Annotated in this window: 99 protein-coding genes and 4 pseudogenes (2 of these 103 cut by a window edge); 46 read left to right on the forward strand and 57 right to left on the reverse strand. The window is 73.6% G+C overall.

Translation table 11 applies throughout. The annotated features are described in order from the left end of the window. Nucleotides 1-143, reverse strand: the 5' portion of a protein-coding gene (locus ACN27B_RS05025) for a zinc finger domain-containing protein (RefSeq protein WP_422743699.1). The gene continues 184 nt to the left of window position 1, outside the view; the window shows 143 of its 327 coding nt (coding positions 1-143); it begins with the start codon at nucleotides 141-143; the stop codon falls past the left edge of the window. 166 nt (nucleotides 144-309) lie between these two features. Continuing rightward, nucleotides 310-843: an SRPBCC family protein gene (locus ACN27B_RS05030; RefSeq protein WP_216642300.1), complete on the reverse strand. Its 534-nt coding sequence runs from the start codon at nucleotides 841-843 to the stop codon at nucleotides 310-312. Between the two features lie 207 nt (nucleotides 844-1050). Here ACN27B_RS05030 and ACN27B_RS05035 point away from each other — a divergent pair, with 207 nt between their 5' ends. Both ACN27B_RS05035 and ACN27B_RS05040 read left to right on the forward strand, forming a co-directional pair. Next, entirely contained in the window at nucleotides 1051-1827 is a 777-nt protein-coding gene (locus tag ACN27B_RS05035; RefSeq protein WP_357960348.1) for an SDR family oxidoreductase, read from the forward strand. A gap of 99 nt (nucleotides 1828-1926) precedes the next feature. After that, complete coding sequence (locus ACN27B_RS05040) at nucleotides 1927-2442, forward strand: hypothetical protein (RefSeq protein ID WP_422743701.1); 516 nt, start codon at nucleotides 1927-1929, stop codon at nucleotides 2440-2442. 13 nt (nucleotides 2443-2455) lie between these two features. Here ACN27B_RS05040 and ychF read toward each other — a convergent pair whose 3' ends face one another. The 3 genes from ychF to ACN27B_RS05055 are packed head-to-tail and all read right to left on the reverse strand — an operon-like array spanning nucleotide 2456 to nucleotide 4889. Then, nucleotides 2456-3541: a redox-regulated ATPase YchF gene (ychF, locus tag ACN27B_RS05045; protein WP_099163728.1), complete on the reverse strand. Its 1086-nt coding sequence runs from the start codon at nucleotides 3539-3541 to the stop codon at nucleotides 2456-2458. A 58-nt stretch (nucleotides 3542-3599) separates the two neighbouring features. After that, complete coding sequence (locus ACN27B_RS05050) at nucleotides 3600-4346, reverse strand: peptidase E (RefSeq protein WP_099163727.1); 747 nt, start codon at nucleotides 4344-4346, stop codon at nucleotides 3600-3602. Between the two features lie 30 nt (nucleotides 4347-4376). After that, nucleotides 4377-4889, reverse strand: coding sequence for a MarR family winged helix-turn-helix transcriptional regulator (locus tag ACN27B_RS05055; RefSeq protein ID WP_355519588.1), 513 nt, complete (start codon nucleotides 4887-4889; stop codon nucleotides 4377-4379). Nucleotides 4890-4982: 93 nt separating this feature from the next. Between ACN27B_RS05055 and ACN27B_RS05060 the strand changes: the two are divergent. Then, nucleotides 4983-5804 (forward strand): annotated as a pseudogene (locus tag ACN27B_RS05060) (EamA family transporter); the annotation flags it as partial. A 53-nt stretch (nucleotides 5805-5857) separates the two neighbouring features. Here the strand turns inward: ACN27B_RS05060 and ACN27B_RS05065 are convergent. Next, nucleotides 5858-6310 (reverse strand): hypothetical protein, encoded by a 453-nt coding sequence (locus ACN27B_RS05065; RefSeq protein WP_245666138.1) that lies wholly within the window; start codon nucleotides 6308-6310, stop codon nucleotides 5858-5860. Between the two features lie 243 nt (nucleotides 6311-6553). Here ACN27B_RS05065 and ACN27B_RS05070 point away from each other — a divergent pair, with 243 nt between their 5' ends. Genes ACN27B_RS05070 through ACN27B_RS05085 form a run of 4 tightly spaced genes read left to right on the forward strand, consistent with a single transcriptional unit; the run spans nucleotide 6554 to nucleotide 12270 of the window. Further along, nucleotides 6554-8005 carry an AlkA N-terminal domain-containing protein gene (locus ACN27B_RS05070; RefSeq protein ID WP_422743705.1) on the forward strand — a complete coding sequence of 484 codons (1452 nt, stop codon included), beginning with the start codon at nucleotides 6554-6556 and terminating at the stop codon, nucleotides 8003-8005. Continuing rightward, nucleotides 8002-8514, forward strand: coding sequence for a methylated-DNA--[protein]-cysteine S-methyltransferase (locus ACN27B_RS05075; protein ID WP_091570569.1), 513 nt, complete (start codon nucleotides 8002-8004; stop codon nucleotides 8512-8514). The genes ACN27B_RS05070 and ACN27B_RS05075 overlap by 4 nt, the downstream gene beginning before the upstream one ends. 37 nt (nucleotides 8515-8551) lie before the next feature. Further along, nucleotides 8552-10363 carry an ABC transporter ATP-binding protein gene (locus ACN27B_RS05080; protein ID WP_422743707.1) on the forward strand — a complete coding sequence of 604 codons (1812 nt, stop codon included), beginning with the start codon at nucleotides 8552-8554 and terminating at the stop codon, nucleotides 10361-10363. After that, nucleotides 10360-12270 (forward strand): ABC transporter ATP-binding protein, encoded by a 1911-nt coding sequence (locus tag ACN27B_RS05085; RefSeq protein ID WP_099163722.1) that lies wholly within the window; start codon nucleotides 10360-10362, stop codon nucleotides 12268-12270. The genes ACN27B_RS05080 and ACN27B_RS05085 overlap by 4 nt, the downstream gene beginning before the upstream one ends. Here ACN27B_RS05085 and ACN27B_RS05090 read toward each other — a convergent pair. Beyond that, nucleotides 12267-13790, reverse strand: a complete 1524-nt coding sequence (locus ACN27B_RS05090; RefSeq protein ID WP_099163721.1) for a hypothetical protein — start codon at nucleotides 13788-13790, stop codon at nucleotides 12267-12269. The two genes, ACN27B_RS05085 and ACN27B_RS05090, sit on opposite strands and share 4 nt — an antisense overlap. A 119-nt stretch (nucleotides 13791-13909) precedes the next feature. On the opposite strand from ACN27B_RS05090, the gene valS reads away from it, so the two are divergent. Beyond that, nucleotides 13910-16474, forward strand: a complete 2565-nt coding sequence (gene valS / locus ACN27B_RS05095) for a valine--tRNA ligase (protein ID WP_422743710.1) — start codon at nucleotides 13910-13912, stop codon at nucleotides 16472-16474. A gap of 120 nt (nucleotides 16475-16594) precedes the next feature. Here the strand turns inward: valS and ACN27B_RS05100 are convergent, their stop codons facing one another. The 5 genes from ACN27B_RS05100 to ACN27B_RS05120 form a co-directional block, all read right to left on the reverse strand. After that, a complete protein-coding gene (locus ACN27B_RS05100) occupies nucleotides 16595-17077 on the reverse strand; it encodes a hypothetical protein (RefSeq protein ID WP_253866163.1) in 483 nt (160 codons plus the stop codon). 113 nt (nucleotides 17078-17190) lie between these two features. Next, the gene (locus ACN27B_RS05105; protein WP_091570546.1) at nucleotides 17191-17901 is read right to left on the reverse strand and encodes an ABC transporter permease subunit; all 711 of its coding nucleotides are present in this window, start codon (nucleotides 17899-17901) and stop codon (nucleotides 17191-17193) included. Then, nucleotides 17901-18860, reverse strand: a complete 960-nt coding sequence (locus ACN27B_RS05110) for an ABC transporter ATP-binding protein (protein ID WP_091570542.1) — start codon at nucleotides 18858-18860, stop codon at nucleotides 17901-17903. The genes ACN27B_RS05105 and ACN27B_RS05110 overlap by 1 nt, the downstream gene beginning before the upstream one ends. Continuing rightward, a complete protein-coding gene (locus ACN27B_RS05115) occupies nucleotides 18857-19735 on the reverse strand; it encodes an ABC transporter permease (protein ID WP_091570539.1) in 879 nt (292 codons plus the stop codon). Before ACN27B_RS05115 ends, ACN27B_RS05110 begins: the two co-directional genes overlap by 4 nt. Continuing rightward, nucleotides 19728-20642, reverse strand: a complete 915-nt coding sequence (locus ACN27B_RS05120; RefSeq protein ID WP_099163719.1) for an ABC transporter ATP-binding protein — start codon at nucleotides 20640-20642, stop codon at nucleotides 19728-19730. Before ACN27B_RS05120 ends, ACN27B_RS05115 begins: the two co-directional genes overlap by 8 nt. A gap of 144 nt (nucleotides 20643-20786) precedes the next feature. On the opposite strand from ACN27B_RS05120, the gene ACN27B_RS05125 reads away from it, so the two are divergent. From ACN27B_RS05125 to galT, 4 genes are all read left to right on the forward strand, one after another. Further along, nucleotides 20787-21353, forward strand: coding sequence for a DM13 domain-containing protein (locus ACN27B_RS05125; RefSeq protein WP_099163718.1), 567 nt, complete (start codon nucleotides 20787-20789; stop codon nucleotides 21351-21353). 110 nt (nucleotides 21354-21463) lie between these two features. Beyond that, the gene (cysC, locus tag ACN27B_RS05130; protein WP_099163717.1) at nucleotides 21464-22993 is read left to right on the forward strand and encodes an adenylyl-sulfate kinase; all 1530 of its coding nucleotides are present in this window, start codon (nucleotides 21464-21466) and stop codon (nucleotides 22991-22993) included. 178 nt (nucleotides 22994-23171) lie between these two features. Beyond that, entirely contained in the window at nucleotides 23172-23960 is a 789-nt protein-coding gene (locus ACN27B_RS05135; protein WP_099163716.1) for a DeoR/GlpR family DNA-binding transcription regulator, read from the forward strand. Next, entirely contained in the window at nucleotides 23957-25030 is a 1074-nt protein-coding gene (gene galT, locus ACN27B_RS05140) for a galactose-1-phosphate uridylyltransferase (protein ID WP_099163715.1), read from the forward strand. The genes ACN27B_RS05135 and galT overlap by 4 nt, the downstream gene beginning before the upstream one ends. Nucleotides 25031-25360: 330 nt before the next feature. Here the strand turns inward: galT and ACN27B_RS05145 are convergent, their stop codons facing one another. Then, nucleotides 25361-26578 carry an NADP-dependent isocitrate dehydrogenase gene (locus tag ACN27B_RS05145; RefSeq protein ID WP_098747261.1) on the reverse strand — a complete coding sequence of 406 codons (1218 nt, stop codon included), beginning with the start codon at nucleotides 26576-26578 and terminating at the stop codon, nucleotides 25361-25363. Between the two features lie 131 nt (nucleotides 26579-26709). Here ACN27B_RS05145 and ACN27B_RS05150 point away from each other — a divergent pair, with 131 nt between their 5' ends. Continuing rightward, a complete protein-coding gene (locus tag ACN27B_RS05150; RefSeq protein ID WP_422743716.1) occupies nucleotides 26710-27555 on the forward strand; it encodes an MBL fold metallo-hydrolase in 846 nt (281 codons plus the stop codon). Between the two features lie 8 nt (nucleotides 27556-27563). Here the strand turns inward: ACN27B_RS05150 and mdh are convergent, their stop codons facing one another. Both mdh and ACN27B_RS05160 read right to left on the reverse strand, forming a co-directional pair. Continuing rightward, on the reverse strand, nucleotides 27564-28514 hold the full coding sequence (gene mdh / locus ACN27B_RS05155; protein ID WP_098747263.1) for a malate dehydrogenase: 951 nt from the start codon (nucleotides 28512-28514) through the stop codon (nucleotides 27564-27566). Between the two features lie 100 nt (nucleotides 28515-28614). Continuing rightward, nucleotides 28615-29478: a bifunctional methylenetetrahydrofolate dehydrogenase/methenyltetrahydrofolate cyclohydrolase gene (locus ACN27B_RS05160; RefSeq protein WP_099163713.1), complete on the reverse strand. Its 864-nt coding sequence runs from the start codon at nucleotides 29476-29478 to the stop codon at nucleotides 28615-28617. A 388-nt stretch (nucleotides 29479-29866) separates the two neighbouring features. Here ACN27B_RS05160 and ACN27B_RS05165 point away from each other — a divergent pair, with 388 nt between their 5' ends. The 5 genes from ACN27B_RS05165 (at nucleotide 29867) to ACN27B_RS05185 (ending at nucleotide 35500) form a co-directional block, all read left to right on the forward strand. Next, on the forward strand, nucleotides 29867-31465 hold the full coding sequence (locus ACN27B_RS05165) for a peptide ABC transporter substrate-binding protein (protein ID WP_091570494.1): 1599 nt from the start codon (nucleotides 29867-29869) through the stop codon (nucleotides 31463-31465). 90 nt (nucleotides 31466-31555) lie between these two features. Next, nucleotides 31556-32494, forward strand: coding sequence for an ABC transporter permease (locus ACN27B_RS05170; protein ID WP_091570490.1), 939 nt, complete (start codon nucleotides 31556-31558; stop codon nucleotides 32492-32494). Next, complete coding sequence (locus tag ACN27B_RS05175; RefSeq protein ID WP_099163710.1) at nucleotides 32487-33443, forward strand: ABC transporter permease; 957 nt, start codon at nucleotides 32487-32489, stop codon at nucleotides 33441-33443. Before ACN27B_RS05170 ends, ACN27B_RS05175 begins: the two co-directional genes overlap by 8 nt. Before the next feature lie 7 nt (nucleotides 33444-33450). Further along, complete coding sequence (locus tag ACN27B_RS05180; protein WP_098747265.1) at nucleotides 33451-34488, forward strand: ABC transporter ATP-binding protein; 1038 nt, start codon at nucleotides 33451-33453, stop codon at nucleotides 34486-34488. Then, nucleotides 34472-35500, forward strand: a complete 1029-nt coding sequence (locus ACN27B_RS05185) for an ABC transporter ATP-binding protein (protein WP_098747266.1) — start codon at nucleotides 34472-34474, stop codon at nucleotides 35498-35500. The genes ACN27B_RS05180 and ACN27B_RS05185 overlap by 17 nt, the downstream gene beginning before the upstream one ends. Nucleotides 35501-35631: 131 nt before the next feature. On the opposite strand, the gene ACN27B_RS05190 is transcribed toward ACN27B_RS05185, so the two are convergent. From ACN27B_RS05190 to purN, 3 genes are all read right to left on the reverse strand, one after another. Next, entirely contained in the window at nucleotides 35632-36093 is a 462-nt protein-coding gene (locus ACN27B_RS05190) for a hypothetical protein (RefSeq protein ID WP_422743721.1), read from the reverse strand. Nucleotides 36094-36368: 275 nt separating this feature from the next. After that, nucleotides 36369-37937, reverse strand: coding sequence for a bifunctional phosphoribosylaminoimidazolecarboxamide formyltransferase/IMP cyclohydrolase (purH, locus tag ACN27B_RS05195; protein WP_099163707.1), 1569 nt, complete (start codon nucleotides 37935-37937; stop codon nucleotides 36369-36371). After that, a complete protein-coding gene (gene purN / locus ACN27B_RS05200) occupies nucleotides 37934-38554 on the reverse strand; it encodes a phosphoribosylglycinamide formyltransferase (protein ID WP_091570465.1) in 621 nt (206 codons plus the stop codon). Before purN ends, purH begins: the two co-directional genes overlap by 4 nt. A 148-nt stretch (nucleotides 38555-38702) precedes the next feature. Between purN and ACN27B_RS05205 the strand changes: the two genes are divergently transcribed. After that, complete coding sequence (locus ACN27B_RS05205) at nucleotides 38703-39227, forward strand: DUF4190 domain-containing protein (RefSeq protein ID WP_091570460.1); 525 nt, start codon at nucleotides 38703-38705, stop codon at nucleotides 39225-39227. 79 nt (nucleotides 39228-39306) lie between these two features. Here the strand turns inward: ACN27B_RS05205 and ACN27B_RS05210 are convergent, their stop codons facing one another. Next, the gene (locus ACN27B_RS05210; RefSeq protein ID WP_099163706.1) at nucleotides 39307-40644 is read right to left on the reverse strand and encodes a DUF6350 family protein; all 1338 of its coding nucleotides are present in this window, start codon (nucleotides 40642-40644) and stop codon (nucleotides 39307-39309) included. Nucleotides 40645-40791: 147 nt separating this feature from the next. Between ACN27B_RS05210 and ACN27B_RS05215 the strand changes: the two genes are divergently transcribed. Beyond that, nucleotides 40792-41061 (forward strand): DUF4190 domain-containing protein, encoded by a 270-nt coding sequence (locus tag ACN27B_RS05215; protein ID WP_355519521.1) that lies wholly within the window; start codon nucleotides 40792-40794, stop codon nucleotides 41059-41061. A gap of 53 nt (nucleotides 41062-41114) precedes the next feature. Here ACN27B_RS05215 and sucD read toward each other — a convergent pair whose 3' ends face one another. The 3 genes from sucD to ACN27B_RS05230 form a co-directional block, all read right to left on the reverse strand. Further along, nucleotides 41115-42002, reverse strand: coding sequence for a succinate--CoA ligase subunit alpha (gene sucD, locus ACN27B_RS05220; RefSeq protein ID WP_091570445.1), 888 nt, complete (start codon nucleotides 42000-42002; stop codon nucleotides 41115-41117). Between the two features lie 2 nt (nucleotides 42003-42004). Next, nucleotides 42005-43183: an ADP-forming succinate--CoA ligase subunit beta gene (gene sucC / locus ACN27B_RS05225; protein WP_091570441.1), complete on the reverse strand. Its 1179-nt coding sequence runs from the start codon at nucleotides 43181-43183 to the stop codon at nucleotides 42005-42007. A gap of 446 nt (nucleotides 43184-43629) precedes the next feature. After that, entirely contained in the window at nucleotides 43630-44034 is a 405-nt protein-coding gene (locus ACN27B_RS05230; RefSeq protein WP_091570437.1) for a cobalamin B12-binding domain-containing protein, read from the reverse strand. 386 nt (nucleotides 44035-44420) lie between these two features. Between ACN27B_RS05230 and ACN27B_RS05235 the strand changes: the two genes are divergently transcribed. Both ACN27B_RS05235 and ACN27B_RS05240 read left to right on the forward strand, forming a co-directional pair. After that, complete coding sequence (locus ACN27B_RS05235) at nucleotides 44421-45134, forward strand: M23 family metallopeptidase (protein WP_091570434.1); 714 nt, start codon at nucleotides 44421-44423, stop codon at nucleotides 45132-45134. Between the two features lie 261 nt (nucleotides 45135-45395). Beyond that, entirely contained in the window at nucleotides 45396-46163 is a 768-nt protein-coding gene (locus ACN27B_RS05240; RefSeq protein ID WP_422743726.1) for a M23 family metallopeptidase, read from the forward strand. Nucleotides 46164-46224: 61 nt separating this feature from the next. Here the strand turns inward: ACN27B_RS05240 and pcrA are convergent, their stop codons facing one another. Further along, complete coding sequence (gene pcrA / locus ACN27B_RS05245) at nucleotides 46225-48618, reverse strand: DNA helicase PcrA (protein ID WP_422743730.1); 2394 nt, start codon at nucleotides 48616-48618, stop codon at nucleotides 46225-46227. Between the two features lie 288 nt (nucleotides 48619-48906). Between pcrA and ACN27B_RS05250 the strand changes: the two genes are divergently transcribed. Then, nucleotides 48907-49260 carry a chorismate mutase gene (locus tag ACN27B_RS05250; RefSeq protein ID WP_091570427.1) on the forward strand — a complete coding sequence of 118 codons (354 nt, stop codon included), beginning with the start codon at nucleotides 48907-48909 and terminating at the stop codon, nucleotides 49258-49260. Nucleotides 49261-49324: 64 nt separating this feature from the next. Here ACN27B_RS05250 and ACN27B_RS05255 read toward each other — a convergent pair whose 3' ends face one another. The 7 genes from ACN27B_RS05255 to ACN27B_RS05285 form a co-directional block, all read right to left on the reverse strand. After that, the gene (locus tag ACN27B_RS05255) at nucleotides 49325-50341 is read right to left on the reverse strand and encodes an ABC transporter ATP-binding protein (protein ID WP_099163702.1); all 1017 of its coding nucleotides are present in this window, start codon (nucleotides 50339-50341) and stop codon (nucleotides 49325-49327) included. After that, a complete protein-coding gene (locus ACN27B_RS05260) occupies nucleotides 50334-51362 on the reverse strand; it encodes an ABC transporter ATP-binding protein (RefSeq protein ID WP_099163701.1) in 1029 nt (342 codons plus the stop codon). Before ACN27B_RS05260 ends, ACN27B_RS05255 begins: the two co-directional genes overlap by 8 nt. A gap of 25 nt (nucleotides 51363-51387) precedes the next feature. Then, nucleotides 51388-52365 carry an ABC transporter permease gene (locus ACN27B_RS05265; protein WP_099163700.1) on the reverse strand — a complete coding sequence of 326 codons (978 nt, stop codon included), beginning with the start codon at nucleotides 52363-52365 and terminating at the stop codon, nucleotides 51388-51390. Further along, complete coding sequence (locus ACN27B_RS05270) at nucleotides 52358-53284, reverse strand: ABC transporter permease (RefSeq protein ID WP_099163699.1); 927 nt, start codon at nucleotides 53282-53284, stop codon at nucleotides 52358-52360. The genes ACN27B_RS05265 and ACN27B_RS05270 overlap by 8 nt, the downstream gene beginning before the upstream one ends. A 159-nt stretch (nucleotides 53285-53443) precedes the next feature. Next, entirely contained in the window at nucleotides 53444-55084 is a 1641-nt protein-coding gene (locus ACN27B_RS05275; protein WP_099163698.1) for a peptide ABC transporter substrate-binding protein, read from the reverse strand. Nucleotides 55085-55649: 565 nt separating this feature from the next. Next, the gene (locus ACN27B_RS05280; protein WP_422743734.1) at nucleotides 55650-56327 is read right to left on the reverse strand and encodes a response regulator; all 678 of its coding nucleotides are present in this window, start codon (nucleotides 56325-56327) and stop codon (nucleotides 55650-55652) included. 2 nt (nucleotides 56328-56329) lie between these two features. Further along, nucleotides 56330-57580: an ATP-binding protein gene (locus tag ACN27B_RS05285; RefSeq protein ID WP_091576960.1), complete on the reverse strand. Its 1251-nt coding sequence runs from the start codon at nucleotides 57578-57580 to the stop codon at nucleotides 56330-56332. Between the two features lie 176 nt (nucleotides 57581-57756). Between ACN27B_RS05285 and ACN27B_RS05290 the strand changes: the two genes are divergently transcribed. From ACN27B_RS05290 to ACN27B_RS05300, 3 genes and pseudogenes are all read left to right on the forward strand, one after another. After that, nucleotides 57757-59592: a PspC domain-containing protein gene (locus tag ACN27B_RS05290; protein ID WP_422743736.1), complete on the forward strand. Its 1836-nt coding sequence runs from the start codon at nucleotides 57757-57759 to the stop codon at nucleotides 59590-59592. Continuing rightward, a pseudogene (locus tag ACN27B_RS05295) lies at nucleotides 59589-59807 on the forward strand (hypothetical protein); the annotation flags it as partial. The gene ACN27B_RS05290 and the pseudogene ACN27B_RS05295, both read left to right, overlap by 4 nt. Before the next feature lie 505 nt (nucleotides 59808-60312). After that, a complete protein-coding gene (locus ACN27B_RS05300) occupies nucleotides 60313-61560 on the forward strand; it encodes a phosphatidylserine decarboxylase (RefSeq protein ID WP_091570386.1) in 1248 nt (415 codons plus the stop codon). Nucleotides 61561-61624: 64 nt separating this feature from the next. On the opposite strand, the gene ACN27B_RS05305 is transcribed toward ACN27B_RS05300, so the two are convergent. From ACN27B_RS05305 to ACN27B_RS05315, 3 genes are all read right to left on the reverse strand, one after another. After that, on the reverse strand, nucleotides 61625-62530 hold the full coding sequence (locus ACN27B_RS05305; RefSeq protein WP_091570384.1) for a CDP-alcohol phosphatidyltransferase family protein: 906 nt from the start codon (nucleotides 62528-62530) through the stop codon (nucleotides 61625-61627). A gap of 346 nt (nucleotides 62531-62876) precedes the next feature. Then, on the reverse strand, nucleotides 62877-63788 hold the full coding sequence (locus tag ACN27B_RS05310; RefSeq protein ID WP_099163694.1) for an NUDIX hydrolase: 912 nt from the start codon (nucleotides 63786-63788) through the stop codon (nucleotides 62877-62879). A 129-nt stretch (nucleotides 63789-63917) separates the two neighbouring features. Continuing rightward, nucleotides 63918-64865: an NUDIX hydrolase gene (locus ACN27B_RS05315; RefSeq protein WP_099163693.1), complete on the reverse strand. Its 948-nt coding sequence runs from the start codon at nucleotides 64863-64865 to the stop codon at nucleotides 63918-63920. A gap of 144 nt (nucleotides 64866-65009) precedes the next feature. Between ACN27B_RS05315 and ACN27B_RS05320 the strand changes: the two genes are divergently transcribed. Further along, entirely contained in the window at nucleotides 65010-65327 is a 318-nt protein-coding gene (locus tag ACN27B_RS05320) for a PspC domain-containing protein (RefSeq protein WP_091570370.1), read from the forward strand. Between the two features lie 7 nt (nucleotides 65328-65334). Here ACN27B_RS05320 and guaA read toward each other — a convergent pair whose 3' ends face one another. Both guaA and ACN27B_RS05330 read right to left on the reverse strand, forming a co-directional pair. Further along, a complete protein-coding gene (guaA, locus tag ACN27B_RS05325) occupies nucleotides 65335-66891 on the reverse strand; it encodes a glutamine-hydrolyzing GMP synthase (RefSeq protein ID WP_091570365.1) in 1557 nt (518 codons plus the stop codon). A 119-nt stretch (nucleotides 66892-67010) separates the two neighbouring features. Beyond that, nucleotides 67011-68693, reverse strand: coding sequence for an FAD-dependent oxidoreductase (locus tag ACN27B_RS05330; RefSeq protein WP_422743740.1), 1683 nt, complete (start codon nucleotides 68691-68693; stop codon nucleotides 67011-67013). Between the two features lie 144 nt (nucleotides 68694-68837). Here ACN27B_RS05330 and ACN27B_RS05335 point away from each other — a divergent pair, with 144 nt between their 5' ends. Further along, nucleotides 68838-69938 (forward strand): LCP family protein, encoded by a 1101-nt coding sequence (locus tag ACN27B_RS05335; protein WP_422743742.1) that lies wholly within the window; start codon nucleotides 68838-68840, stop codon nucleotides 69936-69938. A gap of 3 nt (nucleotides 69939-69941) precedes the next feature. Here ACN27B_RS05335 and ACN27B_RS05340 read toward each other — a convergent pair whose 3' ends face one another. The 4 genes from ACN27B_RS05340 to guaB all read right to left on the reverse strand — a co-directional run bounded on the left by ACN27B_RS05340 (nucleotide 69942) and on the right by guaB (nucleotide 75664). Next, nucleotides 69942-71399, reverse strand: a complete 1458-nt coding sequence (locus tag ACN27B_RS05340) for a M1 family metallopeptidase (RefSeq protein ID WP_422743744.1) — start codon at nucleotides 71397-71399, stop codon at nucleotides 69942-69944. Between the two features lie 90 nt (nucleotides 71400-71489). Next, complete coding sequence (locus ACN27B_RS05345) at nucleotides 71490-72878, reverse strand: M1 family metallopeptidase (RefSeq protein WP_422743746.1); 1389 nt, start codon at nucleotides 72876-72878, stop codon at nucleotides 71490-71492. Between the two features lie 70 nt (nucleotides 72879-72948). Next, complete coding sequence (locus ACN27B_RS05350; RefSeq protein ID WP_091570345.1) at nucleotides 72949-74067, reverse strand: GuaB3 family IMP dehydrogenase-related protein; 1119 nt, start codon at nucleotides 74065-74067, stop codon at nucleotides 72949-72951. Between the two features lie 34 nt (nucleotides 74068-74101). Continuing rightward, nucleotides 74102-75664: an IMP dehydrogenase gene (guaB, locus tag ACN27B_RS05355; RefSeq protein ID WP_091570342.1), complete on the reverse strand. Its 1563-nt coding sequence runs from the start codon at nucleotides 75662-75664 to the stop codon at nucleotides 74102-74104. A 197-nt stretch (nucleotides 75665-75861) separates the two neighbouring features. Between guaB and ACN27B_RS05360 the strand changes: the two genes are divergently transcribed. Further along, nucleotides 75862-76266 carry a DUF5319 domain-containing protein gene (locus tag ACN27B_RS05360; protein ID WP_174528270.1) on the forward strand — a complete coding sequence of 135 codons (405 nt, stop codon included), beginning with the start codon at nucleotides 75862-75864 and terminating at the stop codon, nucleotides 76264-76266. 15 nt (nucleotides 76267-76281) lie between these two features. Here ACN27B_RS05360 and ACN27B_RS05365 read toward each other — a convergent pair whose 3' ends face one another. Beyond that, nucleotides 76282-77094: a response regulator transcription factor gene (locus tag ACN27B_RS05365; protein WP_099163685.1), complete on the reverse strand. Its 813-nt coding sequence runs from the start codon at nucleotides 77092-77094 to the stop codon at nucleotides 76282-76284. Between the two features lie 252 nt (nucleotides 77095-77346). Here ACN27B_RS05365 and ACN27B_RS05370 point away from each other — a divergent pair, with 252 nt between their 5' ends. Further along, the gene (locus ACN27B_RS05370) at nucleotides 77347-77730 is read left to right on the forward strand and encodes a WhiB family transcriptional regulator (RefSeq protein WP_091576957.1); all 384 of its coding nucleotides are present in this window, start codon (nucleotides 77347-77349) and stop codon (nucleotides 77728-77730) included. 372 nt (nucleotides 77731-78102) lie between these two features. On the opposite strand, the pseudogene ACN27B_RS05375 reads toward ACN27B_RS05370, so the two are convergent. The 4 genes and pseudogenes from ACN27B_RS05375 to groES form a co-directional block, all read right to left on the reverse strand. Further along, nucleotides 78103-79173 (reverse strand): annotated as a pseudogene (locus ACN27B_RS05375) (molybdopterin-dependent oxidoreductase); the annotation flags it as partial. Between the two features lie 225 nt (nucleotides 79174-79398). Continuing rightward, nucleotides 79399-79830 (reverse strand): annotated as a pseudogene (locus ACN27B_RS05380) (molybdopterin-binding oxidoreductase); the annotation flags it as partial. A gap of 123 nt (nucleotides 79831-79953) precedes the next feature. After that, nucleotides 79954-81600, reverse strand: coding sequence for a chaperonin GroEL (groL, locus tag ACN27B_RS05385; RefSeq protein WP_098747289.1), 1647 nt, complete (start codon nucleotides 81598-81600; stop codon nucleotides 79954-79956). Between the two features lie 70 nt (nucleotides 81601-81670). Beyond that, complete coding sequence (gene groES / locus ACN27B_RS05390) at nucleotides 81671-81985, reverse strand: co-chaperone GroES (RefSeq protein ID WP_088998427.1); 315 nt, start codon at nucleotides 81983-81985, stop codon at nucleotides 81671-81673. A 253-nt stretch (nucleotides 81986-82238) separates the two neighbouring features. Here groES and ACN27B_RS05395 point away from each other — a divergent pair, with 253 nt between their 5' ends. From ACN27B_RS05395 to ACN27B_RS05425, 7 genes are all read left to right on the forward strand, one after another. Beyond that, nucleotides 82239-83471 carry a THUMP-like domain-containing protein gene (locus tag ACN27B_RS05395; RefSeq protein ID WP_422743751.1) on the forward strand — a complete coding sequence of 411 codons (1233 nt, stop codon included), beginning with the start codon at nucleotides 82239-82241 and terminating at the stop codon, nucleotides 83469-83471. Between the two features lie 66 nt (nucleotides 83472-83537). Further along, nucleotides 83538-84017, forward strand: a complete 480-nt coding sequence (ybaK, locus tag ACN27B_RS05400; protein WP_099163682.1) for a Cys-tRNA(Pro) deacylase — start codon at nucleotides 83538-83540, stop codon at nucleotides 84015-84017. Between the two features lie 195 nt (nucleotides 84018-84212). Continuing rightward, the gene (locus ACN27B_RS05405; protein WP_099163681.1) at nucleotides 84213-85316 is read left to right on the forward strand and encodes a sugar ABC transporter substrate-binding protein; all 1104 of its coding nucleotides are present in this window, start codon (nucleotides 84213-84215) and stop codon (nucleotides 85314-85316) included. Between the two features lie 103 nt (nucleotides 85317-85419). After that, nucleotides 85420-86238 (forward strand): ATP-binding cassette domain-containing protein, encoded by an 819-nt coding sequence (locus ACN27B_RS05410; RefSeq protein ID WP_099163680.1) that lies wholly within the window; start codon nucleotides 85420-85422, stop codon nucleotides 86236-86238. Continuing rightward, nucleotides 86235-87494: a sugar ABC transporter permease gene (locus ACN27B_RS05415; RefSeq protein ID WP_099163679.1), complete on the forward strand. Its 1260-nt coding sequence runs from the start codon at nucleotides 86235-86237 to the stop codon at nucleotides 87492-87494. Before ACN27B_RS05410 ends, ACN27B_RS05415 begins: the two co-directional genes overlap by 4 nt. A 31-nt stretch (nucleotides 87495-87525) precedes the next feature. After that, entirely contained in the window at nucleotides 87526-88701 is a 1176-nt protein-coding gene (locus ACN27B_RS05420; RefSeq protein WP_099163678.1) for an ROK family protein, read from the forward strand. A gap of 94 nt (nucleotides 88702-88795) precedes the next feature. After that, nucleotides 88796-89533, forward strand: a complete 738-nt coding sequence (locus ACN27B_RS05425; protein WP_091570304.1) for a DUF4142 domain-containing protein — start codon at nucleotides 88796-88798, stop codon at nucleotides 89531-89533. Nucleotides 89534-89581: 48 nt separating this feature from the next. Here ACN27B_RS05425 and ACN27B_RS05430 read toward each other — a convergent pair whose 3' ends face one another. From ACN27B_RS05430 to tsaB, 4 genes are read right to left on the reverse strand one after another with little or no spacing between them, the layout of a single operon-like run. Beyond that, the gene (locus ACN27B_RS05430) at nucleotides 89582-89836 is read right to left on the reverse strand and encodes a hypothetical protein (RefSeq protein ID WP_422743755.1); all 255 of its coding nucleotides are present in this window, start codon (nucleotides 89834-89836) and stop codon (nucleotides 89582-89584) included. Between the two features lie 17 nt (nucleotides 89837-89853). Continuing rightward, nucleotides 89854-90900 carry a tRNA (adenosine(37)-N6)-threonylcarbamoyltransferase complex transferase subunit TsaD gene (tsaD, locus tag ACN27B_RS05435; RefSeq protein ID WP_091570297.1) on the reverse strand — a complete coding sequence of 349 codons (1047 nt, stop codon included), beginning with the start codon at nucleotides 90898-90900 and terminating at the stop codon, nucleotides 89854-89856. 5 nt (nucleotides 90901-90905) lie between these two features. Further along, complete coding sequence (rimI, locus tag ACN27B_RS05440) at nucleotides 90906-91349, reverse strand: ribosomal protein S18-alanine N-acetyltransferase (RefSeq protein ID WP_099163675.1); 444 nt, start codon at nucleotides 91347-91349, stop codon at nucleotides 90906-90908. Continuing rightward, complete coding sequence (gene tsaB, locus ACN27B_RS05445) at nucleotides 91346-92023, reverse strand: tRNA (adenosine(37)-N6)-threonylcarbamoyltransferase complex dimerization subunit type 1 TsaB (protein ID WP_099163674.1); 678 nt, start codon at nucleotides 92021-92023, stop codon at nucleotides 91346-91348. Before tsaB ends, rimI begins: the two co-directional genes overlap by 4 nt. A 185-nt stretch (nucleotides 92024-92208) precedes the next feature. On the opposite strand from tsaB, the gene ACN27B_RS05450 reads away from it, so the two are divergent. Beyond that, nucleotides 92209-92934 (forward strand): helix-turn-helix domain-containing protein, encoded by a 726-nt coding sequence (locus ACN27B_RS05450; protein WP_422743758.1) that lies wholly within the window; start codon nucleotides 92209-92211, stop codon nucleotides 92932-92934. Here the strand turns inward: ACN27B_RS05450 and ung are convergent. The 5 genes from ung to ACN27B_RS05475 form a co-directional block, all read right to left on the reverse strand. After that, nucleotides 92923-93624, reverse strand: a complete 702-nt coding sequence (gene ung / locus ACN27B_RS05455; protein WP_099163672.1) for a uracil-DNA glycosylase — start codon at nucleotides 93622-93624, stop codon at nucleotides 92923-92925. The genes ACN27B_RS05450 and ung overlap by 12 nt on opposite strands. A 53-nt stretch (nucleotides 93625-93677) precedes the next feature. Further along, on the reverse strand, nucleotides 93678-94160 hold the full coding sequence (gene tsaE, locus ACN27B_RS05460; protein ID WP_098747404.1) for a tRNA (adenosine(37)-N6)-threonylcarbamoyltransferase complex ATPase subunit type 1 TsaE: 483 nt from the start codon (nucleotides 94158-94160) through the stop codon (nucleotides 93678-93680). Next, nucleotides 94151-95236: an alpha/beta fold hydrolase gene (locus tag ACN27B_RS05465; RefSeq protein ID WP_091570275.1), complete on the reverse strand. Its 1086-nt coding sequence runs from the start codon at nucleotides 95234-95236 to the stop codon at nucleotides 94151-94153. Before ACN27B_RS05465 ends, tsaE begins: the two co-directional genes overlap by 10 nt. Then, nucleotides 95233-96351 (reverse strand): alanine racemase, encoded by a 1119-nt coding sequence (gene alr / locus ACN27B_RS05470; RefSeq protein ID WP_099163670.1) that lies wholly within the window; start codon nucleotides 96349-96351, stop codon nucleotides 95233-95235. Before alr ends, ACN27B_RS05465 begins: the two co-directional genes overlap by 4 nt. 72 nt (nucleotides 96352-96423) lie before the next feature. Next, on the reverse strand, nucleotides 96424-97893 hold the full coding sequence (locus ACN27B_RS05475; RefSeq protein WP_422743761.1) for an NAD(P)H-hydrate dehydratase: 1470 nt from the start codon (nucleotides 97891-97893) through the stop codon (nucleotides 96424-96426). Between the two features lie 252 nt (nucleotides 97894-98145). Between ACN27B_RS05475 and ACN27B_RS05480 the strand changes: the two genes are divergently transcribed. Together ACN27B_RS05480 and ACN27B_RS05485 are read left to right on the forward strand one after the other, a co-directional pair. Next, nucleotides 98146-98448, forward strand: coding sequence for a hypothetical protein (locus tag ACN27B_RS05480; RefSeq protein WP_422743763.1), 303 nt, complete (start codon nucleotides 98146-98148; stop codon nucleotides 98446-98448). Then, nucleotides 98445-100088 (forward strand): alpha/beta hydrolase, encoded by a 1644-nt coding sequence (locus ACN27B_RS05485; protein WP_422743765.1) that lies wholly within the window; start codon nucleotides 98445-98447, stop codon nucleotides 100086-100088. The genes ACN27B_RS05480 and ACN27B_RS05485 overlap by 4 nt, the downstream gene beginning before the upstream one ends. A 50-nt stretch (nucleotides 100089-100138) precedes the next feature. Here the strand turns inward: ACN27B_RS05485 and glmS are convergent, their stop codons facing one another. Then, on the reverse strand, nucleotides 100139-102052 hold the full coding sequence (gene glmS / locus ACN27B_RS05490; RefSeq protein WP_099163666.1) for a glutamine--fructose-6-phosphate transaminase (isomerizing): 1914 nt from the start codon (nucleotides 102050-102052) through the stop codon (nucleotides 100139-100141). A gap of 239 nt (nucleotides 102053-102291) precedes the next feature. On the opposite strand from glmS, the gene ACN27B_RS05495 reads away from it, so the two are divergent. From ACN27B_RS05495 to ACN27B_RS05505, 3 genes are read left to right on the forward strand one after another with little or no spacing between them, the layout of a single operon-like run. Then, nucleotides 102292-103350: an MmpS family transport accessory protein gene (locus ACN27B_RS05495; RefSeq protein ID WP_422743768.1), complete on the forward strand. Its 1059-nt coding sequence runs from the start codon at nucleotides 102292-102294 to the stop codon at nucleotides 103348-103350. Between the two features lie 31 nt (nucleotides 103351-103381). Next, nucleotides 103382-104569, forward strand: a complete 1188-nt coding sequence (locus ACN27B_RS05500) for a pyridoxal phosphate-dependent aminotransferase (protein WP_422743770.1) — start codon at nucleotides 103382-103384, stop codon at nucleotides 104567-104569. Next, the gene (locus ACN27B_RS05505) at nucleotides 104566-105669 is read left to right on the forward strand and encodes a threonine aldolase family protein (RefSeq protein WP_422743772.1); all 1104 of its coding nucleotides are present in this window, start codon (nucleotides 104566-104568) and stop codon (nucleotides 105667-105669) included. The genes ACN27B_RS05500 and ACN27B_RS05505 overlap by 4 nt, the downstream gene beginning before the upstream one ends. A 26-nt stretch (nucleotides 105670-105695) precedes the next feature. Here ACN27B_RS05505 and ACN27B_RS05510 read toward each other — a convergent pair whose 3' ends face one another. Continuing rightward, on the reverse strand, nucleotides 105696-106346 hold the full coding sequence (locus ACN27B_RS05510) for a PadR family transcriptional regulator (RefSeq protein ID WP_099163662.1): 651 nt from the start codon (nucleotides 106344-106346) through the stop codon (nucleotides 105696-105698). A gap of 98 nt (nucleotides 106347-106444) precedes the next feature. Here ACN27B_RS05510 and ACN27B_RS05515 point away from each other — a divergent pair, with 98 nt between their 5' ends. From ACN27B_RS05515 to ACN27B_RS05525, 3 genes are read left to right on the forward strand one after another with little or no spacing between them, the layout of a single operon-like run. Next, nucleotides 106445-109279, forward strand: coding sequence for an FtsX-like permease family protein (locus ACN27B_RS05515; RefSeq protein ID WP_422743774.1), 2835 nt, complete (start codon nucleotides 106445-106447; stop codon nucleotides 109277-109279). Between the two features lie 2 nt (nucleotides 109280-109281). Further along, nucleotides 109282-110028 (forward strand): ABC transporter ATP-binding protein, encoded by a 747-nt coding sequence (locus tag ACN27B_RS05520; protein WP_099163660.1) that lies wholly within the window; start codon nucleotides 109282-109284, stop codon nucleotides 110026-110028. Nucleotides 110029-110042: 14 nt separating this feature from the next. Beyond that, nucleotides 110043-112868: an FtsX-like permease family protein gene (locus tag ACN27B_RS05525; RefSeq protein ID WP_422743777.1), complete on the forward strand. Its 2826-nt coding sequence runs from the start codon at nucleotides 110043-110045 to the stop codon at nucleotides 112866-112868. Between the two features lie 65 nt (nucleotides 112869-112933). Here ACN27B_RS05525 and glmM read toward each other — a convergent pair whose 3' ends face one another. Further along, nucleotides 112934-114289: a phosphoglucosamine mutase gene (gene glmM, locus ACN27B_RS05530; RefSeq protein WP_099163658.1), complete on the reverse strand. Its 1356-nt coding sequence runs from the start codon at nucleotides 114287-114289 to the stop codon at nucleotides 112934-112936. Nucleotides 114290-114399: 110 nt separating this feature from the next. Beyond that, nucleotides 114400-114629: the end of a 30S ribosomal protein S9 gene (gene rpsI / locus ACN27B_RS05535; RefSeq protein WP_088998399.1), read on the reverse strand. It continues 235 nt past the right edge of the window; the window shows 230 of its 465 coding nt (coding positions 236-465); the start codon falls outside the window, past its right edge; its stop codon occupies nucleotides 114400-114402.

The following is a 114629-nucleotide window of genomic DNA, read 5'->3' on the forward strand; positions in this document are numbered from 1 at the left end:
CCCTGGGCCAGCGCCGCCCGACCGATCTTGACGAGAGACCGGTAGAGATCACGGTCCTGGTGTCGGGCGGCACTGGCAGCCACCTCCCGCATGCCCTCCCAGAACTGCTCGGCGGCCCCCGGCTCGTCTATGTCGATCCGCATCGTCCGGCATACCCGCTGTCGCCCGGTTCGCACCTCGGCATCCTGCCCGTCGCGGCGGTTCGCCCCGCCGGGTTCAACCCGCGCGGCGGAGCTCAGCGAGACGATCGATCCATCAGCGGAAACGCCACTCGACACCTGCCGTCGCTGACCGCTGGTCGACGAGATCTCACACTGTTTCGTGCCCCGTCTGTGCCCCGCCGTCACCGGGCGCTTCCGTGTCCACCTCATCGGCCGGGCGAGGAAGCCTTGCCAGGGTGGCCGCGAGGTAGGCGTTCCGGCGCGCGACGAGGCGTCGCAGGTACGGCCGCAGAATGCAGCTGGCCACGAGCCGGCCAACGGGTCCCATCGGCGCGGTGAAGTCGATGATGTCCCGCATGACGGTCGACGAGGAGTCGGCCGGGTTCGGCGTGAAGTGGTGCTCGTGGTGCCACCGACCGAACGGGCCGCTGATCTGCTCGTCGGTGAAGCCGTGCGGCCGCCGGTGGTCGGTGATCCGAACGGTCATCCGCCAGGGGAGGCCGAAGTGCCGGGCTTCCCACGTGACGACATCGCCGGCCCCCAACCGGCCGGTCGTCACGCCGCCGACCGCCCGTTCGCCGCTGGTCCCCATGGACTCGGTGTGCCTGGCGACGTCGAGGCAGGCGTCGAAGACGGTTTCCGGGGCTGCGTGGACGTCCGTGGTCAGCTCGATGCGCGGCACACCGCCACCGTAGGCCCCCGGTCGTGCGGGGAGGCGGCAGGACGAGCGCGCTGCACGACATCGCCGGCGGCCGGGTGTCCTGCGACGGTCGACGGTCGACGGTCGACGCGGCGGCGGATCGGCGGATCGGCCGCGGTGGCCGGGTAATTCCGGTGACGGCGGTCGGGCGGGGGGCGAGGATGGTGCGTCGAGGGGGTGCGACCACGGATGGCCTTGACGGACGGCACGGACCGACATCGACCCGTCGCCCTGGTGACCGGCGCCGGCCGCAACGCCGGCATCGCCGCATCGGTGGTGCTGAAACTGGCGCAGACCGGCTGGGACGTCGGCTTCACCTCCTGGACCCCGTACGACGAGCGGATGACCTGGGGAGCCGATCCCGGGGCCAGGACGCAGCTCGGCAGCCGAGCCGCCCGGCACGGGGCGAGAACCGCCGCGGTCGAGGCCGACCTCACCGATCCGCACGCCGCTGGGCGCGTCTTCGAGGCGGTGGAGCGAGAGCTGGGCCCGGTCAGCGCGCTCGTCCTCGCGCACTGCGAGAGCGTCAACTCGGGCCTGCTCGACACCAGCGTCGAGAGCTTCGACCGTCACTTCGCGGTCAACACCCGGGCGAGCTGGCTACTGATCCGCGAGTATGCCCGCCGGTTCCCGGGGCCGCACGGCACGGGACGCATCGTCAGCCTGACCAGTGACGCCACCGTCGGCAACCTTCCCTACGGGGCCAGCAAAGGCGCTCTCGACCGGATCACCCTGGCCGCCGCACAGGAACTGGCCCACCTCGGCGTGACCGCCAATGCCATCGATCCGGGCCCGACCGACACCGGCTGGATGACCGCAGAGATCAAGGATGCCGTCCTCCAAGCCACGCCGCTGCGTCGCCTCGGACGCCCCGAGGACTGTGCGAACCTCGTCGCGTTCCTGTGCTCCCCCGACGGCGGCTGGGTCAACGGCCAACTCCTGCGCAGCGACGGCGGCCTCGCCTGAGCAGCGCCACGCTTCCACCTGTTCAGCTTCAGATCTTTCTGCTTCGATGGCACGCAGGGCGCGTCTCCCGCCTCGGTCGGGAATGAAGGAGCATGCGCGGTGTCCGGTTACCAGACCGTGTTGGCCGCAACGATCGCGGCGCTCGCGGCGTCCATCGGCTACTGGGTGACCCAGCGGGGGCAGCGCATCGACCGGAGGGCGAAGCTCTACGCGGAGGCCCTCGACGCGGTCCACAAATACCGCAATCTGCCGTTCCTTGTGCACTGGCGAACCCGCAGCGACCCGGACACCAGGTCAGAACTCAGCCGGTTGACGCAGGAGCGCGTCCAGAACATGTTCTACTTCAGCGGCCTTCTTCGCCTGCATTGTCCGGCCGTGGCTGAGGCTTACGATGCGCTGGTCGCCAAGACGCGTTCACAGCCGGGGCCTTATCGGCAGCAGGCATGGAAGGTGCCCGTGGCTGACAGCGACACGGAATTCGATCAGGGCCATCCGCCGTATGACTATGACACCCGGTCCGAGTACGACGCTTGCATCAACGCGATGCGCGCGGACCTGGCGCTCCTTCCGCCGCTCCGGAAGGACCGGCGCGCCCGGGGTGCGATCAGGGGCTGAGCGTCGCCACCCGCTACACGTTGAAGCGGAACTCCACCACGTCGCCGTCCTGCATGACGTACTCCTTGCCCTCGATCCGGACCTTGCCGGCGGCCTTCGCCGCCGCCATCGATCCGGCCGCGACCAGGTCGTCGTAGGAGACCACCTCGGCCTTGATGAAGCCGCGCTGGAAGTCGCTGTGGATCACCCCGGCGGCCTCCGGCGCGGTCGCGCCGACCGGGACGGTCCAGGCCCGCGCCTCCTTGGGGCCGGCGGTCAGGTACGTCTGGAGCCCGAGCGTCCGGAAGCCCACCCGGACCAGCTGGTTCAGGCCCGGCTCGGACTGCCCGATCGACTCCAGCAGCTCGCGGGCCTCCTCCTCGGGCAGGTCCACCAGCTCGGACTCGATCTTGGCGTCCATGAAGACCGCCTCGGCCGGGGCGACCAGCCCGCGCAGCTCGTCGAGGAACTCGGCGTTGCCCAGCTCCGCCTCGTCGACGTTGAAGACGTAGAGGAACGGCTTGGTGGTGAGCAGGTGCAGCTCACGCAGGTGCTCCAGCTCGACCTTCGCGGCGGCGGCGCCGGCGTACAGCGTGACGCCGTTGTCGAGGACCTCAGCGGCCTTCTTGGCGGCCTCGACGGCGGCGGCCCGGTCCTTGCGGAGCTTGGCCTCCTTCTCCAGCCGGGGCAGCGCCTTCTCCAGCGTCTGGAGGTCGGCCAGGATCAGCTCGGTGTTGATCGTCTCGATGTCGTCGGCCGGGGAGACCTTGCCGTCGACGTGCACCACGTTCGGGTCGGAGAAGGCGCGCACCACCTGGCAGATCGCCGAGGCGTCGCGGATGTTGGCCAGGAACGCGTTGCCCCGGCCCTGCCCCTTCGAGGCGCCCCGCACCAGGCCGGCGATGTCGACGAACGAGACCGGCGCCGGCAGCACCTTCTGCGAGGAGAAGATCTCGGCCAGCTTGGCCAGCCGCTCGTCGGGCAGCCCGACGACGCCGACGTTCGGCTCGATCGTGGCGAACGGGTAGTTCGCGGCGAGCACGTCGTTCTTGGTCAGCGCGTTGAACAGGGTGCTCTTGCCCACGTTGGGCAGGCCGACGATGCCGATGGTGAGACTCACGACGAACCAGCTTACGCGCCTCGCGGCCGGCGACCGGCAGGCAGGTCCGCCCGCCCGCTCAGACCGGTACGGCGGGCAGCAGGCGCGGCTCGATCCGGGTCTCCCGCGCGGTGCCGTCCTCGGCGCGGCTCACCTCGTACGCCGCCACGCCCTCACGGTCGGCCACCGCCTCGGCCAGCCGGGTGCCCCGGTAGATCAGCCCGACACCGTCGTCGGTGCAGTGGCTGGTCGGCAGCGTGCCGTCGGCGACCAGTCGGTGCATCAGCGGCCGGCGCTGCTCCTCGCTGTCGTAGTGCACGCCGTTGCCGTACGGGAGCCAGCCCAGCCCTTCGGTGAAGGCCCGCAGGGTCGGTCCGTAGCTGTCGGTGGCGCCGCCCACGTGCCAGCAGATCGAGCCGGCGGAGACCCCGGCCAGCACCACACCGGCCTGCCAGCACTCGTGCAGGATCTCCGGCAGGCCGTGCACCCGCCACACGGCGCACAGGTTGGCGACGCTTCCGCCCCCCACCCAGACGACGTCCTGCGCGAGCAGGTGGGCGCGGATGTCCTCGACGTTCGGCATCGGGTAGAGCGCCAGGTGAGACGGGCGGAACGGGGTGTTGGCGAACGCGCCGTAGAACACCGTGTAACCGGTCGGCTGGTCGCCGACGGCCTGACCCAGGTAGCAGATCCGGGGGGCGTCACCGGCCCCGGCCAGCTCGGCCATCAGCGGGAAGAGCTGGCTCGGCCGGGCGTCCCACGGCCCGCGGCGACGGCTGAAGAAACCCATGCTGGTGGCGACGATGGTCGGTTCGGTGGCAGGCATGCCCGTCCTTCCGGTCGTTGGCGTCCGAGATCATCCTGCCTGATCCGGCGGCTCCGCCTCGGCCCCGGCCAGCAGGGCACGCAACAGGTCGGCCAGCCGCTCCCGGTCGGCGGGGGGCAGCGTGTCGAGGATCCGCCGCTGCACCTCCAGCCCGGCCTCGGCCGCCTCCTCGACCACCCGGCGGCCGGTTTCGGTGAGGCTGACCCGCAGGGCCCGCCGGTCCGCCGGGTCGGGCGCGCGCCGGACCAGCCCGGCCCGTTCCAGTCGGTCGAGCCGGCCGGTCATCCCGCCGGAGGTCAGCATCAGCGAGCCGGCGAGCGCCTTCGGCGCCAGGGTGTAGGGCGGTCCGGAGCGGCGCAGCGCGGCGAGCACGTCGAACTCGCCGCGGCCGATGCCCCAGCCGGCGTACACCTTCTCCTGGCGGTCGCCGACCAGCCGGGCGAGCCGGTAGATGCGACCGAAGACGGCCATCGGCTCGGGGCGCATGCCGGCGCGTTCCCGGCGCCACTGCTCGACGATCAGGTCCACCTCGTCCGTTGCCACGGTTGCCGATTGTGCCGCACCTCGCACTTCCCCTTTTACTCGACCCTAACTATCTTAGGGCTAAGCAAATTAGTGGCGGGGTAAGGAGTTCCCATGACCCACCGGCGCAGCGACGTCGCGCTCACCGCCCTGGCGCCGATCACCTGGGGCACCACCTACCTGGTCACCGCCGAGCTGCTGCCCGCCGACCGGCCGCTGTGGTCCGGCGCCGTCCGCGCCCTGCCGGCCGGCCTGCTCCTGCTGGCGCTCACCCGCCGACGGCCGCACGGCGTGTGGTGGGGCCGGGCAGCCCTGCTCGGCGCGCTCAACATCGGGGCGTTCTTCCCGCTGCTCTTCGTGGCCGCGTACCGGCTGCCCGGCGGCACCGCGGCCGTGCTCGGGGCCGTGCAACCGCTGCTGGTCGTCGCGCTCACCGTCGCCCTGCTCCGGGACCGACCCGGCCGACCGGCGCTGCTCGCGGCGGTCGCCGCCCCGGCCGGCGTGGGACTCGTGGTGCTCCGGCCGGACGCCGGCCTCGACCCGCTCGGCCTCGCCGCCGGCCTGGCCGGCACCGCCGCCATGGCGGCGGGGCTGGTGCTCACCCGCCGCTGGGGCCGGCCGTCCGGGGTGGGCACGCTCGCGGTGACCAGCTGGCAGCTCGTCGCCGGCGGCCTGCTGATCCTGCCGGTCGCCGCCGTCGCGGAAGGCGCGCCGCCCGCGCCGGACGGCCCGGCCCTGCTCGGGTACGCCTGGCTCGGACTGGTCGGCACCGCGCTGGCCTACGCGTTGTGGTTCCGGGGAGCCGCGCGCTTGCCGGCCACCCGGGTGTCGGTGCTCGGCGCGCTGAGCCCGCTGACCGCCGCGACGCTCGGCTGGCTGGTGCTCGGGGAGACACTCGGCCCGGCCCAGCTCGCCGGGTTCGCGGTGGCGGTCGCCGCCATGGTGCTCGGTCAGCTCCCGGGGCGCGCCGGCGTCGGCCGGCGGCACCGTCAGCCGGCCAGCAACCGGCGCCAGTCGTCGGTCGCCACCCCCTCGGGCAGGGCGCCCGGCGGCAGCTCCGCCGCCGCGGCGAACGGCAGCGTGAAACGGTGCGCGGCGGCGGGCCCGGCCGCGTGCGACCGGTCGAGCAGCCAGCGCACCTCGTCGGCGGACCAGCCGAGGCCCGGCCGGGCCGCGATCTCCCGGACCAGACGCAGGCCGACCCGGGTGTCGTCGTCGTAGAAGCGCATGCACCAGTGGTGCGCCCACATGCCGAGCGCGCGCAGCCCGGCCGGGTCGAGCGAGCCGGCCAGCCGACCGCAGGCGGTGTCGGCGAACGGCCGCCCCGGGTCGTCGGCGCGGTCCCGTTCGATCGCGCCGTAGGCGGCCGGCGCCACCGCCCGCATCCGGTCGTAGAAGCCCTGCACCACCGCGGCGTCCAGCCGTGCTCGCCCCGATCGCATCAGCGGACACCCCGCCCGGCCACGCTCGCCATGCCCCGCACCTTTTCTTGAGTTGGTGGCGAGGACCGTACCGACCACTTACGACAGTTTCTCGCGTCGATCGCCAAGATCCACACCACCCCGCCGGGGTGGCGGCATCCGGGAAGCGAGGACCCCGCCACCTCGCCGAGCTGGCGCGACCGCCGGCACTCACGTCCGAAACCCGCCAGCCGAGCGTCGGACCTGCGAGGCAGGATCAGTGGCATGGAGTTGGACTTCGAGCGGTGCTACCGGGCCGTCGACAGCCGCGACCCGCGGTTCGACGGCTGGTTCTACACCGGTGTGACCTCGACAGGGATCTACTGCCGGCCGTCCTGCCCGGCGATGACCCCGAAGCGGCAGAACGTCCGGTTCTTCCCGTCCGCCGCCGCGGCACAGGGCGCCGGCCTGCGGGCCTGCCGCCGGTGCCGGCCCGACGCGGCCCCCGGTTCCCCCCAGTGGGACGTCCGGGCCGACGTGGTCGGCCGGGCGATGCGGCTGATCGCCGACGGCGTGGTCGACCGCGACGGGGTGCCCGGGCTGGCCACCCGGCTGGGCTACACCGAGCGGCACCTGCACCGGATGCTCCGGGCCGAGCTGGGTGCCGGTCCGCTGGCGCTGGCCCGGGCGCAACGCGCGCAGACCGCGCGGATCCTCGTCGAGACCACCGGCCTCGGCCTCGCCGAGGTGGCGTTCGCCGCCGGGTTCGGCAGCGTCCGGCAGTTCAACGACACGGTCCGCGAGGTGTACGGCGTCACCCCGTCCGAGCTGCGGGCCGGCCGGAGCGGCCGGCGGGCGGCCGGCGGGGCGGGCACCGTCACGCTGCGGCTGGCCCACCGGCCACCCCTGCACGCCGGCGCGCTGCTCGACTTCCTCGCGCTGCGCGCGCTGCCCGGCGTCGAGGAGGTCCGGGACGGCGCCTACCACCGCGCGCTGCGGCTGCCGCACGGCTCCGCCACGGTGACGCTGGCCCCGGCCGCCGGCCACGTGGCCGCCACGCTGCGGCTGGCCGACATGCGGGACCTGGCGCCCGCGGTGGCCCGCTGCCGACGCCTGCTCGACCTGGACGCGGACCCGGTCGCGGTGGACGCCACCCTGGCCGAGGACCCGGCCCTGGCCCCGGCGGTCGCCGCCGAGCCCGGCGTCCGGCTCCCGCACGCGGTCGACGGCTTCGAGCTGGCCGTGCGCGCCGTCACCACCCAGCAGGTCTCGCTCCGGTCCGCCCGCACCACCCTCACCCGCCTCCTCGCCGCCGTCCCGCCCGCCGGCCCGGCCGTGGCCGAGGAACCGACGGGCGGCCTGCGGGCCTTTCCGACCCCGGCCGAGGTGCTGGCCGCGCCGGACACGGCGTTCCGGATGCCCGGGGCCCGACGGGAGACGATCCGGGCGCTGGCCCGGGCCGTCGCCGACGGCGAGCTGGACCTGGAGCCCGGAGGCGACCGCGAGGAGGCGTCGCGGCAGCTTGCCGCGGTGCCCGGTGTCGGGCCCTGGACGGCCGGCTACCTGGCCATGCGGGCGCTCGGCGACCCCGACGTCGTGCTCGCCACCGACCTGGGCGTCCGCCGGGGCGCGGCCGCGCTCGGCCTGCCCGACGACCCGAAGACCCTGCACGCCTACGCCGACCGCTGGCGCCCCTGGCGGTCGTACGCGACGATCCGACTCTGGAGAGCGGCATGAGCACTGTGGACAGCACCGTCATCGACACCCCCGCCGGCCCGCTGAGCGTGCTCGCCGGCCCCGACGGGTCGGTACGCGCGGCCGGCTTCACCGCCGACCCGGCGGCCCTGGTGCCGTTGACGCATCCGAGCCTGCGCGGTGACCTGCGGGAGCGGGGCGACCTCGGCCCGGTGACCGCCGCCGTGCGCGCCTACCTCGACGGTGACCTCACCGCGATCGATGCGATCCCGGTGGAGCAGCACACCGACGGCCTCTTCCTGACGCACGCCTGGCGCGTGCTGCGCGACGTGAAACCGGGCGACCCGGTGACCTACACCGGCTTCGCCGCGCTGGCCGGGCGACCGGCCGCCGTCCGGGCCGCCGCGGCGGCCTGCGCGCGCAACGCCGCAGCGCTCTTCGTGCCCTGCCACCGGGTGTTGCGCACCGACGGCACGCTCGGCGGCTACCGGTGGGGGCTCGACGTGAAGAAGTGGCTTCTCGGGCATGAGGGACGGGTGACGGCTAGCTGACAGCCGAACCGTCGCCCCCGGCCGCTACCGTCGGGTAGTGCCCGCGCCCAGCGACGGCAGCCCCGCGGCGCATCCCGACGCCCGGTCCCAGCCGCTGCGCAACCTCTGGCGGCTGCGGCCCTACCTGCGCCCATATGCGCCGGAGTTCGCCTGGCTGCTGGTCGCGGCGTTGGCCGCGACGGCGGCGAGCCTGGCCGTCCCGCTGGTGGTGCAGCGCGTGGTCGACGGGCCGGTGGCCCGGCACGACGAGGCCGGGCTGCTCCGCCTGGGCGGCCTCGCGTTGCTGCTCGGGCTCGCCGAAGCGGTGCTGATCTTCATCCGGCGGTGGACCCAGTCGTCCTCCTCGGTGGGCATGGAGGCGGCCATCCGGGCCGACATCTACGCGCACCTGCAACGGCTGCCGACCAGCTTCCACGACCGCTGGCAGTCCGGCCAGCTGCTCTCCCGGATCACCAGCGACCTCTCGGTGATCCGCCGGTTCCTCTCCTTCGGCCTGCTCTTCCTGCTGCTCAACCTGATCACCTACGCCGCCGTGGTGGTGCTGCTGATCCGGCTGCACCCCTGGCTGGGGCTGCTGGTCGCGGCCAGCGCCGTCCCGTTGTTCCTGATCAGCCGCCGGTTCGCCCGGCACTACCACGCCGCGTCCCGGCGGATGCAGGACCAGCAGGGCGACGTGGCCACCCTGGTCGAGGAGACCGCGCAGGGGCTGCGCACCATGCGGGCGTACGGGCGGGGGCCGGAGCTGGCCGCGCGCTTCGCCGTCGGCGCCCGCCGACTGCACGACACCGGCATCCGCAAGGCCCGCCTGCTGGCCCGCACCTCCGCGTTGTTCGACCTGGTGCCCAACCTGACGCTGGGCGCGGTCCTGGTGGCCGGCGCCGCCGCCGTCGCCGACGGCGCGCTCACCATCGGTGAGCTGGTCGCCTTCGTCAGCCTCCAGCTCATGCTGATCTGGCCGGTGCAGTCGCTGGGCTGGATCATCGCCAACGGGCAGGAGGCCGCCACCGCCGCCGACCGGATCCAGGAGGTCCTCGACACCCCGCCGACCATCGTGGACCGGCCGCACGCCCGGGCGCTGGACCGGGCCGAGGTGCGCGGCCGGCTCCGCTTCGAACGGGTGGGCTTCCGCTACCCGGGCGCGTCCGGGCCGGTGCTGCACGAGCTGGACCTGACCGTCGAGCCGGGCGAGACGCTCGCGCTGGTCGGCGCGACCGGCTGCGGCAAGAGCACCCTGCTGTCGCTGGTCCCCCGCCTGCACGAGGTGACCGACGGCCGGATCACCCTCGACGGGCACGACCTGCGCGACCTGCGACTCGGCGCGCTGCGCCGGCTGGTCGGGGTGGCCTTCGAGGAGCCGACCCTGTTCTCCATGTCGGTCTGGGAGAACCTGACACTGGGCCGGCCCGACGCCGGTGAGGAGGAGGTTCGGGCCGCGCTGGCGCTGGCCCAGGCGGAGTTCGCGTACGAGCTGCCGTGGGGGCTGGCCACCCGGGTCGGCGAGCAGGGCCTGTCGCTCTCCGGCGGGCAGCGGCAACGGCTGGCGCTCGCCCGGGCGGTGCTCGGCCGGCCCGCCCTGCTGGTCCTCGACGACCCGCTGTCCGCGCTCGACGTGCACACCGAGGCGCTGGTCGAGGCGGCACTGCGTCGGGTGCTGCGGGACACCACGGCGTTGCTGGTGGTGCACCGGCCGTCCACGGTGGCGTTGGCCGACCGGGTGGCGCTGCTGGAGGCCGGCCGGATCGTCGCCGTCGGCACCCACTCCGAGCTGCTGGCCCGGGTGCCGGCCTACCGGGCGGTGCTCTCCGCGGAGCCGGATCGACGACCCGGCGTCGGCCTGGTGCGGTCGTGACCGGCCGCGTCCCGCGGGTCCCCCGGCCCCGGGGCGGCACGACGAACGGCGTCCGCGTCGATCCGGACGCCGACCTGTCGCGGTGGCGGGGCCGGGCCACCGACCCGGACGCCGACCGCAGCCGGGCCGAGGACTCGTCCCCGGCGGCGGTGACCCGTCTCCGCGCCCGCAGCCGGCTCCTGCTGCGTCACCTGCTCCGCCCGCACCGGCGCCGGCTCGGGCTGGCCGTGTCGCTGCTGCTGGCGCAGAACGCGGCCGCGATGGCCGGCCCGTACCTGGTCATGCTCGGCATCGACCGGGGCATCGGGCCGCTGCGGGCCGGCGACGCCGGGCCGCTGGTCGCGGTGGCCGCCGCGTTCGTCGTCGCCACGGTCACCGAGTACGCGACCCGGCGCGCGTTCCTCGCCCTGGCCGCCCGGATCGGCCAGGCCGTCCTGCTCGACCTCCGCCGCCGGGTGTACGCGCACTTCCTCCGCCTCGACGTCGGTTTCCACGAGCGCTACACCTCCGGCCGGATGGTGTCCCGGCTGACCAGCGACCTGGAGTCGATCGGCGAGCTGGTCGACGGCGGCATCGACAAGCTGGTCATGGCGGTGCTGTCGGTGCTGTCGGTGGCGGGCATCCTGCTCTGGCTGGACCTTCCGCTGGCCGCGGTCACCCTGCTCGCCTTCCCGTTCCTGTTCTGGCTGTCCCGCTGGTTCGCCCGCGCCTCAGCCGGGGCGTACCGGCGCACCCGGGAGGCGGTGGCGCTGGTCATCGTGCACTTCGTCGAGTCGCTGCGCGGGATCCGGGCGGTGCAGGCGTTCCGCCGGGAGCCGCGCAACCAGCGCATCTTCGCCGCCGTCAACGACGACTACCGGCGGGCGAGCCTGCGCGCGTTCCGGCTGATCGCGGTCTACTCGCCGGGCATCCGGCTGATCGGCAACCTCACCGCCGCGGTGGTGCTCGGGTACGGCGGCTGGCGGGTGCTGGGCGGCCGGACCGAGGTCGGCGTGCTCGCCGCGTTCCTGCTCTACCTGCGGCGGTTCTTCGAGCCGATGGAGGAGCTGAGCCAGTTCTACAACGCGCTCCAGTCGGCGACCGCCGCGTTGGAGAAGCTGGCCGGCGTGCTGGACGAACGGCCGGCGGTGGCCGAACCGGCGCGCCCGGTGCCGCTGCCCGCCGGCCCGCCGCGCGGCGGCGTGGTCTTCGAGGCGGTCTCCTTCGGCTACCGGCCGGAGGCGCCGATCCTGGGCGACCTGGACCTGACCGTGCCGGCCGGGCAGACCGTCGCCCTGATCGGCCCGACCGGCGCCGGCAAGTCCACGGTGGCCAAACTGCTGGCCCGCTTCCACGACCCGGCGGCCGGCGCGGTCCGCTTGGACGGGGTGGACCTGCGCGACCTGGCCGACGCCGAGCTGCGCCGGGCGGTGGTGCTGGTCACCCAGGAGACCCATCTGTTCAGCGGTTCCGTCGCCGAGAACATCAGGTTCGGCCGGCCGGACGCCGACGACGACGCCGTGGTCGCCGCCGCCCGGGCCATCGGCGCGCACGACTTCATCGCCGCCCTGCCCGACGGCTACGCCACCGACGTGCACCGACGGGGTGGCCGGCTCTCCGCCGGGCAGCGGCAGCTCGTCGCGTTCGCGCGGGCGTTCCTGGCCGACCCCCGGGTGCTGATCCTCGACGAGGCCACCTCGTCGCTGGACGTGCCGACGGAACGCCTGGTGCAGCGCGCGTTGCACAGCGTCCTGCGCGACCGCACCGCGCTGGTGATCGCCCACCGGCTCTCCACCGTGGAGACGGCCGACCGGGTGCTCGTGCTCGACGGCGGCCGGATCGTGGAGGACGGCGCGCCGGACCGGCTCGCCGCCGCCGGCGGCCGGTACGCCGCGCTGCACCGCCAGTGGCGCGACTCGCTGCTCTAGGGACGCGGCCCCTCGGTGGTGGCCTCGGCCCGCAGGTCGCGCCGGATCCGGTCGACCGCCCGACCGAAGCCGAAGAGCAGCACCAGGACCAGGGCGGACACCGCGACAAGCATCGGCACGGTCAGAGCGACGCCCTCGGAGGGGCCGAGTCCCAGGCCCCGGATCACCGTCGGCGCCAACGCCAGTGCGGACAGCGCGATCGCAGCGGCGCCGAGCGCCAGGACGCCCGCGGTGCGACCCGGCTCCCGGTCGGCGTCCGCCCCGGGGGTGGTGACGACGAGCACCAGGCCGAAGCCGAGCGCCAGGCCGAGCCCGAGCGCCGAGGGCAACGACACGACGAGCGTGCCGGTGCCGGGCAGCTCAGCCTGGACCGTCGGGGCGGCGAACGGCACCGCCAGCGCGGCCAGGAGCAGGCCGACCGCGTCCCAGGGCAGCAGGCCCGGTCGCAGCCGGGCCAGCGTGGCGCCGGCCACGACCGCGGCCACTCCGGCCAGCAGGACCAGGTACGCCTGCGCCCGTTCCGCGACGAAGCCGAGCCGCAGCCCGAGCAGGAGCAGCGGCCCGGTGGCGAACCCGAGCACCACCCACCGCGCGGCCGTCGCCCGGCCGGTGCGCCACGCGTAGCCGAGGAGGACCAGCCCGGCGACCACCGCGACGGCCACCGGCGAGAAGTACGCCACCGACTCGACGAACTGCGCCCGGCGAGGACCGACCAGACCGTCCGGGCTGAGCCGGAACACGTCGACCACCCACCAGCGTGTCACCAGCCCGGCCAGGGTGAGCACGGCCGCGACGGCGGTGGCCACGACGGCCCCGATCGGGGCCCGTCCGGCGGGCCGTCGGCCGGGCTCACCGGGTTCGGCGGGTTCGGCGGGACCGGCGGTAGCCGTGCGGGCGGGGCGGCCGGACTCCCGGTGGTGAAGCACCGCGGCGACGACGACGGCCAGCACGCTGACCCCGACCTGCACCGACCAGCCCCGGCCGCCGCTCGCGACGCCGTCGCCCGCCGCCAGGCGGAACAGATCCTCCATGCCCGGACCGACCACCAGACCGGCGGCGAGCGCGGCGGCTACCGGCCAACGCCGCACCGGCGCCGAGCGGGCCACCGCCGACAGCGCCCCGCCGAGCGCCAGCCCCGCCCCGGTCGCGGCCACCAGCACGGCCAGCACCTGCCCGGCGGTGGGTGGCTGCTGGGGCACCAGGGCGGCGCCCTGCCGCAGGACCACCTCGCCGGCCACGTAGTCAAGCGCCAGGCCGGCCAGCGCGACCGGCCAGCCGGGCAGCCGGTCGACCACGGCGACGGTGGCCAGGACCACGGCCAGCAGCGCGCCCGCGCCCAGCGCGACGAGCGTGCGGTCCAGCTGCAACGAACCGGTCGGGAAGCCCTGGACCAGGTCGGCAAAGCCGGCCTGGCGGGCGACCGCGAGGCCGCGCGTGCCGAAGTACGCCCCGACCGCGACCGCCGCCACCGCGCCGGCCACCGTGGCGGCGGCCGGTGGCGTACGCGTGCTTCCGTCCATCGTGGTGCCTCCCCCGCATCCGTGGAGGGCAGATGCTGTCACACCCGGGACACCGTCCGCTGTCCCCCGACCACCCGAATGTCGTGGAGCGACCCGGCCCGGCTGCCTACCATCGGCTGATGACCGACACGACGAGGACGGCCCGCGCCGGCGTCCCCGACCGTCCGAGCCTGGACGGCCTCGAGGAGACGTGGGCGCGCCGCTGGCAGTCCGACGGCACGTACGCGTTCGACCGCTCGAAGCAGCGGGCGGACGTCTACTCCATCGACACCCCGCCGCCCACCGTGTCGGGCGAGCTGCACATGGGGCACGTCTTCTCCTACACGCACACCGACACGGTGGCCCGGTTCCAGCGGATGCGCGGGCGGACGGTCTTCTACCCGATGGGCTGGGACGACAACGGGCTGCCCACCGAGCGCCGGGTGCAGAACGTCTACGGCGTGCGCCCCGACCCGGCGCTGCCGTACGACAGGGACTGGCGCCCGCCGGCCGCGCCGGTGGACGACGCGGCCCGCAAGGACCCGACCGCGATCTCCCGGCGCAACTTCATCGAGCTGTGCGAGCTGCTCACGGTGGAGGACGAGAAGGTCTTCGAGGCGCTGTGGCGGCGGCTCGGGCTCTCCGTGGACTGGTCGCTGACGTACACCACGATCGGCGCGGCGGCCCGGGCGGCCAGCCAGCGGGCGTTCCTGCGCAACCTGGCCCGGGGCGAGGCCTACCAGGCCGAGGCGCCGACGCTCTGGGACGTCGGGTTCGGCACCGCGGTGGCCCAGGCGGAGCTGGAGGACCGGGAGCGGCCGGGCGCGTACCACCGGCTGCGGTTCACCGGCCCGGACGGCCGCGAGGTGCTGATCGACACCACTCGCCCGGAGCTGCTGCCGGCCTGCGTGGCGCTGGTCTGCCACCCCGACGACGAGCGGTACGCGGACCTGGTCGGCGCGTCGGCGCGTACCCCCGTGTTCGGGGTGGAGGTGCCGGTGCGCGCGCACCCGCTGGCGGACCCGGCCAAGGGCACGGGCATCGCGATGGTCTGCACGTTCGGTGACCTGGCGGACGTGACCTGGTGGCGGGAGCTGCGGCTGGACACCCGGGTGGTGATCGGCCGGGACGGGCGGCTGCTGCCGGAGCCGCCGGCCGGCGTGCCGGCGGAGCCCTACGCGGCGCTGGCCGGGCAGACCGTCAACGGCGCCCGGCGGACGCTCGTGGAGCTGCTCGCGGACGCGGGCGACCTGGTCGGCGAGCCGCGCCCGATCACCCACCCGGTCAAGTTCTACGAGCGCGGCGACCGGCCGCTGGAGATCGTCTCGACCCGGCAGTGGTATCTGCGCAACGGCGGCCGGGACGCCGACCTGCGCGAGGAGCTGCTGGCCCGCGGACGCGAGCTGCGCTGGGTGCCGGAGCACATGCGGCACCGCTACGAGCACTGGGTGGGAGGCCTCACCGGTGACTGGCTGGTCAGCCGGCAGCGGTTCTTCGGCGTGCCGGTGCCGGTGTGGTACCGGCTCGACGACGCTGGCGAGCCGGACTGGAGCCACCCTCTCACACCGGACGAGGCGATGTTGCCGATCGATCCGACCAGCGCGCCGCCGCCCGGTTACGAGGAGGCGCAGCGCGGCCGCCCCGGCGGCTTCGTCGGCGACCCGGACGTGCTGGACACCTGGGCCACCTCGTCGCTGACCCCACAGATCGTGGGTGGGTGGGAGACCGATCCGGACCTGTTCGGCCGGGTCTTCCCGATGGACCTGCGCCCGCAGGGGCACGACATCATCAGGACCTGGCTGTTCGCCACCGTGGTCCGCGCCCACCTGGAGCAGGGTGCGCTGCCCTGGGGGACGGCGGTGCTCTCCGGCTGGATCCTCGACCCGGACCGGAAGAAGATGTCGAAGTCCAAGGGGAACGTGGTCACGCCGATGGCGCTGCTGGAGCAGCACGGTTCCGACGCGGTCCGCTACTGGGCCGCCAACGGCAAGCCGGGCACGGACCTCGCCTTCGACCCGGCCCAGGTCAAGGTGGGCCGTCGGCTGGCCACCAAGCTGCTCAACGCGTCCCGGTTCGCGCTCGGGCTGGGCGCCGCCGACGCGTTGCGCGCGCCAGCGGCGGAACCGCTGGACACCGCGATGCTCGCCGAACTGTCCGGCGTGGTCGCGACCGCGACCACCGCCTTCGACGGGTACGACCACACCGCCGCGCTGATGGCCACCGAGGCGTTCTTCTGGCGGTTCTGCGACGACTACATCGAGCTGGTGAAGGAGCGCGCCTACGGCACCGGGCCGGCGGCGGACTCGGCCCGGGCGGCGCTGGCGACCGCCCTGTCGGTGCAGTTGCGCCTGTTCGCGCCGGTGCTGCCGTTCGTGACCGAGGAGGTCTGGTCCTGGTGGCGGTACGGCTCGGTGCACCGCGCGCCGTGGCCGACCACGTACGAGGTGGGCCGCGCGATGGCCGCGCCCGGCGACCCGGAGCTGCTGCGGCTGGCCGCCGACGCGCTGGGCCAGGTCCGCCGGGCCAAGTCGGAGCGGAAGCTGTCGATGCGGGCGGAGGTGCCGCTGGCCGAGGCGCTCGGACCGGCGGCCCTGTTGGAGCAGCTCACGACCGTCGCCGACGACCTGCGCGCGGCCGGCCGGATCGCCAAGCTGGACCTGCTGCCCGACCGCACCACCGAACTGGTCGTCGCCTGCGCGTTCTGAGCACGGCCGCGACGGGGCGACCGTGCTCCGGCGCGGCCGCCGACGGCACGGCCGGCACCGGGCGGGCACGCGACGGGGCGGCCGGCTTCGCGCCGGCCGCCCCGTCGCGGCGGTGGATGTCTAGGCGGCCGCGCAGACCGTCTTCAGCTTGTCCCGGGCGGCGGTGAGGTCCGCCTTGCTCGGCGCCTTCTTCGGCGCCTTGGCCCAGGTGTCCGCCAGGTCCGACATCTCGGTCGCGACGTCCTTCACCGCGGCGTTGACCTCGTCGCTGCCGGTGAACGCGTGCGTGTACATCGTCGCCGCGCCGGCGGAGTATTGCGCGCTCACCGCGGAGTGCCCGGCCGGCGGGCCGATCTTCTCCGCCGAGGCGACCTCCTTGAGGGCGGCCGTGATGTCCTTGTCGGCGGCGGCGCAGGTGGTCCGGGTGGCGGCGTCGAGGCCCGCCGGGGTGGGTGACGCCGAGGGCGCCGAGGGGGTCGCCGGCGCGGACGCGGACGAACCCGCCGGCTCCGCCGCCGTGGTGTCGTCGCCGTCGGTGCAGCCGGACATGACGATCATCGCCACCGCGGCCGGAGCCAGCAGGGCGAGTCGAACTGAACGCAAGGTCTTCTCCCCGTGTCTGATGGTGTCGCCGCCGCAACCTAACAGACCGGGTGGACCTGGACGGGACCCTTTTCCGCCGCCGAGAGGCGTCGGAGCCGGGCCCCGCCCGGGTCTCAGCTGGTCTCGCCGGCGACGCTGAACGAGCGGAGCCGGTCGATCGCCAGCACGGTGAATCCGACCGCCACCAGCGCGGTGAGCACCGCCGCGACCGGCACCGAGACGGTGGTGCCGAGCAGCGGGGTGGGCGCCATCCGGTCGGCCAGCGCGATCACCCACTGCTGGATCGAGAGCACCCGGGTGCCGGTGACGAACCGGCCGAGCAGCCCCTCCCAGATCAGCACGTAGACCAGGCCGAGCAGCACCGGCCGCCGGGTCACCAGGCTGAGCGCCAGGAACAGCGCCGAGTACGCGAGCGCGCCCGCCGCGGACGCGGCGACCAGGGCCAGCCCGAGGCGTACCGAGTCGGCCAGCACGCCCGCGACGTAGATCGGGACGCCGACGGTGACCGCGCTGACCCCGGCCGCGACCACGAGCTTGGGCAGCACGATCTGCCAGCGGGGCAGCGGCTTGGTGAGGATGTGCACCACGGTGCCGTCGTCGATCTCGGCGCCGAGCACGCCGGTGCCCACGATCAGGGCGACCACCGGCAGCACCACGGCCAGGCCCAGGCCGACCAGCACCGGCGGCCCCCACTGGCCCGGGTCCACGCCGAGCGCCCGGCAGAGCACCGCCAGGCCGATCAGGATCAGCGGTAACGGCAGCAGCATGAGGAACCGGCTCCGGCCGAACAGACCGCGAGCGGTGATCCAGGTGACTGTCGACATCAGGCCTCCACCAGATACGAGAAGACGCTCTCCAGCGACTCGTCCTCCGGCAGCAGCTGCCGGACCCGGATGCCGTGGCGGAGGGCGATGCGGGGCAGCGCCCGGGTGAACGCGCCGTAGTCGCCGGCCTTGACGGTCAGGCCGGTGCGGCCCAGCTCGACGCCGGAGACCGAGGCCTCCGCCATCAGCGCCACCGCCAGGGCCCGGTCGTCGGTGGACCGCACCGCGAAGACGTGCGGCCGGTTGGTCATCAACCGCCGGATGGTCCGGTAGTCGCCGGAGGCGGCCAGCCGGCCGGCGACCATCACCTGGACCGTGCCGGAGACCTGCTCGACCTCCTCCAGGATGTGCGAGCTGAACAGGATGGTCCGGCCGTCGTCGCCCAGCCGGTGCAGCAGCGCCATCATGTGCAGCCGCTGCCGGGGGTCCATCCCGTTGAACGGCTCGTCGAGCAGCAGCACCTGCGGGTCGTGCACCAGCGCGGCGGCGACCCGGGTGCGCTGCCGCATGCCCTTGGAGTAGGTGCCGATCTTCCGGTCCTGCGCGCTCTCCATCTCGACCAGCTCGATCGCGCGCCGGGTGGCCGCCTCGGGGTCGGGCAGCCGGTGCAGCTTCGCGCTGGCCAGCACGAACTCGTACGCGCTGAGGAACGTGTGCACCGCCTCCCGCTCGCTGACCAGCCCGAGTCGCCGGTAGACGCCGGGGTTGCGCCAGGTCGGCTCGCCGTCCAGGGTCACCGTGCCCCGGGACGGGGCGAGGAAGCCGGCCATCATGTGCAGCAGCGTGGTCTTCCCGGCGCCGTTGGGACCGAGCAGACCGGTCACGCCCGGGCCGAGCCGCATGGTGACGTCGTTGACCGCCACCACGTTGCCGTACCAGCGGGACACGCCGGCCAGGTCGAGCGTGCTGGTCGTGGCGGCGGGCACGGTGGCCGCCGGTTCTGTGCGCAGCGCCGTCATCGGGCGGCCACCTTCCGGTATCGCAGGAGCAGCAGGCTGACGCAGGCGGCGACCAGCAGCACGGCGACGACCGCGTAGACCGGCCCGAAGTCGCCGATCGGCATGCCGCCGCGCCCCTGGGTCAGCCGGTCGCCCAGCGCCCAGTTGCCGACGCCCCCCACCAGGGTCGACGGGGAGGCGAGGAAGGCCAGTTCGTTGACCGTCCGGGAGGGCATGATGGACAGCACGCCGACCACCGGCGCGGTCATCAGGAACACCGCCACGATGCCGCCGGCGGCGAAGGCGCGCTTGCCGGTGAGCGAGGCGACGAGCAGGCCGATCGAGGCGAAGACCACCGCCCACAACCCGGCGTAGAGCAGGCCGGGCAGCAGGTCGAGCAGCTCGTCCCAGACCCCGCGCAGGCCCCGCGAGGTGGTGAACGCGGCGCCGAGGAACATCACCAGCTGCGGGCCGCCGAGCAGCAGCCAGAGCGCGGTGCCCAGGGCCAGCAGCTTGGCCAGCGCGTAGTCGCCGCGCGGCAGCGGCCGGGAGAAGTAGAGCGGCAGCACGCCGCTGCGCAGGTCACGGGAGACCAGCTCGGGGGCGGCCACCGCGACGAAGAAGATGACCAGCCAGCTCATCGCGTCGGCGAACTGGGCGTACGTCATCACCACCTCGCCGATCTGGCTGCGTACCGCGGTCAACCCGGCGGCCACCACGGTGACCACGGCGACCACCAGCCAGGGGAAGATCTTCGCCTTGGCGCTGCGGCCCAGCCCGAAGACGGTCCGCACGCCGTGGCCGTAGAGCGCGCCGAACACCTGCCGGCGGCCCAGCCGCGGCCCGGTGTAGCGCTGGTAGCCGATGTCGTGGATGACTCCGGTCGCGTCAGACATGGCTGGGCTCCCTCGGGGCGAAGAGCTCGGCCACCCGGTGCCGCCGCTGGTCCAGCCGGTGCAGCGGCAGGTCCAGCTCGGCGACCGCGCCGAGGATCAGGTCGTAGGTGTCGTCGTCGGCGAGCGGGACGAGCAGCAGCCGCCCGTCGCGGGACACCGGCAGGTCGAGCGCGGCGAGCCGGGCGGCCAGTTCCTCCGTACCCTCGCTCACCTCGACGGCGAGCACGTCCGTGGCGGTGGTCATGGCGGCGACGCGGTCGGCGCGCAGCAGCCGCCCGCCGTCGATGGCGACGAGCGTGTCGCAGATCCGCTCCACCTCGCCGAGCAGGTGCGAGCAGACCACCACGGAGATGCCGAACTCGGTGCCGATCCGGTGGACCAGCGCGAGCATGGCGTCCCGGCCGGCCGGGTCGAGGCCGTTGGTGGGCTCGTCGAGCAGCAGCAGGTCGGGGTCGTGCACCAGGGCCTGGGCGAGCTTGACCCGCTGTTTCATGCCGGTGGAGTAACCGCCGACGGCCCGGTGCCGCTCCTCGTGCAGGCCGACGTGGCGCAGCGCCTCGGAGGCCCGTTCCCGGGCGACCGTGCGCGGCAGCCCGCTCATCCGGCCGAGGTGGGTGACCAGCTCGGCGGCGGAGAGGTCGGGCGGGAGCGCGTCGTGCTCGGGCATGTAGCCGACCCGGGCGCGGACCGCGGCCGGATCGGTGGTGGGGTCGAGGCCGAGCACCTGCACCCGGCCGCTGGTCGGTGGGAGCAGACCCAGCAGGATCTTGATCAGGGTGGACTTGCCGGCGCCGTTCGCGCCCACCAGCCCGATGATCCCCGGCTCGACCGACACGGTGAGGTCGGCCAACGCGGTGACCCGGCCTCCGTACGTCTTGGTCAGCGACTCGGTCGCGAGCAGTGTCACGCCGCCTAGCCTAGGAAGTGCGTGCCGGTCGGGGCACCGGGAAACGCTCGGGGTTGCCCCTGATTCCGCCCCGACACCGTCGGTAAGGCTTCCGTAAGCGCCCGGACCGGTGACCACGCGGCCCGGCGCCGGGAGACTCGACGCATGCCGATCCGCCTGCTGCGCGCCCCGCTGACCTGGGTCGTCCTCGCCGTCCTCGCCGTCGGGGCGGCCACCGCCCTCTACTGGTTCCAGCCGTGGAAGCTGGTCACCGACACCGAGGTGCACGAGGAGCTGGTGGCGGTGCCCACGGCCACGCCGGCGTCCGCGCCCGCCTCGGCGTCCGCGCCCGCGTCGACGCCCACGCCGGCCGGCCCGGTGCTGGTCGGCAGCGGCGCGTTCGTCAGCCACGAGCACGAGACCCGGGGCACCGCGCGGATCGTCCGGACCGTGGACGGGCGGCACCGGTTGGAACTGGTCGGGCTGAACACCTCAAACGGTCCGGATCTTCAGGTCTGGCTGACCGACCAGCCGGTTCGGACCGGTCCGTCCGGCTGGCGCGTGTTCGACGACGGCCGGCACGTGGCGCTCGGCCCGCTCAAGGGAAACCGCGGCGACCAGGCGTACGCGATCCCCGCCGGCACCGATCTCACCGGCCTGACCAGCGTCTCGATCTGGTGCGAGCGGTTCGCCGTGTCGTTCGGCGCGGCGGCGTTGGACGCCGCCGGCTGAGCCGCGGCGACACCCGGCCGACGGCCGGGTGGCCGGGAGGTGGAGTGGCGCTCTCGACCGATCGCCGGTGGGCTGCGAAACTGTGTGCCGGCCGGTGAGTTGGGGGTTCGATGAGCAACGGGTGGGTCCTGCCCGAGGATGTTCTGCGGGATGCGCCGTCGTACGCGCCGAGACCCGCTGAGCTGGCCGATCTCGAGTTACTGCTGACCGGGGCGTACACGCCGCTGACCGGTTTCATGACCCGGGCCGACCTGGCGTCGCTGGGCCGGCGCGGCCGGCTCGCCGACGGCACGCCCTGGCCGGTGCCGGTGACGCTCCAGGTGCCGGCGGCGCTCGCCGACGGGCTCGACCTGGCCGACCCGGCCCGACGGGCGCTGGTGCTCACCGACGGCGAGGGTGCCCCGGTGGCGGCCATGGACGTGGTCGACGCGTGGCCGGTCCGCGAGGGCACGGTCGGCGTGGGCGGCGCGGTCCGCCGGTTGGGCGACGGCGGCCACGGGCCGTTCCAGCGCCTGCGGCGCAGTCCGGACGAGGTACGCGGCCTGCTGCCGCCGGGTCGGGTGCTCGGCGTCTTCGCCGACCGCCCGCTGCACCGCCCGCAGCTGGCCCAGATCGCGCACGCGGCCCGCACCCTGGGGGCGCACCTGCTGGTGCTGATCCCGGTGGGCGAGCAGACCACCGGCGGCCTGCCGGCCGAGGCGCTGGTGCGCACCGTGTTCGCCGCCCGCGACCGGATGCCGCCGGCGACCCTGGTGGCGGTGCCGCTGGCACGGCGGCGCGACGAGATCAGCGACGCGCTGCTGCGGGCCCGGGTGGCCGCCGCCTACGGGGTGACCCACCTGCTCTCCACCGAGGGCATGCTCTCCGGCGCCGGCCTGCGGGTGCTGGTGCCGCGCGAGCTGGCGTACGACAACCGGGACGGGCAGTGGCGCTGGCGGGAGGACATCCCGCCGCGCAACCGGCGGCTGGCGCTCGGCCAGCACGAGATCGACGACCTGCTGGACCGGGGCTTCCCGCTGCCCGAGTGGCACACGCCGCCGGCGGTGGCCCGGGAGCTGGCCCGGGCCCGTCCGCCCCGGCGGCACCGCGGGCTGGTGATCTTCCTGACCGGTCTCTCCGGCTCGGGCAAGTCGACGATCGCCCGCGGGCTGGCCGACGCGCTGCGGGAGCAGGGCGACCGGACCATCACGCTGCTCGACGGCGACGTGGTGCGGCGGGAACTCTCGGCCGGGCTGGGCTTCAGCAAGGCCGACCGGGACCTGAACGTGCGCCGGATCGGCTGGGTGGCCGCCGAGATCGCCCGGCACCGGGGGGTCGGCATCTGCTGCCCGATCGCGCCGTACGCGGCCGCCCGGGCGACCGCCCGCGAGATGGCCCAGGCGGCCGGGGCGGGCTTCCTCCTGGTCCACGTGGCCACCCCGCTGGCGGTCTGCGAGCAGCGCGACCGCAAGGGCCTCTACGCCCGCGCCCGGGCCGGCCTGATCACCGGGATGACCGGCATCGACGACCCGTACGAGGAGCCGACCGACGCCGACCTGGCGGTGGACACCTCGGACCTGACCGTCGAGGAGGCGGTCCAGCGGGTGATGGAGCACCTGACCGAGACCGGCTGGGTGGAGCCGCGCCTCCAGCCCGCCTGACCGCCGGCCGCGTCTCCCCCGTCACGCGCCTTCCGACCGCCGTCGTCCCGCCCCGGGACGGCGGCGGTCTCGCATCCGCCCCGCCCGCACGCTAGTGTTCGTTATTGTTGAAATACGTTCGACCGCGTGAGTGCGCATCGTCGCGTGCCCGGTCGCGAGGCTCGGGAGGTGACCAGGGATGCTGGCGCGGCAACGACAGACCACCATCCTGGAACGGGTCCGCGCCGCCGGCGGCGTTCGCGTCACCGAGCTGGCCGCCGAGTTCGGCGTCTCCGACATGACCATCCGGCGGGACCTGGAGACGCTGCACGAGCAGGGTCTGCTCGCCAAGGTGCACGGCGGCGCGACGCTGGCCGGACCCAGCTCCACCGACGAGCCCGGCTTCTCCGCCAAGTCGGTCCGCCAGTCCGCCGAGAAGGCGGCGATCGCCGACCACGCCGCCCGGCTGGTCCGCCCCGGCGCCGCGATCGCGCTCTCCGCCGGCACCACCACCGCCGAGCTGGCCCGCCGCCTGGTGGACGTGCCCGGGCTCACCGTGGTCACCAACTCGCTGCCGGTGGCCGAGATCCTGCACGTCGGTGGCCGGCCGGACCAGACCGTGGTGCTCACCGGCGGCGTGCGCACGCCGTCCGACGCGCTGGTCGGCCCGCTGGCCGTGGCCGCCGTCGCCGCGCTCCACCTGGACCTGCTCTTCCTCGGCGTGCACGGGATCAGCGAGCGGGCCGGGTTCACCACGCCCAACCTGATGGAGGCGGACACGAACCGGGCGCTGGTGGCCGCCGCCGACCGGCTGGTGGTGCTCGCCGACCACACCAAGTGGGGCACGGTCGGCATCTCCTCGATCGTCGGCCTGGACGCGGCGGACGTGCTGGTCACCGACGACCGGTTGGCACCCGAGGCACGGCGGGTACTCGAGGACAGGGTCGGTGAGCTGGTGACGGCGCCGGCGACGAAGGGGGCGGAGTGAAGCGTACGCAGATCGAACTGGCCGACGGCCGGGAGCTGATCTACTTCGACGAGCGGGACGACGCGGTGCGGGACCAGCCGGACCGGCGGGATCTGCCCCCGCCGCCGCCGGCCTCGCAACTGCGGTACGACCCGCTGACCGACGAGTGGGTGGCGGTGGCGGTGCACCGGCAGACCCGCACGTTCCTGCCCCCGGCGGACCAGTGCCCGCTCTGCCCGTCCCGGGGCGACCGGCACAGCGAGATCCCGGCGCCCGACTACGACGTGGTGGTCTTCGAGAACCGGTTCCCTTCGCTGAGCCAGCGGGTGGCCGACGAGCCGGCCGAGATCACCCCGTTCACCCCGGTCCGCCCCGGGCGCGGCAGGTGCGAGGTGGTCTGCTTCACCGACGACCACAACGCCTCGTTCGCCCGGCTCTCCCCCCGGCGGGTGCGGACCGTGCTGGACGCGCTGGCCGACCGCACCAGCGCGCTCAGCGCGCTGCCCGGCGTGGAGCAGGTCTTCCCGTTCGAGAACCGGGGCGTGGAGATCGGGGTGACGCTGCACCACCCGCACGGCCAGATCTACGCGTACCCCTTCGTCACGCCGCGGACCCGCACCATGCTGGCCGCCGCCCGGCGGCACGCCGACCGCACCGGCGGCAACCTCTACGCCGACGTGCTGGCCGCCGAACGCGCCGCCGGCGAACGCGTGGTGACGAGCAACGAGCACTGGACCGCGTACGTCCCGGCGGCGGCGCGCTGGCCGTTCGAGGTGCACGTGGCCCCGAACCGGCCGGTGCCGGACATCCCGGCGCTCGACGACGCCGAGCGGGACGCCTTCGGGCCGCTCTACCTGGACCTGCTGCGCCGCTTCGACGGGCTCTTCGACCTGCCCATGCCCTACATCGCCGCCTGGCACCAGGCGCCGGTGCGGATCGACCGGGAGCTGGGCCACCTGCACCTGCAGTTGTTCAGCATCCGGCGGGCGAAGGACAAGCTGAAGTACCTGGCCGGCTCGGAGTCCGGCATGGGCGTGTTCATCAACGACATCGCCCCGGAACGCGCCGCCGAACTCCTCCGCACCGCGTGAAAGGAAGGGCCCCTTATTAACGCCTGCGGTAGAGGAAGGGCCCCTTCTTAACCACCACCGGCGCAAGACGTGAGGGCGGGCGCGGGGGGCCCGGGACAGGGCCCCCCGCAGGGAAGGGACGGCTGGCTGCGCTCAGCAGCCACGAAGGTCGGCTGGTCGGCGCGTGACCGCGGCCGACCTTCCTGGACGCGACTGGCATCTCGTCCACCAGAGTCAACGAGGGCGCACCGAGCGAAGTCACGCCAGTCGGGCGACGCGCCCAGGCCCTGAGGTGTTAAGAAGGGCCCCTTCTACAACGCCAGGCGTTAAAAAGGGGCCCTTCCTTGCACGTCAGGCGGAGAGCTTGCGGGCCAGGTTCTCGTCGAGCGCGTTCATGAACTCGTCGGTGGTCAGCCACGGGGCGTCCCGCGAGATGAGCAGCGCGAGGTCCTTGGTCATCTGACCGCCCTCGACGGTCTCCACGATGACCTGCTCCAGCGTGTTGGCGAACTCGGTGACCGCCGGGGTGCCGTCCAGCTTGCCCCGGTGGGCCAGGCCCCGGGTCCAGGCGTAGATCGAGGCGATCGGGTTGGTCGAGGTCTTCTCGCCCTTCTGGTACTGCCGGTAGTGCCGGGTGACGGTGCCGTGGGCGGCCTCGGCCTCGACGGTGCGGCCGTCCGGGGAGAGCAGCACCGAGGTCATCAGGCCGAGCGAGCCGAAGCCCTGCGCGACGGTGTCGGACTGCACGTCACCGTCGTAGTTCTTGCACGCCCAGACGTACCCGCCCTCCCACTTGAGCGCGGCGGCGACCATGTCGTCGATCAGCCGGTGCTCGTAGGTCAGGCCGGCGGCGTCGAACTCGGCCTTGAACTCGTTCTCGAACACCTCGGCGAAGATGTCCTTGAACCGGCCGTCGTACGCCTTGAGGATGGTGTTCTTGGTGGACATGTAGACCGGGTAGTTGCGGTCCAGGCCGTACCGGAACGAGGCGCGGGCGAAGTCCCGGATCGACTCGTCGTAGTTGTACATGCCCATGGCGATGCCGCCGCCGGGGAAGTTGGCGACCTCCATCTCCATCGGGGTGCCGCCGTCGGCCGGCGTGTAGGTGATGGTGACCGTGCCCGGGCCGGGGACGACGAAGTCGGTGGCCTTGTACTGGTCGCCGTGCGCGTGCCGGCCGATGATGATCGGCTTGGTCCAGCCCGGAACGAGCCGCGGCACGTTCGACATGATGATCGGCTCGCGGAAGACCACGCCGCCGAGGATGTTGCGGATGGTGCCGTTCGGCGACCGCCACATCTTCTTCAGGCCGAACTCCTCCACCCGGGCCTCGTCCGGGGTGATGGTGGCGCACTTGACGCCGACGCCGTGCTCCTTGATGGCGTTGGCGGCGTCGACGGTGACCTGGTCGTCGGTGGCGTCGCGGTGCTGGATCGACAGGTCGTAGTAGTGCAGGTCGACGTCGAGGTAGGGCAGGATCAGCTGCTCCCGGATCTGCTTCCAGATGATCCGGGTCATCTCGTCGCCGTCGATCTCCACGACCGGGTTGTTTACCTTGATCTTCGCCATCGGCCGGCGCTCCTCTCGGGGGACACGTGCTCAAGCAGTACGAGCGTACTGCAAACTGATCGGGGCGCCCCAGCCGGCCTCACCCCGGGAACGGGATCGCCCGGAACGGGTCGCGATGGCATCCTTCCCGGATGCCGCTGACGCACACGGTCGGGTCTATCACGGTCACCGCACTGCTCGACGGCGCGGGTCCCTTCTTCCAGCCCCGCGAGGAGGCGTTCCCGGGCGCCACCGACGCCCAGTGGCACGAGGCGGACCGGCGGGACCCGGACGCCGTCGGCCCGGACGGCGGCTGGTGGCTGCCGTTCCGCGCGTTCGCGCTGCGCGCCGGGGACGGCCCGGTCACCCTGGTCGACGCCGGCATCGGCCCGGCGGACGCGCTCGCCGCGAGCTGGGCGCCGGTGCCGGGCCGGCTGCCCGCCGAGCTGACCGCCGCCGGCATCGACCCGGCGGACGTGCGCACGGTCGTGCTCACCCACCTGCACAGCGACCACGTGGGCTGGGCCGGTCCGCTCTTCGGAAACGCGGACCATCTGGTCCAGCGCGCGGAACTGGACGCGCTGGAGCTGTTCCACCCGGACCTGCCGGCCCGGCTGTTGGGGCCGTTGCGCGCCGCCGGCCGGCTGCGGGTGCTCGACGGCGAGACCCGACTGACCCCCGGGGTACGCGTGCTGAGCACGCCCGGCCACACCCCCGGCCACCAGTCGGTGCTGGTGGAGCACGGCGACGACCGCCTCCTGGTCACCGGCGACCTGCTGGTCCACTCGATCCAGCTGGTCGACCCGTCCCTCCCCTACGCCCACGAGGAGGACCCGCCCCGGGCGCGCGCCTCCCGCGAGTCCACCCTGCGCACCCTCTCTCCCCTCCTCCTGGCCACCCCCCACCTCCCCGCCCCCTTCACCCCCCACCCCGCCGGCGGGTGGGGCGGAAAGGGGGAAGGGGCGGTCGGTGGAAGCCGGCCGCCCCTTCCGGGGTGATGCTCGGGTCACATGGAGGCGACGTCGCCCTGCTTGGCGCGGACGGCCTCGGCGGCCTCCTTCAGGGCGGCCAGCTCGTCGGCGTCCAGGTCGGTCTCGACGACGCGCTTCACGCCCTCGGCGCCGATCTCCGCCTCGACACCGAGGTAGACGCCGTCGATGCCGTACTCGCCGTCGACCCAGGCGCAGACCGGCATGACCTCGCCGGAGTCCTCGGCCACGGCCTTCGCCATCCGGGCCGCGGCGGCGGACGGCGCGTAGTAGGCCGAACCGGTCTTGAGCAGCGCGACGACCTCGGCGCCACCGTTGCGGGTCTTGACGACCAGCTCCTCGATCTGCTCGGCCGGCATGACGTCGCGCAGCGGCTTGCCGTTCACCGTGCTCTTGGACGGGACCGGGACCATGGTGTCGCCGTGCGAGCCCAGGGTCAGGGTCCGCACCGACTTCACCGGTACGCTCAGCGCCTCGGCGACGAAGTTGGTGAACCGGGCGGTGTCCAGCATGCCGGCCTGGCCGAGCACCCGGTTCTTCGGGAACTGCGTGGCGAGCTGGGCCAGCGCGGTCATCTCGTCGAGCGGGTTCGACACCACGATGACGACGGCGTTCGGGGCGTACTTGGCGACGTTCTCGGCGACCTGCCGGACGATCTTGGCGTTGGTCTCCAGCAGGTCCATCCGGCTCATGCCCGGCTTGCGCGGCAGGCCGGCGGTGATGACGACGACGTCCGAGCCCTCGATGGCCTCGTAACCCTCGCCGTTCGGGCCGGTGGTGACGCCGACGACGGTGGTCTCGAAGCCCTCGACCGCGCGGGACTGGTTGAGGTCCAGCGCGAGACCAGCCGGCTTGCCCTCCACGATGTCGGTGATCACGACGGTGTCGAAGACGTCGTATTCGGCCAGGCGCTGTGCGGTGGTCGAGCCGTAGAAGCCGGCGCCGACGACAGTGACCTTCTTACCCATGGTCGTCCCACTCCCTGATACCAGTCGGTTTTCCGGACCGTATCAGCCATCCTGGCACCGATCGGGCCAGGGGCGGACGGTTATGACCTGCCTGGGTGGGTCAGCCCGTTTGCTCGGCCCGCTCGACCACGTTGGTCAGCAGCATGGCGCGGGTCATCGGGCCGACGCCGCCCGGCATCGGCACCAGCCGGCCGGCCACCTCGACCACCTCCGGGTCGACGTCGCCGGTGTAGCGCCCCTTGCCGTCCTCGCCGATCACCCGGGTGATGCCGACGTCCACCACTGTCGCGCCGGGGGTGATCATGTCGGCGGTGAGCAGCCCCGGCACCCCGGCGGCGACGATCACGATGTCGGCGGCCCGGGTGTGCGCGGCCAGGTCGAGCGTGCCGGTGTGGCAGAGCGTGACGGTGGCGTTCTCGCTGCGTCGGGTGAGCAGGAGGCCGAGCGGCCGACCCACCGTGTTGCCCCGGCCGACGACGGCGACGTTCGCGCCGCGCAGCGGCACGTCGTGCCGGCGCAGCAGCTCCACGATGCCGCGCGGGGTGCAGGGCAGCGGGGCGTCGTAGCCGAGCACGAGTCGACCGAGGTTGACCGGGTGCAGGCCGTCGGCGTCCTTGTCCGGGTCGATCGACTCCAGCGCCCGTTGGGTGTCCAGGTGGCTCGGGAGCGGGAGCTGGACGATGTAGCCGTGGCAGGCCGGGTCGGCGTTCAGCTCGGCCAGCGCCGCGTCGAGGCGCTCCTGGCCGGCGTCGGCCGGCAGCGTGACGCGGAGCGAGGCGATGCCGACCTCCGCGCAGTCGCGGTGCTTGCCGTTGACGTACGCCTGGGAGCCGGCGTCCTCCCCGACCAGCACGGTGCCGAGCCCGGGGGTGATGCCGCGCTCGGCTAGCGCCTTGACCCGCTCCCGCAGCTCGTCCTTGATCTCCGCCGCCGTGGCCTTGCCGTCCAGGATCGTCGCCGTCACGCCGTGATCGTCTCACGTCGGTGGTCGGGCCGGACGACGACGGCCGACGATGACGCTCCGCAACGTGCGTTAAGTCACGCAGCGTCACCGGGAGGGCCGGAGAATCGGACGGACGGCCCCGGCGCGGGACGGACGGGACGCCCGTGGCAGCGCACGCAATCCGGGCCACCCACACCCGAGCCGGCCGCACATCTTCGAAAAGATGCCGCCCAGAGGGCCGGAGCTAGCAGGCGGAAGCCGCAGCGACAAGGCCGGGGGGCACGCTCCGTTACCGCTCCGCAACGCACACGTTGTCGAGTCGCCGCCTCGCGACCTACCGTTACGGCTCGTTGCGCAGAGTCACCCAGCGCCGGGACGACAGCGCAGCGTGAGGAGATGAGGAGACTCCATGCGTGTTCGTAGGCTCGCGGCCTGGACCGCTCTTCCGCTCGCGGTGACGCTGGGCCTGGCGGCCTGCGGCTCGGGCGGCGGCAGCGGTGGCGCAGGCGACCCCGATGCGGCCGTGCGGATCGAGATCGCCGAGCCGCAGCACCTGGTGCCGACCAACACCAACGAGACGAGCGGCTCCCAGGTCCTGTCGGCCCTGTTCAGCCCGCTGGTCGACTACGACGAGGCGAACAAGCCGCACGAGGTGGCGGCCGAGTCGGTGACGTCGTCGGACAACAAGGTCTGGACGATCAAGCTGAAGCCCGGCTACACGTTCCACAACGGCGAGAAGGTCACCGCCGACAACTACCTGGACGCGTGGAACTACGGCGCGTACGCCCCGAACGGCCAGAACTCGAGCTACTTCTTCGAGAAGGTCGCCGGCTACGCGGACCTCCAGGGCGAGAAGCCGAAGGCCCAGACGCTGAGCGGCCTGAAGAAGGTCGACGACCTGACCTTCACCGTGACGCTCACCGAGCCGTACGTGGACTTCAAGACCATGCTCGGCTACACCGCCTTCTACCCGCTGCCCAAGGCGGCCTTCTCCGCGCCCGGCGTGCTGGCCGAGGGGTACGAGCAGGCGCCGATCGGCCAGGGTCCGTTCAAGATGAAGGGCAACTGGCAGCACGACGCCAAGGTCGAGGTGGAGAAGTACGACGCCTTCCCGGGCCAGCAGCCCAAGGTCGGTGGCGTCGAGTTCCGGATCTACCAGCAGCCGACCGCCGCGTACGCGGACGTGCTGTCGGACAACCTCGACGTGATCAAGACGATCCCGACCGAGAACCTGTCGACCGCCGCCACCGACCTCGGTGACCGGTTCCAGCAGAGCCCGGCGTCGTCGCTTCAGGTGCTGGCCTTCCCGACGTTCCAGAAGGAGTTCAGCAAGCCCGAGGTGCGCAAGGCGATCTCGATGGCGATCGACCGGGACGAGATCACCAAGTCGATCTTCAAGGACTCGCAGCAGCCGGCCCGCTCGTTCGTCTCTCCGGTGGTCGCCGGCTACCGGGAGAACACCATCGGCACGGCGGGCGCGTTCGACCCGGCCAAGGCCAAGGCGATGTACGAGGCCGCGGGCGGCCCGAAGAAGATCGAGCTGTCCTACAACGGCGACGGCGGCCACAAGGACTGGATCGACGCCACCTGCAACCAGCTGAAGGCCAACCTGGGCGTGGAGTGCGTCGGCAACGCCGAGCCGAAGTTCGCGGACCTGCTGACCAAGCTCAAGCAGAAGCAGTCGGTCGGCCTGTTCCGGATGGGCTGGGTGATGGACTACCCGTCCATGGAGAACTACCTGGGCCCGCTGTACAGCACCAACGGCTCGTCGAACTACTACGGCTACAGCAACCCGGAGTTCGACAAGCTCCTCGCCGAGGGCGCCCGGGCGGCGACCGAGGACGAGGCGATCAAGAAGTACCAGGCGGCGGAGGACCTGCTCGCGCAGGATCTGCCGGTGATCCCGCTGCGGTACGGGCAGAACAACTTCGGCCACTCCACCAAGGTCAAGAACGTCCACGTGGACCTCTTCGACCGGGTCGACCTGCTGAAGATCGAGCGCGCCTGACCCACCCCGTCGAGGGCCGGGCCACCCCCACCGGGTGGCCCGGCCCTCGCATTGGCACGTAGTTCGCCCCGTTTCGGCAGACTTGCCAGCATGTTCCGGTTCATCCTGCGGCGGCTGCTCCAGATGGTCCTCGCCTTCTTCGGGACCACGCTGATCGTCTACGCGCTGATGTTCGCCGGGCAGGGTGACCCGATCCAGGCGCTCGCCGGGGAGCGGCCGGTCACCGCGGCCCAGCGGGCCTACCTGACCGAGAAGTACCACCTGGACGCGACCGGCGTCGGCGGCTTCTTCTACCGCTACGTCAACTACCTCGGCGGCCTGGTCCGGGGCGACCTCGGCCAGTCGCTGACCGGACGGCAGATCAGTGACATCCTCGCCGCCGCCTGGCCGGTCACCGTGAAGCTGGCGTTGATCGCGCTGGCCGTGACCGTGATCTTCGGGGTCACCGCCGGCGTGCTCGCGGCCATCCGGCGCGCCGGCGTCTTCGACCACGCCACGCTGGTGCTGACGCTGCTGGTGCTCGGCATCCCCACCATCGTGCTCGCCCCGCTGGCGCAGTACTTCCTCGGCGTACGCTGGCCGATCTTCCCGCCCACCGCCGGCGCCCAGCCCTCCTTCTGGGCGCTGCTGCTGCCCGGCATCGTGCTCGGCTCGCTCTCGCTGGCCACCGCCCTGCGGCTGACTCGGACCTCGGTCACCGAGAACCTGCGCGCCGACTACGTCCGCACCGCCCGCGCGAAGGGCCTGGTCCGGCGGCGGATCGTCGGCGTGCACGTGCTGCGCAACTCGCTCATCCCGGTGGTCACCTTCCTCGGCGTGGAACTGGGCAACCTGATGAGCGGCGCGATCATCACCGAGGGCGTGTTCAACATCCCCGGCGTCGGCTTCAACCTGTTCCGCGGCATCCGCACCGAGGACGGCCCGCTGGTGGTGGGCATCGTCAGCGTGCTCGTCGTGGTCTACCTGCTGTCCAACCTGGTGGTGGACGTGCTCTACGCCGTACTCGACCCGAGGATCCGCTATGAGTGACTTCGAGAGCGTGGCGGCGACGGAGGACCAGTCGGCGCGGCGGGGCGTCTCCGGCGAGCCCGGGACCCCCGACCGGGCCGGCCGGCCGGGACGGTCGCGCAGCCTGGCCGGCGACGCCTGGCGGGACCTGCGCCGCAACCCGGTCTTCTGGGTCAGCCTGCTGCTGGTCGTGCTGGTCGCCGCGATGGCCGCCTTCCCCGGGCTGTTCACCGCGAACGACCCGCGCGACTGCGTGCTCTCCCGGCAGCACGCCGGACCGTCCGGCGGGGCCATCTTCGGGTACGACTTCCAGGGCTGCGACACGTTCGCCCGGGCGGTCTACGGCGCCCGGGCCTCGCTGCTGGTGGGCGCGTTCTCCGCGCTGATCACCGGCGTGATCGCGCTCGTCGTCGGCATGCTCGCCGGCTTCTTCGGCGGGTGGGTCGACGCGGTGCTCTCCCGGGTGATCGACATCGTGCTCGGCATCCCGCTGCTGCTGGCCGCGATCGTGCTGCTCAAGCGGGTGAGCACCAGCGGCGAGACGGTCCGGCTCTTCGCGGTCATCCTGGTGCTGGCGCTGCTCGGCTGGACCACCGCGGCCCGGGTGGTCCGTTCCTCGGTCATCACCGCCCGGGAGCAGGACTACGTGGCCGCCGCCCGGATGCTCGGCGCCGGCAACGGCCGGATCATGTGGCGGCACATCCTGCCGAACGCGCTCGCCCCGGCCATCGTGGTGCTCACCATCGCGCTCGGCTCGTTCATCGCGGCCGAGGCGACGCTGAGCTTCCTCGGCATCGGCCTGAAGGCGCCGACCATCTCCTGGGGCATCGACATCGACGCCGGGCGGGTGCACATGCGGGAGTCGGCGACCCCGCTGATCGTGCCGTCGGTCTTCCTCGCGCTGACCGTGCTCGCCTTCATCATGCTCGGCGACGCGGTCCGCGACGCCTTCGACCCGAAGCTCCGGTGACTTCCTGATGACCCAGAACGCGGTCCGGCCCACGCCGGCCTCCCCCACCCCGCCCGGCGGGCACCTGCTGGAGGTACGGGACCTGCACGTCGAGTTCCGCACCCGGGAGGGCGTGGCCCGGGTGATCAACGGGGTGACCTATCACCTGGACGCCGGCGAGACGCTGGCCGTGCTCGGCGAGTCGGGCTCCGGCAAGTCGGTCACCGCCCAGGCGATCATGGGCATCCTGGACACCCCACCGGCGCACGTACGCGGTGGTCAGATCCTCTACCAGGGGCGGGACCTGCTCACCCGCTCCGAGGAGGAGCGCCGGCAGGTACGCGGCACAGAGATCGCGATGATCTTCCAGGACGCGCTGTCGGCGTTGAACCCGGTCTTCCCGGTCGGCTGGCAGATCGGTGAGTCGCTGCGCGAGCGGGCCGGGCTGTCCCGGGCCGACGCGCGCCGACGCGCCGTCGAGCTGATGGACCTGGTCCGCATCCCGGCCGCGGCGAACCGGCTGGGCGACTACCCGCACCAGTTCTCCGGCGGCATGCGGCAGCGCGTCATGATCGCCATGGCGCTGGCGCTGGACCCCAAGGTGCTGATCGCCGACGAGCCCACCACCGCGCTCGACGTCACCGTGCAGGCCCAGATCATGGACCTCCTGGCCGACCTGCGGCGCGACCTGGGCATGGCGCTCATCCTGATCACCCACGACCTCGGCGTGGTGGCCGGCGTGGCGGACCGGATCGCGGTCATGTACGCCGGCCGGATCGTCGAGCACGCCGACGTCCGCTCGCTGTACCGGGCGCCGGCCCACCCGTACACGAAGGGGTTGCTGGAGTCGATCCCCCGGCTCGACGTGCGCGGCCGGGCGCTGTCCACGATCCGGGGGCTGCCGCCGAACCTGATGCGGATCCCCTCCGGCTGCCCGTTCCATCCCCGCTGCCCGTACGCGCAGCAGGTCTGCGTCGACGAGGTGCCGCACGACCTCGTGCTCGGCGACGGCCGGACCAGCGCGTGCCACTTCGCGCAGGAGGTCCACGATGACCGCGCCGGCTGACTCCACCAAGGTCCGGGGCGAGACCGTCCTCGCCGTCGACGACCTGGTGAAGCACTTTCCGATCACCCAGGGGGTGCTGTTCAAGCGGCAGATCGGCGCGATACGGGCGGTCGACGGGGTGAGCTTCGAGCTGCGCCGTGGCGAGACGCTCGGGGTGGTGGGCGAGTCCGGCTGCGGCAAGTCGACCCTGGCCCGGTTGCTGATGCGGTTGGAGACGCCGACCTCCGGCCGGGCCACGTTGGAGGGGAAGGACCTGTTCCGGGCGTCCGGGTCGGAGCTGCGCCGGCTGCGCCGGAACATGCAGATGGTGATGCAGGACCCGTACACCTCGCTGAACCCGAGGATGACGGTCGGCGACATCATCGGCGAGCCGTTCGCGATCCACCCCGAGGCCGCCCCGAAGGGCAGCCGGCGGCAGCGGGTCCGGGAGCTGCTGGACGTGGTCGGGCTCAACCCGGAGCACCTGAACCGCTATCCGCACCAGTTCTCCGGCGGTCAGCGGCAGCGCATCGGCATCGCCCGCGCGCTCGCCCTGCGACCCGAGATCATCGTGTGCGACGAACCGGTGTCGGCCCTGGACGTCTCCATCCAGGCCCAGGTGATCAACCTGCTGGAGCAGCTCCAGGACGAGTTCGGGCTCTCGTACATCTTCATCGCCCACGACCTGTCGGTGGTCCGGCACATCTCCGACCGGGTGGCGGTGATGTACCTGGGCCGGATCGTCGAGATCGGCACCGAGGAGCAGATCTACCGGCGGGCCACTCACCCGTACACCCAGGCGTTGCTCTCGGCGGTGCCGGTGCCCGACCCGGAGGCCCGTACGGAGCGGAGCATCATCCGGCTCAGCGGGGACGTGCCGAGTCCGGCCGACCCGCCGTCGGGCTGCCGGTTCCGCACCCGGTGCTGGAAGGCGGAGGAGGTCTGCGCCACCCAGGACCCGCAGACGGTGCCCCGGGCCGCGGACCCGCACCCCAGCGCCTGTCACTTCGCCGAGGTGCGCCCGGACGTCTGAGGCCCCGTCCCCCGGAGGAAGTGGGGACGAGGCCTCGGCGAGACGCGGACGGGGTGCGTGAGGCGCGCCCCCGTGGGCGACGGCGGGCAGCGGCGGTGCCGCCGGGTCGACGCGGCAGGCTCCGGCGCGGCTCAGGCGGTGGGCGGCGCACGCGCCGCCGGCACGCCGGGCGGCGGCAGCGGTCGGGCCGGCGGCCGGCGGTCGGGAACGAGCCGCGCCGACACGATCGGGCCGGCGACGCTCGGCGGCGCGGCCGGGAGCGGTTCGTCGGGCCCGTCGCCGTAGGCGAGGCCGCCGCGCCGCTCACCCCACCACCCGCCGGACAACTCCGCGCACGGCCGTTGCGGGTACGCGCCGAGCGACGCGACCGGCCGGGCCCGGCAGCCCCGGGCGGGTACGGCGGCACCCGGGCCGGCATCGGCCGGACCGGCGGCGGACGGCCCGGCGGCGGACGGACCGGCGGCGGACGGACCGGCGGCGGACGGCCCGACGGCGCTCGGGCCGAGGGCGGGCAGGCCGACGGCGGCGCCGAACGCGGTCAGGACGAATGCCAACGTGACGACGACGGCGGTCAACCGGTCGCGTACGTGCATGGCACACCTGCCGGGGCTCATGGACAGTGGAGACGGTCGATCGTTGTCGCCGGGCACACGCTAGCAACCGGCCAGGGCGGCCGGCAACGGCGCACGGACGGCGGGGCCACCTGGAGCCGGTGCGTTCCGCCACCGGCCCTGCCGGCGTGTCGCGGCCGGCGGGACCGGGGCGTGTGAAGCGATATACCTCAGAGTCATGAATATGCCTCTGAGGTATATCGCTCAGATCTGAACCGTCCCTCTGCGGGGTCCGCTCGACCCCCGGGAACCGGGCCCTAGTGGAAGAAGTGCCGGGTGCCGGTCAGGTACATGGTCACGCCGGCCTCCTTGCAGGCCGCGATGGTCTCCTCGTCGCGGATCGAGCCGCCGGGCTGCACGATCGCCCGGACGCCCGCGTCGATGAGGATCTTCGGCCCGTCGGCGAACGGGAAGAACGCGTCCGAGGCGCAGACCGAGCCCCGCGCCCGTTCGTCGCCGGCCCGGCTGACCGCCAGCCGCGCCGAGTCGACCCGGTTGACCTGGCCCATCCCGACGCCGACGGTGGCGCCGTCGCGGGCCAGCAGGATCGCGTTGCTCTTCACCGCGCGTACCGCCCGCCAGGCGAACGCCAGGTCGCGCAGCGTGGCCTCGTCGGCCGCGTCGCCGGTGGCCAGCGTCCAGTTGGCCGGGTCGTCGCCGGGCGCGTCGACCGCGTCCCGCATCTGCACCAGCACGCCGCCGCCGACCTGCCGCCACTCGGCCGGTCGGGGGGCGAACGCGGGCGCCCGCAGCAGCCGGATGTTCTTCTTGGCCCGCAGCAGCTCCAGCGCGCCCTCGTCGTAGCCCGGCGCCACCAGCACCTCGGTGAAGATCTCCGCGACCTGCCCGGCCAGCTCCACGCTCACCGGTCGGTTCACCGCGATCACCCCGCCGAAGGCGGAGACCGGGTCGCAGGCGTGCGCCCTGCGGTGCGCCTCGGCCACGTCCGCGCCGACCGCGATGCCGCACGGGTTGGCGTGCTTGATGATCGCCACCGCGGGCTGGTCGGGGAAGTCGTGCGCGGCCCGCCAGGCGGCGTCCGCGTCCACGTAGTTGTTGTAGGACATCTCCTTGCCGTGCAGCTGCTCGGCCTGGGCCAGGCCGGCCGGCGCGCCCGGGTCGGTGTAGAGGGCCGCCGTCTGGTGCGGGTTCTCGCCGTAGCGCAGCACGGCCTGGCGGCGCAGCGCCGACCCGGCGAACCGCGGCCACCCGTCCTCCGCCGGGGCCACCGTGGAGGCGAACCAGTCGGCCACGGCCACGTCGTAGTCGGCGATGTCGGCGAACGCGCGAGCGGCGAGCGCGCGCCGCTGGGCCAGGGTGAAGCCGCCGTCGGCGAGCGCGGCGAGCACCGCCGGGTACGCGGCCGGGTCGGTCACCACCGCCACCGAGGCGTGGTTCTTCGCGGCGGCCCGGACCATGGCCGGCCCGCCGATGTCGATCTGCTCGACGCACTCGTCGAGGCCGGCACCGGAGGCGACGGTGGCCTGGAACGGGTAGAGGTTGGAGACCAGCAGGTCGATCCCGGCGATGCCGTGCTCGTCGAGCTGCGCGGCGTGCGCATCCTTGCGCAGGTCGGCGAGGAGGCCACCGTGGATCTTCGGGTGCAGGGTCTTGACCCGTCCGTCGAGGATCTCCGGGAAGCCGGTGACCTGCTCGACCGGCGTCACCGGCACGCCCGCGCCGGAGATCGTCGACGCGGTGCTGCCGGTCGAGACGATCTCCACGCCCGCCTCGTGCAGGGCCCGGGCCAGCTCGACCAGGCCGGTCTTGTCGTAGACGCTGACCAGCGCACGCCGGATCGGGCGGGCGTCCTGAGTGGTGCTCACGGGATGGTGACCTTTCTGCCGGTGATCGTCCAACCTTCACGGACCAGGCGGCCGACCTGCTCGACGAGCTGGCGGCGCTCGGCGGACTTGATGCGCTCGGTGAGCGTCTCCTCGTCGTCGTCGTCCAGCACCGGAACGGCGACCTGGGCGACGATCGGGCCGGTGTCCATCCCGGCGTCGACGAAGAACAGCGTGGCCCCGGTGACCTTCACGCCGTACGCCAGCGCGTCGCGGGGGCCGTGGATGCCGGGGAACGCCGGCAGCAGCGTGTTGTGCGTGTTCAGGTAGCGGTCGCCGAACGCGGTGAGGAACTCCGGACCGACCAGCTTCAGGAAGCCCGCGCTGATGACCAGGTCGGGCCGGTGCTCGGCGACGCGGGCGGTGAGGGCCTTGTCCCAGTCGGCACGGGTCGGGTGGTCCTTGACGCGCTCGACGAACGACGGCACGCCGGCCGCGGCGGCCCGGTCCAGGCCGGCGATGCCGTCCCGGTCGGCGCCCACGGCCACCACCCGGGCCCCGTATCCGGGGTCGGCGGCGGCGTCCAGCAGCGCCTGGAGGTTGCTGCCGGAACCGGAGACGAGGACGACGAGGCGGGCGACGGACGCGGGCTCGGTCACGCGGACAACCCTATCGGTGCCCTCCGGGCGTCCCGTCCGCGGGCGGGCGCGCCGCTGGTGATCTCCCCGATGGCGGCGACACGATACGCTGCCGTCGCCCGGTGCCGTGCGCACCCGACCATGGACCCCCAGTTTGAGGAGCACCTCGATGCAGCCCGGATACCCCGGTCAGGACCCGTACGGCCAGCAGCCGAACCAGGACCCGACCGCACAGCCGCACGACCCGTACGCCCAGCCGCCGCAGGCGCCGCAGTACGGGCAGCAGCCGACCTCGGGTCAGCCCTACGGCCAGCCCACCTCCGGCCAGCCCTACGGGCAGGACCCGTACGCGCAGCAGCAGCAGCCGTACGGCGCCGCGCCGCAGTACCCGGCCGCCGGCTACCCGGCCGGCCCGGGCCAGGGGCAGGGACAGAACAACACCATGGGCCTCATCGGCATGATCGTCGGCATCGCCTCGATCGTGCTCGGCCTGTGCTGCCCGCTGCTGGGTGTGCCGGCCGGCATCGTCGGCATCGTGCTCGGCGTGATGGGTCAGAAGAAGGTCCAGGCGGGCGAGGCCAGCAACCCGGGCCAGGCCAAGGCCGCCCTGATCTGCGGTGGTGTCGGTGTGGTCGTCGGCATCATCAGCGCCATCGCCGGCGCCGCGATCAACATGGGCAACTTCGGTTCCTGACCGGCTTCGTGCAGGGGGCGTCCGGCGACCGCCGGGCGCCCCCTCGCGCGTTCCCGGCCCACCTCCCGGACGGGCGGGGTCAGCGGGCGGCGGGGGTTGCGCGGGGCGGGGGCGCCGGGCGGGACGGCGGGGCGGTGGGACGGGTCAGGGTGCGGGTGGCGGCGGCGCCGAGCGCCGCGCCCACGGCGATCACCAGGGTGGCCACGCCGGCCACCGGCCAGGGCGACGGACCGATCTCGGCGAGCCGACCACCGCCGAGCGGGCCGCCCGAGGCCGCCGCGACCAGCCCCAGCAGCGCGCCGGCGACCGGCCCGGCGAGCGCCGCCGGCACCAGCAGCGCCGCCCACCCGACCTCGGCCCGCTCCTCGGCCGCCACCCGTAGCAGCCTCCGGGCGAGCAGCCAGCCGGCCGCCATCGCGGCCAGCACGGGCACCGCGAGCAGCCCCGACCCGAGCCCGTCCACCGGCCCGCGCGGCAGGCCGGCGAGCAGTGGTACGGCCGGCAGCGCGCCGACCGACACCTCGCTGGTGCGCACGGCGGTGTCCGTGCCGACGGCGAACCCGGGACCGAGCAGGTAGCTGACCGACCAGGCGGTGGCGTTCGGCGCGTAGGCGAGGCTGACCAGCGTGATGCCGGCCTGACCGGCCACCCCGGTGCGGTAGGCCCCGATCATGTCGGCCGCGTCGCCGCCGCCGGTGGCCACCGCCAGCCCGGCCGCGCCGGCGCCCGCGCCGCACAGCAGCAGCGCCGCGACCAGGCCGGTGCGCAGCCCGTCCCGCACGGCCGGCGGGCAGCGCCGCGCCAGCAGCCCCCACACCCCGGTGGTGCGCAGTGCGCCGACCAGGGCGGCCGGGGCGGCGAACGCGGCGAACGTGAGCGCGGCGGTGACCGGGGAGACCCGCAGGCCGCCCGCGCCGACGGCGATCGCGGCGATCGCGCCGAGCAGCGCGTACCCGACGGCGACGGCGACCGCGACGGTGAGCGCCTGCCGGGGCGAGCCGCCGCCGCGGGCCCCGACGGCGCGGCTGACGTGCACCCCGGCGCGGGTGAGCCGCCAGACGACGAGCGCGCTCAGCGCGAGCGGCGCCAGGCCGAGCGGCCCGGCCGCGGTCTGCAGCGGCACCCCGTGCCCGAGCAGCCAGCCGGCGAGGCCGGCGCGGAGCGCCCCGCCGAGCGAGCCGGCGTCCTCGCTGAGCTGGGCCAGGCCGAGCACCACGGTGACCGGCAGCCAGGAGGTCACCGCGGCCCAGAGCGCGGCCACCCCGGCGGCGACGGGCAGCGGCGCCCGGCTGCGGGACGGCTCGCCCGCCCGGGGCGCCGGCACGCGGACACCGGGGCGGGCACGGCCGGGCGGCCGGGCACCGGCGCCGGGACCGGCGGCCGAGCGGCGGGGCTGGTCAGGGGTGACACGTGACATCGCGTCTACTCTGGCACGCCGCACGAAGGACGGCAGTCCGATACCGCGGCGAGTTCGCCGAACCCCCGGATCGGCGGTGGTGATCCGTCTAGCCTCGGCTTCAGGCGCGACCTTTCCTGTCGCGGCACCGACCGCTCGGAGGAAGCCGTGAACGCTCCGTATCCGCCGCCACCGCCGCCACCGGCCGCCGGCCGGGACCGGACCACGCTCTGGGGCGTTCTCGGCATCGTGCTCGGCCTGCTCTGCTGCGGCATCCTGGGCATCGTCTTCGGTTGGTTGTCCATCCGCGACGCGCGGCGCAACGGCAAGTCACCGGTGCTCGGCTGGCTGGCCATCGCGTTCGGCGTCGTCAACATCGTGGCCAGCGCCATCGTGCGGGCCCGGGGCAGCTACTACTACCCGTACTGGTACCGCTGAGCGTGAGGGGGCCGACCGGACCGGTCGACCCCCTCGGCACGTCGTGCGACCGCTCAGCGGCCCGACATGATCTCCCGCATGAGCTTGGCGGTCTCGGTCGGGGTCTTGCCGACCTTGACGCCGACCGCCTCCAGCGCCGCCTTCTTCGCGTCGGCGGTGCCGGCCGAGCCGGAGATGATCGCGCCGGCGTGACCCATGGTCTTGCCGGGCGGGGCGGTGAAGCCGGCGATGTAGCCGACCACCGGCTTGGTGACGTTGGCCTTGATGAACTCGGCCGCGCGCTCCTCGGCGTCGCCGCCGATCTCACCGATCATGACGATGGCGTCGGTCTCCGGGTCCGCCTCGAAGGCGGCCAGCGCGTCGATGTGGGTGGTGCCGATGATCGGGTCACCACCGATGCCGACGCAGGTGGAGAAGCCGATGTCGCGCAGCTCGTACATCATCTGGTAGGTCAGCGTGCCGCTCTTGCTGACCAGGCCGATCCGGCCGGAGCCGGTGATGTCGGCCGGGATGATGCCGGCGTTGGACGCGCCCGGCGAGGCGATGCCCGGGCAGTTCGGGCCGATGATCCGGGTCCGCTCGCCCTGGGCCACGTTGTACGCCCAGAACGCGGCGGTGTCGTGCACCGGCACGCCCTCGGTGATCACCACGGCCAGGTCGATGCCGGCGTCGATCGCCTCGACCACGGCGGCCTTGGTGAACTGCGGCGGCACGAAGATGACCGTGACGTCGGCGCCGGTCTCCTTCATCGCGTCCGCGACGGAGGCGAAGACGGGCAGCTCGGTGCCGTCGAAGTCGACGGTGGTGCCGGCCTTGCGCGGGTTGACGCCGCCGACGACGGTGGTGCCCGCGGCGAGCATCCGCCGGGTGTGCTTGGAACCCTCGGAACCGGTCATCCCCTGCACGATGACCTTGGAGTCCTTGGTCAGCCAGATAGCCATTGTCAGACCCCCGCAGCTGCCAGCTCGGCGGCCCGCTCGGCCGCGCCGTCCATGGTGTCGACCCGCTGGATGAGCGGGTTGGCCGCGCCGTCGAGGATGGCCCGACCGGCCTCGGCGTTGTTGCCGTCGAGGCGGACCACGAGCGGCTTGGTGGCCTTCTCGCCGCGCTGCTCGAGCAGCGCCAGCGCCTGCACGATGCCGTTGGCGACCGCGTCGCACGCGGTGATGCCGCCGAACACGTTGACGAAGACGCTCTTCACCGACGGGTCGGAGAGGACGATCTCCAGGCCGTTCGCCATCACCTCGGCGCTCGCGCCGCCGCCGATGTCGAGGAAGTTGGCCGGCTTGACGCCGCCGTGCCGCTCACCGGCGTACGCGACCACGTCGAGCGTGGACATGACCAGGCCCGCGCCGTTGCCGATGATGCCGACCTCGCCGTCGAGCTTGACGTAGTTGAGGTCCTTGGCCTTGGCGGCCTGCTCCAGCGGGTCCACCGACGCCTGGTCGACCAGGGCCTCGTGGTCCGGGTGCCGGAACCCGGCGTTCTCGTCCAGGGTGACCTTGGCGTCCAGGAGCAGCAGCTTGCCGTCCTTGGTGGTGGCCAGCGGGTTCACCTCGACCAGCGTGGCGTCCTCGGCGACGAACGCCTGCCACAGCTTGACCGCGACGTCGACGACCTGGTCGGCGATCTCGGCCGGGAAGCCGGCCGCGGTGACGATCTCGCGCGCCTTCGCCTCGTCGACGCCGGTGTTGGCGTCGATCGGCGCCTTGACGACCCGGTCCGGGGTCTCGGCGGCGACCTGCTCGATGTCCATGCCGCCGGCGACGCTGGCGATGCAGAGGAAGGTGCGGTTCGCCCGGTCGAGCAGGTACGAGAAGTAGTACTCCTCGGCCACGTCCGCGGTCACCGTGATCATGACCTTGTGGACGGTGTGACCCTTGATGTCCATGCCGAGGATGTCGGTGGCCCGGGCCACCGTCTCCTCCGCGCCCTCGGCCAGCTTCACGCCGCCGGCCTTGCCGCGGCCGCCGACCTTCACCTGCGCCTTGACGACCACCCGACCGCCGAGGCGTTCGGCGATCGCGCGGGCCTCCTCCGGGGTAGTGGCGACGCCGCCGGCGAGCACGGGCAAGCCGTGCCGCTCGAACAGGTCCCGCCCCTGGTACTCGTACAGGTCCACGATTGCGCGTCCCGTCCCGTCTCCGCGGCGCGCCGTCGCGCCGCCACCAGCGTTGGAAAATCAGTTTGACGCCTGTCATCAGAAGAGACAGGCCATTTGCCGCAGCCTAACGAGATGGGAACCAGCGGCAACCGAGCGGGTGCGCGGTGTGCGGTAATGCACAGCCGCCGTCGCCGAGTCGGGCGGCCGGGCGACGGACGGGGGCCGCCGGAGCGCGCGGCGTCAGCCGTCCGGGGGATGTCCGGAGCCGGGCGTAACCCCCCGTCGGGGGCGTCGTTGAGTCTGATGTCGGAGCGCTGGTCAAGCGCGACGGCGGGAGCGGCCGATGCCCTGTCGGTCGAGGGGTGGCGGCGGGGCATCGTGCATAGAGGGGCCGGGCGTGTGAGGGGTGCGTCCGGCCCCTCCCCCTGCCCGGATTCGGAACCGGGCCCGCGGAGACCGGCCGGTCAGCCGACCGGCTGGGCGACGTTCTCCCGCACCCAGTCGACGATCGACCCGGTGGTCGCACCCGGGGTGAAGATCTTCGCGACGCCGAGCCGCTCCAGCTCCGGGATGTCGGCCTCGGGGATGATGCCGCCGCCGAAGACCACGATGTCCGCCGCCTCGCGCTCGGCGAGCAGTTCGAGGACCCGCTTGAACAGGGTCATGTGCGCGCCGGAGAGCACGGAGAGACCGACCGCGTCCGCGTCCTCCTGGATGGCCGTCTCGACGATCTGCTCGGGCGTCTGGTGCAGGCCGGTGTAGATGACCTCCATGCCCGCGTCGCGCAGGGCACGGGCGACGACCTTCGCGCCCCGGTCGTGGCCGTCCAGGCCGGGCTTCGCGACGACGACCCGGATTCGAGAGCTCATCTGCGCACACCTTTCACCGGCACCGGCACTGCTGACCTGAACGAACGGTAACCCGGCCGGGCGCGGGGCGGGAAGCCGGGCCGCGCACTACCGCCCGACCTCGCACGCCGGAAGTCGGACACCTCCGCCGATCGGTCACTGTCCGCGACGAACGGACAGTGGACGGGCCATCCGACCAGCGGCACGAGATATGACAAGCTCGGATGAAATTGGACATAACGAAACGCCAGTTCGGCGCTTCGGCTTGTGACAGGAGTGGCGGTTGGCTAACGTGTCCACGGTTGTCATCAGGTCCACGGACGGGTGACGACGCGACACCGGAGGTTCGGCGGAGCTTCACCGAACGGTCCGGAGTCGCATCGGATCCCCGACAACGGAGGGTGTGCGTGCGCCAGCGCCTGTCGTCTGAGCCCGATCGATATCGCGGCCGTCGCCGCGTACCCACCCCCCCGCGGAGCCGCTACGCGGCGGTCGTCACCACCGCCTTCGTCGGCGCCGGCATCGTCGCCCTCGGCGCGAACGCCCTCCCCGACGCCAAGAGCGTCAGCCCCTCGGTCCTCGACGAGCTCCGGCAGGCCTCGGTCGCCAGCCAGGACGCCGCGGCCCGGGCCGACAGCGCCGACCGCGCCACCCGTGACGACCGGTCGACCGACGCCGCCGCGAGCGAGCAGGACCCCTGGCTCCTCCCCCTGCACGGCTACGACTTCAAGTCGCCCTACGGCGTGCGCTGGGGCAAGCTGCACACCGGCATCGACCTGGTCGCGCCCGAGGGCACGCCCTACAAGGCCATCCACTCCGGCACGGTCACCAAGGCCGGCTGGTTCGGCGGCTACGGCTACGCGGTGATCGTCAAGCACTCCGACGGCAGCGAGGCCATCTACGGCCACTCCTCCGCGGTGACCGTCAAGGAGGGCCAGGAGGTCAAGGCCGGCGACCAGCTCGGCCTGGTCGGCAACACCGGTCACTCCTACGGCTCCCACCTGCACCTCGAGGTCCATGTCAACGGCCAGCCGCTGGACCCGGTGCCGTGGCTCCAGGAGCGCGGAGTGGACATCAAGCTCGAAACCGAGGCACTCTACGGCGACGTAGCCGCGTCCTGACCCTCCGCACCGCCCGACAACCGCCCGGATCCCGCGATCCGGGCGGTTTCGTTTGTCGGCAAGTCTGCTGGATCACAGGCGCGGATGTGAGCGGGCCCACACAGGCCGGTGATCGTCTCTTCCGAGGAACCGCCCAACCGGCGTCAACCCGGGCAGGACGCCGGCGCGGACCGGCCCGGCCGGGACACCCGACGGCCCGGCCGCCCCGCCGCTGACACCAGTATTTCGAGGTCACGTGCCCCTCGACTGGTGAAGGTCCCCGTGCAACACAGCAGTCCCACCCCGAACGGCAACACCCCGGACATCGCCCCCGCCCGGCACCGGCGCCCCCGCCGGGCACGGCGCACCGCATACCTGGTCACCGGCGCGGTGGCCCTGCTCGGGCTCGGCCTCGGCGGCGTCGTGGTCGCGACCACCGACGAACCGACCCCGGTGCCGGCGGCGGTCGACTTCGACGCGCGGGCACGCGCGGAGGACGCCGCCCGCGCCGACCGCTCGGCCCGGGAGTCGGTCAGTCCCGTCACGCCGTCCGCCACCCCGGCCAGCCCGTCCCCCAGCCCGAGCGCGGCCACCCCGAAGCCGAGGAAGACGGCGAAGCCGAAGCCGAAGAAGAAGGCCGCGCCGAAGCCCGGCTGGGTCATCCCGATGAAGGGCGCCGGGATCACCTCCTGCTACGGGCCGCGGTGGGGAACCCTGCACGCGGGCATCGACTTCGCCATGCCCGCCGGCACGCCGATCCGGGCCGCCGCCGCGGGCACCGTGGTCAAGGCCGGCGACGTCGGTGACGGTTACGGCAACTCGGTCTTCGTCGACCACCACAACGGCTACCTGACCCACTACGCGCACCAGAGCCGGCTCCTCGTCGACGTCGGCGACAAGGTCAAGGCCGGCCAGGTCATCGGCTACGAGGGCGCGACCGGTGACGCGACCGGACCGCACCTGCACTTCGAGGTGCACAAGGGCGCGATGTGGAACCAGATCGACCCGGCGCCGTTCCTGCGCGCCCGGGGCGTCGACGTGGCCTGCTGACGGCCACCGCACGAGGAGGGGCCCGGCCCGGCGGCACGCCGGACCGGGCCCCGCCCGCCGTTCAGAGCTTGTCGATCGGGGCGTGCCGCAGCACCAGCCACATGGTCTGGTCGCCGAAGTCGATCTGGGCCCGGGCGCCCGGGCCGGCGCCCTCCACCGCCAGCACCCGGCCCAGGCCGTAGCGCTGGTGGTTGACCCGGTCGCCGGCCGAGACCTTGGGCGCCTGCTTCAGCTCGCTGGCGGTGGACAACCGGCTGGCGTCCACGCCCAGACGCTTGGCCAGCTCGGTCGCCTTCGGGGTGCCACCGGCGAAGCCGCCGCGGCCCATCCGGTCCGCCCGGCCGCCGACGCCGCCCCCACCGCCGCCCCACGAGGTGTACGAGCCCTCGGTGCGCTCCCACCGGACCAGCTCCGGCGGCAACTCCTCCAGGAACCGCGACGGCGGGTTGTAGGCCGGCGCGCCCCAGGCCGACCGGGTGACCGCCCGGGACAGGTAGAGGCGCTGCCGGGCCCGGGTGATGCCCACGTACGCCAGGCGCCGCTCCTCCTCCAGCTCGCGGGTGTCGCCGAGCGAGCGCAGGTGCGGGAAGACGCCGTCCTCCAGGCCGGTCAGGAAGACCACCGGGAACTCCAGGCCCTTGGCCGTGTGCAGCGTCATGAGCGTGACGACACCCTGATGGTCCGGGTCGTCGGAGGGGATCTGGTCGGCGTCGGCGACCAGCGCCACCTGCTCCAGGAAACCGGCCAGGGTGGCCCGCTCGTCGTCGGCGCCCAGCGCCTCGATCCGCTCGGTGTATTCCCGGGCTACGCTCACCAGCTCCTGGAGGTTGTCCACCCGGCCGGCGTCCTGCGGGTCGAGGCTCTCCTCCAGCTCGGCCAGGTAGCCCGAGCGGGTCAGCAGCGCCTCCAGCACCTCCTCCGGGGTGCCGGTGGCGGCCAGCTCACGCGCCTCGTCGAGCAGCGCGACGAACTCGGCGATGCCGTTGGCCGCCCGGGTGGAGATCCCCGGCGCCGCCTTCGCGCGGCGCAACGCGGCGCCGAAGGAGACGCGGTCCCGCGACGCCAGCGCCTCGACGCAGGCCTCGGCCCGCTCGCCGATGCCCCGGCGCGGGGTGTTGAGGATCCGGCGCAGGCTGACCGTGTCGTCGTCGTTAACCACCGCCCGCAGGTAGGCCAGCGCGTCGCGGACCTCCTTGCGCTCGTAGAAGCGCACCCCGCCGACCACCTTGTAGGGCAGGCCGACCCGGATGAAGACCTCTTCGAACACCCGCGACATGGCGTTGGTGCGGTAGAAGACGGCCACGTCGCCCGGGCGGGTGTCGCCGCCGTCGACCAGCCGGTCGATCTCCCGGGCCACCCAGTCCGCCTCGGCGTGCTCGGTGTCGGCGACGTAGCCGACGATCTGCTCGCCGGCGCCGGCGTCGCTCCACAGCCGCTTGGGCTTGCGCGAGGTGTTGCGGTCGATCACCGCGTTGGCCGCGTTGAGGATGGTCTGGGTCGAGCGGTAGTTCTGCTCCAGCAGGATCGTGCGGGCGTCGGTGAAGTCCCGCTCGAACTCCAGGATGTTGCGGATGGTCGCGCCGCGGAACGCGTAGATCGACTGGTCGGCGTCACCGACCACGCACAGCTCGGCCGGCGGGACGCCCTCGGTGCCGGAGACCAGCTCCTTGATCAGCACGTACTGGGCGTGGTTGGTGTCCTGGTATTCGTCCACCAGCACGTGCCGGAACCGGCGCCGGTAGCTCTCCGCCACGTGCGGGTGGGACTGGAGCAGGTGCACCGTCGTCATGATCAGGTCGTCGAAGTCGAGTGCGTGCGCCTCCCGCAGCCGCCGCTGGTAGAGCGTGTAGGCCTCGGCCAGGGCCCGCTCGTTCGGCCCCTTGGCCCGGCCGGCGAACTCCTCGGGGTCGACCAGCTCGTTCTTCAGGTTGGAGACCTGCGCGGCGAGGCCCCGGGCGGGATAGCGCTTCGGGTCCAGGTCCAGCTCGCGGGCGACCATCTGCATCAGCCGCCGGGAGTCGTCGGCGTCGTAGATCGAGAAGGTGGACTTCAGGCCGGCGTGCTCGTGCTCGGCGCGCAGGATGCGTACGCAGGCCGAGTGGAACGTGGAGACCCACATGAGCCGGGCGCGCGGGCCGACCAGCGCGGCCACCCGCTCCTTCATCTCGCCGGCGGCCTTGTTGGTGAACGTGATCGCGATGATCTCGCCGGGGTGCACGTCCCGGGCGCCGAGCAGGTAGGCGATCCGGTTGGTCAGCACCCGGGTCTTGCCGGAGCCGGCGCCGGCCACGATCAGCAGCGGGGAGCCGGCATGGGTCACCGCGTCCCGCTGGGGGCCGTTCAGGCCGTCGAGGAGGGCCTGCGGGTCGGACCGGGCGGCCCCGGAGCGGCGCGGCGGGGTCGGCCGGGACTCCGGCGCGGGCGGGGACGCGGGAATGTCGAAGAGAGGATGCATCGCAGTCCGAGTCTATGCCGTCGGCCGGACACTTCCCCGCCCGCGCGCCCGGGTGCGCGGGCGTCGTCACGTCCCACCTGTTGGCCGGTTTCCTTGCGCGCCCGCCCCGCCGGTCGGCATACTCGACGGCGTGTTCGATCAGCGCTTCTTTTACTACGGCACCGGGAGTCCGGCAGCCGTGGGTCGCGCCTGATCATTCAGACCTACGAAACGCCCCGGGCTCCCCGAGCCCGGGGCTTTTCCGTCCCGGGATCCGGGTACCGGGTCCGAGCCCCGAGAGGGACGACGATGATGACTGACGTGGTGGAGTCCAGCGGCAGCCTGGCGCGGCACGACCGGCCGGCCGGTGGTGACCCGACCGGCGCCGCGGCGGCCCGGACCGGCACCGACGACTCGGCGGCGGCCGAACGGATCGGGGAGATCCGGCGACGGATCGACGAGATCGACCGGACGCTGATCGCGCTCTGGCAGGAGCGCGCCGCGCTCTCCCAGGAGGTCGGCGCGACCCGGATGGCCTCCGGCGGGACCCGGCTGGTGCTCTCCCGCGAGCGGGAGATCCTGGAGCGCTTCCGCTCCGAGCTGGGCGCCGACGGCACCCAGCTCGCGCTGCTGCTGCTGCGCGCCGGCCGCGGCCCGCTGTGACCGGCGCCGGATACGACGGACCGCCTGCCCGCGTCGGCTGACGCGGGCAGGCGGTCCGGTCGGATCAGGCCGCGCCGTGGGTGGCGACGATCTCCCGCTTCTCCGCGAAGTGGCAGGCGCTCGGGTGGTCCGAGCCCGGCCGGATCTGGAGCAGCGGCACCTCCTGGGCGCAGAGGTCCTGCGCCTTCCAGCACCGGGTGCGGAACCGGCAGCCCGAGGGCGGGCTGACCGGCGAGGGGACGTCACCCTGGAGCCGGATGATCGACTTGCTCTCCCGCAGCGTCGGGTCCGGCACCGGCACCGCGGACAGCAGCGCCTGGGTGTACGGGTGGGTCGGCCGCTCGTAGATCTCGTCCTCGGTGCCGATCTCCACCATCTTGCCCAGGTACATGACGGCGACCCGGTCGGACAGGTGACGCACGACCGACAGGTCGTGGGCGATGAAGACGTACGACAGGCCGAACTCGGCCTGGAGCTGCTCCAGCAGGTTCATCACCTGCGCCTGGATGGACACGTCCAGGGCCGACACCGGCTCGTCGCAGACGATCACCTCGGGCCGCAGCGCCAGCGCCCGGGCGATGCCGATGCGCTGCCGCTGGCCGCCGGAGAACTGGTGCGGGTACCGGTTGATGTGCTCCGGGTTGAGGCCGACCAGGTCGAGCAGCTCCTTGACCTTGCCGCGCCGGCTGCCCTTCGGAGCCACCTCGGAGTGGATCTCGAACGGCTCGCCGATCAGGTCACCCACCGTCATGCGGGGGTTCAGCGAGGTGTACGGGTCCTGCATCACCAGCTGGATCTGCCGGCGCAGCCGCCGCAGCGCGCCACCGGAGAGCTTGGAGATGTCCTGACCCTTGTAGAGCACCTGACCGGCGGTCGGCTTCTCCAGGTTCATCAGCACCCGGGCGAGCGTCGACTTGCCGCAGCCGGACTCGCCGACCACGCCGAGCGTCTCGCCGGCCTTGAGGTCGAAGGAGACGCCGTCGACCGCCTTGACGTGCCCGATGGTCTTCTTGAACACGACGCCCCGGGTCACGGGGTAGTGCTTGACCAGGTCACGGACCTCGATGATGTTCTCAGTCACGGTTCACGAGCTCCTCGGCGAAGTGGCAGGCGCTGGCCCGGCCGTTGCCCAGCTGCAGCAGCGGCGGCACCTTCTCCCGGCACACCGGCTGCGCCATCGGGCAGCGTGGGTTGAAGGCGCAACCCGACGGGATGTTCATCAGGTTCGGCGGGAGCCCCTTGATGGTCCGGAGCTCCTGCCCCTTCTCGTCCATCCGCGGGATCGAGTTGAGCAGGCCGAGCGTGTACGGGTGGGCGGGCTTGCCGTACAGGTCGTAGACGTCGGCTTCCTCGACGATCCGGCCGGCGTACATGACCGCGATCCGGTCCGCGACGTCGGCGACCACGCCGAGGTCGTGGGTGATCAAGATCATGCCCATCTGCCGTTCCCGCTGGAGCTCGCCGAGCAGGTCCATGATCTGGGCCTGCACGGTCACGTCCAGCGCGGTGGTCGGCTCGTCCGCGATCAGCACCTCCGGGTCGAGCGCCAGCGACATGGCGATCATCGCCCGCTGCCGCATACCGCCGGAGAACTGGTGCGGGTAGTTGCTGAACCGACCCTTGGCGTTCGGGATCTTCACCTGGTCGAGCATCTCGATCGCGCGCTTCTTGGCGTCCGAGCGGCTCATGCCACGACGGACGCGGAACTGCTCCGCGATCTGGAAGCCGACGGTGAAAACCGGGTTGAGGGCCGAGAGCGAGTCCTGGAAGATCATGGCGATGCCCTCGCCACGGATCCGACGCCGCTGCTCGGCGGACATCTTGAGCATGTCCTTGCCGTGGAAGCGCACCTGGCCGCCGGTGACGAACCCGGGCGGGGTGTCCAGGATGCCCATGATGGTCTGCGCGGTGACGCTCTTACCGGAGCCGGACTCGCCGAGCACGGCGAGGGTCTCCCCCGCGTCGACGTGGTACGTCACCCCGTTGATGACCTTGGCGACGCCGTCCCTGGTGCGGAACTCCACCCGCAGGTCGTCGACCTCGAGCAGGCGGCCCGAGGGGCGGCCGGATCCGTCGGCGCCCGGAGCGGACTGCTCGGACACGAGAATGTCGGACAACTCAGTTCCCCTATCGGAGCTTCGGGTCGAGGGCCTCGCGGACCGCCTCGCCGAGCATCACGAAGCTCAGCACGGCCGCGACGAGGAACGCGGCAGGGAAGAAGAGCAGGTACGGCGCGACACGGATGTAGTTCTGCGCCTCGCTGATCATGATGCCCCACGACACGACCGGACTCTTCAGGCCGACGCCCAGGAAGGACAGCGTCGCCTCCGCGCCGATGAACGACCCGACCATGATGGTGCCGTAGACCAGCAGCGGGGCCAGGCAGTTCGGCAGCAGGTGCTTCAGCACGATCCGGCCGGTGCCCGCGCCCAGGGCGCGGGCCGCCACGATGTAGTCGGCCTCCCGGGTGGCGAGGACCGAGGAGCGCATGAGCCGCATGACCACCGGCCAGCTCAGCACCGTCAGCGACATGATCACCAGGAACATGATCTGGGCCTTGCTGTTGCTGCTGCCCGAGCCGTTGAAGGTGGTCAGGATGACGATCGCGCCCAGCACGAACGGCAGGCCGAAGAAGACGTCCGCGATCCGGGAGAGCAGCGAGTCGACCCAGCCGCCGCGGTAGCCGGACATCATGCCCATGGCGCCGCCGATGAGCATCGTGCCGAGCACCGACAGCAGCGCCACGACGATGGAGGCGCGGGCGCCGTAGATGGTGCGCGCGTACACGTCGCGGCCCTGCACGTCGTACCCGAACCAGGCGTCCGACGACGGCTTGCCGAGGCTGCGGGCCAGGTCGCCGTTGACGGCGTCACCCGAGCTGAACAGCGACGGGAAGGCGGCCATCACGATGAACAGCAGGATGAACGCCGCCGAAATCCAGAAGAGCGGCTTGCGACGCAGGTCGCGCCAGGCGTCGCCGAGCAGGCCGCGCGGCTTCTCCTTGCGGGCGCCCTCGGGCTGCCCGGCGCCGGGCGGCGCCGCGAGCTCGCGCGGCTCCTCGGGACGGGGGGTGCTGACGATCGATGCGGTGGAGGGGTCACTCATAGCGGATCCTCGGGTCCAGGGCTGCGTACAGCAGGTCCACCAGCAGGTTCATCAGCAGGTAGACAAGCACCAGCACGATCACGATGGAGACAACGGTAGCGCTCTCCTTGGTGACGATCGAACGGAAGACCTGTCGGCCGATTCCGTTGATCTGGAAGATGCCCTCGGTGACGATCGCGCCACCCATCAGGGCGCCCAGGTCCGTGCCGAGCAGCGTGACCACCGGGATCAGCGAGTTGCGCAGCAGGTGCACCCCGACCACCCGGCGCATCGGCAGGCCCTTGGCGATCGCGGTGCGCACGTAGTCCGACCGCCGGTTCTCGGCGATGCTGGTGCGCGCGACCCGGGCGATGTACGCCGTCGAGGCGCTTCCCAGCACGAAGCCCGGAATGATCAGTTCCGTGAGGCGCATCTCGCTGGAGACCGTCGGCGTCACGATGCCCCACTTCACGCCGAACAGCCACTGCAGCACGAAGCCGACCACGAAGACCGGCAGCGCGATCAGGAACAGCGTGGAGACGAGCACCAGGTTGTCCAGGAAGCCGTTGCGCCGCAGGCCGGTCAGCACACCGGCGGTGAGGCCGATGAGCGCCTCGATCGCCAGCGCCACGACGGCCAGCTTCATGGTGTTCGGGTAGGACGTCAGGATGATGTCGTTGATCGACCGACCGCTGAACGTCTCGCCGAAGTCGCCCTGCAGCAGGTTCTGCATGTACGTGAAGTACTGGACGAAGATGTTCTGATCCAGGTGGTACTTGTCGGTCATGAAGTCGATGTACTGCTGCGGGCAGCGCCGCTCACCGCACTTGCCGGCGAACGGGTCGCCCGGCACCGACCAGACGAGCCAGTAGATCAGGAACGTCGTGCCGATGAAGACCGGCACGAGTTGGAGTAGCCGTCTCACCAGATAACGGCCCATGGGGTGGCCTCCAGGAACAGGGGGCGTCGGACGACGGTACGCCGACACGGGATGGCGGTCAGGTGCGAGGGTGGGCGTGGTGACACCCAGTCGCGGAACGGCCCCCGGGCCGGGCTCACCGGGTTCGGCGAGCCCGACCCAGGGGTCAGACCGATCGGATCAGAGCTCGACCGAGCTCAGGTCCAGCTCGCCCACGTTGGTGAGCTCGAGCTTCTTGATCTTCTCCGAGTGGCCGGCCTGCTGGCCGTAGAAGTAGATCGGGATGGTCGGGACGTCCTCGTCGACCAGCTTCAGAACCTCTTCGAACTTCTTGTGCGAGTCCTCCAGGCTGCCAGCGGCGCTGGCCTCCTTGGCGCCCGCGTCCACGGCCGGGTTGACGTACTTGCCGTCGTTCGAGGAGCCGGTCGAGGTGAAGAGCGGGTTCACCCAGTTCTCGATGTCCGGGTAGTCCTGCTGCCAGGCCGCGCGGTACGGGCCCTTCATCTTGTAGGCGTTGATGTTCTGACGGAACACCGCGAAGGTGGGGACACCCTCGGCACGCGCGTTGATGTTGAGGTTGGTCTTCACCTGCTGCGCGACGGCCTCCATCCAGTCCTTGTGGCTGGAGTCGGCGTTGTAGTAGAAGACCATCTCACCGGTGAAGCCGCCGGCCTTGGCGAGCAGCTCCTTGGCCTGGGCCGGGTCGAACTTGCAGGAGGTGCAGTTGCCCGCCGGGGCGCCCGGGGTCAGCGGGTTGGCCCAGCTGTCGGCCGGCTTGCGGGTGCCGAAGAAGATCTTGTCGCTGATCGCCTGCCGGTCGATCGACAGCGAGACGGCCTTGCGCAGGTCCTTGTTCGCGAACCGCTTGTCGTAGATCGGGAAGGCGATGAACGCGGTCGACGGGGTGACGGTGTTCAGCGCCCGGTCACCGAGGTCGGCCTTGTACTTCTCGCCGGCGAGCGCGGAGGTCGGAACCGTCTCCATGAAGTCCAGGTTGCCGGAGATCAGGTCGCTGTAGGCGGCGTTCTCGTCCTGGTACAGCTTGATCCCGACGTCCTTGATCTTCACCTTGTCACGCAGGGTGTAGTCGTCGAAGCGGGTCAGCTTGATCTCGACGTTGTCCTGCCACGACACGAACTTGACCGGGCCGTTGCCGATCGGCTTCTTGCCGAAGTCCTCGGCCTTCTGGGTGAAGAAGGCGTCCGGCAGCGGCATGAACGCGCTGTAGCCGAGCTTGGTCGGGAAGACCGCGGTCGGGGCGGCGAGGGTGACCTCGAAGGTCCAGTCGTCGACGACCTTCAGGCCGGACATCTTGTCGACCTTGGGCTGCGGGGCCTTCTGCGGGCCGTCGCCGTCCGGGTCGGAGGTGGCCACGTCGCCGTAGCCCTGGATGTCGGAGAAGAAGGAGCCGTTGGCGGCGCCGTTCGGCGAGTAGGCGGCCCAGTTCCAGGCGTCGACGAAGTTCTTCGCCTTCACCGGGGTGCCGTCGTGGAACTTGGTGTTCTGCTTGATCTTGATGTTGAACACCTTCGAGTCCTTGGTCTCGATGGTGTCCGCCAGCGCGTTCTGGGGCGCGCCGCCGTTGTTCGGGTACTCGACGAGACCCGTCCACATCATGTCGATGATCTTGCCGCCACCGGTCTCGGTGGTGTTGGCCGGAACCAGAGGGTTCTCCGGCTGCACGCCGTGGATCGTGATGGCGCCGTCCTTGCTGGCGCCGGCGTCACCACCGTCGCTGTTCCCGCTGGAGCAGCCGGACGCGACGAGCGCGAATGCCGCGCCAACCGCGAGGGCGCCGCTCGCCCGCTTCGAGACTCTCATTCCGAGGGGCCTCCTCTTTCTAACCTGGTTCCGTCGTGGGTTTCACGCACGTTGGGGGGGGTGACACCGCCGACGACCCGAACCACAGATCGCCGGTTTACCGCAGAGGAAATCGGGACACCCCAGGGGTACCGATCGCCGGGCGCCACACCCTTCGACGAGGACACCGCGCAGGGTCGACGACCACGCAGCGGCGCGGAGAGCGCGTCACGTGGTCGGCGGGCCCGACGAGGTGCCTCACACCGGGGGGTGAGGTGCTGCCACTGTGACACCCACCGGCCCTTTCCGTGAAGGTGCCGTTATCAAGCCGTTAGTTGCCCGCCACGTTGCCGATACTTGAGAAAAGATCACAAACGTCACCGATCGCACGGCTCTGAACAGGAAGGACGTGCCCAGACCTGCCGGGACCACCCCGTACGTCCGGCGCTGTGAGATGCGCCCCGCCCACGCCGGTACGCGACGGACGCTCGCGGTTCTGACCATCCGGACGATGCCGGCCTCGGCCGGCCGTACGCCACGGCCGACCGGCCGGACGAGGGTGCCGAGGTGACCCGGTCGGCCGGGGTCAGACCAGCCGACGGTCGGCGGCCCAGCGGGACAACTCGTACCGGTTCGACATCTGGAGCTTGCGCAGCACGTTGGAGACGTGCGTCTCGACCGTCTTGATCGAGATGAACAGCTCCTTGGCGATCTCCTTGTACGCGTAGCCCCGGGCGAGCAGCCGGAGCACCTCGCGCTCCCGGTTGGTGAGCTGGTCCAGCTCGGGATCGGCGACCGGCGCGTCCGGCCGGGACGCGAACGCGTCCAGCACGAACCCGGCCAGCCGCGGGCTGAACACGGCGTCGCCGTCGGCCACCCGACGGATCGCGTCGGTCAGCTCCTCGGGCGAGATGGTCTTCGTGACGTAGCCCCGGGCACCCGCCCGGATCAGGCCGATCACGTCCTCGGCAGCGTCGGACACGCTCAACGCCAGGAACTTCACCTGCGGGTGGGTCCGCCGCATCGCCTCCAGCACGGCCCGGCCACCGCCGTCCGGCATGTGCACGTCGAGCAGCACCACGTCCGGCTGGGTCGCCGCGATCCGGGTCACCGCCTCGGCCACCGAACTGGCCTCGCCCACCACGTCGACCCGCGCGCCCAGCTCGGCGCGGACGCCGGCGCGGAACATGGCGTGGTCGTCGACGAGGAACACCCGCAGCGGACCCCGCGGCGTCGCGCCCTCGAACGGTTCCTGCTCGGACATGGTCACCTGTCCCTTTCCGTGGTGGCGCCGGAGCCGCTGATCGGCAGGATCAGCCGGACCTCGGTCCCCTCTCCGGGCTCGGACCGGATCTCCGCCCGGCCGCCGTGCCGCTTCATCCGTCCGATGATCGAGCCTCGGACGCCGTGCCGGTGATTCTCCACCGTATCCGGGTCGAAGCCCTTGCCCCGGTCCCGGACGAAGACGCTGACCTGCTCCGGCTCGACCTCGGCGTAGAGCGACACGGTCTGCACCCCGGCGTGCCGGGCCGCGTTGACCAGCGCCTCCCGGGCGGCGGCGACCAGCGCCCCGACCCGCTCGTCGGTCTCGCGGTCACCGACCACCACCGCCTCCACGGTGATGGCGAACGTGTCCTCCACCTCCGCCGCGGCCTGCTCCAGGGCGGCCGCGAACCGCTCGGTCGGCGAGGCGGTCGGCTTGTAGAGCCAGTTGCGCAACGACCGTTCCTGGCCCCGGGCCAGCCGCTGCACCGTCTTGACGTCGCCGGCGTTGCGCTGGATCAGGGCGAGCGTGTGCAGCACCTGGTCGTGCACCATGGCGGCCAGTTCGGCGCGCTCCTGCTCGCGGATCCGCCCCTCCCGCTCCGACCGGAGCTGGTTCCAGGTGCGCCAGAGCACCGGGCCGGTCACCACGCCCACTCCGGCGAGCCCGACCAGGGCGAAGATGACGCCGTTGAGCACCGCGTCGAAGTTCTGTGCCGGCGAGTAGACCGCGGCCACGCCGATGATGCCGACCGCGACGAGCACGCCGCCGCCGATGAAGCGGAGCACGAACGCCCGCCGGTCGCTCTCCTCCACCACGGCGCCCAGCCAGGGCACGGCCGAGTCGCCCCACTGCCGGCGGCGCTCCGGCCCGGACTGGTGCCAGATGACGCCGGCGCCGACCGCGATGATCGCCACCAGCCAGCCGGCGGTCCCGGCGGCGCCCACCGAGTTGAAGGCGAACACCTGCAACAGCAGCACGCCCAGCCCGATCGCCACGAACGGCAGCAGTTGGGTGAGGTCGCGGCGGGGCGGAGCGGCGGTGTCGCCGGGGCGGGGCGGGACCACCGCCCAGAAGGCGGCGTAGAGCAGCAGCCCGAGACCGCTGAGCCCGAGCAGGACCATGAACGCCATCCGCACCCGCAGCACCGGGATGCCCAGGTGGTCGGCGATGCCGGCGGCCACTCCGGCGGCCAACCGGTGCTCGGTGGCCCGGTAGAGGCGCGGCGGGTGGGGCGTGACGGTGCTGCTGATGGGAGGCTCCCGGGTCGGCGCGAGATGCCGGCGACCGCCGACGACCCGATCGTCACACGGCGGGAACGCCCCGGACCACGGGGACGCCCCGGACATTCACCATCGGCGGATCTCAGGGTGGGGTCAGGGTCGGGTCCTGAGGTCGGCCGGGCGGCCGGGGCAGCAGTATCGGAGTCATGACCGAGGACGCTGCCCGTCCGCCCCGCCCCTGGGCGGCAGCACAGGACGATCCGCCGCCGCCCCCGCCGGGGTCGGCATCCGCCGCCGACGACGCGACCCCGCCGCCGGGCGGCGCGCCGTTCGCCGATCCACCACCCGGTGGGTACGCCCCACCGCCCGGTGCGGCCGGCTTCACCACCCGGTACGGGCTGGTCCGCCCCCGGGAGGGCCGCTACCTGGCCGGCGTCTGCGCGGCCATCGGCCGGGCCACGAACACCGACCCGGTGCTGTGGCGCGTCCTGTTGGCCGTGCTCGGCTTCTTCGGCGGCATCGGCATCCTCGTCTACGTCGCCGCGTGGCTGATCATCCCCGGCGAGGGGGACACCGCCTCGCCGGTGGAGTCGATGCTCGGCCGGGGGCGCTCCAGCATGTCCCCGATCACCGTGATCGTGCTCGGCCTCGTGGTCGCGGTCGGCTTCGCCTACGTCGTCACCGACGGCTTCCGGGCCATCCTGCTCGGTGCGGTGATCCTGGTCGGCGGCGCGCTGCTGCTCAACCGCGAGCCCCGCGACCCGGCGGGCCGGACGGGCACGCCCGCGCCCGGGCCGGCGCCGGGCCCGGTGCCACCGGTGGCCTGGCCGGCGCCCTCCCCCGCCGGCCCGGCCCCCGGGTCCTGGGCCGGGTCCGCCGCCCCGGGCGTGCCGTGGGCCGGCGGACCTTCCCCCTCGGTCGCGTCGCACGGACCGGTCGAGGGCACGCCACCGACCGCCACCGGCCCGTCGGTGACCGGGGCCCACCCCGAACCGGGCTACCCGCCGGCCACCCCGGCCGAGCCGGGCTACCCACCCGCGCCGTCCGCCTGGCCCGAGCCGCCGGGCTACCCGGCCACGCCGGTCGGGTCGGGTCTCCCGCCCACCCCGGTCGAGCCGGGCTACCCGGCCACGCCGTTGTCCGCTCCGGGCTGGCCCGCCGCGGCCGGCGCCCGACCGGTCCGGCCCGAGCCGGTGACCGCCGCGCTTCCCGCGGTCACCCCGCCGGTCTCCGGCGCGGCCCCGACGTGGCCGGTCGCGCCCACCACGGGCGGCCCGCTCGGCGACCCGGCGGCCGTGCCACCGCCGGCTCCGGTGGGAGCGCCCCCGCCACCGGGGGGCTACCGCCCGCCGTTCGCCCCGCACGGCCCGTACGCCGGATCGCGCCCCTCCCCGGCACCGGTCCGACCGCCGCGACCGCCGAAGCGGCCGAAGGAGCGCTCGGCCCTCGGCGCGATCACGTTCTCGCTGATCTTCCTGGCGCTGGGCCTGGTGGCGATGCTCGACCTGCTCGACGTCTTCCCGGTCGGCGCGGCCGGCTACTTCGCCGCGGTGTTGGCCACCATCGGCCTCGGGCTGCTCGTGGGCACCTGGTTCGGCCGGGCCCGGTGGCTGATCGCTCTCGGTCTGGTCACGGCGGCGGCGCTCGGCGTCGCCACCGTCGCCGAGTCCTACGACCGGGTCCGCGGCATCGACGGAAACGTCACCTGGGCCCCCACCGACCGGCGCGACCTGGCCAACCGGTACGAGAACAACCTCGGTGACGCGGTGCTCGACCTGCGCGCCATCGACTTCGACGAGCAGGACGTCCAGGTGACCGTCGACGTGAACCTCGGCAACGCGACAGTGGTCGTGCCGCCGGACGTGGACGTGACCACGGTGGCGGACGTCAATGCCGGTGAGGCAACGGTCTTCGGCCGGCGCACCGGCGGGCTCAACGGCCGCCACTGGGAGAGCACCGACGCCGGCGCGGACGGCCCCGGCGGCGGCAAGCTGCGTCTCTACGTCCACGTGAACGCCGGAAACCTGGAGGTGACCCGGTGAAGGCCCACCGCACCGACGTCGTGTCGTTCGCCTTCGGGCTCGTCTTCCTCGGGCTGGCCCTCTGGTGGCTGCTGGCCCGGATCCTCGGGCTGGCCGTTCCGCCGGTCGGTTGGTTCCTCGCCGGCGGGCTGGTCCTGATCGGACTGCTCGGGCTGGTCGGGGCGTTGCGCTCGGGTCGCGGGCCGGACCGGGCGGACCAGTCCGACCAGGCGGGCCCGGCCGAGGGACCGGAGACGACGGTGTCCGCGCCGTACCGCGACGGCGTCCCGGCAGGCGACCGGGCGGTGCCCGCGGAGGCCGACGAGTGGCCCACCGACGCGACGACCGACGTGCCGACGCCGGCGTCGGAGGACCGGCCCGCCGACCCGGAACCCCCGGCGTGGGGGGACCGGCCCGCCGACCCGGAACCGCTCCGGTCACCGGCCGAGCCGGCGACCGAGGAGCTGGGCACCGGCGGGCCCGCGGGCCGGGCCGAACCGGCCACCCGCGAGCTGCCACCGCTCGACCCGGGTGACGACGACGGATCGCGGGCGGGCCGGGCCGGGTGACGGCCCGACCGCGCCGGTGCGGCGGCGCGACGACGCGGCCTATGCTGGTCGGTGGAGATCCCGCCTCCGCCGGCCGGCCCCGCCACCCCGACCACGCAGGGCGCTCCCCGGCCGGTAGGCCGCCGCCGAGGCGGTCCCCGTCCGTCTCTCACTCGTCAGGAGCTCGTCAGACATGACCCAGTCCCCCGCCGTTCGCGTCACCGCTCCGTCCGGTGCGGTCCGCATCGGCGAGCGCGCCGCCCGTACGCTCGTCAGCGAGTTCGCCCGGCGTAACGACCCCAAGGCCGGCCTGCTGGTCGGCGCGACCCCGGAGTCCGCGGTGCTGGCCGCGGCGATCGAGGCGCTGCTCCCCGGCGACCGGCTCGTCGTGGTGCCGGCGGAGGGCGCCGCGGCGGCCGCGCTGCGGGAGCACGTGACGGCCCAGGGCCGCTGGGTCGCCGACCGGGTACGCGTCGTCGACGCCCTCGCCGAGGCGGACGCCGCGGCGGCGGTCGTCGTCGCCGAGCCGTTCACCGGGACCGCCGAGGAGGCCCGCGCCGCGGTCGACGGGCTGTCGAAGTACCTGGCCGACGGGGCGGTGCTGAGCGTCGCCGCGCCGCTGTTCCGCACCGAGGGCGCGGGCGCCGAGCTGGACCGGCAGGGCGTGCTGCACGGCGTCCGCACCGACGTGGTGCTGCGCAACTCCCCGCCGGTACGCGTGCACCACCTGCGCTTCACCCCGGCGCCGGCCGCGCTGGCAGCCTCGCTGTCGCCGGCGTACCGACCGTCGAGCGTGCCGCTGACCCGGCAGATGCACATCGACTCCAACGGCGTGGCCGCCGCCGGCATCACGCTCGGCCTGGCCGCCCTGGCCCGGGCCGCCCGGCCGAAGTCGCGGCTCTGGCTGCTGCCGGCGCTGGCCGCCGCCCCGGTGGCCGCGTTCTTCCGGGACCCGGAGCGGGACGTCCCGGAGGACCCGTCGGCGGTGGTCGCGTCCGCGGACGGCCAGGTCCTCTCCGTGCAGCGGTTGCAGGACGAGCGTTTCGGCGACGGCGAGTGGCTGCGGATCGCGGTGTTCCTGTCGGTGCTGGACGTGCACGTCAACCGCGCGCCGGTGGCCGGCAAGGTGATCGACTACTTCGTCGCCGACGGCGGGTTCGTCAACGCCATGAAGCCGGACGCCGAGCACAACGTGGCGGCGTACACGGTGCTGGACACCGACCACGGCACGGTGGTGGTGGCCCAGCGCACCGGGCTGATCGCCCGCCGGATCGTGCAGCGGGCGCCGGTCGGCTCGCTGCTGGCCCGGGGCGAGCGCTTCGGCCTGATCCGCTTCGGCTCGCGGACCGACGTCTACCTGCCGGCCGACGCCGCGGACCCGCTGGTCGGGCCGGGCGACAAGGTGGTCGGTGGCAGCACGGTCATCGCCCGCTGGCGCTGACCGCGAGAACGCGGGAAGGGGCGCCGCGCGATGCGCGGCGCCCCTTCTGTCGTACGGGTCCGGGTCAGGCGGCCCGGCGCTGGTGCAGCCAGAGCAGCGGGCCGCTGACCAGGTAGCCCACCACCACGAGGGCGAAGGTGAGCCGGATGTCGACGAGCGCGCCGACCACCGGGGCCAGCCAGAGCCACGGCGGCAGCTTCAGCAGCCGGGCGAGCTTGGCGTAGGGGAAGCTCGACACCATGGCGAAGGCGAGCAGCGCCACGCCGGCGACCATGACCAGACCGGAGACCGGCACGCCGATCGCCACGGTCAGGGCGAGCACCGCCGCCGCCATGGTGGTCGGCACGCCGCAGAAGAAGCGGCCGTCCTTGGGCGAGACGTTGAAGCGGGCGAGCCGGATCGCCGCGCACGCCGCGACCAGGGCACAGGCGACCGCGGCGGCGGCCGGGGGCACCGAGCCGGCCAGCGAGGCGTAGACCACCACCGGCGCGGCGAGGCCGAACGAGCACATGTCGGCCAGCGAGTCCATCTGCGCGCCGAACGGGCTGGCCACGCCGAGCTTGCGGGCCAGGGCGCCGTCGAGGCCGTCGAACGCGACGCACGCGATCAGGCAGACGGCGGCGATCCGCACCTCGCCCTGCATGGCCAGGAAGATGGCCAGCATGCCGAGCATGAGGCTGCTCAGGGTGCAGGCGTTGACCAGCGCGAACTTGGCGCGGCGGGCGGCGGTGCGCTCGCCGGGCAGGAGCGGGATGGACATCGCCGGGGACTCGTCGACCGGCACGGCCGGGACGAGCACCGGGCTGATCGGGCGTACCGCCTCGATCTCGGCGTCGAGCCGGCCGTAGCGGAGCCGCTGGCGGTCGGCGTAGCGGTGGTCGGGGGTGACCAGGTCGGTCCCGGGGGCGCCGTCACGGCGGCCCACCCGGACCAGCAGCACCTGGCGGGCGAACGTGCTGCTGCGGCGCAACCGGCCCGCCCAGCGACGCCCTGCGGGGCGCGGACTGTCAGTCGTACGACGCCGGCGCCATGGGGCTCTCGGCACGTTTCCTCCATCACCGGATCGGCTGACCGCCCACGTCGGGGCGGGTGTCCGGCTGTCTCGTGCCGGACCTTTCGGGCCCGGCAGCCCATTTGCGGAGTACACCATTGCACAGGGGATAGGGGCTTGGCGATAGCTGCCGGCGGTACTTATAACTCCCTTAACCGCGCGAACCGCTCACTTATTCCCATCTCGGGCCTCAACGCCCGTTTTCGTCGACCAATCCCAACTCCCGACTGTACCGGAGGTGGCCCAGGCCGGCTCGGCGAGCGGTTCAGCTCACTCGCCGTCCGGTGGCCCGGGCCGCCACGTCGGTCATCCGCAGGGCGGCGACCTCGGCCGGCGCGAACCAGGCGGCCCGGGCGGTGGAACCACCCGCCTGCTCGGTCACCACCGCCTCGGTCGGCGCGTCCACGCGTACCCGGTAGATCACCCGGATGCCGTGCCAGTCCAGTGGGCGGCGTTCCGGGCCGAGGGCGCCCGGATTGTGCAGGTTGTCCACTGCCAGCAGGTCGACCACCCGCCCCAGCTGCCCGGCCTCCTCGACCAGTTCCCGCAGCAGCCCGGCGGCCGGCTGCTCACCGTGGTCGGTGCCACCACCGGGCAGGTGCCACCGCCCGGCGCCCGGGTAGCCGTCCGCGATCATGGTGAGCAGCACCCGGTCGGTCGGATCGGTGACCAGCCCGTACGCGGCGAAACGCTGCCGGCGGTCGGTGGTCGGACCGGCCGGCTCGGCGGGCCGGGCCCGGGGCAGGTCGGCCGGCAGCGGCGTCACCGGCAGGCCGAGCAGCTCGGCGGTGAACGGCATCAACGGCCGGGTCGCGGCCTCCCCGGGGGTGTGCCAGCCCACCTCGTCGGTGCCGCCGCCCGGTTCGGGACGCAGCCGACCGCCCCGGGCCTCGACGTCGAAGATCAGCCGGTCGGTGTGCAGCGCGACGCCCTCGTCCCGGAAGACGGACACGTCGGCGACGGCGGCCCGGATCCCGGCGACCACCACGCTCAGCCCGGTCTCCTCGGCGAACTCGCGTACCACGGCGTCGGCCGGGTGCTCCGCGTGCTCGACCCCGCCGCCGGGCAGCTGCCACACCCCCGGACAGGGGCATCCGGCCGCCCCGCGCGCCAACAGCACCCGTCCGTCGGAGCCCCGCAGCACCCCGTACGCCCCGACCCGCCGCTCTTCCCGCACCCCGCACCCACCCCGTCCGGCCGTACCACTCCGTCGATCATGAGGTTAGCGGTACCGAGACGGACATTTCGCGCCGTCAACTTCATGATCGCCGGGGTGGGGCCCGTGGGTACGGGCCGGGGTGGGGGGTCAGAGAAGGTGGGCGGCCTGGACCGCTTCGGCCGTGACCTCGGTGAGGCGGTCGGTGGGGAGGGCGCCGAGCTCCTCCCGGCGGAACCAGCGGGCCTCGCAGGTCGAGCCGCCGACGTCCGTGACGGTGGGCGGCGCGGGCTGGTCGACCACCACCCGGTAGAAGGCGCGCACGCCGTGCCAGTCGATCGGGTAGCCCTCCGGACCGAGCGAGGCGGCGTCGCGGTGGCTGGCCACCCCGAGCAGCTCGACCAGGCGGCCGGTCTGCCCGGTCTCCTCGACCAGCTCCCGGATCAGCGCGGCGCCCGGCTGCTCGCCGTAGTCGGTGCCGCCACCGGGCAGGTGCCAGCAGCCGGCGCCCGGGTAGCCGTCGGACACCCGGGTCAGCAGCACCCGCTCCTCCGGGTCGGTGACCACGGCGTACGCGGCGAAGCGCTGCGCCCGGTGCAGCCCGTCGGGGCCGGGGACGGCGTAGAACGAGGGAAACTCGGGGACCTCCTCCGGCACGATGTCGTCGGTGGAGGTGGGCAGGCCCAGGGCGCGTGCGGTGAACGACCGCAGCGGCAGCTCCCGGGCCTCGTCGAGGGTGAACCAGCGGGCCAGGTCGGTGGGGCGGTCGACCCGCTCGGTCAGCGTCCCGCCCCGGACCGACACGGTGTAGAGCAGCCGGTCGGTGTGGATCGTGATGCGCCGCTCGGGCAGCGCCCGCATGTCGGCGAGCACGTCCTGGAGCGTGGCGACGGCGACCGAGAGCCCGGTCTCGGCCGCGGTCTCCCGTACGACCGTGTGCTTCGGGTCCTCACCGTGGTCGACCGCTCCTCCGGGGAGCGACCAGGTGCCGGGGGTGCCGGAGCGCTCCGATGCGCGGACCAGCAACACTCGGCCGTTTGAATCAGCACAAACTGCGTATGCCGCGATCCTGCGCAGCGGCTCCAGCGAGGTGGTCACGGGAGCAAATTCTCCCCGGCCCGGGTTACCTCCATCGAAAAGAGTCAGATTCCTGACTCTCCGCTGGCGCCTCAGGGACGGATCAGGGTAGGCGTCCGGGCGGTCACCGAGGTCGCCCGCCGACCGGCGCGGGACCGTGGAGACATGACCTCCACGAACCCCTCCCAGGCCCCGTACAAGCAGCTCCGCCGGCCGGTCAGCGACCGCATGATCGCCGGTGTGGCCAGCGGCCTCGGCCGCTACTTCGCGCTCGACCCCACCCTGGTCCGGGTGGTCTTCGCGACCGCCACCGTGCTCACCGGCGGGCTGGCCGCGCTCGCGTACCCGGTGATGTGGTTCCTGATGCCCGAGGAGCCGGCCGGCGCGCCCGCCTGGCCGCACCCGCCGGGCACCGCGCCCGGCTGGCCGCCGGTCCCGCCGGCCGGGCCGGGGCCGCAGGCCGGGCCGCCGCCCGCCGCCTGACCCGGCGTCACTCCCACTCGATGGTGCCCGGCGGCTTGCTGGTCACGTCCAGGACCACGCGGTTGACCTCGGCGACCTCGTTGGTGATCCGGGTGGAGATCCGGGCCACCACGTCGTAGGGCAGCCGGGACCAGTCGGCGGTCATCGCGTCCTCGCTGGAGACCGGGCGCAGCACCACCGGATGGCCGTAGGTGCGCCCGTCGCCCTGCACGCCCACGCTGCGGACGTCGGCCAGCAACACCACCGGGAACTGCCAGACGCCCCGGTCCAGGCCGGCCGCGGTCAGCTCCTGCCGGGCGATCAGGTCGGCCCGGCGGAGCACGGCGAGGCGCTCCTCGTCGACCGCGCCGATGATCCGGATGGCCAGGCCCGGGCCGGGGAACGGGTGCCGCCACACCATCGCCTCGGGCAGCCCCAGCTCCAGCCCGATCGTGCGGACCTCGTCCTTGAACAGCGTGCGCAACGGCTCGACCAGGGAGAACTTCAGGTCCTCGGGCAGGCCGCCGACGTTGTGGTGGCTCTTGATGTTGGCGGTGCCGGTACCACCGCCGGACTCCACCACGTCCGGGTAGAGGGTGCCCTGCACCAGGAACTCGACGTCGCCGTGCGCGGCGATCTCCCGGGCGGCGGCCTCGAAGACCCGGATGAACTCCCGGCCGATGATCTTGCGCTTCTGTTCCGGATCGGTCACCCCGGCGAGCGCGCCGAGGAACCGCTCCCGCGCGTCGACCACCTTGAGCTTGATGCCGGTCGCCGCGACGTAGTCCTTCTCCACCTGCTCGGCCTCACCGGCCCGCAGCAGCCCGTGGTCGACGAACACGCAGGTGAGCTGGTCGCCCACGGCCCGGTGGACCAGCGCCGCGGCGACCGCCGAGTCGACGCCGCCGGAGAGGCCGCAGATGACCTCCTTGTCGCCGATCTGCTCGCGGATCCGGGCGACCTGCTCGTCGATGATGTTCTCGGGCGTCCAGGTCGGCGCGACGCCGGCGATGTCGTAGAGGAAGCGGGTCAGCATCTCCTGCCCGTGCGCGGTGTGCCCCACCTCGGGGTGGAACTGCACGCCGGCCCGGCGGCCGGCCAGGTCCTCGAACGCGGCGACCGGTGCGCCCGCCGACTCGGCGGTGACGGTGAAGCCCTCCGGGGCCTCGGTCACGCAGTCGCCGTGGCTCATCCACACCGGCAGGTCGGCCGGCAGGTCCCGCAGCAGCACGCCGGGCTCGGTCAGGCGCGGGCGCAGCGGGGTGCCGCCGTACTCGCGGTTGCCGGTCCGCGCGACCGTGCCGCCGAGCGCCTGGGCCATCGCCTGGAAGCCGTAGCAGATGCCGAAGACCGGCACGTCGGTGTCGAACATGCCGGCGTCGATCTGCGGGGCGTCCGGGGCGTAGACGCTGGACGGGCCGCCGGACAGGATGATCGCGGCCGGGTTCTTCGCCAGCATCTCGGACACCGGCATGGAATGCGGGACGATCTCCGAGTAGACCCTCGCCTCGCGGACGCGGCGCGCGATGAGCTGGGCGTACTGGGCTCCGAAGTCCACCACGAGGACGGGGCGAGGCGTGCTCATGTGCGCAAAGCCTACCGACAGTCACCGGCCCGGCGGACGCGCCCCGGCGGCGCGTCGCTCCCAGGGTGTTAAGAAGGGGCCCCGCCTCTACCGGAGGCGTTAAGAGGGGGCCCTTCCTTTCACCGCAGCGCGGCGGGGGCGTGGGCCGGGACCGCCGGGTTGCGCGGTGGCACCGGGTCGAGCCGGGCGTACGCCGAGCCGAGCGCCGGCCGCGGGTCCGCCTCGCCCTTGTTGGGCCAGAACGACATCGCCCGCTCGGCCTGGGCGGTGATCGTCAGCGACGGGTTGACGCCCAGGTTCGCCGAGACCGCGGCGCCGTCCACCACGTGCAGCCCCGGGTGGCCGTACACCCGGTGCCACGGGTCCACCACGCCGTCGTCCGGGGTGGCGCCGATCACCGCGCCGCCGAGGATGTGCGCGGTCATCGGGACGTTGAACGGCTCGGTGACCGCGCCGCCCGGGGTGCCGTCGATCTCCTCGGCGAGCATCCGGACCGCCTCGTTCCCGGCCGGGATCCAGGTCGGGTTGGGCGCGCCGTGGCCGGGCCCGGAGACCAGCCGGCCCCGCCGGTAGCGGGTGGTCAGCGAGTTGTCGACCGACTGCATGACCAGCGCGATGACGGTGCGCTCGGACCAGCCGCGGACAGACAGCATCCGCGCCGCCAGCCCCGGCTGCCGGACGATGCTGCCCAGCCAGCGCCGGACCCGGCGCGGGCCGCCGTCGACCAGCAGCGACTGGAGCAGGCCCATGGCGTTGGAGCCCTTGCCGTAGCGGACCGGCTCGATGTGGGTCTGCGGGTCGGGGTGGAACGAGCTGGTGATCGCCACCCCCTCGGAGAAGTCCAGGCCGCGCCGCCGGGCCGGGCCGGAGGCCACCGAGGCGCCGAGGATGGCCTCGGAGTTGGTCCGGGTCAGCTCGCCGAGCCGGGGTGAGAGCGCCGGCAGCGCGCCGGTGGCCCGCATCTCGTGCAGCAGCCGCTGGGTGCCCAGCGCGCCGGCCGCGAAGACCACCTGGTCGGCGTGGATCACCGCGCGTCGCTTGCGCAGCCAGGCTCCGGTGCGCTCGGTGTGCACCGTGTAACCGCCCGCCGGGTCCGGCCGGACGGCGGTCACCGTGGTCAGCGGGTGCACCTGCGCGCCGAGCCGCTCGGCCAGCCAGAGGTAGTTCTTGACCAGCGTGTTCTTGGCGCCGTGCCGGCAACCGGTCATGCACGAGCCGCAGTGGCTGCACCCGGTGCGGTCGGGGCCGACGCCGCCGAAGTACGGGTCGGGCACGCGCTGGCCGGGGCGGCCGATGTGCACGCCGACCGGGGTGGGGTGGAACGTGTGCGCCACCCCCATCCGCTCGGCCACCGCCCGCATCGCCCGGTCCGCGCCGGTGACGATCGGGTACGTGGTGACGCCGAGCATCCGCTTCGCCTGGTCGTAGTGGCGGGCCAGTTCGTCGCGCCAGTCGGTGATGTCGCGCCACTGCGGGTCGGCGTAGAACGCGTCGAGCGGTTCGTAGAGCGTGTTCGCGTAGACGAGCGAGCCGCCGCCCACCCCGGCGCCGGAGAGCACCAGCACGCCGCCACCGCTCCTGCGGTCGGCGGAGCGGAGCAGGGTGATCCGCTGGAGCCCGAAACAACCCAGCTTCGGCGCCCAGAGGAACCGCCGCGCCTGCCAGGAGGTGCGGGGGAACTCCTCGTCGGCGAAGCGTCGGCCGGCCTCCAGCACGCCGACCGAGTAACCCTTCTCGGCCAGCCGGAGCGCGGTGACGCTGCCGCCGAAGCCCGATCCGATGACGACCACGTCGTAGCGCATGAACGCATCATTACCGACGGGTAGCTATGGCGCCAGCAAGAGTTTTTCGCAGATCATGCAGAGCGCTTCGACCGCTGGGATTCCCGCCGCTGCAACCGCTGGCACCCCCCGAGGCGTCGAACACGACGGGGAGAGGACGAGACCGTGACGAGACGACGCCTGCTGGGCCTGGCCGCCCTGGTGGCGGTGCTGCTGGTCGCCGCCGGGGCGGTGGTGACCACCCGCCTGGTGGCGCACCGCTCCCCCGACCGGGCCGCCGCGCCGGTCACCTCGGCGCCGGCGTCACCCACCCCGGCCCCGACCACCGCCAGTCCGACACCACCGCCCGGCGCCGACCTGACCGGGCCGCTCAACCTGATGCTCGTCGGGGTCGACACCCGGGTCAGCATCCCCGGCTGGGAGCCGCACGCCGACGCCGTGCTGGTGCTGCACGTGCCCGCCGGGCTGGGCCGGGCGTACCTGTTCTCGCTCCCCCGCGACCTGGTGGTCGACATCCCCGCCTTTCCCAAGGCCCGCTACCCGGGCGGCCGGACCAAGCTCACCCACGCGATGAGCTACGGCAGCCGGGTGCCGGGCGACAAGCGGCACCCCAGCACCGCGCAGGGGTACGAGCTGCTGCGCACCACCGTCTCCCGCTACACCGGGCTGCGCATCGACGCCGGCGCGGTGATCACCTTCGGCGGCTTCGACAAGCTGGTGGACACGCTCGGCGGGGTCGACCTCTACGTCGACCAGCGGGTCGCCTCCCGGCACCGCCGGCCGGACGGCACGATGCGGCCGCTGGGCGGCGGCGGCTACACCGGCCCGCAGATGGTCTACGAGAAGGGCACCCGGCACCTGACCGGCTGGCAGGCGCTCGACTACGCGCGGCAGCGCTACACCGCCGGGGGCGACTACACCCGCCAGCGGCACCAGCAGCAACTGCTCCGGTCGCTCGCCCGCAAGCTCGTCGAGCAGGGCACCGCCCGCGACCCGCAGCGCGTCGAGCAGATCGTCGCCGCGCTCGGGAAGACCCTGGTGTACGTCGGGGGCGGGCGGAAGCTGGTCGACTTCGCGTACGCCCTCGGTGGCCTGCCGGCGGAGCGCCTCACCCTGGTCGCGCTCCCCGGCGCCGGCGTGGGCAGCGGCGGCGCCTACCGGGGCGAGCAGCTCCGACCGCTGGGCCGGGAGTTCCTCACCGCGCTGCGCGGCGGGCGGGCCGAGGCGTTCCTGACCGCCCACCCGACGCTGCGCGTCAAGACCTAGCCGCTACAACGGCTTCGGGGCGGCCGGCCGCTCCGTCCCGTACAGCCAGGCGTCGAACACCTTGCCGAGCTTCTTGCCCGACACCCGCTCGGCCAGCGCCACGAAGTCGGCGGTGGTGCCGTTGCCGTTCCTCCGCTCGGCCGCCCAGGTGCGCAGGATGGTGAAGAACGCGGTGTCGCCCACCGCCACCCGCAACGCGTGCACGGTCATCCCACCCCGGTCGTAGACCGAGCGGCCGAACAGGTTCTCCACCCCCGGCTTGCCCGGCGGCGTCCGCCAGACCTGGCCGGGGGCGTTGGCGTACTGCTGCTCGAACGTGCGCTGGACGGTCGAGGAGCCGCTGTGCTCGGCCCACAGCCACTCGGCGTACGTGGCCAGCCCCTCGTTGAGCCAGATGTCCTGCCAGCGCTGGAGCGACACGCTGTCGCCGTACCACTGGTGGGCCAGCTCGTGCGCGACCACGTCGGTGTTGTCGCCCTGCCGGAAGAAGCCGGCGGAGTAGACCGGGCGGCTCTGCGTCTCCAGCGCGTAGCGGATCCGGTCGTCGGCCACCACCACACCGCCGTACGCGTCGAACGGGTACGGCCCGAAGAGGCTCTCCAGGTAGTCGGCGACCTCGACGGTACGGGCGATCGACCGGTCCGGCGCGCCCTCGGCCACCCGGGTGGTGACCGCGCTGTAGACCGGCCGTCCCTTGTGCTGCCCGGTGGTGACGCGGAACTTCCCGATCACCACAGTGGTCAGGTAGCTCGCCATCGGCGAGCCCTCCGACCAGCGCCAGGTGGTCCAGCCGCCGGTGGTCGTCCGCCCCTTCGGCACGCCGTTGCCGACCGCCGTCAGCCCCTTGGGAACGGTGATCTCCAGGTCGTAGGTGGCCTTGTCCGACGGGTGGTCGTTCACCGGGTACCAGGTGCTCGCCGACTCCGGCTGGCCGAGCGCGATCGCCCCGTCCGCGGTGTGCAGCCAGCCGCCCTCGCCGAGCACCTCGTTGCGCAGCGCCTCCGGCCGACCGTCGTACCGGATCTCGGCCACGAAACCGTTGCCGGAGGTCAGGCCGGTGGCGGGCGTGACGACCAGCTCGTCGTCGTCGCGGGCGTGCCGGGCGGCGGCGCCGTCGACGGTGACCGAACGGACGGTCAGCCCGGCCAGGTCCAGGTTGAACGTGGACAGGTCGGTGGTGGCGGTGGCCCGCACCGTGGTGGTGCCGGTGAGCTTGTCGGTGTCCGGGTCGTAGCGCACCTTCACGGTGTAGTGCGCGACGTCGTAGCCCCCGTTGCCGTACCCCGGGAAGTAGGGGTCGCCGGCGCCGGGCGCCCCGGGCGCGAAGCGGCGCGTGGCCGACGGCTCGGGCGCGGTCGGCGCCGCGGCGCTCCGGTCCGCCTCGGGCGATCCGCAGCCGGCCAGCAGCAGTGTCCCGCAGGCCAGCAGGCCGAGCCCTCGTCGTCCGCCGCGCCGCGCCATGATCTCGATCCCTCCCGGGGTCCGAACGGCGGCCCCGCCCGCGGGCCCGCTCCGCCCGCGGCAGCCTACCGAGCGGCGATCACGTCCGCGTCACGGCAGGCCCGGCGGGGTCGCCCCGACCAACCACGCGTCGAGCAGCGCGCGCAAGGGCCGCCCGGCGGTCCGCTCGGCGTACCCGACGAAGTCGGCGGTGGTGGCGTTGCCGTCCCGGTGCTGCGCCAGCCAGCCGCGCAGGATCCGGTAGAACGTGTCGTCGCCGACCGCGCGGCGCAGCGCGTGCACCGCCAGCGCGCCCCGCTGGTAGACCGCGTCGCCGAACATCCCGGCCCGGCCCGGGTCGACGGTGGGCCGGCTCCAGCCGGTGGTGGCGTACCGGTCGGCGACGGTCCGCGCCACGGTCCGCCCGCCGTCGTGCTCGGCCCAGAGCCACTCGGCGTACGTGGCGAAGCCCTCGTTCAGCCAGATGTCGCTCCACCGGGCCACCGAGACGCTGTCGCCGAACCACTGGTGGGCCAGCTCGTGCGCGACCACCTCGGTGTTCGGCCCGCCCCCGAAGAATCCCGGCCCGTAGACCGGGCGGCTCTGCGTCTCCAGCGCGTACCGGATCCGGTCGTCGGCCACCACCACACCGCCGTACGCGTCGAACGGGTACGGCCCGAAGCGGGCGGCCAGGAAGTCGGCGACCTCGCCGGTGCGGGCGACCGACGCGGCGGCCGGGCCGTCCGCGGGCAACGCCGAGGCCACGGCCGTGACCAGTGGCCGACCGGCATGGGTGCCGCTGGTGACCCGGTAGTCGCCGATCACCAGCGTGGTCAGGTAACTGGCCATCGGCGAACCCTCGGACCAGCGCCAGGTGGTCCGGCCGCCGCTGCTCGTCCGTCCCTTCGGGACGCCGTTGCTCAGCGCGGCGAGCCCGTCCGGCACGGTGATCGCGATGTCGTAGGTGGCCTTGTCCGACGGGTGGTCGTTGACCGGGTACCAGGTGCTCGCGGACTCGGGCTGGCCGAGCGCGATCGCGCCGTCCGGGGTGTGGTGGAAGCCGCCGTCGCCCAGCACCTCGTTGGGCAGCGGCTTCGGCACCCCGCCGTAGGTCACCTCGACGGTGAACCGCCGGCCCGACGGCAACCCGTGTGCCGGGGTGACGACCAGTTCGGCGTCGTCGTGGCGGTGCTTCGCCGGCTCGCCGTCCACCCGGACCCGGTCGACGTCGAGGCCGGCCAGGTCGAGCTGGAACCGGGACAACGCCTCGGTGGCGGTCGCGGTCACCGTGGCCGTGCCGGTGAGCCGGTCGTCGCCCGGGTCGTAGCGGACGTCCAGCGCGTAGTGCCCGACGTCGTAGCCACCGTTGCCGGCCCCCGGCACGTACGGGTCACCGGCGTCCGCCGCGCCGGGCCGGAACCCGCCCCGGTCGTCCCCGGTACACCCGGTCGCCAACAGCGCCACCGCCAGCGCGGTCGCGCACCACCGCACCCGTCTCACCCGGCGAGCCTAGACGCGGGACGGCGCGGACGGGGTCGAACCCGCGTCCGCGCCGTCACGTCGGGTCCGCTCAGCGGTCGAGGACCAGGCCGACCTTCTGGAACTCCTTGAGGTCGCGGTAGCCGCACTTGGCCATCGCGCGGCGCAGCCCGCCGAAGAGGTTGAGCTGGCCGTCCGGCTCGTCGGCCGGGCCGAACAGCAGCCGCTCCATCGAGCCGAGCGGCTCGCCGGCCACCTCGAACGCGCCCCGGGGCAGGGACGGGTGGCTGGCCGCGGAGTGCCACCAGGCGCCGCCGGCCGGGGCCTCCTCGCAGAGCGAGAGCGGCTCGCCGAGCATCACCGCGTCGGCGCCGCAGCCGAGGGCCTTGGCGATGTCGCCGGAGGTCTGCATGTCGCCGTCGGCGATCAGGTGCACGTACCGGCCGCCGGTCTCGTCCAGGTAGTCGCGGCGGGCCGCGGCGGCGTCGGCGATGGCGGTGGCCATCGGCACCCGGATGCCGAGCACCGACTCGGTGGTGGACCAGTCGTCGCCGCCGATGCCCACGATCACGCCGGCCGCGCCGGTGCGCATGAGGTGCAGCGCGGTCTTGTAGTCGGTGCAGCCGCCGACGATGACCGGCAGGTCGAGGTCGGCGATGAACTCCTTGAGGTTGAGCGGCTCGTCGGTGGTGGAGACGTGCTCGGCGGAGACCAGCGTGCCCTGGATGACCAGGATGTCGACGCCGGCGTCGAGGATCACCGGGGCCAGCGCCAGGGTGTGCTGCGGCGACACCCGGACCGCCACGGTGCCGCCGCCGGCCCGCAGCTCGCGGACCCGCTCGGCGATCAGGTCGGGGCGGATCGGCTCGGCGTAGACCTCCTGGAGGCGCTTGGTCGCCCGCGCGTCCTCGCCGAGGCCGGCCAGCTCCTCCAGGATCTTCGCCGGGTTCTCGTAGCGGGTCCAGAGGCCCTCGACGTTGAGCACGCCGAGGCCGCCGAGCTGGCCGAGGCGCACCGCGGAGGCGGGGCTCATGGTCGCGTCCGAGGGGTGCCCGACACAGGGGATGCCGAACGGGTAGGCGTCGAGCTGCCAGGCCGTGGAGACGTCGTCGACGTCCCGGGTGCGGCGGCTCGGCACGATGGCGATGTCGTCCAGGTGGTAACCGCGCTGCGCGGTCTTGCCCAGCCCGATCTCGACCACGTCACGCATGGGGACTCCAGATGTGTTCGGGGGTGGAGGGGGGTCAGCGGGTGTGGTAGTTGGGCGCCTCGACGGTCATCTGGATGTCGTGCGGGTGGCTCTCCTTGAGCCCGGCCGCGGTGATCCGGATGAGCTGCCCACGCTGGTGCAGCTCGGCGATGCTCTCCGCGCCCGCGTATCCCATGGCGAGTCGCAGACCGCCGGTGAGCTGGTGGGCGACCTGGGCGAGCGGGCCGCGGTAGGGCACCTGGCCCTCGACGCCCTCGGGCACCAGCTTCTCGTCGCTGGTCACGTCCTGCTGGAAGTAGCGGTCCTTGGAGTACGACTTGACCTGGCCGCGGGACTGCATCGCGCCGAGCGAGCCCATGCCCCGGTAGGCCTTGTACTGCTTGCCGTTGACGAAGATCAGCTCACCGGGGCTCTCCTCGCAGCCGGCCAGCAGGCTGCCGAGCATCACCGTGTCGGCGCCGGCCACCAGCGCCTTGGCGATGTCGCCGGAGTATTGGATGCCGCCGTCGCCGATCACCGGGACGCCGGCCGGCCGGGCCGCCCGCGCCGCCTCCATGATCGCGGTGATCTGCGGGACACCCACCCCGGCCACGATCCGGGTGGTGCAGATGGCCCCCGGGCCGACGCCCACCTTGACGCCGTCGGCGCCGGCGTCGACGAGCGCCTTCGCGCCGGCGTAGGTGGCGATGTTGCCACCCACGATGTCGATGGTCACGTCCCGCTTGAGCCGGCCGACCATCTCCAGCACCGCCCGCTGGTGACCGTGCGCGGTGTCCACGATCAGCACGTCGACGCCCGCGTCGACGAGCGTCCGGGCCCGCTTGTACGAGTCCTCGCCCACGCCGATCGCGGCGGCGACCCGGAGCCGGCCCGCCTCGTCCTTGGTGGCCTCCGGGTACTGCTCGCTCTTGGTGAAGTCCTTGACCGTGATGAGGCCGCGCAGCGCGCCGGACTCGTCGACGATCGGGAGCTTCTCCACCTTGTGGCGGCGCAGCAGGTCGAGCGCGTCGTCCTTGCTCACCCCGACCGGGGCGGTGATCAGCGGCGTCCGGGTCATGATGTCGCGGACCGGCGTGGCCGGGTCGGAGACGAAGCGCATGTCGCGGTTCGTCACGATGCCGACCAGCTGGCCCTGCCCGTCGACCACGGGCACGCCGGAGATGCGGTAGCGCCCGCAGAGCGCGTCCACGTCACGGAGCGTGTCGTCCGGGCTGGCGGTCACCGGGTTGGTGATCATGCCGGACTCGGAGCGCTTGACCAGGTCGACCTGGAGCGCCTGGTCCTCGACGGAGAGGTTGCGGTGCAGCACGCCGATGCCGCCCTGGCGGGCCATGGCGATGGCCATCCGGGCCTCGGTGACGGTGTCCATCGCGCTGGACAGCAGCGGCACGGTCAGCTCGATGTTGCGGGTGAGGCGGGTGCGGGTGTTGACCCGGCTCGGCACGACGTCCGACTCGCCCGGCTGCAGCAGCACGTCGTCGAAGGTCAGCCCGAGCGGCACCACCCGGGCCGAACCGGCCGGCAACTCGGGCAGATGGCCACCCAGCTCCCCGCCGTCGCGGCCGGCCGGGATCTCGGTGCTGGGCGAATTCTCCACGATTGCTCCCCTGAGCTGGTCGAACGGGCTGCAGCGAGGCGGCGCGCGCGGGCACCGGCGTGCGCCGGCGTGACGGCGCGTCGCCTCATCGTACCCACTGGCCTGCCCCGCCCCGGGCAGCGGCGGGCCCGGCGTAGGCCGGGCCACAGCACGGCCGTGGGCGGGCTTTCCGGCGGCGCGGGGTCTACGGTGAGGGGGTGCACGACGAGCCCATCGACCCGTTCAACGGCGACCCGGCCGATCCGGCTGCCGGCCTGCACGATCCCGGCGACGACGACGCGCTCGACCCGCTGACCGAGGTCGAGCGGCAGGACGTCCTGGAGGATCTCGCCGACCTGGAGATCTACCAGGCGCTGCTCCAGCCGATCGGGGTGCGCGGGCTGGTGATCGAGTGCGAGGACTGCCGCGAGCCGCACTACTTCGACTGGGACCTGCTCCGGGGCAACCTGCGCCACCTGCTCAACTCGGGGCGGCCCCGGGTGCACGAGCCGGCCTACGACCCCGACCCCGACCACTACGTGAGCTGGGACTACGCCCGCGGCTACGCCGACGGCGTGCACGACACGCTCACCGAGGGCACTGACGACACCGCGGAGGAGTGACAGCCGCCGACCGGGTCAGGCGACCAGGCCGGCCCGGAACCCGGCCGCCACGGCGTGCGCCCGGTCCCGGGCACCCAGCTTGCGGAACAGTCGCCGGGCGTGCGTCTTGACGGTGTCCTCGGAGACGAACAACTCCCGCCCGATTTCCGCGTTGCTCTTGCCCTCCGCCATGCCGAGCAGCACCTGAAGCTCACGCTCGGTCAGCCCGACCGCGCTGCGCGGCGTCCGCGCCGGTCGCTGGGCGCCACCGGCCGGTGGCGCCTCGGCCCCGTCCGCAGCCGGGTCGTTCGGGTCCTCGCCGCGCTGCACCGGCACCACCGTGGGCAGGCCGGCGGCGTCCGTCGCGGTCGCCGGCCAGCCGGGCCCGCCCGGGGTACGCCCCGACGCCGCCGCCCGGGTCGACCCGCCGACTGCCGCCGCGTCCCGAGCCGGGTCGGCCACCCGGTGCCGGTTGGTCCGCCCGGGGGCGGAGAGCAGCAGCAGCGCCTTCGCCACCGCGCTGGTCAGATCGTGGTCGGCGTTCTGGATCAGACCGCGCGCACCGGCACTGATCGTGGCCGCCGCCGACTCCGACTCCTCCGGGCCCAGCAGCAGCACCGCGGCCTGCGGGGCGCGGGCGAGCACCCGACGCACGAAACCGGGGCTGTCCGGCCGGGTGAGGGCGGTGTCGGCCAGCACCACGTCGACCGGACGCTCGGCGAGCCGCAACATCACCTCGGGATCGGAGACGGCCGTCCGGACGACGCCGGACAGCCCGAGCCGCGCCGCCGCGGAGGTCAGATGCTGGGCCGCCAATGGTGTCCGAACGCACACGAGAACGCTACGCACTGTGGTCTCCTCTCCGACTCAGAGCAGACCACGTGGGGGTCGGCCGGGGAGGGGGTTCCGGGCAATCATCCGAACTTTTCCGACATCTGGGGCATATGCCGCTGACTGTCCGAGGTTTTCGATCACAGATGTGTGAGGCGGGGACAGCTCGGGTACCGAGTCGTTCATCCGGAACCGGCATCCCGCGCGGACCGCCGCCCGGTAGCTGGCCACGAACATTCTCCGCGGTGCCGCGCGGGAGGAGGGGTGCTGATGTCGAACGTACGTAGGCTGCCTGGACCCATCGTCGACCTCTGGGACTGGCAGCGGCTCGGCGCCTGCCGTGGCCGCGACAGCGCCCAGTTCTTCCACCCGGACGGCGAGCGCGGCTCCTCCCGACTGCGCCGGGAGACCGGCGCCAAGTCCGTGTGCCGCGCCTGCCCGGTGCGCGCCGAGTGCGCCGCCCACGCCCTCGCGGTCCGCGAGCCCTACGGCGTCTGGGGCGGCTTCAGCGAGTCCGAGCGGCTGCGCCTGCTCGCCCTCGGCTGGGAGGACCTGGCCGACCGCCGGCAGAGCCGGGTGGACATCGCCCGGCTGGAGGCGCGCCTCGGCCGGCCGCACAAGACCGCCGTGCCGGACCAGCGCAAGGTTGCCTGACCCACCGCGCTCCTTCCGATGCCGCGCCCCGTCCCGGGGCGCGGCATCGCCGCTTCGGCCACCCTTCCGGCTGCCTAGGAACTTGATGACCTGAACGACTCAGGCGAGTGACGGCAGCGCCCGCAGCAGCGGCCGCCCCGACGCGTGGGGGTCGACCCCGAAACCGAATCGTTCACGTCATCAAGTTCCTAGGCAGGTCCGAGGCCCTTCCCGACCCCCGCGGATCGCCTCTGCCTCACCTGGCCGACCGCCGCACGGCCCGCCAACGCGGTCACCCCGTCCCGCCCGGTCACGCCCCGGACCGCCGCGCCCCGCATCGCCACACCGCGTCGCGGTCCGTAGCGTCTGACGGCGCCGACGGGCCTGGACCGGTCAGGCGACGGTGACCGTGACGGTGTGCCAGCCGGTGGCGCCGTCGGGGGCCACCGGGCTGCGCCGCTCCGGCTGCGTCTCGCCGGCCGCGTCGGTGGCGCGTACCTGGAGGGTGTGCTCCCCGGGCGCGGCGTCCCATCGCCACGACCACTGCACCCAGGTGTCCGTCGACACCGCCGGGGCCAGCGTCGCCTCCCGCCATGGGCCGTCGTCCACGCGTACCTCGACGCGGCGGACGCCGCGGTGCTGCGCCCACGCCACCCCGGCGACCGTCACCGGGCCGGCGGCCGGGCGGCTGCGGGCACGCGGGGTGTCGATCCGGGACTGGGTCTTGACCGGGCCCTGGGCGGACCAGCCGCGCGGCACCCAGTACGCGTCGAAGTCGGCGAAGCTGGTCAGCTCCAGCTCGGTGACCCACTTGCACGCCGAGACGTACCCGTAGAGGCCGGGCACCACCATCCGCACCGGGAAGCCGTGCTGGACCGGCAGCGGCTCGCCGTTCATCCCCACCGCCAGCAGCGCGTCCCGCCCGTCGCGCAGCACCGAGGTGGGGGTGCCGCAGGTCCAGCCGTCCACCGCGCGCCCGACCACCTGGTCCGCACCCTCCTCCGGGTCGGCCTCGTCGAGCAGCTCCTTGATCGGCACGCCGAGCCAGCGGGCGTTGCCGATCAGGTCACCGCCGACCTCGTTGGAGACGCAGGCCAGGGTCACGTACCGCTCGACCATCGGGCGGGCGAGCAGGTCGTCGAAGCTCAGCTCGATCGGGTTGCGGACCCGGCCGTGGATGCGCAGCCGCCAGGTCACCGGGTCCACCTGCGGCACCACCAGCGCGGTGTCGATCCGGTAGAACTCGCGGTTCGGCGTGACGTAGGGGGCGAGCCGGGGCAGCGACAGGTCCGCGCCGGCCGGTACCGGCGGCGCGGGCGTCGCGGGCGCGGGCAGCGTCACCGCCTCCCGGGCCGCCGAGACGCCACGCCGGCCGGCCAGCCAGTGCCCGCCGAGCCCGGCCACCGCCGCCGCCCCGGTCAGCAGGCCGACGCCCCGCAGGAACCGACGTCGCGACTCCGGAACGTCGTGCCGGGCCGGCTCCCAGCCGCCCGGGGTCTCCTCCTCGCGCGCGAACGCGGCAGCCGCCGGGGGTGGCGGGGGTGGCGGGGGCGTGGAAGGGGGCGTCCCGGCCGGCTCACCGGCGGCCAGGTCGACCTCGTGGCGGTCCGGCACCTGTCCGGCGCGCGCCCGGTCGACCCCGGCGCGGTCCGGCCCCTGCCCGGGGCGCGCCCGGTCGACCTCGGCGCGGTCCGGGCTCAACGGGCCGGCGACGAACGCCCAGAGCGTCAGCCCGCCGAGGCCGGCGCCGACCAGGGAGGGCAGCGCGTCGAACGCGTCCGCGCCGGGTCGGGTCAGCGCGGCGGCGACGCCGAGCACGGCGAACACGGCGATGCCGGCCAGGCCGACCGCCAGTCGCCGGGCCGCCGCCAGGCCGAGCAGCGCCGCGAAGCCGGCCAGCAGCAGCGCCGTCCCGACCAGCAGGGCGATCTTGTCGTACGTGCCGAAGACGGCGATGGCGAACTGCTTGAGCGGCTCGGGCACCAGGTCGACGACGACACCGCCGACGGCGATCAGCGGGGCGGACCGGGGGCCGGTCAGGACGGCCACCGGCTCGGCGGTGCCGAGCGCCACCACGGCGGCGACGACACCGGCAAGCGCCGCGTGGCGGCGGGAGATCATGCGCACGCCGTCCAGTCTGGTCGACCGGGCGGGCCGGCTGCCAATCTCGTCAGCGTTCCGTAAGCACGTCGGGGCACACCGCCGGCTCGGCGGTGCGCCCCGAAGTCGGGCGTACTCCTCGGGTCAGAAGCCCGGGCCGTGCTGGTGGCCGTGGCCGTGCGAGTGGCCGTGCCCACCGGCGGCGGCCGGCTCCGGCTCGGCCGGCTTCTCCACGACCAGGCTCTCGGTGGTGAGCAGCAGGCCGGCGATCGACGCGGCGTTGGAGACCGCGTTGCGGGTCACCTTCACCGGGTCGAGGATGCCGGACTTGGCCAGGTCGACGTACTCGCCGGTGGCGGCGTCGAGGCCGGTGCCCCACTCCTGGGCGACGACCTTCTGCACCACCACGTAGCCGTCGTGCCCGGCGTTCTGCGCGATCCAGCGCAGCGGCTCGACCAGCGCCTTGCGCACGATCGAGACGCCGACCTTCTCCTCGCCGGTGAAGCCCAGGTCGTCGTCGAGCACCGGCAGGATCTGGGCCAGCGCGGCGCCGCCGCCCGGGACCGTACCCTCCTCGACCGCGGCCTTGGTCGCGGCGATGGCGTCCTCGATGCGGTGCTTGCGCTCCTTCATCTCGACCTCGGTGGCCGCGCCGACCTTGATCACCGCGATGCCGCCGGAGAGCTTCGCCAGCCGCTCGGCCAGCTTCTCCCGGTCCCACTCGGAGTCCGAGGCCTCGATCTCCTTGCGGATCTGGGCGACCCGGTCGGCGACCTCGGAGGACTGACCGCCACCGTCGACGACGGTGGTGTTCTCCTTGTCGACCACGACGCGACGGGCGGTGCCGAGCACCTCCAGGCCGACCTGGTCGAGCTTGTAGCCCAGCTCCGGGGCGACCAGCTCGGCGCCGGTCAGGATGGCCATGTCCTGGAGCATCGCCTTGCGGCGGTCGCCGAAGCCGGGGGCCTTGACCGCGCAGACCTTGATGGTCTTGCGGATGGCGTTGACCACCAGCGTGGACAGGGCCTGGCCCTCGACGTCCTCGGCGACGATGAGCAGCGGCTTGTTGTTCTGGAGGACCTTCTCCAGCAGCGGCAGCAGCTCCTCGATGGCCGAGATCTTCTGCGTGGTGATCAGGATGTACGGGTCCTCCAGGACCGACTCCTGCCCCTCCACGTCGGTGACGAAGTTCGGCGAGATGAAGCCCTTGTCGAACTGGAGACCCTCGGTCACCTCCAGCTCGGTGGTGAGCGCCGAGCCCTCCTCGACGGTGATGACACCGTCGCGGCCGACCCGCTCCATCGCCTCGGCGATCAGCTCGCCGATGGTGGAGTCCTGCGCGGAGACGGTCGCGACGTGCGCGATCGACTCCTTGCTGGCGACCTCGACGGCCTTGCCGAGCAGCGCCTCGGAGACCTTGGCGGCCGCCGCGTCGATGCCCCGCTTCAGGCCGGTCGGGTTGGTGCCGGCGGCCACGTTGCGCAGGCCCTCGCGGACCATGGCCTGGGCCAGCACGGTGGCGGTGGTGGTCCCGTCGCCGGCGACGTCGTTGGTCTTGGTCGCCACCTCCTTGACCAGCTGCGCGCCGAGGTTCTCGTACGGGTTGGTGAGCTCGATCTCCTTGGCGATGGTCACGCCGTCGTTGGTGATCGTGGGCGCACCGAACTTCTTGTCCAGGACGACGTTGCGACCGCGCGGGCCGAGGGTGACCTTGACCGCGTCCGCGAGGGCGTTGACACCGTGCTCGAGCAGGTGCCGGGCGTCGTCCGAGAAGCTGAGGATCTTCGCCATCAGTATCCCTTCGAAGCGACGTTGCCCCGGCCCGGCGAGCCGGACCGGGGCAACGACACTGATCGGTTGCTTACTTCTCGATGACCGCGAGGACGTCGCGGGCGGAGAGCACCAGGTACTCCTCGCCGGCGTACTTGACCTCGGTGCCGCCGTACTTCGAGTAGAGGACGGTGTCGCCGACCTTCACGTCGACCGGCACGCGGTTGCCCTTGTCGTCGATCCGGCCCGGGCCGACAGCGAGGACGGTGCCCTCCTGCGGCTTCTCCTTGGCGGTGTCGGGGATCACGATGCCCGAGGCGGTGGTGGTCTCGGCCTCGTTCGCCTGGACCACGATGCGGTCCTCGAGCGGCTTGATCGCAACCTTGGTCGCGGTAGTCACGGGCATACCCTCCCGGGTACTTGGTGTCGTTACCGGTCGGCATGCCGACCAGCGTCAATCTGCCACATGCCACCGGGCGGGGCCGTCGTCGCGGGTGCCGGTCCGCCTGGCGCTCAACCCCCGGGCACGGGCCCGGGCGTTGGCACCCTCAGGGTGAGAGTGCTAATCGCAGGTTATTCCTCGGCTAGCACTCCGTCAAGGAGAGTGCCAGCGCGTCGCCCGCCGTGTCGGCCACCAGGCGGGTCGGGAGAATGAGCGGGTGGACCTCGACCAGCTCACCGCGCTGCGTACCCCCGAGGGGTCGGCCGCGCTCGCCGCGGCGGCGCGGGTGGCCGGCGGCGACCCGCTGGCGGCGGCCGCCGCGCTGCGCTCGGCCGGGATCCCGGGCGGGCTCGCGGCGGCGGCGCTGACCCAGGCGGAGCTGCGCCGCCGGGCTGCCGGCAAGTTCGGCGCGGTGGCGGCCGGGATGTTCCTCACCCGGCCGGGGCTGGAGCAGGCCACCCGCCGGGCGGTCGCCGACCGGCGGGCCGCGCGGCTGCGCGCCGCGGGCGTGACCACGCTCGCCGACCTGGGCTGCGGGCTGGGCGCCGACGCGCTCGCCGCGGCCCGCGCCGGCATCCGGGTGTACGCGGTGGAGGCCGACCCGGTCACCGCGGCGATGGCCGCCGCGAACGCCGAGGCGGCCGGGCTGGCCGACCTGGTCACGGTGGAGTGCGGCGACGCCACCACGTTCGACGTGAGCCGGGTCGACGGGGCGTTCTGCGACCCGGCGCGACGACGGGCCGGCACCGGCCGGCGCATCTTCGACCCGAACGCCTACTCGCCGCCGTGGGACTTCGTCGTCGGGCTGGCCGAGCGGGTGCCGCGCACCGTGGTCAAGGTGGCGCCCGGGCTGGACCACGCGCTGATTCCGGCCGGCGCCGAGGCGGAGTGGGTGAGCGTCGACGGGGACCTGGTGGAGGCCGCGCTCTGGTGCGGGCCCCTCGCGGACGTCCCCCGCCGCGCCACCGTGCTGCGGGAGAAGGAAGGGCCCCCTGTTAACGCCTCCGGTAGAGGAAGGGCCCCCTCTTATCACCTCACCGGCACCGGCGCGGTCGACGCGGCGGTAGGCCCGGTCCGGCCGTTCCTGTACGACCCGGACCCGGCCGTGGTGCGCGCGCACCTGGTCGCCGAGCTGGCGGCCGACCTCGACGCCACCCTCGCGGACCCGTCGATCGCCTACCTCTACGCGGACGCGGCCCGGCTCACCCCGTACGCGCGCTGCCTGGAGGTCACCGACGTGCTGCCGTTCTCGCTCAAGCGCCTGCGTGCGCTGCTGCGGGAGCGCCGGGTCGGCCGGGTGGAGATCCTCAAGCGCGGTTCGGCGCTGGAGCCGGAGAAGCTGCGCCGCGACCTGCGCCTGGCCGGCGAGGCGGCGGCCAGCCTGGTGCTCACCCGGGTGGCCGGTGCGCCCACCGTGCTGATCTGCCGCCCGGTGCCGGCCGCCGCCTGACCGCCGTCCCCGGCCGGCGCCCGTTCCGGCTCGCCGGGGAGCCGCAGCCGGGTTAGCTTGACGGTCATGGCGGGACAGGGCACTCCGGCGACCGCGCTGCTGGCCAAGCGGAAGATCGCGCACAGCACGCACCCGTACGACGTCTCGCCGGACGCGCCGAACTACGGCGCGCTGGTCGCCGCCGCGCTCGGGGTGCCGCCGGAGCGGGTGTTCAAGTCGCTGGTCACCGAGGTGGACGGCGAGCTGACCGTGGCCGTGGTGCCGGTGACCGGCGAGCTGGACCTGAAGGCCCTCGCCGCGGCGGTGGGCGGCAAGCGGGCCGCGCTGGCCGACCGGACAGTGGCCGAACGGGCGACCGGCTACGTCCGGGGCGGGATCAGCCCGCTCGGGCAGCGCCGGCGACTGCCGACGGTGGTCGACGCCTCCGCGTCGACACACCCGACGGTGTACGTCTCGGCCGGCCGCCGGGGCCTGCAGGTGCAGCTCGCGCCGGGTGACCTGGTGGCGCTCACCGGGGCGCGGACCGCCCCGATCGCCGCCGGTTGAACCACCCGTAGCGGACGGTGGGAGCGTTTCCGCCGCGGGTGTCGGCCGGGTGACAACCGCGTTGCTGAATTGTTACCGCCGCCAACAAACTTCTGACCTCGGCACTCTTGCGGAGCGCGGGAAGCGCGGAATACGTTGCCGGACACAACAAAACATCGACCTCTACTCCCCCACCCCCCGAAAGGACCCGTGCACATGCGCAAGGGACTCCTCACCTTCGCGGCCGTCGGTCTCCTCGCGACCGGCAGCATGGCCGCCTGTGGTGACAACGGCGGTTCTTCCGACCAGGCCGGCGGCTCCAGCGACAAGAAGCCGAAGATCGGCGTGATCCTGCCGGACAGCAAGTCCTCCGCCCGCTGGGAGGGCGCGGACCGCAAGTTCCTCAAGGAGGCGTTCGACGCCGCCGGCGTGGAGTCGGACATCCAGAACGCGCAGAACGACAAGACCGCGTTCCAGACCATCGCCGACCAGATGATCACCAACGGCGTCAACGTCCTGATGATCGTCAACCTGGACTCCGGCACCGGCAAGGCCGTGCTCGACAAGGCCAAGTCGCAGGGCGTCGCCACCATCGACTACGACCGGCTGACCCTGGGCGGCTCCGCCCAGTACTACGTCAGCTTCGACAACGAGGCCGTCGGCAAGCTCCAGGGCGAGGGCCTGAGCAAGTGCCTGACGGACAAGGGCGTCAAGAACCCGTCGATCGCGTACCTCAACGGCTCGCCGACCGACAACAACGCCACCCTGTTCAAGAACGGGTACGACTCGGTCCTCAAGCCGAAGTTCGACTCGAAGGAGTACACCAAGGTCGCCGACGACTCGGTGCCGGCCTGGGACAACGCGCAGGCCGCCACGATCTTCGAGCAGCAGCTGACCAAGGCCGGCGGCAAGATCGACGGCGTGCTCGCCGCCAACGACGGTCTGGGCAACGCGGCCATCTCGGTGCTCAAGAAGAACAAGCTCAACGGCAAGGTCCCGGTGACCGGTCAGGACGCCACCAAGGAGGGCCTGCAGAACATCCTCGCCGGTGACCAGTGCATGACCGTCTACAAGGCGGTCAAGAAGGAGGCGGACGCCGCCGCCGAGCTGGCCATCGCGCTCGCCAAGGGCGAGAAGAAGGAGACCGGCCAGACCGTCAAGGACCCGGAGGGCAACCGGGACGTGCCGGCCGTGCTGCTGGAGCCGAAGGCCATCTACAAGGACAACGTCAAGGACGTGGTGGCCGACAACTACGTCACCAAGGAAGAGCTCTGCACCGGTGCGTTCGCCAAGCTCTGCACCGACGCCGGCGTGAGCTGACCCAACCCGCTCAGGCGGCGCCGCCCGGCACGGGGAAACCCGGGTCGGGCGGCGCCCACGCCGGACGGGATCCGAGACCTCCCTCCGCCCAAAGGAGACACCCGTGTCCGCAACCCCCCTGCTGGAGCTACGCGGGATCGACAAGAGCTTCGGTCCCGTCCAGGTGCTGCGTGACGTCGCCTTCACCGCCCACCCCGGCGAGGTGACCGCGCTGGTCGGCGACAACGGCGCCGGCAAGTCGACCCTGGTCAAGTGCATCAGCGGCATCTACCCCACCGACGCCGGCGAGTTCCTCTTCGACGGCCGTCCGGTGAGCATCAGCAGCCCCCGGGACGCCGCCGCGCTCGGGATCGAGGTCGTCTACCAGGACCTGGCGCTCTGCGACAACCTCGACATCGTGCAGAACATGTTCCTCGGCCGGGAGAAGCGCAGCGGCATCGTGCTCGACGAGCCGACCATGGAGCAGATGGCCGCCGAGACCCTGGCCGGCCTGAGCGTGCGCACCGTGAAGTCGCTGCGCCAGCACGTGTCCAGCCTCTCCGGCGGCCAGCGGCAGACCGTCGCCATCGCCAAGGCGGTGCTCTGGAACAGCAAGCTGGTCATCCTGGACGAGCCGACCGCCGCGCTCGGCGTCGCGCAGACCGCCCAGGTGCTGGAGCTGGTCCGGCGGCTGGCCGACAACGGCCTGGCCGTCGTGCTCATCTCGCACAACATGAACGACGTCTTCGCCGTCTCCGACCGGATCGCCGCGCTCTACCTCGGCCAGATGGTCGCCCAGGTGAAGACCACCGACATCACCCACTCGCAGGTGGTCGAGCTGATCACCGCCGGCCGTTCCGGCGCCCTCGGCCTCGCCGGCGAACCGGGCAGCAACGGCACCGGCGCCGCGCCCGCCGACACCACCCCAGGAGCCGTCCGATGACCGCCACCGCCGTGAAGAAGGAAGGCCCCGCCGGCGTCGCCCCGGCGCCGACCGTGGGCAGCCACGTGAACAACTACTGGCGCCGGGTACGTGGCGGCGACATCGGCGCCCTGCCCGCGGTGATCATGCTCCTCGTGCTCGCCGTCGGCTTCTCGATCGCCCGCCCGTCGTTCTTCACCGCCGGCAACCTGGCGAACCTGTTCACCCAGGGCGCCGCGGTCACGTTGATCGCCATGGGTCTGGTGTTCGTGCTGCTGCTCGGCGAGATCGACCTCTCCGCCGGCTTCGCCAGCGGCGTCTGCGCCGCGATCCTGGCCAACGTGGTCACCGTGCTCGGCTACCCCTGGTACGTGGCGGTGCTCGCCGCCGTCGTCACCGGCGTGGTCATCGGCACCGTGCTCGGCCTGCTGGTCGCGAAGGTCGGCATCCCGTCCTTCGTGGTCACCCTCGCCGGCTTCCTCGCCTTCCAGGGCGTGGTGCTGACGCTCATGGACGAGGGCGCCAACATCGCGGTCCGCGACGACACCCTGGTCGCGATCGCCAACCGCAACCTCTCCCCCGCGCTGGGCTGGGCGCTGGCCGCGGTGGCCGTCGCCGGCTACGCGGCCGTGCAGCTGCTGCGGCACCGCAACCGGTCCGCCCGCGGCCTGCTCACCGACCCGATCGCGGTGGTCGCGGCCCGGATCGGCGGGCTCGCCGTGATCCTCGGCCTCGCGGTCTACGTGCTCAACCTGGAGCGCAGCCGCAACGTGCTGGTCGTCTCGCTCAAGGGCGTGCCGATCGTGGTGCCGATCATCGCGGTGCTGCTGGTCGTCTGGACGTTCGTGCTCCAGCGCACCAGCTACGGCCGGCACATCTACGCCGTCGGCGGCAACGCCGAGGCGGCCCGCCGGGCCGGCATCAGCGTGGACCGGATCCGCATCTCCGTGTTCGTCATCTGCTCCGGGATGGCCGCCATCGGCGGCATCGTGGCGGCCAGCCGGGCCAACTCGGTCGACCCCAACACCGGTGGCAGTAACGTACTGCTCTACGCCGTCGGCGCGGCGGTGATCGGCGGCACCAGCCTCTTCGGCGGCAAGGGCCGGGTCCTCGACGCCGTGCTCGGTGGCGCGGTGGTCGCGGTGATCGACAACGGTATGGGACTGATGGGGTACAGCTCGGGCGTGAAGTTCGTGGTCACCGGCGTGGTGCTGCTCGCCGCGGCGACCATCGACGCGTTGTCGCGACGGCGCGCCGCCGCCACCGGCGTGCGCTGACCCCGGGTACGGACACACCATGGCAGTGGCAATGCGCGCGGGTCCCAGCCAGGACGAGATCCGCCGGCAGAACCTGGGCGCATTGCTCCGCTACGTGCACGTGCACGGGGCCACCACGCGCGCGGAGCTGACCACCGCGCTCGGGCTCAACCGCAGCACCATCGGCGCGCTGACCGCGGACCTGGCCGGCGCCGGTCTGGTCAGCGAGGGGACGCCGAAGGAGACCGGCCGGGCCGGGCGACCGTCACTGGTCGTCCGGCCCGAGTCGGGACGGGTCTACGCGTACGCGTACAGCGTCGAGGTGGACCGGCTGCGGGCCGCGCGGGTCGGCCTCGGCGGTGAGGTGCTCGACCGCCGGGAGCTGGACCGGCCGCGCAACCTGGTCGCCGGGGAGGCCGCCCCGCTGCTGGCCGGCGCGGTCAAGGAGATGCACCATGCGGTGCCGCCGGACTCGTTCTGCGTGGGCGCCGGGGTGGCCGTGTGCGGCATGGTGCGCCGCGACGACGGGCTGGTCCGGCTCAGCCCGACCACCGGCTGGGTGGACGAGCCGATCGGCGCGGCGCTCGCCGACGAGCTGGGCATCGACGTGCCGATAACGGTGGGGAACGTGGCCGACGTGGCCGCGTACGCCGAGCACGCCCGGGGCGCGGCGACCGGCTGCGACAACGTCATCTACCTGTACGGCGACGTCGGCGTGGGGGCGGGCATCATCGCCGGCGGCCGACGGTTGACCGGGCACGGCGGCTACGGCGGCGAGGTCGGCCACATGGTGGTGGTCCGCGACGGTGTGCGCTGCGACTGCGGCCGGCGCGGCTGCTGGGAGACCGAGGTCGGCGAGCACGGGCTGCTGCGCGCGGCCGGCCGGTCCGAGGCGCGCGGGCGGGAGGCTCTGCTGGCCGTGTTCGACGCGGCCGACCGGGGCGACGCCCGGGCGCAGAGCGCGGTGCGGCAGGCCGGCGACTGGCTCGGTTTCGGCGTGGCCAACCTGGTCAACATCTTCAACCCGGAGATGGTCATCTTCGGCGGCACCATGCGCGACCTCTACCTGGCCGCCGCGGCCCAGGTCCGCAGCCGGCTCAACTCCAACGGGCTGCCCGCGTGCCTGGAGCACGTGCGCCTGCGTACCCCGAAACTCGGTGACGACGCGGCGCTGATCGGCGCGGCCGAACTGGCCTTCGAACGCCTCCTGGCCGACCCGCTGAACTGATCGGCCCGGCGATCCGTACCAGTGTGCGGACGGCCGGCGGGCTCGGCCGTCCGCGACCCCACGAAGCGGTCCGGACCGAGGAGGCAACCCAACCATGGCATCGCTGGAATCCGCACGTCGCCGGCTGGCGCACCGGGTGACCCTGCTGCTCGTCGCGATCGGCGCGGGGATCGGCGTCCTTCCCGGCGCGGCGCTGGCCGCGCCCAACCCCGGCGTGCAGATGAACGCCGCCGACATGACGCTGCTCAACGGCGTACGGCTGGCCGGGCTCTGGGAGATGCCGGCCGGGACGATGGCCGCGGAGAAGGGCAAGTCCCCCCGGGTCCGGGAGGTCGGCGCGGAGATCGCCCGCCAGCACGGCGTGCTGGACCAGCTGGTGGTCGAGGCGGCCAACAAGTTGGGGGCGGTCCTGCCGACGGACCCGACGGCCCAGCAGAAGGGCTGGCTGACCGAGATGCAGAACGCCAACGGCGCGCAGTTCGACCAGATCTTCGTCACCCGGCTCCGGGTCGCCCACGGCAACATCTTCCCGGTGATCGGCGCGGTCCGGGCCAGCACCAAGGATCCGATCGTGCGCAAGCTCGCCGAGGACGCCAACAAGTTCGTCAACGACCACATGACCATGCTGGAGAGCACCGGACTGGTCCGCTGGCAGCAGTTGCCGCCGCCCGCGCTCCCCCCGGCGCAGAGCGACTCGCTGGTCGCGGCCGCCCAGGCGAACGTGGGCAGCGGGGGCGGGCTCCAGGTGGGCACCGGGATCGTGTGGGCGGTCTTCCTGATCGCGCTGGGCACCGGCGGGTACACGACCTGGCGGCTGATGCGCCGCGCCTGAGGGACGTCGGAGCCCCGGTCGTCGACCGGGGCCCCTTTTCTCGTACGGTCAGCGGTCGACCTGGGTGAAGTCCCAGCTGTGCGGCGGCCGGGCGACCAGGCGCATGGGCGGCTCGGGCAGCTCACGCGGGTTGCTCCGCCACTTGGAGATCACCACCAGCCGGTGGTCGGTGGAGGAGAACACCTCGCTGGAGACGTGCATCGGGTCGTGCTCGAACTCGGGCAGCGCGGTCTCGCACACCCAGGTGATCAGCTCGGCGAAGCCGTACGACTCGGCCTTCGCCTCCCACATCCGGACGATCATGTCGGTCCCCTCCCCGTTCAGACGCTGACCACGGTCAGCGGCATCGCGGAGTCGGCCGGCAGGTCGAGCCGGCTCGGCGCGACGCCCGCGGCGACCAGGTGCGACCCGAGCGCGGCCACCATCGCGCCGTTGTCCGTGCAGAGTTTCGGCCGGGGCGTACGCACCCGGACGCCGTGCTTGTCGGCCCGGTGCTCGGCCATGGCCCGCAGCCGGGAGTTGGCGGCGACCCCACCGCCGATCACCAGCGTGTCGATGCCGCTGCTGCGGCACGCGTCCAGCGCCTTGCCGACCAGCACGTCGCAGACCGCCTCCTGGAAGGACGCCGCCACGTCGGCCACCGGCACCGGCTCGCCGGCCCGCTGCCGCGCCTCCACCCACCGGGCCACCGCCGTCTTCAGCCCGGAGAAGGAGAAGTCGAAGCGGTGACCGACCAGGTCCTTCGCGGCGGTCAGCCCGCGCGGGAAGGCGATCGCCGCCGGGTCGCCGGCCCGCGCCTCGCGGTCGATGTACGGTCCGCCGGGGAACGGCAGCCCGAGCAGCCGGGCCACCTTGTCGAACGCCTCCCCGGCCGCGTCGTCGATGGTCGCGCCGAGCGGGACCACGTCCCGGGCCAGGTCGTCGACGCGCAGCAGCGAGGAGTGCCCGCCGGAGACCAGCAGCGCGATCGCCGGCTCGGGCAGCGGTCCGTGCTCCAGCGTGTCCACGGCCACGTGTGCGGCGAGGTGGTTCACCCCGTACACCGGCTTCTCCGCGGCCACCGCGTAGCCCTTCGCGGCGGCGACGCCGACGAGCAGCGCGCCGGCCAGGCCCGGTCCGGAGGTCACCGCGATCGCGTCGATGTCCGCGATGGTGACCCCGGCCTCGCGCAGCGCCCGGTCCATGGTCGGCACGATCGCCTCCAGGTGGGCCCGGCTGGCCACCTCGGGCACCACCCCGCCGAACCGGGCGTGCTCCTCGACGCTGGAGGCCAGCGCGTCGGCGAGCAGCGTGTGCCCGCGCACGATGCCCACGCCGGTCTCGTCGCAGGAGGTCTCGATGCCGAGGATCAGGGGTTCGTCAGCCATGCTCGTCAGTCCTCGGTGCGCTGCATGACCAGCGCGTCGGTGTTGCTCGATTGGTAGTAGCCGCGCCGCACGCCGATCGGCTCGAAGCCGTGGGTGGCGTAGAGGCGCTGGGCCGGGGCGTTGTCGGCGGCGACCTCCAGCAGCGTGTTGCGGACGCCCCGCCGGGCCGTCTCGGCGAGCAACGCCTCCAGCAGCTGCCGGCCGACACCCCGACGCTGGACGTCCCGGCGGACCGCGACGTTCTGCACCCACGCCTCGTCGGGCGGGTAGACGGCCAGCCCGGCGTAGCCGAGCACGGCGCCGTCGTCGTCGGTGGCCACCAGGTAGAAGTGCCCGTTCGCGAGTTCGTTCCAGAACATCGCCGGGGACCACTGCTCGGCGCCGAACAGGTCCGCCTCGAGGGGCAGCACCTCCTCGACGTGCCACCAGCGGAACCGGCCGATCCTCACGGCAGGACCGGCTTGTGGCCGGTGGCCGCGACGGCGTCCGGTCGGCGCAGGTAGAGCGGGGTCAGCGGCTCACCGGGGGCGCCCGCGCGGATCCGCTCGGCGGCGAGGCGGGCCAGCGCCAGCGGGTCCGGGTACCGGGGCTCCTCGCGCACCGGCAGCCCGAGCACGTCCGCGTACCGGTGCGCGCCGTCGCCGACCGCGACGCCGACCGCCAGGTCCCGGGCCCGCTCCGCGACCACCGCCGGCGCCGCCACGTCCGGCCCGGCGACGCGTTCGCCGGCGCCGTCGTAGACGGCCCAGTAGACCTCCCGGCGGCGCGCGTCGCTCGCGGCCAGCACCGGGTCGCCGGCGGCCGCCGGGTGACCGATCCCGTCGAGAGAACAGACACCGTACGTGGGGATGCCGAGCACCTGGGCCATGGTGGCGGCGGTGACCAGGCCGACCCGCAGCCCGGTGAACGGCCCCGGGCCGAGCCCGGCGACGATCGCAGCCAGGTCGGCCGGGCGCGCGTCCACGTCGGCCAGCACCGCGTCGACCTGCGGCGCGAGCAACTCGCCGTGGGCCCGGGCGTCGACCGTGCACCGGGACGCGCGGACCGCGACGCCGGCCGCCGAGACCTCGACCAGCGCCGCGGTCACCGCGGGCGTCGAGGAGTCCACCACGAGTACGAGCACGGTTAGCCAGCCTAGCCGTCCCGCCCGGCCGGTCAGGCCACGCCCTCGCCGCCGCCGCCCGCGCCCGCGCCCGCGACGGACGGTGACGCCGTCGGGTCACGGCACCCCTCGAGAGCGATATACCGCTGGGTCATATTTATGACTGAGCGGTATATCGCTCGAAACTGAGGTGCCATCCTTTCGGGATGACCGAGAGTCGCCTCGCCGGGCAGGTCGCCCACGCCGTCCGGCACGAGCGGGAACAGGCGGGACTGACCCAGCAGGCGCTGGCCGGGCGGGCGGGGCTGAGCCAGGCCGCCGTCGCCCGGATCGAGCGGGGCGACCGGCTACCGAGCCTGCCGACCGTGGAACGGCTGCTCGGCGCGCTCGGGCGCCAGCTCCGGATCGAGGTGGAGCCGCTGGACAGCCACCTCGACGCGACGCTCGACAAAGCAGCCGGGACTGCGTTGACCGACCGGATCGCGGATCTCGGGCTGGACCGGACCATCGACGCCCTGGACGACCTGCCGTACGTGCTGACCGGCGGCACGGCGGCCCTGCTCCAGGGCGCTCCGCTGCCGGTGGACGCGGTCGAGATCGCGGTGCGCTGGCGGGACGCGCCCCGCTTCACCGAGTGGCTGGAGCGGGCCCACGCGCAGCGGTGGAACGCACGCTGGGAGGAGTGGGGCGGGATGCACCCGGAGCCCGAGGAGCCGGGCGCGCACCGTTGGCGGACCCGCCACGGCGAACTGCGCGCCCGGATGTGCGAGGAGCTGCCCGAGCCCGTCGAGATCCGCCTCGGAGAGCGTACGTACCCGGTCGAGCCACTGGTCGAGATCGAGGTGACGGACCCGCGCACGGCCGAGCTGCTCCGCCGGCACCGGCGGCGCCTCGCCGCAGCCGGCGAGGCGCCGGACGACTCAGCCGGCTGAGCGTTCCCAGTCGACGGTGGGCAGGCCGGCGTCGGCGAGCGCCTTGTTGGCCGCGCTGAACGGGCGGCTGCCGAGGAAGCCGCGCGGGTTCATCGGGCTCGGGTGCCCGGCCTCCAACACCACGTGCCGCGGGTTGGTGACCAGCGCCGCCTTCTTGCGGGCGTAGCCGCCCCAGAGCAGGAACACCACCCGCTGGTCGAGCGCGTCGAGCGCCCTGATGGTGGCGTCGGTGAACTCCTCCCAGCCCCGGTTGGCGTGCGAGCCCGGCGTGGCCTGGCGGACCGTGAGCACCGAATTGAGCAGCAACACGCCCTGCGCCGCCCAGCCGTCGAGGTTGCCGCTGCGCGGCTTCGGCACGCCCAGGTCCTCGCCCAGCTCCTTGAAGACGTTGCGCAGCGACGGCGGCACCGTCACGCCCTCACGCACGCTGAAGCTCAGCCCGTGCGCCTGCCCCGCCTTGTGGTAGGGGTCCTGCCCGAGGATGAGCACCCGCGTCTGGGCCGGCCCGCACAGGCGGTAGGCCGAGAACAGGTCCTCCACCGGGGGGAAGACCGTGGCGGTCGCGTATTCCCGGGCGACGAACTCGGCCAGCGCCGCGGTGCGGGCCGGGTCGAGGTGCGGGGCGATCGCCTCCCGCCACGGCTCGGGCAGGAGCGCCAACAGGTCGAGGGCGGGGGCGTCGTCGGGCATCGGCAACCTTTCGCAGTCGTCCCCGGGACTCTAGGCAGCGGGTACGACAGCGCTCAGCCGAGGGTCGCCAGCCTCGCCGCCCAGTCGCCGCCGACCGGTTCCAGGGTGACCACCCGGGTGTCGTCGTCGCGCCGGTCGATGCGGACCCGCAGGTGCGCGTCGACCAGCTGCTCGACCATCCCCTCGCCCCACTCCACCACGGTGACCGCCTCGTCCACCGAGGCGTCCAGGTCGAGGTCGTCGATCTCGGCGCGCGGGTCGGCGGACTCCCCCAGCCGGTAGGCGTCGGCGTGCACGAGCGTCACCCGGCCGCCGCGCGCCGGGTCCGGCCGGTGCACCCGGGCGATGACGAACGTGGGCGAGGTGATGTCCCCGCGGACGCCGAGGCCGGCGCCGATGCCCTGGGTCAGCGCGGTCTTGCCGGCCCCCAGCGGGCCGCTGAGCAGCAGCAGGTCGCCGGCGCGCAGCACGCCGGCCAGCCGGCGGCCGAACCGGTGCGTGTCGTCGAGGGTCGTCAGCTCCACCGTCACAGGGATTCCAGGAACCTTTCCAGCGCCGCGTTCACGTCGTCGGCGTGCTCGAGCATCACCACGTGCCCGCTGTCGTGGATCTTCACGAACTCGGCGTGCGGCAACCGCCGGACGATCTCCTCGGAGTGCGTCACCGGCGTGATCATGTCCTTGTCCCCCACGATCACCAGCACGGGCGTGCCGGCCAACGCGGCCAGCGCCGGGAAGCGCGAGTGGGTGGCCAGGGTGCGCAGGTAGCGGGTGACGGTGTCGGCCGAGGTACGGGAGTTCATCGTCTCGACGTACGACACCAGGGCCGGGCTGGGCTTCGGGGTGCCGAAGCCGTACTTGCGGGTGAGCAGCCAGGCCACGTTCGACGTCGACCTGCGGGCCTTGTCGATCACCGTGCCGCCGTAGCGGGTGGCGTTGCTCATCATGTAGAGCACCGGCGCGCCGACCCGGCCGAGCAGCGCGGGGGCCACCAGCTTCGTCTCCGCGGCCAGGCCGCCGGAGGTGGCCATCAGCACGGTGCCGACCACCCGGTCGCCGAACAGCTCCGGGTATATCTCGGCGAGCGCCATGATGGTCATGCCGCCCATCGAGTGCCCGACCAGCACCAGCGGCCCCTCCGGCGCCACCTCGTCGAGCACCCGGCGCAACGTGCGGCCCAGCGCGACCAGGTCGTACTCGCCGGACTCCAGCCTCCCGGAACGGCCGTGCCCCGGCTGGTCGTACGCGACCACGCGGTAGTCCCCGCGCTCCGTGAGCAGCTTGCGCTGGAAGTGGAACGTCCCCATGTCGAGGCAGAACCCGTGCACGAGCACGACGGTCGGACGGCCGGGGACCGGCCGGGTCGGCTCGACCACCTCGACGTGGATGTCGGTGCCGTCCGGCATCTCCAGCTCGTACGCCTCGTCGTAGCGCTGCTGGTCGAAGACCTCGTGGGCGTACCGGTCGGCGGGGTCGTTCTTGAGCCGGCGGACCAGCACCCGCTCGCTGACCACGCCCGCCGCGAGCCCGGCCGCGGCCACCCCGACGGCCGCGCCGACCAGGCCGGCGACCTTGCCGGCGGCGCTGCGCGGACGGGGCACCCGCAGGTTCATACGCGCTCGCCGTCGTAGACGCGGGGCACCCGCACCCCACCGAAGCGGGTCACGATCTCGTAGTTGATGGTGCCGACCGCCTCGGCCCAGTCGTCGGCGGTGGGCTCGCCGTCCGCGCCGCTGCCGAACAGCGTCGCCACGTCCCCGGCGGCCACCTCGTCGTCGCCGCAGTCGACCACGAACTGGTCCATGCAGACCCGCCCCGAGATGGTCCGCCGCTCGCCGGCGAGCAGCACCGGACCGGTGTTCGAGGCGTGCCGGGGCACCCCGTCGGCGTAGCCCAGCGGCACCACGGCCAGGTTGCTCTCGTTCTCGGTGAGGTAGGTGTGGCCGTAGGAGACGCCGGTGCCGGCCGGGACACGCTTGGTCAGCATCACCCGGGCCCGGGCCGTCATCGCGGGCCGCAGGCCGAACCGCTCGCCCGCGATCGGCGACAGACCGTAGACCGCGATGCCGGGACGGACCAGGTCGAAGTGGGTGTCCGGCCGGGTCAGCGTGGCCGCCGAGTTGGCCAGGTGGCGGTAGCGGGGCCGCAGGCCGGCGCGGGTCACCATCTCCAGCCCCTCGCGGAAGACGGCGAGCTGGCGGTCGGTGGTGGGGTGGCCGGGCGAGTCCGCGTACACGAAGTGGCTCCACACGCCGACCACCTCGACCAGACCGTCGGCCTGGGCCTTCGCGGCGGCCTCCAGCAGGGTGGGCCAGTCGGCCACGGTGGCCCCGCCCCGGGACAACCCGGTGTCGATCTTGAGGTGCAGCCGGGCCGGGCGGTCAGCCCGGCGGCTCGCCTCGATCATCTCGTCGAGCTGGGGAAGGCTGGCGCAGCCCAGGTCGACCCCGACCGCGATGCCGTCGTGCAGCGGCAGGCCCGGATCGAGCAGCCAGGCCAGGACCGGCGCGGTGATCCCCTCCTGGCGCAGCCGGAGCGCCTCGTCCAGGGTGCAGACACCGAGCTGGTCCGCCCCGGCGTCGAGCGCCGCGCGGGCCGCCGGCACCATGCCGTGCCCGTATCCGTCGGCCTTCACCACCGCCATCAGCTCGGCGCTGGTGCCGGCCTTGAGCCGGGCCACGTTCTCCCGGATCGCGTCGAGATCGACGCGCACCTCCGACTGCCACATACCCCCAGCCTACTTCCGCCGGTGATCATCGTGGCCGTGAGCCGCGCGGCCGGCGTCACGGCCGCGCCCGGATCAGCCCAGTCGGGCCAGCACCGGGCGCAATGCGGCGGCCACGTCGGGTGCGGTCACCGGGCCGCCGCGCGCCGCCTCCCGACCGGCCAGCCCGTGCAGGTACGCCGCGGCGGCGGCCGCCCGCTCGGGGGCCAGGCCGCCGGCGAGCAGCGAGCCGAGCAGCCCGGCCAGCACGTCGCCGGTGCCACCGGTGGCCAGCACCGGGGTGCCGGTCGGGTTGACGTACGCCCGCCCGTCGGGCGTGCCGACGATCGTCCGATCGCCCTTCAGCAGCACCACCGCGTTCATCCAGGCGGCCAGCCGCAGCGCCGCCGCGACCCGGTCCTCCCCCGGCATCTCGCCGCAGAGCCGGGCGTATTCCCGGTCGTGCGGGGTCACCACGATCGGGGCGTCCCGGCCGCGCAGCCGGTCGGCCAGCTTGCCGTCGACGAGCAGGGTCAACGCGTCGGCGTCCAGCACCACCGGCACCGGCGCGGCCAGCACCGCGCGCAGCTCGGCGGCGGACTCCTCGCCGGTGCCGAGCCCGGACCCGCAGACCCAGGCCTGCACCCGCCCGGCGTCGGCGACCCGGCCGGTGGCGATCACCGACGGGTGCTGGTGGACCACTTCGGCGCGGGCACCCCCGGCATAGCGGACCAGGCCGGTGGGACCGGCCAGCGCACCGGCGACCGAGAGCACCGCCGCGCCCGGATAGGTGGCCGACCCGGTGGCCACCCCGACCACGCCCCGCGAGTATTTCTCCGACGCCGGGCCGAGCGCGGGCCACCAGTCGACCACGTCCGACCACTCGGTCACCCGGAGCGCGGGCGAGCCGCGCAGCCACGGCGTCAGCCCGATGTCGACCAGCTCGACCTGCCCGGCCAGCGCGGCGGCCGGGCCGACCACCAGGGCCGGCTTGAGCGCGCCGAAGGCCACGGTCACGTCGGCGCGGACGGCGCAGGGCCGGCCGGCGTCGGTCAGCGGGACGTGCCCGGTGTCGACCGCGACGCCGCTCGGCACGTCCACCGCGACCACCGTGGCGCGCGTGCCGTCGCGTCCACAACGCCCGGCCAGGCTCGCCGCGAGCTGCTCGGCGGTCTCCCGCAGACCACCGGCACCGCCGATGCCCACGATGCCGTCGAGCACCAGGTCGACCACGGCGGGCGGCCGGTCGACCACCCGCCCGCCGGCGGCACGCAGCGCGGCCAGACCGTCGGCGTGTGCCCGCCCGGGGGTGAGGAGCAGCGCGGCGACCGCGACGCCCCGGCGGGCCAGGTGCGCGCCCGCGTAGAGCGCGTCGCCGCCGTTGTCGCCGGAGCCGACCAGCAGCAGGACCCGGGCGCCGTAGACGCCGCCCCGGTCGGCGAGCAACAGCGCGCACCGCCGGGCCAGCCCGGCCGCGGCCCGGTGCATCAACGCCCCGGCCGGGAGGGTGGCCATCAGACCCGCCTCCGCCGCGCGAACGTCCGCGACCCGCCACACCGGTCTCATGCCACCCCGTCCCGTTTCGTCGTGCCGCCCGTCCGGCGTGCCGATCACCGTGCCGGTGGTCGACCGAGGGCCCGCGCGCGGGTCTCGATCAGGCCTCACCCTACCGGCGGCAGGTGCCCGGAACCCGCCCACGAACGCGCCTGTGGAAAACCTCGCCCGTTGTCCACAGGGTCGACGGCGCCACCACCGTTCCGCCTAGCGTCGTCGCCGTGCGGAGCCGGCCGGTGGGGCCGGTCGAGGCGGGGAGGGCACGTGGTGGAGGAGCCGTTCGACGTCGATCCGGAACTGCTGCGGGCGGAGGCGCGGGAGCTGGGCGACGACGCGCGCCGGCTGGCCGCTCTGCCGGGCGAGGCGTCGGAACCGCTGCTGGTGGCACCGGCGGACGGCTGGCGGTCGGGCGGTGCGCTGGCCGACCTGGAGGCGGCGGTGCAGCGCTGGTCGGGCACGCTGGCGGCCCGGGTCGCCGACACCGCCGAGGCGTTGCGCGCCGGGGCCGACGGCTACGACGCGGTGGACGACCGGGCCGCCCACCGCCTCGCCGGGATCTCCCGGTGAGCGCGCCGCGTTCGCGCCCCGCGCCGGCCTCCGCCCCGGACCGGGACGCACCGGCCGGCTACGCGCAGCTCTGGCGGGCCGACCCGGTCGCCTGGCCCGCCGCCGGCGCGGCCTGGCGTGGGCTCGCCGGCCCGGTGCGCCGCCGCGCCGACGGGCTGACCGCCCGGGTCGAGAAACTCCGCCCGGGCTGGACCGGTGTCGCGTCCACGGCCGCCCAGGGGCGGATCGGAGAGCTGCGGACGGCGCTCACCGACGTGCTGCCGGCGTTGGTCGAGGCCGACCAGGCGCTCGCCGAGTTCGGCGCCCGGCTGGGCGTCGCGAAGGCACGGCTCGGCGCCGAGGTGGCCCGGGCCGAGAGCGGCGGCCTGCTGGTGGACCGCCACGGCGCCGTCCGGTCGCCTCCCGGCCGGCCCGTCGACCGGGCCGGCCCGGCGGTGGTGCGCGCACGGGCCGGGATCCGGGACGCGCTGACGCTGGCCGGTGCGGCGGACCGGGAGGCCGCCGGCCGGCTGGCCGAGCTGACCACGGCGGCGGCACGCGGCTGGGTGAGCGTGCCACCGGCCTGGCGGCCCGGGCCGGGCGCCGGGCCGGCCGAGGTGAGCCGCTGGTGGGCCGGCCTGAGCCCGGCCGAACGGCGGTGGCTGGTCGGGCGGGAGCCGGGCCGGGTGGGCCGGCTCGACGGGGTGCCCGTGACCGCCCGCGACCAGGCCAACCGACTCCTGCTCGCCGACCGGCGGGAGGAGCTGCTCGCCCGTCGGATCGCCCTGTCGCGCCCGTTGCCGGCGGTGCCGTTCGAGGTGGCCCGCCGTGCCCGGCTGGCCGGGGTGGAGGCGGCGCTGCGCGGGCTCGACGGGTTGGCCGAGCGGCTGGCCGCGCCCGGGGCGCCACGGGCGTACCTGTTGGGTCTCGACCCGGCCGGGGACGGGCGGGCGGTGGTGGCGCTCGGCAACCCGGACCGGGCCGGCGCGGTGCTGACCTACGTGCCGGGCATGACCTCGGACCTCGCCGACGCGCCGGCCGAGCTGGGGCGGGCCGCCCGGGTGCTCCAGCGGTGCGACGCGATCGGGCCGGGCGCGGAGACGGCGGCGGTGCTCTGGCTGGACTACGACGCGCCGGACCGGCTCACCGAGGCGGCCGGCGCCCGGCAGGCCGAGGACGCCGGGCCGGCGTTGCACCGCTTCCAGGAGGGGTTGCGGGCCACGCACGAGGGACCGCCGGCCCGGCAGACCGTGCTCGGGCACAGCTACGGCTCCGTGGTGGTCGGCGCCGCCGCCCGGGACCACGGCCTGGGCGCCGACGCGCTGGTCTTCGTGGGGTCCCCGGGGGTGGGCGTCGACCACGCCACCGAGCTGCGGATGCCGGCCGGGCAGGTGTGGGCGGCGACCGCGCCCGACGACGTCATCCGGCTGGCCCGTCCACCGGACGAACTGGCCCGCCGGACCCTGCTGGCCGGCACGCCGCTCGGTCCGGCGCTGGCCGCGCTCGACCCGCACGCCGGGCGGCTGTGGTTCGGCGCCGACCCGAGCGGCCCGGGCTTCGGCGGCCGGCGCTTCCCCAGCGCCCCGCACGGCCACACCGGCTACTGGGATCCCGACAACCCGGCGTTGGACGGGATGGCGCGGATCGTGCTGGGTGGGTGAGACGACGCGGCCCCCTCCGTCGTGGGGCGGAGGGGGCCGGAACGGGTGGGTTACTCGACAGTGACCGACTTGGCGAGGTTCCGCGGCTGGTCGACGTCGTGCCCCCGGGCGGCGGCGATCTCGGCGGCGAGCACCTGGAGCGGCACGGTCGTCACCAGCGGCGCCAGCAGCGTGGGCGTACGCGGCACGTAGATCAGGTGGTCGGCGTAGCGGACCACCGCCTGGTCGCCCTCCTCCGCGATCACGATGGTGCGGGCGCCCCGGGCGCGCACCTCCTGGATGTTGGAGACGACCTTGTCGTGCAGCATGCCCCGACCGACCGGCGACGGCACGATGCAGATCACCGGCGTGCCCTGGTCGATCAGCGAGATCGGGCCGTGCTTCAGCTCGCCGGCGGCGAAGCCCTCGGCGTGCATGTACGCCAGCTCCTTGAGCTTCAGCGCACCCTCCAGGGCGACCGGGTAGCCCACGTGCCGGCCGATGAACAGCACCGTCGGCTCGGACTTCAGCTCGCGGCCCAGCTCGCGGACCGGCTCGATCCGATCCAGCAGCTCCCGCAGCTTGCCCGGCATCTCCTGGAGCTGGGCCACCACCGCGCCCACCTCGTCGGCGAACTTGATGCCGCGCACCTGGGCCAGGTGCAGCCCGATCAGGTAGCACGCGACGACCTGGGTGAGGAACGCCTTGGTGGAGGCGACCGCGATCTCCGGGCCGCCGTGGGTGTAGAGCACCGCGTCGGACTCACGCGGGATGGTGGAGCCGTTGGTGTTGCAGATGGCCAGCACGCGGGCCTTCTGCTCCTTGGCGTGGCGCAGCGCCATCAGCGTGTCCATCGTCTCGCCGGACTGCGAGATCACCACGATCAGGGTGGACCGGTCCAGCACCGGGTCGCGGTAGCGGAACTCGCTGGCCAGCTCCACCTCGCAGGGGATGCGGGTCCAGTGCTCGATGGCGTACTTCGCGACCAGGCCGGCGTGGTAGGAGGTGCCGCAGGCGACGATGAAGATCTTGTCGACGTCACGCAGGTCCTGCTCGCTGAGGCGGACCTCGTCGAGCGCGATCTCACCGCTCTCGGTGAGCCGGCCGAGCAGCGTGTCGGCGATGGCCTGCGGCTGCTCCTCGATCTCCTTGAGCATGAACCAGTCGTAACCGCCCTTCTCGGCGGCCGACGAGTCCCAGTCGATGTGGAAGTCCTTGCCGCTCGCCGGCTGGCCGGCGAAGTCGGTGATGTCGATGCTGTCCGGCGTGATCAGGACGATCTGGTCCTGCCCCAGCTCGACCGCGTCCCGGGTGTGCTCGATGAACGCCGCCACGTCGCTGGCCAGGTAGTTCTCGCCGTCGCCCCGGCCCACGACCAGCGGCGAGTTGCGCCGGGCGCCGACCACCGCGCCGGGGATGCCGGCGTCGACGGCGAGCAGCGTGAACGCACCCTCCAGACGGGCGCACACCACCCGCATGGCGGCGGCGAGGAGCTGCGGGCTGTCGGTCTCACCGGCCGAGCGCAGGTCGGCCAGCGCGCGGGCGATCAGGTGCGCGGCGCACTCGGTGTCGGTGTCGCTGGCGAACTCGACGCCCTCGTCCTCCAGCTCGGCGCGCAGCTTCGCGAAGTTCTCGATGATGCCGTTGTGGATCACGGCGACCCGGCCGTCGGGGGCGAGGTGGGGGTGGGCGTTGCGGTCGGTCGGCCCGCCGTGGGTGGCCCACCGGGTGTGGCCGATGCCGGTGGTGCCGTCGCCGATGCCGATCGGGCTGGCGGCGCAGTCCTCGGGGTTGCTCGCGGCCCGCTCGGAGAGGACCTTCTCCAGGTTGGCCAGCTTGCCGGCCTTCTTCTCGGTCAGCAGCTCGTCGTCGCAGACGACGGCGACCCCGGCCGAGTCGTAGCCGCGGTATTCCAGCCGCCGCAGTCCGTCGAGCACGATGCCGAGCGCCGGGCGCGCACCGGCGTAACCCACGATTCCACACATGGTCCGCAGCCTAGCCGAGTTTCGCTCACCGCGCGTGCTCGGAAGGCGGGTTAACGATCACTGAACATGAGCGAACCGGTGAGCGGATGGAGCGGGTCGGACAAAATTGCTCATCTCACCCGGCGCGCTGACCGGTCGACGTGAGCGGCGGGGCCGCGGGGGTGGCTGGCACGCCCTACATTGAGGGCCGCGCCCACCCCTCCGCGGACGTCCGCGCCGTACCCCTGTGAGCTGAGCCGATGTCCGAAACGACCCCCGCCCCCGAGCCGGGCTCCGGGCCGAGCGACCCACCCCCGACACCGGCCCACCCGGCCGCGACGCCCAGCGACCCGATCGCGCCGCCCGCGGCATCGTCCTGGACGCCGCCCGACCCGCTGGCCGCCCCGCAGCCGTGGACGCCGCCGGCCCCGTGGTCGCCGCCGACCTGGGCACCGGGCCCCTGGACCGGCGATCACTCCGGCACATCCGACCCTGCCGGCACGCCCGGCCCTACCGACCGGCCCGACACCCCCGGGCAGGGCGTCAACCAAGGACCGGGCCGACCGACGGGGGCACCGGCCGGCGGCGCGGGCTGGGCGGCGCCGGAAGCGGCCGGCCACCCCCGACCGGCCGTCCCACCCGCCGGCTGGTCCGGCGACCCGGCCGTCCCGTCGCCCGGCGACACCGGCGGGCCGCCGCCCGGTGGCCCGGCCGCGCCCGGTTGGCCGCCGGCCGCCTATCCGCCCGCGGCCTATCCGCCGGCCGCCTATCCGCCGGGGGCGTACCCGCCCGGGCCGTACCCGCCGCCGTACGCGTATCCCGGCGGGACCCCGCGCCGGTCCACCGGTGGATGGGCGGTCGGCCTGGTGGTCACCGTGGTCGCCGCGCTGGTGCTGGCCTTCTGCGGCTGCGTCGGCCTGGGCGTGCTCGGGGCGTTCGTGGACGACTCGACCTCGTCCGGGGAACCCTATGACGACCCGTACCTCGACGACCCGGACGGGATCGTCGAGGAGCCGACCCCCACGGCGCCGGTGACCACCCCGTCGGGCGGGCCCGGACGGTTCACCGTCGTCTACGAGGTGACCGCGACCGGCCCGGTGGACGTGCAGTTCTACGACGCGGGCGAGAACCTGCTCCACCTCGACGACGTGGCCTCGCCCTGGCGCCTGCGCCTCACCGCGAACAACCGCGAGCGGGTGCAGGTCACCGCAACCCCGGCCGGACCCGACGCCGGCGACGTGACCTGCCGGATCACCGTCGACGGCCGGGAGGTGTACCGGAACTCCGGCCGGTGGGGCGCGACCTGCTTCGGCTGGTGACGCGTCGGAGGTGGGCCGTAGGCTGGCCGCCGTGACGACGACCGATCCCCTGGTGGCCCGGATGCGGCCGTTCGGCACCACCGTCTTCGCCGAGATGTCGGCGCTGGCCGTGCGCACCGGCGCGGTCAACCTCGGGCAGGGCTTCCCGGACACCGACGGCCCGCCGGAGATGCTCGCCGCCGCCGCCGAGGCGCTGCGCGGCGGCCACAACCAGTACCCGCCGGGTCCGGGGATCCCCGCCCTGCGCGCGGCCGTCGCGACCCACCAACGCCGGTTCTGGGGCCTGGACTACGACCCGGACGGCGAGGTCGTGGTGACCGCCGGCGCCACCGAGGCGGTCGCGGCAAGCATCCTCGCCCTCTGCGAGCCGGGTGACGAGGTGGTCTGCTTCGAGCCCTACTACGACTCGTACGCGGCCTCGATCGCGTTGGCCGGCGCGGTCCGCCGCCCGGTGACGCTGCGACCGGGCGCCGACGGCCGGTACGCCTTCGACCCGGACGAACTGCGCACGGCGTTCGGTCCGCGTACCCGGCTGGTGCTGCTGAACTCGCCGCACAACCCGACCGGGAAGGTCTTCACCGCCGACGAGCTGGCAGTGGTCGCCGGGCTGTGCCGGGAGCACGAGGTCTACGCGGTCACCGACGAGGTCTACGAGCACCTCGTCTACACCGACGCCGCCGGGCCGCACCTGCCGCTGGCCGGGTTGCCGGGCATGCGGGAGCGGACGCTGCGCATCTCCTCGGCCGGCAAGACGTTCTCCTGCACCGGCTGGAAGGTCGGTTGGGTGAGCGGGCCGGCACCGCTGGTCGCGGCGGTGCTGCGGGTGAAGCAGTTCCTCACGTTCGTCAACGCCGGCCCGCTCCAGCCGGCCGTGGCGGTGGCCCTCGGCCTGCCCGACGCCTACTTCACCGGGTTCCGGGACGACCTGCAACGCCGCCGGGACCAGCTGGTCGCCGGGCTCGCCGACGCCGGTTTCGGTGTCCTCCCGCCCGAGGGGACCTACTTCGTCACCGCCGACATCGGCGCGCTCGGCGGCCGGGACGGGGTGGAGTTCTGCCGGTCCCTGCCGGAGCGCTGCGGCGTGGTGGGGGTGCCGACACAGGTCTTCTACGACGACGTGGAGGCGGGCCGCCGGCTCGTCCGGTTCGCGTTCTGCAAGCGGCCGGAGGTGCTCGCCGAGGCGGTGACCCGGCTGCGCCGGCTCCGGGAGGACGGATGAGCGACGGACACGCCGAACGGCTGCGGCGGCTCGCCGCCCAGCGCGGCTGCACAACAATGCTCTCCGGCGTACGCCCGACGTCGGTGCGGGAGCAGCTCGCCGCGCTCGGCGCGGTGGCCGGTGACGACCTGCCCGACCTCTACGGCGAGGGCGGGCCGGTGGCGGAGCTGGAGCTGCGCGTCGCCGAGCTGCTCGGCGCGGAGGCCGCGGTGTTCTTCCCCTCCGGCACGATGGCGCAGCAGGTGGCGATGCGGCACGGGGCGGAGCTGACCGGCCGGGCCGGGGTCGGGCTGCACCCGCTCAGCCACCCGCTGGTGCACGAACGCGACGCGTACGCGCTGCTCGCCGGCGTGCGCGCGGTGTCGACCACGGCCGCCCCGCGCAACCCGACGGCCGCCGAGGTCGCCGCGCTCGACGAGCCGATCGGCACGCTCTTCCTGGAGCTGCCGTTGCGGGACGCCGGGTTCGTGCTGCCGACCTGGGACGAGCTGGTCGCCGTGGTCGCAGCGGCCCGGGCCCGGGACGTCCGGGTGCACTTCGACGGCGCCCGGCTCTGGGAGTCGACCGTCCACCTCGGCTACTCGACGGCCGAGATCGCGGCGCTGGCCGACAGCACGTACGTCTCGTTCTACAAGTCGCTCGGCGGCCACTCCGGGGCGGCGCTGGCCGGGGACGCGGAGTTGGCCCGCCACGCGCGCGCCTGGCGGCACCGCTACGGCGGCACGCTGTTCCAGCAGTGGCCGGCGGCCCTGGCCGCGCTCGCCGGGCTGACCCGGGAGCTGCCGGAGCTGCCCGGGCACGTGGGGCACGCGAAGGTGGTGGCCGAGGCGTTGGCCGCCCTGCCCGGCGCCCGGGTCCACCCGACGCCGCCGCACACCCACCAGTTCCGGTTCTGGCTGCCGTACCCGGCGGCGGCGCTGAACGCGGCGAACCTCGCCCTGGCCGAGGAGGAGCGGGCGTGGTTCGTCGGCGGCTGGCGGGACACCGAGGTGCCCGGGCTGGCGCTGGCCGAGGTGACGGTGGCCGGCCCGGCGCGGGAGCTGGACGCCGAGGCGGTGACCGAGCTGGCCGACCGTTTCCTGCGCCGACTGGCGGCCTGACCGACGCGTCGCGACCGGCTCGCGCGTCAGCCGGCGGCCCGCGTCGGGCCGGTTCCGTCGTCCGGCCGGGCCGCCGCGTCGATGGGGTCGGCCCGAGCCGCTCGCCCGGCGGACCGGTCGGACGGGGGCGCGTCGGCGAGGCCGGCGAGCGTGACGCCGCCGTCGGCGAGCAGCGCCGCCTCGGCGTCGTCGACGAAGGCGAGGTCGGCCTCGACGTGCCGGCCCGCGGCCGACAGCAGCAGCCGGACCACGGGGTCGTCGGCCCGGCGGCGCAACCCGTCGAGGTTGCGCAGCTCGCGCAGGAGATGGCCGCGCTGGTTGGTGAGCACGGAACGGACGACGGACGCCTCGCCGGAGCGGGCCGCGGCGGTCACCTTGAGGAAGAAGTCGTCCCGGAAGCCGCCGCTGCGCGGGCTGGGCGCGGTCAACCAACGGTCGAGTTCGGCGCGGCCGTCGGCGGTGATCTCGTAGACGACCCGGTCGGGCTTGACCGGCTGTGACCTCCGCTCGGCGACCACGAGGCCGTCCCGGGAGAGCCGGTCGAGGATCTGGTAGAGGTGCCCGATGTTGAGCGGGCCCCACTGCGGTCCGACCGCCGCCTCGAACGCGCCCTTCAGCTCGTAGCCGTAGCTCGGGCCGCGGGCGAGGAGGGCCAGGACCGCGTGCTGGATCGCCACCGTCTTCTCCGATCCGGTTCCGGACAGGCACCCGTCGGGGGCCTTGCATTGTCACAATGTATCGCGCACAGTGTGGTCAGCACACGGGGAGGCGCGACATGTTCCAGGTCGTCTGGGGGCAGCTTCGTGGCCGTGCGGGACGGTCGGTGGCGCTGCTGGCCGGCGTGCTGGTGGCCACCACCGGCTTCGTCGTCCTGACCGGCGCCACCACCACCTCGCGGTTGGCCGTCGAAGGCACCGTCGAGCGCAACACCCGGGCCGCCTACGACATCCTCGTCCGCCCACAGGGGACGCGCACGCCCCTGGAGACCACGGGCGGGCTGGTCCGGCCCAACTACCTCTCCGACACCTACGGCGGCATCACCACAGCGCAGTACGAGCAGGTCAGAACGGTCCCCGGAGTGGACGTGGCCGCGCCCATCGCGATGATCGGTTACTCGACCTCGGCGGTGCCGCTGCGGCTGGACCTCACCTCGGCGGTCGACCGGTCCCTCGACCGGCAGGTGATCCGGGTCGACCCCACCTGGGTGGCCGAGCGCGGCCTGTCCACCGCGCCGGGCAAGCCACGGTACGTGTACGTGACCACACGCCCCCTCATCCATCCGATAGTCGACCCGGAACATCTGGACGAGCTCCGCTACACCGACGGCAGGCGCTATCCGGTGGACGAGGTCTGCGGAGCGGTCCCGCGCGAGGTGCAGCCGGACGGCAGCAGCCGGCCGATCTGCGACCCGCAGCGGGGTGCCCTGATCGGCAACCGCGCCACGCTCTCCGAGCGGGACAACTGGTGGGTCACGCCGGTCCGGTTGCTGCCGGACGGCCGCTTCGAGGCGGAGAACCACGTGCTCGCGGAGAACGGCGACGCCGCGACGGCGATCTCCGACCGGTTGACGCTCACCGAGCCGGTCACCGTGCCGTTCCTGCTCGCCGCCGTGGACCCGGACGCGGAGCAGCGTCTGGTCGGCCTCGCCGGCGCCGTGACGACGGGCCGCCCCCTGCGGGCCGGTGACGCGGTGGACGAGAAGCTGCTCGGCACCGCGCTCAACCGGTCGGTCCCGGTGCTCGCCACCAGCCGCCCCTATCTCGACAGCGAGCTGCGAGCCACGCTCACCCGGCTGCCCGCCGCCCGCCCGGCGGGAATGCCGGCCGTCGACCTGGAGGACGGTTTGCGGCGGGCAGCCGGCACACCGGCCGGGGTGGCTCGGGCCGAGCTGGCGGACGCCTACCGGAGCCGGCTCGCGGCCGGCATTTCCGACCCGGGGGGCTGTTGTTCCGGGCAGCTCCAGATCATGACGCAGCCCGGCCCCGTGAGGTACGACGAGCGACCCGGCGGCGAGCTGCACGCCGCGCCGGCGCCACCGGCCGCACCCGAGATCTTCGGCAAGGAGCGCGAGTTCAGCTGGCTGCCCCGCCCCTGGCTCACCGACGACATCGGGGCGCGGACCCTGCGCCGGCTTCCCCTGCCCGACGGCGGCGCGGTCACCCCGTTCCGCCAGTGGCGGGCGGTCGGCGTGTTCGACCCGGAGAGGCTGACCGGCTTCAGCGACGTCGGCGCGGTGCCGCTGGAGACGTACGAGGCGCCGGTGGCCGAGGGTGCCGACGACCGCAGCCGGGCCGCGCTGGGCGACCGGCCGCTGGAGCCGAGCGGCAACCCGGCCGGCTACCTGTCCGCGCCGCCGTTGCTGCTGACCAGTCTCGCCAGCGCCGGCCAGCTGTTGGACGGCGCCGGCACACCGCAGCGCACCGCGCCGATCAGCGCGATCCGGGTCCGGGTCGCCGACGTGGGCGGCTACAGCGAGCGTTCGGCCGAGCGGGTCCGCCTGATCGCCGAGCGGATCGCCCAGGTCACCGGCCTCGACGTCGACATCACGCTCGGGTCCTCTCCCGCGCCGCAGACCGTGGAGCTACCGGCCGGCAGGTACGGCCGTCCCGCCCTGCGCCTGACCGAGAGCTGGTCGGCACTCGGGGTCGCCTCCGTGATCACCGAGGCGGTGGACCGCAAGAGCGCCGCCCTCTTCGTCCTGGTGCTGGTGGTCTGCGTGCTCTTTCTCGGCAACGCGGTGTCCGCCGCGGTCCGGGACCGGCGCCCCGAGCTGGCGGTGCTCGCCTGCCTGGGCTGGCCGGCCCACCGGATCGGCGCGTTGATCCTCGGTGAGGTCGCCGCGCTGGGTCTCGCCGCCGGGCTCCTCTCCGTCGGCCTGGCGTTCCCGCTCGGCGCGGCCCTGGACATCGGCATCGACTGGCGGCGGGCGCTGGTCGCCGTACCGGTGGCCCTGCTGCTGGCGCTGGTCGCCGGCGTGGCGCCGGCGCTGCGAGCCGCGCGCGCCCATCCGGCCGAGGCGTTGCGTCCGCCGGTCGCCGCGGCCCGTTGGGTACGCCGACCCCGCACCCTGCCCGGCCTGGCGCTGGTGAACCTGATGCGGAGCCCCGGCCGCACCATGCTGGGCGCGGGCGCGCTGGCCATCGGGGTGGCCGCGCTGACCCTGGTCGCCGCCACCGCGTACGCCTTCCGGGGCGCGATCGTGGGCAGCCTGCTCGGTGACACGGTGTCGCTCAGCGTGCGCGGCGCGGACGCCCTCGCGGCGGTGGCCACCGTGCTGCTCGGAGCCGCCGCCGTGGCCGACGTGCTCTACCTGAACATCCGCGACCGGGCCGCCGAGCTCGCCACGCTGCGGGCGACCGGTTGGACCAACGCGGCGCTGGGCCGCCTGATCGGCTACGAGGGCTTCGTCATCGGCACGCTCGGCGCGGTCGGCGGCGCCACCCTCGGGCTCGGCGGGGCGGCCCTCGTGGTCGGCCAGGTGCCGGCCGGCCTGGTGACCGTGGCGGCGCTGGTCGCCCTGGCCGGTGTGCTGGTCACCTGCCTGGCGGCGCTCGTACCGGCCGCGCTGCTGCGCCGCCTACCCACCGCACGACTGCTGGCAGAGGAGTGACAATGGAAGGGACGACGGGCAGTACGGTACGCATCGCCGGGCTGGTCCGGCAGTTCCGCACCGGCCCCGAGCGGCTCACCGCCGTCGACGACGTGTCGCTGGAGATCGCGGCGGGGTCGGTGGTGGCGCTGACCGGCCCGAGCGGCTCGGGCAAGTCCACGCTGCTGCACCTGATCGGTGCGATCGAGCAGGCCGACCGGGGCACGGTGACGGTGGACGACGTGGAGGTCACCGCGCTGCGCCGGGCGGCCCTGGCCCGCTACCGGCAGCGGGTCGGTTTCGTCTTCCAGCGCTACCACCTGCTGCCGGCGCTCACCGTGCTGGACAACGTGATCGCGCCGGTGCTGCCGCGCCGGGGCCGGGCCGACCACGCCGCCCGCGCCCGCGAACTGCTGGACGCGGTGGGCCTCGCCGGCCGGGAACGGGCCCTGCCGGCGGAGCTCTCCGGCGGCCAGCAGCAGCGGGTGGCGATCGCGCGGGCGCTGATGGGCGGGCCCCGGCTGCTGTTGGCCGACGAGCCGACCGGCAACCTGGACTCGACCACCGGCGCCCAGATCCTGGACCTGCTGCTCGACCTGCGCGACCGGCACGGCATGACGATCCTGCTCGCGACCCACGAGCCGGCGATCGCCGCCCGCTGCGACCGTCTGATCCGGCTCGGCGACGGACGGGTCGTCGAGGACGTGGACCTGACCGACGGGGAGGATCCGGCCGACACGTTCGACCGTGCCTCCCGCCTGCGTCTCTGACCGAGGGAGCGCGCGTGTTCCGATTCGTCTGGCGACAGCTGCGCGGGCGTGCGGGCCGTTCGGTGGCACTGCTGACCGGCGTCCTGGTCGCCACCACCGGTTTCGTCGTCCTCACCGGGGCTACCACCACCTCGCGGCTCGCCGTGATCGGCAGCCTCGAACGGCACACCCGCGCGTCCTACGACATTCTCGTGCGTCCCACGGGCAGCCGCACCCCGCTGGAGGCGCAGCGCGGGCTGGTCCGTCCCAACTACCTGTCCGGCCTCTTCGGCGGCATCACCACGGCCCAGTACGACCAGGTCAAGGCGTTGCCCGGCATCGAGGTGGCCGCGCCCATCGCGATGCTCGGGCACGCCGACCAGATCATCAGCGGCTCGCTCGACCTCACCGGCGCGGTCGACCCGACCCTGGACCGGCAGGTCATCCGGATCGACCTGACCTTCGACACGGACCGTGGTCGGTCGGTCGGGCGGGCCGCACCCCGATACCTCTACCTCACGAAGCACCCGTTGATCCGTCCGGACTTCTCCGGGCCGCCCGGCCGGAAGCTCCGGTACACCGACGGCAGCGAACACCCCGTCGACGCCTGCGGCCGGGAGTACGCGGTCCCGCGCGAGGTCCAACCGGACGGGCGTTCGCTGCCGGTCTGCGACCCGTTGGCGGTCGCCAGCGACGGCGCGGCCGGATCCACCATGTCCGAACTCGACATGACCTCGCTCAGCGCGGCCCACCTGCGACCGGACGGGCGGTTCGAGTTCGGCCCGGCCCGCCGGGGAAAGCCACCGGCGCCCACCGACCGGCTGCTGCTCCCGGTGGGGGTCAGTGTCGCGCTGCTGCTCGCCGCCGTCGACCCGGTGGCCGAGGACCGGCTGGTCGGGTTGAACAAGGCGATCCAGGACGGCATCCCACTTCCGCCGGACCGCCGGCCGGCCCGGGTGGACTATTCCTCCTGGGGTCAGGCCACCGAGTTCCCGGTCCTGGCCACCAGCCGCCCGTTCGTCGACGGGTCGGTCTCGGCGACGTACCGCCAGCTCGTGCCGTCCGGGATCGCCGGCCTGCCGGCCGCCACGGTCGGGTCGGCCCTCGCCACGCTCCCCGGCAGGCCGGCGGGCGGCGGGCGGGAGGACTTCGCCGACCGCTACCTCGGGGACATCCGGAACCTGATCGAGCGTCCCGGGGAGTGCTGCGGCGGCGTGCTCGACCTCGTGTTGCAGGCCGGCCCGGTCGACTACGACGAGGGACCGGACGGCGTCCTGCGGCCGCGGACGGTCACTGTCGACCCGTCGGTCTACGGCTCCGAGTTCGTGATCCGACGGCAGCGGTCCTGGCTCGCCGACGACCGGTCGTTCCGGCCGCTCAACCAGGTGCCGACGAGCATCGGCGACGAGGCCCTCTCCCACAGCTGGCGTCCGGTCGGCACGTTCGACCCGCTCCGGTTGACCGGATTCGACGACCTGTCCCGGGTGCCGCTGGAGACCTACGAGCCACCGACCGTCGAGGGCGCCGACGACCGCAGCCGGCAGGCGCTGGGGGACCGGCCGCTGCTGCCCAACGGCAGCCCCGGCGGCTACCTCTCCGCACCGCCGCTGCTGCTCACCAACCTGGCCAGCGTGCCGGACCTGCTGGTCGGCGCTCCCGCCCGGCAGCGCAAGGCGCCGATCAGCGCGATCCGGGTGAGGGTGGCCGACGTGGACGGCTACAACGAGCGCTCGGCCGAGCGGGTCCGCCTGATCGCCGAGCGGATCGCCACCACCACCGGCCTCGACGTGGACATCACCCTCGGTTCCTCGCCGGCGCCGCAGACCGTGGACCTGCCCGCCGGCGCCTTCGGCCGCCCCGACCTGAGGCTGACCGAGAACTGGTCCGCCCTCGGCGTCGCCTCGGTCATCACGAAGGCCGTCGACCGCAAGAGCGCCGTGCTGTTCGCGCTGGTCCTCGTGGTCTGCGCGCTGTTCCTCGGCAACGCCGTCACCGCCGCCGTCCGCGACCGCCGTGCCGAACTCGCCGTGCTGGCCTGCCTCGGCTGGTCGGCACGCCGCATCGGCGCGCTCGTCCTCGGCGAGGTCGCCACGCTCGGCCTGGCCGCCGGGCTGCTCGGGGTCGGCCTCGCCGTCCCCCTGGGCCGCGCCCTCGGCATCGACGTCGAGTGGGACCGCGCGCTGCTCGCCGTGCCGGTGGCGCTGCTCCTGGCCCTGGTCGCGGGTCTGGCACCCGCGCTGCGGGCCGCCCGCGCCCACCCCGCCGCCGCGTTGCGCCCACCGGTGGCCGCCGCCCTCCGCGCCCACCGCACCCGGACCGTCGCCGGAATGGCAGTGGTCAACCTGGCCCGTGTCCCCGCGCGCACGGTGCTCGGCGCCGCCGCCCTCGCCATCGGTGTCGCCTCACTCACGGTGGTCGGCGCCGTCGCCTACGCCTTCCGCGGCGCGATCGTCGGCAGCCTGCTGGGCGACACGGTGTCGCTGGACGTACGCGGCGCGGACACCCTCGCCGCCGTGGCCACGGTGCTCCTCGGCGCGGCCGCCGTCGCGGACGTGCTCTACCTGGACGTCCGGGACCGCGCCACCGAACTGGCCGCCCTCCAGGCCACCGGCTGGACCGACGGGGCGCTCACCCGTCTCGTCGGCTACCAGGCGCTGTTCCTCGGCGGCCTCGGCGCGCTCAGCGGCGCCGGCCTCGGGCTCGGCGGCGCCGCCTGGCTCGTCGGTGACCTGCCCGCAGCGCTGGTCACCACCGCCGTCCTGGCCGCCCTGGCGGGCGTCCTGGTCACCTGCCTGGCCGCGCTCGTCCCCGCCTACCTGCTGCGCCGTCTACCTACCGCGCGGCTCCTCGCCCAGGAATGACGGCGGCCGCCCGGCCAGGCGCCCAGGAACGACGCCCACCGCGCGGCCGCTCGGGCCGGATCCGGTCAGGCGACCGGGCTGGCGGTGCGGACCTGGTCGGCGATGCGCTCGGCGACCTCACGGGCGGTGGCCTCGGTGGCCGCCTCCACCATGACCCGCACCAGCGGCTCGGTGCCGGAGGGGCGGAGCAGCACCCGGCCGGTCTCGCCCAGCTCGGACTCGGCCCGCTCGACCTCGGCGCGGACGGCCGGCGCGGCGGCGCCGACGGTACGGTCGCCGACCGGCACGTTGATCAGCACCTGGGGCAGCTTGGTGACCACGGACGCCAGCTCGGCCAGGGACGTGCCGGTGGCGGCCATCCGCGCCATCAGGTGCAGCCCGGTGAGCACGCCGTCGCCGGTGGTGGCGTACGCGGGCAGCACGATGTGCCCGCTCTGCTCGCCGCCCAGCGCCAGGCCGGAGGCGTGCAGCTCCTCCAGCACGTACCGGTCGCCGACCTTGGTCTCGACCAGCCGGATGCCGTGCTCGGACATGGCCAGCCGCAGGCCGAGGTTGCTCATCACGGTGGCGACCAGGGTGTCCTGGGTCAGCTGGCCGGCGTCCCGCATGGCCAGCGCGAGGATCGCCATGACCTGGTCGCCGTCGACCTCCTCGCCGTCGGCGGTGACCGCGACGCAGCGGTCGGCGTCGCCGTCGTGGGCGATGCCCAGGTGCGCGCCGTGCTCGACCACGGCGGCGCGCAGCGCCTCGATGTGGTTGGAGCCGCACTCGTCGTTGATGTTGAGCCCGTCCGGCTCGGCGTGGATGGCGATCACCTCGGCGCCGGCCTCCTGGTAGGCGACCGGGGCGACGTCGGCCGCCGCGCCGTTGGCGCAGTCGACCACGACCTTGATCCCGTCGAGGCGGTGCGGCAGGGTGCCGACCAGGTGCTGGACGTAGTGGTCGGCGCCGTCGAGCAGGTCGTTCACCCGGCCGACGCCGGCACCGGTGGGGCGCTTCCAGGCGGTGGTGGCGTTGGCCTCCACCGCCTCCTCGATCCGCGTCTCGATCTCGTCGGGCAGCTTGTGCCCGCCGGCGGCGAAGATCTTGATCCCGTTGTCCGGCATCGGGTTGTGCGAGGCGGAGAGCATCACGCCCAGGTCGGCCTTGATCTCGGCGGTGAGGAACGCCACCGCCGGCGTGGGCAGCACGCCGACCCGGACCACGTTCGCGCCGGCGCTGGTCAGGCCGGCGACGACGGCCGCCTCCAGCATCTCGCCGCTGGCCCGGGTGTCCCGGCCGACCACCGCCAGTGGCGGGTGGCTCCGGTCCGCCTCCGCCAGCGTGTGAGCCGCGGCCACCGCGACCGCGAGCGCCAACTCCGGGGTGAGATCCGCGTTCGCCCGCCCGCGTACGCCGTCCGTGCCGAACAACCGGCCCATACCCGCCAACCTCCGTGCCGTTGAGAGGAGAAACGCGGAACGGCCGGGCCGCCTCCCGGGAGGGGAGGCGGACCCGGCCGTCCGTCAGAAGTACAAGTCGCTGGTGGTGATCAGCGCTTCGAGTACTGGGGAGCCTTACGGGCCTTCTTGAGGCCGTACTTCTTGCTCTCCTTGACCCGGGCGTCACGGGTCAGGAAGCCGGCCTTCTTCAGGGCCGGGCGGTCGTCGGGCTCGTTGACGATCAGCGCCCGGGCGATGGCGAGCCGCAGCGCGCCGGCCTGGCCGGTGGTGCCGCCGCCACGCAGGTTGGCGATCACGTCGAACGCCTCGGGCTTCTCGG

It is taken from the genome of Micromonospora sp. WMMD754, from assembly GCF_049315235.1.
GTDB classification, from domain to species: domain Bacteria; phylum Actinomycetota; class Actinomycetes; order Mycobacteriales; family Micromonosporaceae; genus Micromonospora; species Micromonospora sediminicola.

Coding starts and splice junctions, on each gene's coding strand:
- ACN27B_RS05035 (WP_357960348.1), top strand. CDS start 1,051: ATGGCCTTGACGGACGGCACGGACCGACATCGACCCGTCGCCCTGGTG.
- ACN27B_RS05050 (WP_099163727.1), bottom strand. CDS start 4,346: ATGCCTGCCACCGAACCGACCATCGTCGCCACCAGCATGGGTTTCTTC.
- ACN27B_RS05065 (WP_245666138.1), bottom strand. CDS start 6,310: ATGCGATCGGGGCGAGCACGGCTGGACGCCGCGGTGGTGCAGGGCTTC.
- ACN27B_RS05070 (WP_422743705.1), top strand. CDS start 6,554: ATGGAGTTGGACTTCGAGCGGTGCTACCGGGCCGTCGACAGCCGCGAC.
- ACN27B_RS05075 (WP_091570569.1), top strand. CDS start 8,002: ATGAGCACTGTGGACAGCACCGTCATCGACACCCCCGCCGGCCCGCTG.
- ACN27B_RS05090 (WP_099163721.1), bottom strand. CDS start 13,790: ATGGACGGAAGCACGCGTACGCCACCGGCCGCCGCCACGGTGGCCGGC.
- valS (WP_422743710.1), top strand. CDS start 13,910: ATGACCGACACGACGAGGACGGCCCGCGCCGGCGTCCCCGACCGTCCG.
- ACN27B_RS05105 (WP_091570546.1), bottom strand. CDS start 17,901: ATGTCGACAGTCACCTGGATCACCGCTCGCGGTCTGTTCGGCCGGAGC.
- ACN27B_RS05110 (WP_091570542.1), bottom strand. CDS start 18,860: ATGACGGCGCTGCGCACAGAACCGGCGGCCACCGTGCCCGCCGCCACG.
- ACN27B_RS05115 (WP_091570539.1), bottom strand. CDS start 19,735: ATGTCTGACGCGACCGGAGTCATCCACGACATCGGCTACCAGCGCTAC.
- ACN27B_RS05125 (WP_099163718.1), top strand. CDS start 20,787: ATGCCGATCCGCCTGCTGCGCGCCCCGCTGACCTGGGTCGTCCTCGCC.
- cysC (WP_099163717.1), top strand. CDS start 21,464: ATGAGCAACGGGTGGGTCCTGCCCGAGGATGTTCTGCGGGATGCGCCG.
- ACN27B_RS05135 (WP_099163716.1), top strand. CDS start 23,172: ATGCTGGCGCGGCAACGACAGACCACCATCCTGGAACGGGTCCGCGCC.
- ACN27B_RS05145 (WP_098747261.1), bottom strand. CDS start 26,578: ATGGCGAAGATCAAGGTAAACAACCCGGTCGTGGAGATCGACGGCGAC.
- ACN27B_RS05150 (WP_422743716.1), top strand. CDS start 26,710: ATGCCGCTGACGCACACGGTCGGGTCTATCACGGTCACCGCACTGCTC.
- mdh (WP_098747263.1), bottom strand. CDS start 28,514: ATGGGTAAGAAGGTCACTGTCGTCGGCGCCGGCTTCTACGGCTCGACC.
- ACN27B_RS05165 (WP_091570494.1), top strand. CDS start 29,867: ATGCGTGTTCGTAGGCTCGCGGCCTGGACCGCTCTTCCGCTCGCGGTG.
- ACN27B_RS05170 (WP_091570490.1), top strand. CDS start 31,556: ATGTTCCGGTTCATCCTGCGGCGGCTGCTCCAGATGGTCCTCGCCTTC.
- ACN27B_RS05175 (WP_099163710.1), top strand. CDS start 32,487: ATGAGTGACTTCGAGAGCGTGGCGGCGACGGAGGACCAGTCGGCGCGG.
- ACN27B_RS05180 (WP_098747265.1), top strand. CDS start 33,451: ATGACCCAGAACGCGGTCCGGCCCACGCCGGCCTCCCCCACCCCGCCC.
- ACN27B_RS05185 (WP_098747266.1), top strand. CDS start 34,472: ATGACCGCGCCGGCTGACTCCACCAAGGTCCGGGGCGAGACCGTCCTC.
- ACN27B_RS05190 (WP_422743721.1), bottom strand. CDS start 36,093: ATGCACGTACGCGACCGGTTGACCGCCGTCGTCGTCACGTTGGCATTC.
- ACN27B_RS05205 (WP_091570460.1), top strand. CDS start 38,703: ATGCAGCCCGGATACCCCGGTCAGGACCCGTACGGCCAGCAGCCGAAC.
- ACN27B_RS05210 (WP_099163706.1), bottom strand. CDS start 40,644: ATGTCACGTGTCACCCCTGACCAGCCCCGCCGCTCGGCCGCCGGTCCC.
- sucD (WP_091570445.1), bottom strand. CDS start 42,002: ATGGCTATCTGGCTGACCAAGGACTCCAAGGTCATCGTGCAGGGGATG.
- ACN27B_RS05230 (WP_091570437.1), bottom strand. CDS start 44,034: ATGAGCTCTCGAATCCGGGTCGTCGTCGCGAAGCCCGGCCTGGACGGC.
- pcrA (WP_422743730.1), bottom strand. CDS start 48,618: ATGCATCCTCTCTTCGACATTCCCGCGTCCCCGCCCGCGCCGGAGTCC.
- ACN27B_RS05250 (WP_091570427.1), top strand. CDS start 48,907: ATGATGACTGACGTGGTGGAGTCCAGCGGCAGCCTGGCGCGGCACGAC.
- ACN27B_RS05265 (WP_099163700.1), bottom strand. CDS start 52,365: ATGAGTGACCCCTCCACCGCATCGATCGTCAGCACCCCCCGTCCCGAG.
- ACN27B_RS05270 (WP_099163699.1), bottom strand. CDS start 53,284: ATGGGCCGTTATCTGGTGAGACGGCTACTCCAACTCGTGCCGGTCTTC.
- ACN27B_RS05275 (WP_099163698.1), bottom strand. CDS start 55,084: ATGAGAGTCTCGAAGCGGGCGAGCGGCGCCCTCGCGGTTGGCGCGGCA.
- ACN27B_RS05280 (WP_422743734.1), bottom strand. CDS start 56,327: ATGTCCGAGCAGGAACCGTTCGAGGGCGCGACGCCGCGGGGTCCGCTG.
- ACN27B_RS05290 (WP_422743736.1), top strand. CDS start 57,757: ATGACCGAGGACGCTGCCCGTCCGCCCCGCCCCTGGGCGGCAGCACAG.
- ACN27B_RS05300 (WP_091570386.1), top strand. CDS start 60,313: ATGACCCAGTCCCCCGCCGTTCGCGTCACCGCTCCGTCCGGTGCGGTC.
- ACN27B_RS05320 (WP_091570370.1), top strand. CDS start 65,010: ATGACCTCCACGAACCCCTCCCAGGCCCCGTACAAGCAGCTCCGCCGG.
- guaA (WP_091570365.1), bottom strand. CDS start 66,891: ATGAGCACGCCTCGCCCCGTCCTCGTGGTGGACTTCGGAGCCCAGTAC.
- ACN27B_RS05330 (WP_422743740.1), bottom strand. CDS start 68,693: ATGCGCTACGACGTGGTCGTCATCGGATCGGGCTTCGGCGGCAGCGTC.
- ACN27B_RS05340 (WP_422743744.1), bottom strand. CDS start 71,399: ATGGCGCGGCGCGGCGGACGACGAGGGCTCGGCCTGCTGGCCTGCGGG.
- ACN27B_RS05350 (WP_091570345.1), bottom strand. CDS start 74,067: ATGCGTGACGTGGTCGAGATCGGGCTGGGCAAGACCGCGCAGCGCGGT.
- ACN27B_RS05370 (WP_091576957.1), top strand. CDS start 77,347: ATGTCGAACGTACGTAGGCTGCCTGGACCCATCGTCGACCTCTGGGAC.
- groL (WP_098747289.1), bottom strand. CDS start 81,600: ATGGCGAAGATCCTCAGCTTCTCGGACGACGCCCGGCACCTGCTCGAG.
- groES (WP_088998427.1), bottom strand. CDS start 81,985: ATGCCCGTGACTACCGCGACCAAGGTTGCGATCAAGCCGCTCGAGGAC.
- ybaK (WP_099163682.1), top strand. CDS start 83,538: ATGGCGGGACAGGGCACTCCGGCGACCGCGCTGCTGGCCAAGCGGAAG.
- ACN27B_RS05405 (WP_099163681.1), top strand. CDS start 84,213: ATGCGCAAGGGACTCCTCACCTTCGCGGCCGTCGGTCTCCTCGCGACC.
- ACN27B_RS05415 (WP_099163679.1), top strand. CDS start 86,235: ATGACCGCCACCGCCGTGAAGAAGGAAGGCCCCGCCGGCGTCGCCCCG.
- ACN27B_RS05420 (WP_099163678.1), top strand. CDS start 87,526: ATGCGCGCGGGTCCCAGCCAGGACGAGATCCGCCGGCAGAACCTGGGC.
- ACN27B_RS05425 (WP_091570304.1), top strand. CDS start 88,796: ATGGCATCGCTGGAATCCGCACGTCGCCGGCTGGCGCACCGGGTGACC.
- ACN27B_RS05430 (WP_422743755.1), bottom strand. CDS start 89,836: ATGATCGTCCGGATGTGGGAGGCGAAGGCCGAGTCGTACGGCTTCGCC.
- tsaD (WP_091570297.1), bottom strand. CDS start 90,900: ATGGCTGACGAACCCCTGATCCTCGGCATCGAGACCTCCTGCGACGAG.
- ACN27B_RS05450 (WP_422743758.1), top strand. CDS start 92,209: ATGACCGAGAGTCGCCTCGCCGGGCAGGTCGCCCACGCCGTCCGGCAC.
- ung (WP_099163672.1), bottom strand. CDS start 93,624: ATGCCCGACGACGCCCCCGCCCTCGACCTGTTGGCGCTCCTGCCCGAG.
- ACN27B_RS05465 (WP_091570275.1), bottom strand. CDS start 95,236: ATGAACCTGCGGGTGCCCCGTCCGCGCAGCGCCGCCGGCAAGGTCGCC.
- alr (WP_099163670.1), bottom strand. CDS start 96,351: ATGTGGCAGTCGGAGGTGCGCGTCGATCTCGACGCGATCCGGGAGAAC.
- ACN27B_RS05475 (WP_422743761.1), bottom strand. CDS start 97,893: ATGAGACCGGTGTGGCGGGTCGCGGACGTTCGCGCGGCGGAGGCGGGT.
- glmS (WP_099163666.1), bottom strand. CDS start 102,052: ATGTGTGGAATCGTGGGTTACGCCGGTGCGCGCCCGGCGCTCGGCATC.
- ACN27B_RS05495 (WP_422743768.1), top strand. CDS start 102,292: ATGTCCGAAACGACCCCCGCCCCCGAGCCGGGCTCCGGGCCGAGCGAC.
- ACN27B_RS05505 (WP_422743772.1), top strand. CDS start 104,566: ATGAGCGACGGACACGCCGAACGGCTGCGGCGGCTCGCCGCCCAGCGC.
- ACN27B_RS05515 (WP_422743774.1), top strand. CDS start 106,445: ATGTTCCAGGTCGTCTGGGGGCAGCTTCGTGGCCGTGCGGGACGGTCG.
- ACN27B_RS05520 (WP_099163660.1), top strand. CDS start 109,282: ATGGAAGGGACGACGGGCAGTACGGTACGCATCGCCGGGCTGGTCCGG.
- glmM (WP_099163658.1), bottom strand. CDS start 114,289: ATGGGCCGGTTGTTCGGCACGGACGGCGTACGCGGGCGGGCGAACGCG.